This is a genomic window from Streptomyces sp. NPDC088746, assembly GCF_044751065.1.
Lineage (GTDB): Bacteria > Actinomycetota > Actinomycetes > Streptomycetales > Streptomycetaceae > Streptomyces.
In genome coordinates, this window is sequence record NZ_JBIVLA010000002.1 from 221247 (window position 1) to 331847 (window position 110601).

Genomic DNA, 110601 nt, shown 5'->3' on the forward strand with positions numbered 1-110601 from the left:
TCGACACGACCAGCACGCTGATCTCGCCCTGACGGAACGCCTCGAACAGCTTCTCGCGCTGCGCGTTGCTCGTCTCGCCCTTGATCACCGGGGCGTCCAGATGCTCACCGAGCTCGTCGAGCTGGTCGATGTACTGCCCGATGACCAGGGTCTGCTCTCCCCGGTGCTTGCGCACGAGCGCCTCGGTGACCTTCCGCTTCGTCGCGGTCGTCGCGCAGAACCGGTACTTCTCCTCGGCCTCCGCCGTCGCGTAGGCGAGGCGCTCCGAGTCCGTGAGGTTCACGCGGACCTCGACGCAGTCGGCGGGCGCGATGTACCCCTGCGCCTCGATCTCCTTCCACGGGGCGTCGAACCGCTTGGGCCCGATGAGCGAGAAGACGTCCGACTCGCGCCCGTCCTCACGCACCAGCGTCGCGGTGAGCCCGAGACGGCGGCGGGCCTGGAGGTCGGCGGTGAACTTGAAGACGGGCGCGGGCAGCAGGTGCACCTCGTCGTAGATCACGAGCCCCCAGTCACGGGAGTCGAACAGCTCCAGGTGCGGGTAGATCCCCTTACGGCGGGTCGTGAGCACCTGGTACGTGGCGATGGTGACCGGCCGGATCTCCTTGCGCGTACCGCTGTACTCGCCGATCTCCTCCTCGGTCAGCGAGGTCCGCTTCACCAGCTCGTGCTTCCACTGCCGGGCGGAGACCGTGTTGGTGACCAGGATCAGGGTGGTCGCCTTGGCCTCCGCCATGGCGCCGGCTCCGACCAGGGTCTTGCCCGCGCCGCAGGGGAGGACGACGACGCCCGAGCCGCCGTGCCAGAAGCCCTCGACGGCCTGCTTCTGGTACGGGCGCAGCGCCCAGCCGTCCTGGTCGAGCTCGATCGGGTGCGCCTCGCCGTCGACGTAACCGGCGAGGTCCTCGGCGGGCCAGCCCAGCTTCAGCAGCGTCTGCTTGATCTGGCCGCGCTCCGAGGGATGCACGGCCACGGTGTCCGGGTCGAGGCGCGCCCCGACCAGCGGCTGGACCTTCTTCGAGCGGAGGATCTCCTCCAGCACCGGCCGGTCGTTGGACGTCAGGACCAGCCCGTGGACCGGGTGCTTGGACAGGGTGAGGCGGCCGTACCGCGCCATCGTCTCGGCGATGTCGACGAGGAGCGCGTGCGGCACGGGATAGCGCGAGTACTCCACGAGCGCGTCGACGACCTGCTCGGCGTCGTGCCCCGCGGCGCGGGCGTTCCACAGGCCGAGCGGGGTCACCCGGTAGGTGTGGATGTGCTCGGGGGCACGCTCCAGCTCGGCGAAGGGTGCGATGACACGGCGGCAGGCCTCGGCCTGGTCGTGGTCGACTTCGAGGAGCAGCGTCTTGTCGCTCTGGACGATGAGGGGTCCGGTCACGCGCGTCGGCCCTTTCCGGCGTGGGGTGGCCGCCGGGTGCGAACGGCCAAACGTCCAGTGTGCCTCATCGGCCGCTGACGGGCGGGGCTCCTGCGGACGGAGCCCCTGGAACGGCGCACCGCGCCTACGTACCCTGGGACCGCCTGTGACGCACGTCATGGCACGGACGACGTCGAGGCCCCGGGCCCGTAGCGTGGAGGGATGGACGGAGCGGAAGCCGCAGGACGGGCGCCGGGCGCCGACGACCGGGGCTTCCAGGCCCGCCACGCGCCGGGCGCTGACGACCAGGGCTTTCCGGCCCGCCACGCGCCGGGGTGCGGCGAGCTGGGTGAACTGGACGCCCTCGTCACGCGGTGCCGCGCCTGTCCCCGGCTGGTCGCCTGGCGGGAGGAGACCGCCGGGACCAAGCGCGCGGCCTTCCAGGACTGGGACTACTGGGCGCGGCCCGTCCCCGGTTTCGGGCCGCCCGACGCCACGGTGGCGGTGGTCGGGCTCGCCCCCGCCGCCCACGGCGGCAACAGGACCGGCCGGATGTTCACGGGCGACGCGGCCGGCGACTTCCTCTTCGCCGCGCTGCACACCGTGGGCCTGGCCTCGCAGCCGTCCTCCGTCCACGCGGAGGACGGGCTCACCCTGCGCGGCGTACGGCTCACCTCTCCCGTGCACTGCGCGCCCCCGGCGAACAAGCCCACGCCGGAGGAGCGCGACAACTGCCGTCCCTGGCTGGCCGCCGAGCTGGACCTGCTGAGCCCGGGGCTGCGCGCGGTGGTCGTCCTCGGCGGGTTCGGCTGGCAGGCGGTGCTCCCGGTGCTCGCCGAGGCGGGATGGCGGCTGCCGCGCCCGCGTCCCGCCTTCGGCCACGGTGCGCATGTCGTGCTGCCCGCCACGGAGCGCAGGCAGGAACTGCACCTGCTGGGGAGTTACCACCCCAGTCAGCGCAACACGTTCACGGGCCGGCTCACCATGCCCATGCTGGTCGACGTGCTCCGCGAGGCCGCGGCCGTAGGACGGCCCGGTCGTGGGGAAGTTGCGGACGGCGATATCGGGTAAATGGGGCCGATGTGTGTCCGTAACTTCCCAATGACTTCTTAGGGCGTCTGCTCGTCGGCTAGTTCCGCTACGCCCGTGATTCGGTGCAGGGGGTACGTCCTGACCTCGTCGGCCGTGTGGTCGTACGCCGTCACGAAGCCGCCCTCCACCTTGACCGGGGCGATCACCCGCTGGCTGGCCGCGCCGTCGGCGTTGACGTAGCCGATCCAGACGGCCGAGCCGGTCATCGCGGCCGCCTGCACCGTGGCCAGGGTCTCGGCGGGGGCCGTGCGGGGGAGCGAGCCCGCCGTGGCCGTGTCCGGGCCCTCCTTGTGGACGGCTCTGGCCGCCGTGTCGCCCGCACGGACGGCCCGGACCGCGGCGGCCAGCAGGGTGGCGTCCGGGACCGGCGGGCCCTCGGGGACGGGGGCGGGGGGCGTACGCGGCGGAGTGCGGCGGGCGCCGGCGCGGGTGATGAGGACGTCACCCTCGGCGGACTCGGCGGCGGGGGCGTACCCCATCTCGCGGAGCCCTTCGAGGAGCGACCCCGGGTCGGCCTGCGAGGCCAGGACGGTCGGTGCCAGCCGCCGCAGCCGCAGGGTGGCCGAGCGCTTGTCGGCCAGGATCTCGTTGAGCACGGCCTCGTCGTCGCAGCGCACGTACGCGGAGGCGGCGCCGATCCGCAGGTGGCCGTGGCGGCGGGCCACGTCGTCGATGAGGTAGCTCAGCGGCTGTGGCACCGGCGTACGGCTGTGGGTGGCCAGGAAGGCGTGCAGGTCCGTCGCGGCCTGTCCGGCGTCGAGCGCGCGGCGTACGGAGCCGGGGGTGAAGCGGTAGACCGTCGCACCGCCCTTGGACTCGACGTCGGCGAGCACCGAGAGCATGTCGGCGAGCGGGCGTTCCAGCGGGCCGGGGGCGACCGCCGTCAGGTCGGCCTGGAGCAGCACGTGGTCCAGGGGTTCGGGGATCAGCGGGGCGAGGCGGGCGGCGGCCGCGTCGGGGCCCTCGTCGAGCAGCGCGCGGGCCTGGGAGGAGAGGGCGCCGCGGCCGGTGATCCCCAGCAGCTCCGCGTCGTTGACCGTCCACAGGGCGATCCGGGAGCGCAGGTCGGAGGCGTCGCCCGGCGCCGGCGGTCCGCCCGGGGCCTGGGAGCGCAGCGGCCGTTCCCAGCGGAGCCGGGCGAGCAGCGTCTGCGGGTCGGGTGCGGTGCCCGGCGGGAGCGAGGCGAACAGGGCCAGCACCCGGCGGCGTACCTCGGGGGCGGCCGAGCGGTCGAGGTCGGGGCCGAGTGCGGACAGCGCCCTGCCCTTGGCGTCCTGGCCTCCGATCAGGCCCGCGGTGCGGGTGGCGGCGAGCCAGGCGGTGGCGAGGTGGGTCCAGCGGTCCTGGGCGGGGAGGTCCAGCCATTCGTCGGACGCGGGCGTCGGGGCGTAGCGCTCGTCGGTCTCGCCGTCGGAGGCCAGCAGGCCCGCCGCGTAGGCGAGTTCGATCCAGAAGGCGGCGACGGTCTCCGAGACGTCGAGCGCGCTCGCAGCACGCTTCAGCTCGCGCACGCTCAGGCCGCCCGCGCGGAGGATGGCCGGACCGCCGTCGTTCCAGAGCTTGAGGAGCTCCTCGACGGTGGACAGCGCCATGAAGCCCTGGCCCGCCGCCGCTCTGTCCACAGCCTGGGGATCCCGCTCGGCCGCCGCCACGATCGCCGGGGGCACGGGCTCGGGCACCCGGTGGGCGCGGCCCGCCCGCAGATGCAGGGCCGCCTCGCGCGGCAGGACGACGGTGCGCGTCGAGACGGGCAGCAACAGCCCGCGGTCGCGCAGCCATTGCACGGGCGGCGCGGGCTTCGGGGTGATCTCCCCGTACGGCGGCCCCCAGACGAGCCGGTCGAGCACGGACAGCGCCTCGACGGGGGCGGTGTCCAGCAGTTCCGCCATCCTCGTCCGGTCCGTGAAGAGCCCGGCCAGCGCGGAGACGGCGGAGACCGGGTCGTGGGTGGCGGGCAGCCCGGCGGCGGCCAGGATCTCCTGCAGCCTGCCGGGCGACATCCCGGCCGTGGCCTCGGCGACGGTCGGCCCGAGGCCGGTGGGGGAGGGGTGCTGCGGTGACGGGGCGAGCAGCTCGCGCGCCGTGCGCACGAGGTGCAGCCCGGTGTCCTCGCCCCAGACCAGGGCCTGTTCGCGCAGGGTCGTGAGGGCGGCGGGCAGCGCGGCGGTGATCGCGGCGCCCGCGTCGTCGCGCCCGTCGCCGTCGTCCTGGCCGTCACCGGTGAGGAGCGCGAGCAGCGTGTCGTACGGTGCCGGGTCCGGCGCCACGGCCAGCGCCTCCGCGGTCTGCAGGGCGAAGCGGTCGAGGTGCTCCAGCGCACGGACGACGGAGGCGCGCGTGCCGGCGCGCGTCGCCAGCTGGGTGATGTCGTTCGGCACGGGACTGAGCAGGTCGGGGCGGGCACGCAGCAGCCCTGCCAGCGATTCGTCGCCCCGGGCGCGCAGAGCTTCGGCGAGCGTGCGCGGTGGTGTGGTCGTCCCCATCCGTCCCACGGTAGCCCCTGGAACGCTACCGTCGGGGCAGGGCGGTGGAGGGAGAACGATCGCGTGGGGATCGAGAGCGACCAGCTTGTCTACGACTATCTCAGCCGGGTCGGTGACCTGGCGCAGCAGCAACAGCTGTCCTCGGGCGCCCGGATGAGGCTCGTCGCGACGCTCCGGGGCGAGATCGACCGGCAGCGCTCCACGGACGGCTCGGACTCTCCCGCGGTGGTCCGGCGCATTCTCGGACGGCTCGGCGCCCCGGGTGAACTCGTGGCCGCGGCGGCCGAGTCGGGCGACGGGGCGGTGCCCCTGCCGTCTCCCCGGGCGGACGCGGCCGCAGGCCCGGCCAGGGACGCGGCGGAACCGCGCGGGGTGCCGCGTGCGCGGCGGAGTGTGCTCAGGAAAGCAGCGACGCGGAAGGGCGCGTCGCCGGTCCGCGAGGAGCCCCGGACCGCCGCCGCGAGCCCGGAGACAGGGCTCGGGGAGCCGGACACCGCGGGGCGGGCGTCCGGCGAGCCGGACCCGGGCTGGCCGTCGGCGTCCGCGCCGCACATGGCCGGCCTGGACCAGGCGCCCGCCGCGGCGGAGCCCGAGTGGTGGCGGATCGAGCCGGGGCCCTTCGGTGAGGGCGGCCAGGACGGACCCGGCGGGCAGGGGGTGCCGGGGGCCATGGGGCCGGGCACCGCCGTGCCCGGGTTCGTGGGCGGGCTGGAGAGCCCGGAGCTGTTCGGGCTGCCGAGCGCTCCGAGGGCCCCGGGGCCGCGCGCGCCGGCCGAGGCGGAGGAGCCGGAGCCGGCGGAGGCCGGGAAGGAGGCCGAGCCACCGGCGCCCCGGCGCCGGAAGCTGCGGCTGCGCCGCGTCCGGCGGGCCGCCGTGGACGGCGGCCCCGCCGTGCGGCCCCGCCTCTCGAACCCGTTGCTGCTGCTGGCGGCCGCACTGCTGGTGGCCGGTGCCGTCACCGGGTCGTGGCTGGCGCTCGCGGGCGGCTGGCTGCTGGCGTACAGCTCGCGCAAGTTCTCGCGCGCCGAGGCGAAATGGGTGGCGCTGGGCCTGCCGGGCGTGGTCGTGGCCGGGGCCTTCGTCTGGTTGTGGGGCCGCACGGACGGCCGTTGGGGCGAACCCCTCGCGGCGGACGCGATGGGGGACGCGATGACGGACGTCTGGCCCGTGGTGGTGCGGGTGGCGGCGGTGTCGTCGGCGTTGTACCTGGTGTGGCGGTCGCGCAGGCTGGCGGGGTGACAGCCGGCCCGCCCGGAGAGTGTACGAGCGTACACTCCGGGGTGTACGCTCGTCCGCATGCCGACGGACTACTTCGCCAACGATCCGCGTACCAACCTCGAGCGCATGCTCGCCGGTGACCTCTACGTCGCCGACGACCCGGAGATCGGCCGGCGGCAGCAGCGGGCCATGCGCCTCGCGGCCCGCTTCCAGGCCGCTTACACCGAGGACGCCGACGCGGCCAGGACGATCCTGGCCGAGCTGCTGGATTCCGTGGGCGAGGGCGTCGACCTGCGCCCGCCGCTCTACGTCGACTACGGCAGCAACATCACGATCGGCGCCCGGACCTTCGTCAACTACCACCTCACGGCGCTGGACGTCGCGCGCATCACCATCGGCGAGGACTGCCAGATCGGCCCCAACGTCCAGCTCCTGACCCCCACCCACCCCGTGGAGCCCGGGCCCCGCAGGGACAAGCTGGAGGCGGCGCTCCCCATCACCATCGGTGACAACGTCTGGCTCGGCGGCGGGGTCATCGTCTGCCCCGGGGTGACCATCGGCTCCAACTCCGTGATCGGGGCAGGAGCCGTGGTCACGAAGGACATCCCCGCCGACGTCGTCGCCGTGGGCAACCCCGCCCGCGTCGTCCGCGCCGTCTGACCCGCCCGCCATGGCCACCGGACGCACGGATCCGCAGCGGCGCGAGCGCATCCTCGCCGCCACGCTCGACCACATCGCCGAGGAGGGCGTCGTCGGCGTCTCCCACCGCAAGATCGCCGGCCGCGCCGAGGTCCCGCTGGGCTCGATGACGTATCACTTCGACGGCATCGACGACCTGCTGCGCGAGGCCTTCACCCGCTTCGCCGACCACATCGTGGCCGTCTTCGAGCTGCACCTGGGCCGGGTCGACACCCCCGAGCAGGCCCGCGAGGCCGTCACCGACCTCATCCACGTGCTCTCCGAGGGCCCCCGGCGCGACCTCGTCCTCACCCAGGAGCTCTACACGCTGGCCGCCCGGCGCGACGAGTACCGCGAGCTCACCCACGCGTGGATGAACCGCAGCCGCCGCCTGCTGGAGCAGCACTTCGACCCGGACACCGCCCGTCAGCTGGACGCGCTGATCGAGGGGCTGGCCCTGCACCGGTCCCTCGACACCGAGCCGCAGGACCGCGAGCTGACGCGGCTGGCCGTGCTGCGCATGACCTCCTAGGGTCCACCGAACCGCCTGTGGGGCGTGGACCTGACACCGCGCCCCACAGGCTTCTCCGCCGATGAGACCATCTCCCTCACGCTCTACGAGGGGAGTTGGGCTCCATGGCACGCCGGTCCGGGGCAAGGGCCAGAGAGACGCGGCGCACGCGCGAGGCGAAGCGGGCCGAGGAGACGAGGCTCGCGGCGAAGCGGACCGCGTCCGGGGACGGCAGCGGGGAACGCCGGGCGAAGCTGTGGCCGGCAGCCGGGGCGCTGGTCCTGGCAGCGGTCCTCTGCGGGGCCGTGCTGCTGTTCCTCTCCCCCCTGCCGGAGGACGTGTGGCGCGACGTCGCCCCGCGGTGGCCCGGCGGCGGGTACGGCCTCGCCGCCACGGCCGGGTTCGTGCTCTTCCCGTGCGTGGGCGGTGTCGTCGTGGGCCTGGGCGGCCTCTCCGGGAGCATCTCGGCGTGGCGCCGGAGCCGTGAGCCGCGCCGGCTCGCCGGGGCGGCCGGGCACGGCCTGCTCGCGGCGGGCTGCGGCCTGCTGGGCGCCGCCGGCGTCGTCGTGGTGACGACGACGCTCGGCGGCAAGGGAGGCGCCCGCTCGGACAGCCTCTCCGTCTTCCTCCGCGGCGAGTACCCCTCGGTCGGCTACGCGGCGCTGGGCGGCATCGTGGCCCCGCTCCTCGTGGCCCCGGCGGCCGTCAGGCTCCGGGAAGCGCTGGGACGCCGGGACCGGGAGGGGTGACCGTGCGGCGGGCCTACTTCGTCAGGTCCGCCTGGAGCTCGTCCAGGATCTTGTCCGCCGCCGTGTAGCCGATGCCCTGGATCCACAGCTCGTCCTCGACCGCGAACGCCTTGCCGGCCTTCACCGCGCCCATGTTCTTCCACAGCCCGCTGCCCAAGGTCTGCTTCTGCTTGGACTTCTCCGCGTCCCCGTACGTCGAGTGGAAGACGACGTCCGTGTCCGCCTGGTCGATCTTCTCCGGGCTGACGTCGTACGAGAAGCCGTCCTTGGCCTTGTCGACGATCGCGGGCCGGCCGAGGCCGACGTCGGCGAGGATCGTCGCGATGTAGCTCTGGCGGCCGTAGATGCGGATGTCCGCGCCCTCGACGAACCGCACCATGTTGACCTCGGTGGCCGCCGCCTTCTCCTTGCCGCCGAGCGCCTCGGTGACCTCGCCGACGTGCGCGTCGTAGCCGGCGATGACCTTCTCGGCCGCCGGGACCTTGCCGAGCGCGTTGGCGTGGACCTGGAAGTTCTCCTTCCAGGGATAGCCCGTGTTCTCCGTCATGACCGTCGGGGCGATCTTCGAGAGCTCGTCGTACGAGTCGCCGTGGCGGATCTTGCTGGTGAGGATCAGGTCCGGCTTCAGCCCCGCGATCGCCTCCAGGTTCGGCGTCATCATCTCGCCGACGTCCTCGATGCCCGCGACCTTCTCCTTCGGCAGGTAGCTCAGGTAACCCGACTCCGTGCCCGTGTGCGTGGCGCCGACCGGCTTCACACCGAGGGTGAGCGCGGAGTCCAGCTCGGCGGTGTCCAGGACGACGACCCGCTTCGGGGCGACGGGGACCTTGACGTTGCCCATGGCCGTGGCGACCGTGTGGGTCTTGGCGTCGGAGGAGGACGCCGAGCCGCCGGAGCCGGAGCCGGAGTCGGACGAGCCGCAGGAGGTGAGGGCCAGCGCGGCGGTCACGGCCAGCGAACCGGTGACGAGCGGACGGGACGGGATGGGCATGTCAGAGAGCCTTTCCTGAAGGGGACGGGGTGGGAGTCCAGGGCGCGCCGGGCACGACGAGCGGCGAACCCGTGACCGGGTCCGGGACGATGACGGCTTCCAGGCCGAAGACCTCGCGCACGAGCTCGGCGGTGACGACGTCCCCGGGCCGCCCCTCGGCGACGATGCGGCCCGCCTTCATGGCGACGAGGTGGTCGGCGTACCGGGCGGCCTGGTTGAGGTCGTGCAGGACGGTGACGACTGTCCGCCCCCGGCTGCCGTCCGCCGCCGGAGCGGCGAGCCGGCGCACCAGGTCCAGGACCTCGACCTGGTGCGCGATGTCGAGATACGTCGTCGGCTCGTCGAGCAGCAGCAGATCCGTGTCCTGCGCGAGCGCCATCGCGATCCACACCCGCTGGCGCTGCCCCCCGGACAGCTCGTCCACCGGCCGGTCGCCGAGCGCGGTGATGTCCGTGCGCTCCATGGCGTCCGTCACCGCCCGCTCGTCCGCCTCGGACCACTGCTGCCACCAGCGCTGGTGGGGCTGGCGGCCACGGGCGACCAGGTCGGAGACGGTGATCGCCTCGGGCGCCACGGGTGTCTGCGGGAGCAGCCCCACCGACTGGGCGATGGTGCGCGTGGGGATGCGTGACAGCTCCGTACCGTCCAGGAGCACGGATCCTCCGGCCGGCTTCAGCAGCCGGCCCAGCGCGCGCAGGGTCGTCGACTTGCCGCAGGCGTTCGGGCCGACGATGACCGTCACGCACCCGTCGGGCACCGCCAGGTCCAGCTCGTGCACGACGGTGCGGTCGTCGTAGGCGAGGGTCAGGGCGCGGGCCGTGAGCCGGGACGGGGCGGTGTCCTGCGTACGGGTCGTCGTCATGCGTTGCCTCCACTGCGGCCGCCGTGGCCACGGATGATCAGCCAGATCAGATACGGGGCGCCGACCGCCGCCGTCAGCACGCCCACCGGAAGCTCGGTGGGGGAGAAGAGCCTGCGGGCCAGCAGATCCGCGAGGACGACGATCACGGCGCCGAGCAGTGCGGAACACAGCAGCGGGATCTGCGCCGTACGCGTCATCCGGCGGGCGATCTGCGGGGCGAGGAGCGCCACGAAGTCGACCGGCCCGGCCGTTCCCGTCGCCACCGACGCCAGGACCACCCCGAGGGCGACGAGCCCCAGCCGTACGCGCCCGAGGCGGACGCCCAGCGCCGTCGCGGTGTCGTCGTCCATCGAGACGGTGCGCTGCGCGCGCGCCGCCCACAGGACGGCCGGGAGCAGGACCAGGAGCGCCCAGCCGATGGGGGCGGCCTCGTTCCAGCCGCGGCCGTTGAGCGAGCCCGTCATCCAGATCTGCGCCTGCTGGGCGACCAGGTAGTCGCCCTTCGTCAGGAACAGGGTGGTCACCGACCGCAGGGCGATCGCGAAGCCGATCCCGATGAGGACGAAGCGGGTCGCGTGGAGCCCGCCGCGCCACGCGAAGAGGTACACGAGCGCGGCGGCGGCGATCCCTCCGGCCACGGAGAGATAGGGCAGGACGGTGTACGAGGTGAGGCCGAAGGTCATCGCGCCGACCGTGAGCGCGCTCGCGCCCTGGCTGATGCCGATGATGTCGGGGCTGGCGAGCGGGTTGCGGGCGACGGTCTGGATCAGCGCACCGGCGATCCCGAAGGCCGCGCCGACGAGCAGCCCGACGACCATGCGGGGCAACCGCAGGGTGCCCACGACCAGTTCGTCGGGCGACGGCTGCCCGAGGACGACCTTCACGACCTCCGCGGGCGCCACGAAGCTCTCACCGGTGCAGAGGTAGGCGACACAGACCGCCGCCAGCAGGACGACGAGGGCCACGGCGACGAGCCCGGCGCGCCGGTGGAGCAGGAACCGGGCCCGCTTCCCGACCCGTACGACCCGGTAGCCGGCGGGGCGGACCGGGGTCCGTACGGGCACTGCCGTGTCCGCGCTCATGCGGGCACCGCCTTCCGGCGTACGAGGGTGACCAGGAACGGCACGCCGATCAGCGCCGTCATCACGCCTGCCGGGACCTCGCCGGGCGGGAACAGGACCCGGCCGACGACATCGGAGACGAGGAGCATCACGGGCCCGACGAGGGCCGCCATCGGCAGCACCCAGCGGTGGTCGCCGCCCACGATCGCGCGGGCGATGTGCGGCACCGCGAGGCCGACGAAGGCGATGGGCCCGGCCGCCGCGACGCCCGCGCCGGTGAGCACGGTGGCCCCGATGCCGCCGACGATGCGGACGGCCGCGACGTTCTGCCCCAGGCCCTTCGCGACGTCCTCACCCAGGGCCAGAGCGTCGAGCCCGCGCGCCACGGACACCACGAGGGCGGCGCCGATCAGCAGGAACGGCCAGATCTGCTGGGCGACCTGGGCCTCGCGGCCGGCGATCGAGCCCACCTGCCAGAAGCGGAACTCGTCGAGCGCCGACGCCTTCGTGGTGAGCACCGCCATGGTCACCGACACGAGCAGCGCGTTGATCGCGGCGCCGCCCAGCGCGAGCTTCACCGGCGTCGCACCGCCCCGGCCCCGGGAGGCGATGGCGTACACGGCGACGGACGCGACGGCGGCCCCGCCGAAGGCGAACCACACATAGCCGGTGAGGGTGTGGATCCCGGCGTAGGCGATGGCCAGCACCACGGCCACCGAGGCGCCCTGGCTGATCCCGAGGATCCCCGGGTCGGCGATGGGGTTGCGCGTGATGCCCTGGAGCACCGTGCCCGCGAGGGCGAGCGCCGCGCCGACCATCAGCCCGATCACGGTGCGCGGCACCCGCATCTGCCGGATCACCTCGGCGGCGTCGGACTGCCCGCCGTGCAGCAGGGCGTCCAGGACGGCGGACGGCGCGATGGTCCTCGCCCCCACGGCGAGGCTGAGCAGGACGGAGAGCAGCAGGGCGACGACGGCGGCAGCGGTCGCGAGCGCGCGTCTGGACAGGCGTGGAGCGGCGGCTGCCATCGGAACCAATCGGGTGAGCGAGAGCCGGGAAACTGCGGGGATCGGGGCATTGCGAGGTAAGGCTTGGCTAAGTCTATGTGCGGCCCATGAACCCCGGCAGGGCGCCCATGGGCTCCGTCACCGGGCCCTCGCCCTGCGCAGCGCGACCTCCTCGGCGGTGACGGGGGCCTGGATCTTGTAGACGTCCCCCACCCGCAGGCCGTCCGGCGTGCTGTACTCGCCGCGTACGGCGATGAAGGAGACGGCCGTCCGCGAGGCGGGCTGCCAGAACGTCCGGAAGTACGGCGCGTTCCCCGGGTACTCCGGGATCTCCACCAGCGGGACGCCCCGCCGCCGCAGGAGACGCTCCAGCTTCTCGAACCGGAGCCGCGGGGCGAACCGTCCGTAGCGGGCCCGGAGCACCTCGCCCGGGAGGGTGCGGTCGCGGCGGGCGAGCCGGTGCACGTGGAGGCTGAAGTGGTGCCCCGACCAGGGGTCGCGGGCCCCGGCGCGGTGGTAGTGGAACTCCGCCAGGCCGTAGTCACGGCACATGGCCCGGCCGAAGTCGTTCTCGGCGAAATCCGTCCCCAGGACCGAGGCGACCTCGTCGGGGGACCCCTCGGGGCGGAGGCCGAGCACGGTGCCGGTGGTGACGGCATGGACGTAGAACGCCAGGGAGTACGGGGTCAACGGCCGTTCCTCGGTAGGGGGGGGCGGGTGCGGTGGGCCCGCACTTCGGACGGCCGGTCGCCCGGTCCGGGGCACCGGCACAATGGACCTCATGCCTTCACCCACCCTGACGGTCGGCTTCGACCTCGACATGACGCTCATCGACTCCCGGCCCGGCATCAAGGTCGCCTACGAGAGACTGGCCGCCGAGACGGGTGTGTACATCGACACCGACCTGGTCGTCAGCCGGCTCGGCCCGCCGCTCCAGGACGAGATGCGGAACTGGTTCCCGGCCGACGCGGTCGAGGCGGCCTGCGACCGGTACCGCGCCCTCTACCCGGACACGGCGATCACCCCCACGACCGCGCTGCCCGGCGCCCGGGAGGCCGTCCAGGCCGTCCAGGCGCTCGGCGGGCGGGCGATGGTCGTCACCGCCAAGTACGAGCCGAACGCCAAGCTCCACCTCGCGCACCTCGGCATAGACGCGGACGTGCTGATCGGCGGGCTCTGGGCGGAGGGCAAGGCGCAGGCGCTCCTGGAACACGGCGCGCGGGTCTACGTCGGCGACCACACCGGGGACGTACGGGGCGCGCACGCGGCGGACGCCCTGTCGGTCGCCGTCACCACCGGCCCGTGCGACGAGGAGGAGCTCCGGGCCGCCGGAGCCGACGTGATCCTGCCGGACCTCACGGTGTTCCCCGCCTGGCTGCGGACCTTCGCCGCGGCGTGAGCGCCGCTACTGGGCCGCGGCCCGCTTCGGGGAGTTCTTCCACACTGACCGCACCACCCCCGCGGCCGCGATGAGGAAGCCCAGACCCATCAGCATGCACACCGCGTAGGCGATGGACGGGAACGGGTCGGTGCCCAGGAAGAGTGGGGCCACGGTGACCAGTGTGGCCAGTGCGCCGATGAAGAAGACGATCGCGCCGACCTGTACGAGCCGGTCGCCTGCGCCGGAAGGAGTAGTACTCACCCGGTCAGGGTAGTTCCCAGCTCGGCGGAACCATTCGGCGACGTCTTGTGTCCGGCCCCTGGACCATTAGCCTTGGGGCATGGCGGGTCGGAAGACCCGCTGTACTGCTATCCGGAGCCGTTTCACGGCTCCTCCGCGCACCGACGAGTACGAGGACGAGGACAGACGTGCCCACGGGTAAGGTCAAATGGTTCAATTCGGAAAAGGGCTTCGGCTTTCTTTCGCGCGACGACGGCGCCGACGTCTTCGTCCACTCCTCCGTACTCCCGGCCGGCGTCGAAGCGCTCAAGCCCGGCCAGCGCGTCGAGTTCGGCGTGGTCGCCGGCCAGCGCGGTGACCAGGCACTCTCCGTGGTGATCCTCGACCCCACGCCGTCCGTCGCCGCCGCGCAGCGGCGCAGGCCGGACGAGCTGGCCTCGATCGTGCAGGACCTGACGACGGTGCTGGAGAACATCACGCCGCTGCTGGAGCGCGGCCGGTACCCCGACAAGGCCGCGGGCGCGAAGATCGCCGGCCTGCTGCGGGCCGTCGCCGACCAGCTCGACGTCTGACGTACGCGGGGACGCCCGGGCAGGGCCCGGGCGTCCCTGATCAGCGCCCGGTGACGGAGAACGCGTCCGGCGCCAGCGCCGGCACGAGGCCCTCGGCCGCCGCCCGGGTCAGCAGGCCGCGGATCGCCGCGTAGCCGCTCTCGCCCAGATCGGCGGTGAACTCGTTCACGTACAGCCCGATGTGCTGGTCGGCCACGGCCGGGTCCATCTCCTGGGCGTGCTCCAGGACGTACGGACGCGAACGCTCCGGGTCGTCCCAGGCCATCCGCACCGACGTACGGATCGCGTCCGACAGCCTGTTCAGCGTCTCCTCGCCCAGCGAGCGCTTCGCGATGATCGCGCCCAGCGGGATCGGCAGGCCGGTGGTCGACTCCCAGTGCTCGCCCATGTCGGCGAGGCTGTGCAGGCCGTAGTTCCGGTACGTGAAACGGGCCTCGTGGATCACGAGCCCGGCGTCCACCCGGCCGTCGCGCACCGCCGGCATGATCTCGTCGAACGGCATGACGACGATCTCGCCGACGCCGTCCGGGACGACCTCGGCCGCCCACAGCCGGAACAGCAGATAGGCGGTGGAGCGCTCGCTCGGCACGGCGACGGTCTTCCCCGTCAGGTCCGCGCCCGCCTCCTTCGTGAGGACCAGCGGCCCGCAGCCGCGCCCCAGGGCGCCGCCGCACGGCAGCAGCGCGTACTCGTCGAGGACCCACGGGAGGACGGCGTACGACACCTTCAGCACGTCGAGCTCGCCGCGCTCGGCCATGCCGTTGGTGAGGTCGATGTCGGCGAAGGTGACGTCGAGGGCGGGCGCGCCGGGGACCCGTCCGTGCGCCCAGGCGTCGAAGACGAAGGTGTCGTTGGGACACGGCGAGAAGGCGATCCGCAGCGCGGGGAGCGAGGCGCCGGCGGTGTCGGTCGCGGTGTCAGTCACGGTGTCGGTCGAGTCGGTCATGCCAGGTCCAACTTTCCACTACAGGTGCGGTCTTCCCGAACGCCTCGGTGAGCGCCGCCAGGGCGTCGCCGATTCGCCAGGCCCCGCGGTCGCGCGGCCCCACGGTGTTCGAGACGGCCCGGAGCTCCAGCGCCGGCACGCCGAGCCTGCCGGCGGCCTCCGCGACGCCGAAGCCCTCCATGGCCTCGGCGACGGCTCCGGGGTGCGCGGCCAGCAGCTCGGCGGTGCGGGCCGCGCTGCCGGTCACGGTGGAGACGGTGAGGACGGGGCCCGGCACGGCGCCGGTGGCCTCCGCCACGGCCCGTACGAGGGCCTCGGGCGGCAGGAAGGTGTCCCTGCCGAAGCCGAGACCGGTGACGGGCACGAAGCCGTCCGGGGTCTCGGCGCCCAGGTCCGCGGCGACGATGCCGGTCGCCACGACGAGGGAGCCGACGGGCGCGGCGGGTGCGAAGCCGCCGCCGATGCCGGCCGAGACGACGGCCGCGTACGGCTGCGAGGCGGGCGCGGCGGCGAGGGCGAAGGCGGTGGCGGCCGCCGAGGCGGCCGGACCCGCGCCCCCCGCCAGGACGTCGAACGGGCCCGCCCGGTGCAGCTCGGCACCGGGAACCTCCCGTACCTCCGGATCACCCCCGAACGCGCGCGTGACCGCGTCCCGTTCGGCCGGGACGGCGGTCACGACAAGCACCCGCACGGCGGTGGTCCTCGGGGTCGAAGGGTCGGTCAGGAAGTCTTCGTGAGCTGGAAGTGCCAGACGCCCGTGAGCTTCTGACCCTTGGTCTCGACGATGCTGACCTGCGTCTTGTCCGCCGTGGTCTCACCGGTCTGGCTCGCGAAGAAGGCGCTGCCGGGGATCGACCGGTAGGTCTTCTTGTACGGCTCCTGCTCGGCCTGCTGGCCGTTGATGAAGAGGGTCCAGCCGTGGTCCGCGACCTCGGGGTCGACGCCGAAGCGGACCTTGTCGTCCATCGCGACCTTGACGGACTTCTCCGCCTTCTTGTTCAGGCAGCCCTGGACCTCGGACTCCTTGAGGGCGTTGCCGTCGTTGTAGCAGGACGCCTCGGTGCTCACCGAGTTGTCGCCGACCGTCACGGTGGCGAGCGGCGTCGGCTTGTCGCAGGCGGACAGGACAAGGAGTCCCGCGGACACGGCACCAAGAGCGACGCCGATTCGACGGCCCTTACCGGAGAAGAACGCAACGGTCATGCGCCGAAGGTTATCGGTCGGTGCCGCTCACGCCACGCGGGGGTGCGGTGAGCCGCGCCGTGCGGCCCCCAGGAGACCCCGTACGGAGGCGGCCGCGCCCAGCGCCAGGAGCCCCGCGGCGACGGACATGCCGAGTACTCCGTTGAGCGGTAGCGCGATGCCGATCGCGCCGCCGACCACCCAGGACATCTGGAGCAGCGTCTCCGACCGGGCGAAGGCCGACGTACGCACCTCCTCCGGCACGTCGCGCTGGATCATCGCGTCCAGCGACAGCTTCGACAGGGCCTGCGTGAACCCCGCGACCGCGGCGAGGGCGGCGACCATCACCGTGCTGAAGAACACCGAGGCGAGCACGGCGGCCCCCAGGGCGAGCCCCAGCACCGTTGCGACGATCACCTCGGGGCCGCGCGCCCTGAGCCAGGAGCCGACCGCCGTGCCACAGGCGTTCCCGGCGCCGGCCGCGACCCCGACGATGCCGAGGGAGACGGCGGCGCTCTGCCCCGCCAGGGGGTGCTCGCGCAGCAGGAACGCCAGGAAGAAGATCAGGAAGCCGGAGAGCGCGCGGTGCGCGGCGTTGGCCTGGAGGCCGTGCAGGACGGAGGGCCCGACGGACCGCAGCCCCGGCGGCTTCTCCCGCCCGTTCCGCCTCCCGATCCTCGTGCTGCCGCTCTCGTTCGTCCTGCCGGTCCTCACGACGGGGGCGGCCGGGCGGGTCGCGTCCTCGTGCGGGACGGCGAGGCGGGCCTTGCGCTCGCCCTTCGCGGAGTCGACCTTGTGGGGCAGCGTGAAGGCGAGGACCGTACCGCCGAGGAAGATCACACAGGCGCCGTAGAGCGGCCAGGGGGACCCGATGCTCTGCAATCCCGCCCCGATCGGCGCCGCGACACCCGTGGCCAGCAGACCGGCGAGGGTGACCCGCGAATTGGCCTTCACCAGGGAGAAACGGGGCGGCAGGAGACGGGGCACGACGGCGCTGCGCACGACCCCGTACGCCTTCGAGCAGACCAGGACGCCCAGGGCCGCCGGATAGAGCTCCAGGCCGCCCGTGGCCACCGCGCCGGACATCGTGATCGCGAGCACCGCCCGGGCGAACATCGCACCGGCCATCGCGGCGCGGCGGCCGTGCGGCAGGCGGTCCAGGAGGGGGCCGACCACCGGGGCGAGCAGGGTGAAGGGGGCCATGGTGACGGCGAGGTACAGGGCGACGCGCCCTCGTGCCTCGTCCGTCGGTACGGAGAAGAACACCGTGGAGGCGAGCGCCACGGTGATCATGACGTCACCGGCGCCGTTGACCGCGTGCAGCTCGATCAGCTTGCCGAGACCGGACTCACCGGCCCCGTGGGCGTGGGTCGCCTTCCTGATCCCCCGCGCGGTGCCCGTGAACGGGGCGCGCAGGGCACGGGCGATCGCCCGCCCCGCCCTGCGGAGCGGGCCGGATCCGTCGGACGACCTGGCGGCGGCCACGTCGTCATAGTGCCCCACCCCCCGCCGTCACGAACCCATGATCGGGCCGGGGTGTGGCGGCGGACGCTCCGTCGGGTGAGTCGTCCCCGGCCGGGAAACGGCTTGTACGCGCCGCCGGTCCCGGGCGATTCCGCCCTCCGCCCGGTAACGGATCCGAACCGGTACGGAAGGGTTCCGGTGCTGTTTGGGACGGGCAGGTGGGCGCGGGGCGGCGGAGAGGGTAGCGTGCACTCACGCGCCACCGGCGGTTGTTCTTGGCCGCGCGCCTCTCCGCGATCCCGCAGAATGGGTGGCAGAAGGCGCGCCCGAGGCAGGCACAACGGGTGTGGACGTCGACGCGGCCCCCAGGTCCGCTCCGCTCACAACTGTCATGGCCGAAATCGGACATCGATGGAGCTGCTGGCGCGCTCGTAGACGGCGTATGGAGAGAAGCGAGACCTGTGAGTGCTGCGACGACGCGAAGCCGTACGGCCCGTACCCCCGCCCCTGACCGTCTGTGCGCCGAGGCGGTAGACCTCGCACGCGCCGCGGCGGAGGAGGCGGCCGCCCCAGGAGTGGTGGGTGAGCACGTGGCCCTGGTCTCCGAAGGTGACCGGGTGGTCACGCACTACTTCGAGTCCAAGGAGCCCGGCTACCGGGGCTGGCGCTGGGCGGTGACGGTCGCCAGGGCCTCCCGCGCCAAGAACGTCACCCTTGACGAAACGGTGCTGCTGCCCGGTTCCGACGCGCTGCTCGCCCCCGAGTGGGTGCCCTGGAGCGAGCGCCTGCGGCCCGGCGACATGGGCCCCGGCGACCTGCTGCCCACCGAGGCGGAGGACCCGCGCCTGGAGCCCGGCTGGACGGGCGAGGACGAGCCCCTGCCGAACTCCGCGGTCTCCGAGGTGTCGCAGGAGCTGGCCGCCCTCGCCGACGTCGAGGACGCGGAGCTGACGACGCTGCCCGGCACGCGCCGGGGCTCGATCGCCGCGGTCGCCGACGAGCTCGGGACGCGGCGTGCGCGGGTGCTGTCCCGGTACGGGCTGCGGCTGGCGGCGGACCGCTGGGACGAGGAGTTCGGCGCGAAGACGCCCATGGCGCAGGCGGCGCCCGCGTCCTGCGTCACCTGCGCGTTCCTGGTGCCGATGGCCGGCTCGCTGAAGCAGGCCTTCGGGGTCTGCGCGAACGAGTTCGCCCCGGCGGACGGCCGGGTCGTCTCCCTGGCGTACGGCTGCGGTGGCCACTCCGAGGCGGCGGTCATGCCGAAGACGCCGAAGCCGTCGCACGCGCTCGACACGATGCGGGTGGACGACTACTCCCTGCGTCCGGCGGACGACTCCGGATCGGTCCCGGACCTGCCGGACGGCGCGACGGAGGACCTGGGCCACTCCTGACGCTCCTGTCCGCTGTGGGGTCCGGGCTCGCGGTGCCCGGGGGCGCTCCTGGTACAGGCGTTGTCCTCAATCGCCGGACGGGCTTGATTCCGGGCCTGTGTGTCGGGGCGTCGGGCGAGGCCTGGTCCGCGGGAGGGCTTTGGCCTGAATAGCCGGACGGGCTGGAGTTCCGCCGGGGTGCGGTCCGGCCCTGCGTGTTGCCGGTCCCGGGGCCGGCTGACGTTGACGGCTGCCCCGTCGCGGTACCTTCGGGCGCACACTGGGCGTCACGGGTCACCGGAAGAGCGGAGTACGAGCGTGAGCATGAATGCGACCGAGGGGGCCGATCCGTTCGGGACGGCGCGACTGCGGCGCGGCGTGCTCGACGCCTGGGGCGCGGGCCCGGCCCGCTTCCGGGAGGACGCCAACGCCGAGGAGGACCTCGCGCTGGGCGGCTACCGCGACCGCCTGGTCGTCGAGCTCGCCCAGAACGCCGCAGACGCCGCCGCCCGCGCCGGTGTCCCCGGCCGGCTCCGCCTCACCCTGCACGAGGCGGACGGCAGCAGCCCCGCCGTCCTGGCCGCCGCCAACAACGGCGCGCCCCTCGACGCGACCGGCGTCGAGTCGCTGAGCACCCTGCGTGCCTCCGCCAAGCGCGAGGGTCACGAGTCGTCCGTGGGCCGCTTCGGTGTCGGCTTCGCCGCCGTGCTGGCCGTCAGCGACGAGCCCGCCGTGATCGGACGCCACGGAGGCGTCCGCTGGTCCCTCGCGGAGGCCCGCGACCTCGCGCGGCAGGCGGCCGTCGGCAGCCCCGGCCTCGGCGACGAGCTGCGCCGCCGCGACGGACACGTACCGCTGCTCCGGCTCCCGCTGCCCGCCGAGGGCACCGCGCCCGACGGTTACGACACGGTGGTCGTCCTGCCGCTCCGCGACGGTGTCGCCGAGGACCTCGTGAGCAGGCTGCTCGAAGGCGTCGACGACGCGCTCCTCCTGACGCTGTCCGGCCTCGACGAGGTCGTCATCGAAACCCCCGACGGCGTACGGACGTTGCGGCGCTCGCAGCACGGCCCGTACACGCACGTCGACGACTCCGTGCACGGCCTCCACCGCTGGCGCACCGTCGCCGCCCAGGGCCCCCTGGAGCCCGCTCTGCTGGCCGACCGGCCCGTCGAGGAGCGGCTGCGTCCGCACTGGTCCGTGACGTGGGCCGTGCCGGTGGGCGAGGACGGGGCGCCCCAGCAGCCCCGTACGGCCCCCGTGGTGCACGCGCCGACCCCCACCGACGAGCCCCTCGGCGTGCCCGCGCTGCTGATCGCCTCTCTGCCGCTGGACACCACCCGCCGGCACCCCGCGCCGGGCCCGCTGACCGACTTCCTGGTGGAGCGCGCGGCCGACGCCTACGCCGAGCTGCTCGCCGGGTGGGAGCCCGTGTCCGTCGCCACGATCGCGTTGGTGCCGGGCGTGCTCGGCAAGGGGCAGCTCGACGGCGCCCTGCGGGCCGCGATCCTGGAGCGGCTGCCCCGGGTGGCGTTCCTGGAGCCCGCCGCGCCCCGTGACCCCGCCGAGGCCGCGGCCCAGTGGGACGACTGGGACGGCGCCGGGGCACCGAGCCCGGGGACGACCGCGCTGCGGCCCGTCGAGGCCGAGGTGGTCGAGGGCGTGGGCGACCGGACCGTACGGGTCCTCGCCGAGGTCCTGCCCTGTCTGCTGCCCGCCGGTCTCGAACGCCGCGTCGAGCTGCGCACGCTCGGCGTCGCCCGGGTCCCGCTGACCGAGGCCATCGACCGGCTGGCCGGTCTGGAGCGCGACCCGGACTGGTGGCGGCGGCTGTACGACAGCCTGGCCGGCGTCGACCCCGACCGGCTCTCCGGGCTGCCCGTGCCCCTCGCCGGCCCGGTGGACGCGCCGCCCCGCACCACGATCGGCCCCCGCCAGGTCCTCCTGCCGCTGCCGGACGCGCTCACCTCGCCCGTCCTCGCCCGGCTCGCACGGCTCGGGCTGAAGGTCGCCCACCCGGACGCCGCGCACCCCCTGCTGGAGAAGCTCGGCGCCCTGCCGGCCACACCCCGCGCCGTCCTGCGGACCCCGCAGGTCCGGGCGGCCGTCGCCGGTTCGCTGGACGCGGGCGAGATCTGGGACGAGGACGCCCTGGACGGGGACGAGCTCGCCGAGACCGTCCTCACGCTCGTCCGCGACGCGGACCTCGCGCCCGGCGACGAGCCCTGGCTGGGCGCGCTCGCCCTGCCCGACGAGGACGGCGAGCCCGCACCCGCCGGCGAACTCGTGCTGCCGGGCAGCCCGTTCGCCCAGGTGATGCGTGAGGGCGAACTCGCCCTGTGCGACGCGGAGCTGGCCGGCCGCTGGGGCGAACAGCCCCTGACCGCCTGCGGGGTGCTGGCCACCTTCGCCCTCGTACGGGCCACCGACGTGGTCCTCGACCCGGACGAACTGGAGCCCCGCGACGGCGACTTCGCCGAGCCCGACGACGCGGGCCTGCTCGACGCCGTCGACGTGTGGTGCGAGGACGTCCTGGACCAGCTCCCGGACACCCCCGTGCCGCCGGTCGCCACCGAGCTCGTCGCCGTACGCGACCTGGACCTCGTCGACGACGACGCCTGGCCGCAGGCGCTGGCGATGCTCGCCCTCCCGCCGCTGCGCGACGCGCTGACCCAGCCGGTGCGGGTGCTGCTCCCGGACGGTACGACGCAGTCGGTGCGGCCCTACACCGCGTGGTGGCTGCGCGACCACCCCGTGCTCGACGGCCGGCGTCCGGCCGGCCTGCGCGCGGCGGGCGGTGACCCGCGCCTGGCGGGCCTGTACGACTCCGCCGACGCGACGGGCTTCGACGACGCGCAGGTGCTGCGCGCCCTCGGTGTACGGACCTCGGTGGCGGCGCTCCTGGACGAGCCGGGCGGGGCGGCCGAGCTGCTGGGCCGGCTCGCCGACGAGGACCGCCCCGTCGGCCCCGTACAGCTGCACTCGCTCTACACGGCGCTCGCCGAGCTGGACCCCGAACAGGTCACGCTGCCCGACGAGTTGCGGGCCGTCGTGGACGACGAGGTGCGGGTCGCCGACGCGGCCGACGTCGTGATCGCCGACGCCCCCGACCTGCTGCCGCTGACCGGCGGGCTCCCGCTGCTCCCGGTGGCCCCGGCCCGGGCGGCCGAGCTGGCGGACCTGCTCCAGGTGCGGCGGCTCGGCGAGAGCGTCGAGGCCGTGGTGACGACGGAGGGCGAGGAGCACCAGGTGCCGGAGTCCGTACGCATCCTGCTCGGCGCGGGGACCCCCGCCACGTACGTCGAGCACAGCGAACTGCGCGCGGGCGGCGTCGAGCTGGACTGGCGCCGCACCCCGGACGGTGTGGTCCACGCGTCGACGCTGGAGGGCGTGGCGGCCGGCCTCGCCTGGGCGGCCGGCCAGTGGCCGCGCCGCTTCGAGGTGGCCGCGCTCCTGGAGGACCCGTCCCGCACGGAGGAGCTGGCCCGGGACCGCTGGTTCGACTGACGACCGGGAACCGGGAGGCTGTCGGAGACCCGCGACGGGGCGGGTCTCACAGCTCCTGGACGTACCGCTTCGCGACGACCAGCGAGGCGAGCGGGTGGTCGCCCCGGACCGCCTTGACCGCCGCGACGTCCCCACGGGCGTCGCGTACGGCGCGGATCCTGTCCTCGTCCACCTGGCGCCGGAACCCCTCGTAGGTTCCGTAGCGGTCCCAGAACGCGCGCTTCCGTCTGCGGGCGGCACGTTCGCCGGCGACGCCCAGCGCTCCTGAGACCGCGAGCGCGATGACACCGGTGAGCAGGTCGGCCATCCGTGTCCCCCTTCTGCTCCGGAAGGCGTCCGGGTGCACGGGTGTTGATACCGGCCCGATCTCGCGGACCGGTGTGATCTTCACAAGAAATGCGTTCTCCGGGCACAACCATTCACATCCGTGCGCTGTCTGATCCTGCGAGTCATCAGACTCATCGACCAGTTGGGGCCCGCCGGGTGGACACCACCTCGCGGGTCCCCTGCTCCACAGGGGACCACATGCGTATTCGTGCCACCGTCGCCGCTGTTTCCGGCGCCCTGGCTCTGTCCGCTCTCGCCGTACCGGCCGCGCAGGCGGGGAACCAGGACGTCCCGAGCCTGGACAAGCCCTCCGCGGCCGACGTGTTCGGCACCGGGGCGAAGGCTCCTCGCGCGGCCGCGCGTGCCGCCGTGGCGAACCCGGTCATCTCGAAGGTCGTCGTCAACGGCGGCAAGGACGTCGTCGTCGGCACCACCGCCGCGAAGACGTTCACCGTCTCCGTCACCGCCTCGCACCCGTCCGGCATAGCCGACGGCTACATCGACCTGTGGCACGGGACGAACGTGGACGAGGGGCTCGACGGGGTGCTGCTTCCGAACGAGGAGGCGGCGACCTGCAAGAACTCCAGCGCCACGACCGCCACCTGCTCGATGACGATCACGGCGTACCCCGGCTACGACCTCTACAAGAACCTGCTGGCCGGCACCTGGAAGGTCACCGCGGGCGCGCTCGCCGGCGACCAGACCTCGATCGCGTGGAACGACTACCAGTCCACCGCCCGCGTGCAGCGTCTCTCCAAGCTGACCGTCAACGCCGCCCCGGAGCCCGTCAAGAAGGGCGCGACCATCACGGCCACCGGCAAGCTCTCGCGTGCCAACTGGGAGAACGGCACGTACATGGGCTACACCGTGCAGCCCGTCAAGCTGCAGTTCCGCAAGAAGACCAGCAGCACCTACACCACCGTCAAGACCATCAAGACGAACAACACCGGTGCGCTGAAGACCACGGTCAAGGCCTCGGTGGACGGCTACTGGCGCTACAGCTTCGCCGGCACCTCGACCACCCCGGCCGTCACGACCGCGGGTGACTTCGTCGACGTGAAGTAGTCACGAGCGGAAGCGGCGGCCGACCACACGCCAGGCCAGTTCCAGGACGGCCGCCGCGACCACCGCGATCCCCACCGCCGCCCACGGCATCGTCGTCCCCACCAGCTTCAGCGCGAAGAAGTCCTGCAACCAGGGCACCGCGAGCACAATGAGGAAGCACAGGCCCATCGTCGCCACCAGGGCGATCCGCCACCACGTGTAGGGGCGGGCGATGATCGCCAGGACCCACATGGAGACCAGGAACAGCGTGAGGGTCGCCGCGCTCGTCTCCGCGTCCAGCGCCCCCGTGCCGGCGTAGTGGTGGCGGGCGACCAGGTACGTGGTGAAGGTGGCCGCCGCCGCGATCACCCCGGAGGGGATCGCGTACCGCATGACGCGGCGTACGAAGTGCGGCTGGGCCCGCTCCTTGTTGGGGGCGAGCGCCAGGAAGAACGCCGGGACGCCGATCGTCAGCGTGGACAGCAGCGTGAGGTGGCGCGGCAGGAACGGGTACTCCACCTGGAAGCAGACCACCAGGATCGCCAGCAGCACCGAGTAGACCGTCTTCGTCAGGAACAGGGTGGCGACCCGGGTGATGTTGCCGATGACCCGCCGGCCCTCGGCCACGACGGACGGCAGCGTCGCGAAGCTGTTGTCCATCAGCACGATCTGGGCCACCGCGCGGGTCGCCTCCGAGCCCGAGCCCATCGAGACCCCGATGTCGGCGTCCTTCAGCGCCAGCACGTCGTTGACGCCGTCGCCGGTCATCGCGACCGTGTGCCCGCGTGACTGGAGCGCCCCGACCATGTCCCGCTTCTGCTGCGGGGTGACGCGGCCGAAGACCGCGTTCCGCTCGATCTCCGTCGCCATGTCGTCGCTGTCCTGGGGCAGCCGGCGGGCGTCCAGGGGGTGCTCCGCGCCCGGCATCCCCAGCTTCTGGGCCACCGCGCCGACCGAGACGGCGTTGTCGCCGGAGATGACCTTCGCCGCGACGTTCTGGTCGTCGAAGTAGGCCAGCGTGTCCCCGGCGTCGGGCCGCAGCCGCTGCTCCAGGACGACGAGTGCGGTGGGCACGGCCTCGGAGGCCGCCTCGGGGGCGTCCAGCTCGCCCCGCACCCGGGCGAGGAGCAGGACGCGGAGCCCCTGCTCGTTGAGGTGGCCGGTCTCGGCGAGGGCGGGGTCGTCGGCGTCCAGCAGCACGTCGGGGGCGCCCAGCAGCCAGGCGGACGCGTCGCCGTCGCCCTCGGTGAAGGCGGCCCCGCTGTACTTGCGGGCCGAGGAGAACGGCATGGACTGCGTGACGCCCCAGCCCTCCCCGTCCGGGTAGGCGTCGATGATGGCCTGGAGGCTGGCGTTGGGCCGGGGGTCGGAGGCGCCGAGGGCGCCCAGGACGCGGCGTACGTACTCCTCGTCGGAGCCGTTCAGCGGGCGGACCTCGGTGACGTCCATGCCGCCCTCGGTGAGGGTGCCGGTCTTGTCCAGGCAGACGACGTCGACCCGGGCCAGGCCCTCGATGGCGGGCAGCTCCTGCACGAGGCACTGCTTGCGGCCGAGCCGGATGACCCCGATCGCGAAGGCGACAGAGGTGAGCAGCACCAGGCCCTCGGGGATCATCGGGACGATGCCGCCGACCGTGCGGGCGACCGAGTCCTTGAAGTTGTTGTCCTTGACGACCAGCTGGCTGATGATGAGCCCGATCGCCGTCGGCACCATCATCCAGGTCACGTACTTGAGGATCGTGCTGATGCCGCTGCGGAGCTCGGACTGCACGAGGGTGAAGCGGGACGCCTCCTCGGCGAGCTGGGCGGCGTAGGCCTCGCGGCCGACCTTGGTGGCGGTGAACGCCCCGCCTCCGGCGACGACGAAGCTGCCGGACATCACCGGGTCGCCGGGCCGCTTGACCACGGGGTCGGCCTCGCCCGTCAGCAGCGACTCGTCGATCTCCAGGCTGTCGGCCTCGGCGACGGTGCCGTCCACGACGGCCTTGTCCCCGGGGCCCAGCTCGACCAGATCGCCGAGCACGATCTCGGAGACGGAGACCTCCGCGGCCTTTCCGTCGCGCCGTACGGTCGGTTTCGCCTCGCCGATCACCGCGAGGCTGTCCAGGGTCTTCTTGGCGCGCCACTCCTGGACGATGCCGATCCCGGTGTTCGCGACGATCACGAAGCCGAAGAGGCTGTCCTGGATCGGCGCGACGGCCAGCATGATCACCCAGAGCACGCCGATGAGCAGGTTGAACCGGGTGAGGACGTTCGCGCGGACGATCTCGGTGACGGAGCGGGACGAGCGGACCGGTACGTCGTTGACCTCGCCCCGGGCGACCCGCTCGGCGACCTCGGCGGTGGTCAGCCCGCCCGGTGGCGCGGGCGCCGGCGAGGTCTGTACGGGGTCCGGCTGCTCACCGAAGGAATCGAGTGCCCGCTGCGTCATGATTCCGACCGTACGGGCGGAAGGGGCGGTTCACCCGCCGGGCGCCGGAAGATCCGACCGGGGGAGGACCGGAATGGTCCCACGGTCGTACGCCAGTGGCCGGGGCCGGGGATTCAGGGCCGCACGGGCCCCGGTGTCAGTGGTGCGCGCCGTCGGGCGCGTCGGCGGCGGCCTGCGCGGCGGCGGCCCGCTTGAGCGCCGCGTCCCGCCCCCGGACGTACCAGATGCCGATCAGGCCCAGTCCGGCACCGGCCAGGCAGACCCAGATCCACCAGGCGTGGCCCCGGTCGTCGAACCAGCCGTAGAAGGGGACCTGCACGACGAAGAGGACGAACCAGAGGATCGTGCCCCCCGTGACGGTGGCGACGACAGGGCCCTCCAGGGGCTCGGGCGCCTCGTGCTTCGGTGTCCACTTCTGCATGCGGCCAGTCTACGGGCTGTGCTGCGGGCCAGTCGGCCCAAGGATCTACGCGCGGAGATAGCGATCTTTCCCTTATGTATTCATACTGAATCTGCTTGTGGATGACTCGATTCATTCGTGTGAACATCCAAATCTGACTGCTTTCATCCCCTCGATGCACGACTGAAGGTCATACATGTCCTCCTCGGCCACCGCTCCGGTCGATCAGCCGCCGGCGCCGCAGCAGCCGCACGGTGTCCTCGATCGTTACTTCAAGATCTCCGAGCGGGGGTCGACGGTCGCGCGTGAGGTCCGTGGTGGCTTCGCCACGTTCTTCGCGATGGCGTACATCATCGTGCTCAACCCGATCATCCTCGGCAGCGCGAAGGACATGTACGGGCACCAGCTCGACGGTGGCCAGCTCGTCACCGCCACCGTGCTGGCGGCCGCGTTCTCCACGCTCCTGATGGGCGTCATCGGCAATGTGCCGATCGCGCTCGCCGCCGGCCTCGGCGTCAACACCGTCGTCGCCCTCCAGCTCGCCCCCCGGATGAGCTGGCCCGACGCGATGGGCATGGTCGTCCTCGCGGGCATCGTCGTGATGCTGCTCGTCGCCACCGGGCTGCGCGAGCGCGTGATGAACGCCGTGCCGCGCTCGCTCCGCAAGGGCATCGCGATGGGCATCGGCCTCTTCGTGCTCCTGGTCGGCCTGGTCGACTCCGGCTTCGTCTCCCGCATCCCGGACGCCGCGCACACCACGGTGCCGCTGCAGCTCGGCAACGACGGTCACCTCAACGGCTGGCCGGTCCTGGTCTTCGTCCTCGGCGTGCTGCTGACCCTCGCGCTGATCGTCCGCAAGGTGCCGGGCGCGATCCTGCTCTCCATCGTCGTCATGACGGTCGTCGCGCTGGTCATCGACGCGGTCGCCGACCTGCCGGCCGGCGCCTGGGGGCTGACGGTCCCGGAGTGGCCGGGCAATCCCGTCTCCTCCCCGGACTTCGGCCTGATCGGTGAGGTCAGCCTGTTCGGCGGCTTCGAGAAGGTCGGTCTGCTGACCGGCGTCCTCTTCGTCTTCACCGTGCTGCTGTCCTGCTTCTTCGACGCGATGGGCACCATCCTCGGTGTCGGCGACGAGGCGAAGCTGATGGACAAGGACGGCCACTTCCCGGGGATCAACAAGGTCCTGCTCGTCGACGGTGTCGCCGTCGCCGCGGGCGGTGTGAGCTCCTCCTCCGCCTCGACCTGCTTCGTGGAGTCCACGGCGGGCGTCGGCGAGGGTGCCCGTACCGGGCTCGCGAGCGTGGTGAGCGGACTGCTCTTCTCGGTGGCGCTGCTCCTGACGCCCCTGGCGACGATGGTCCCCTCGCAGGCGGCCACTCCGGCGCTGATCGCGGTCGGGTTCATGATCCTCGCGGGCAATGTGCGCGACGTGGACTGGAGCGACTACACGCTCGCCATCCCCGCCTTCCTGGCCATGCTGATGATGCCGCTCACGTACTCGATCACCAACGGCATCGGGATCGGCTGCATCGCCTTCAGCGCGATGCGCCTGGCGGCGGGCCGCGGCCGGGAGGTCCCGGCGGCCATGTACGTGGTGTCCGCGGTCTTCGTCTTCTACTACGCGATGCCGGCGCTCGGCCTCACGTAAGCGCGCGCCTGGACGCGCGAAGTCTTCACCCCTGCGGGGCGGAGCCCGTCATGTGACCCGGTCGGCCGGGTCGGCGTGACGGGTCTCCGCCCCGTAGAACTTCTCCGTCTCGTCGACGGCGGCGTGGAAACGTTCGTCGAAATCGTCGCGTACGAGCGTCTGGACCACGTAGTCCTGGACGCTCATTCCGCGTCTCGCGGCGTGCCGGCGGAGCCGGTCGAGCAGCTCACCGTCTATGCGCAGGCTGAGCACTGTCGATCCCATGCCAAGCAGGGTCGCGGCACGTACGGCCTTTTCGCGCCTCTTTCCGCCTCATACTCACTCGTTCGGGTGATCAGTTTCTCGCGCGTGTACCACCGGCTGGTATTTAGCATAGCTAATGAGTTACGCTAAGGAACATGCCTGACCTGATCCACGACGGTGACAGTGCCGCCGCCGTGAGCTCCCTCCGCTCCGCCGTGATGCTGCTGGGCCGGCGCCTGAAGCACCAGCGCGTCGACGAGTCGCTGAGCCCGACCGAGATGTCGGTGCTCGGCACCCTCGCCCGCTGCGGTTCAGCCACCCCCGGTGAGCTGGCCCGCAAGGAGCACGTACAGCCGCCGTCGATGACCCGCATCGTCGCGCTGCTGGAAGCGAAGGGCCTGGTCAGACTGGAACCGCACCCCGATGACCGTCGGCAGAAGATGGTCAGCCGGACCGAGCAGGCGGAAGCCATGCTCGCCGAGAGCCGCGACAAGCGGAACGCCTGGCTGACCGGACTCGCCGAGGGCCTGGACGAGGACGAGTGGGAGAAGCTGCGGGCCGCCGCGCCCGTGCTGGAGAAGCTCGCCCACCTGTGACCCCTTCGGGCGCCGTCGGACCCCGGTCCGCAGCGCCCGCAGTCACGTCCCCGTCAGTACGAACGCCGTATACGTCCGAGGAGGCGAACTCTTTTGAGTACGGGATCCGGAGCAGACTCCGCCCCCGCACCGACTTCCACCCACGAGAGCAAGACCGGCGGGACCTTCTCGTCGCTGAAGATCCGTAACTACCGCCTGTTCGCCACGGGCGCCGTGATCTCCAACACCGGTACCTGGATGTCCCGCATCACGCAGGACTGGCTCGTCCTGAGCCTCACCGGGTCCGCCGCCGCCGTCGGTATCACCACGGCCCTCCAGTTCCTCCCGATGCTGCTCTTCGGCCTGTACGGCGGGGTCATCGCCGACCGGCTCCCGAAGCGGCGTCTGCTGCTCATCAGCCAGGCCGCGCTCGGTCTCTGCGGCATCGCGCTCGCCGTCCTGACCCTCTCCGGCGTCGTCGAGGTCTGGCACGTCTACCTGATCGCCTTCCTGCTCGGCATGGTGACCGTCGTCGACAACCCGGCGCGCCAGTCGTTCGTCTCCGAGATGGTCGGCCCCGCGCAGCTGCGCAACGCCGTCAGCCTGAACTCGGCGAACTTCCAGTCCGCCCGGCTCATCGGCCCCGCCGTCGCGGGTGTCCTGATCACGACGGTCGGCAGCGGCTGGGCGTTCATGTTCAACGGGCTGTCCTTCATCGCTCCGCTCGTCGGCCTGATGATGATGCGGACGAGCGAGCTCCACGCGTCCGTGACCGTCAAGCGGGCCAAGGGCCAGCTCCGCGACGGCCTGCGCTACGTCTCCGGCAGGCCCGAGCTGATCTGGCCGATCGTCCTGGTCGGCTTCGTCGGCACGTTCGGGTTCAACTTCCCGATCTTCCTGACGGCCTTCGCGGACGAGATCTTCCACGGCGGCGCCGGGATGTACTCGTTCTTCAACATCCTCATGGCGGCCGGTTCCCTCGCCGGGGCCCTGCTCGCCGCCCGCCGCCGCTCCTCGCGGCTGCGGATGCTGGTGGCGGCCGGCACCCTGTTCGGTCTGCTGGAGGTCGCCGCGGCCCTGTCGCCGTCCGTCTGGCTGTTCTCGCTGCTGCTGCTCCCGATCGGCATGATCGGCCTGACGACCAACATCAGCGCCAACACGAGCGTCCAGATGGCCGCGGACCCCGAGATGCGGGGCCGCGTGATGAGCCTCTACATGATGGTCTTCGCCGGAGGCACGCCGGTGGGCGCCCCGATCGTCGGCTGGATCAGCGACACCTACGGCGCCCGGACCGGCATGGCGGCCGGAGGCGCGATCTCGATGCTGGCCGCGATCGGCGTCGGATTCATGCTGACCCGGGTCGGCGGCCTGCGCCTGAAGGTCGACCTGCGGCCGGGTCGCCCGCGCGTACGAATAGTCCCGCGCGAGCAGCTGGCCACGGCGGCCTGAGAGCCGGTGAACACACGACTGCCCTCCTCCCCGGCCCGGGGACGAGGGCAGTCGCCTGTTCAGTCGCGGGGGAAGTCGGAGGTCTCCAGGGTGAGGCCGACGACGGTCGCGGTGAGGTCGACGGGAGTGCCGAAGTCCAGGCTCAGCACGCTGCGGTACTCGTCGTCCTTGGGGATCGTGTGCAGGTGCCACGTGCCGGTGTACGGGTCGACGATGAGGTACACCGGGACGCTCGCGGTGGCGTAGGTGGCCTTCTTCGAGCCGTAGTCGTTGGCGGCGGTGTCCTTGGAGATCACTTCGACGACGAACTCGATGTCCTGGTAGCGCCAGTGGTTCTTGGCGTCCGGGGCGGCCTCGGCGGACAGGGCCACGACATCGGAGGCGAAGCCGTTGAGGCGGCCGGGGAAGTCGATGCGGACGTCGGACATCAGCCGCTTCCGGGAGTACCCGGAGCGCAATTGCTCGATGATGTCGAGAATGATCTGCCAGTGAGTGCCCCGTTGCGGCGACAGGTAGACGTTCCCCTCGACGATCTCGACCTTGAATCCCTCGGGGGTGGGTTCAAGCCACTCGAACATCATGTCCAGGGTGCGCTCGTCGCTGGTGTCGGCCATCTCGATCTTGTCGTCGACGACGGTCATCGTGCCGCTCCTGCCCGCTGCCGCACGGCGCGGGCAGCCGCGTAGTACAACGATAGGCCCGGCCCCCCGGACACGCCGGGACGCTGGGACACTCGCCGCATGAGCAGCCAGAGACTCTTCGCCGCCGTCCTGCCGCCGGAGCCCGCCGCCGACGAGCTGGCCAGGGCCGTCAGCCCGCTGCACGCGATCCCCGGAGCCGTGAACCTCCGCTGGACCGCCCGTGCGGGCTGGCACTACACGCTGGCCTTCCTCGGGAACGTCGACGAGGAGCTGCTGCCGGAGCTGTACACCCGGCTGGAGCGTGCCGCGCACCGGACCGAGCCTTTCCCGCTGCGGATCCACGGGGGCGGCAGGTTCGACGGGCGGGCGCTCTGGGCGGGGGCGGAGGGCGGCATCGACACGCTGCGGCTGCTGGCGCAGCGGGCGCATGCCGCCGCGCGCAAGGCCGGGGTCCCGATGGAGGAGCACCGCCGCTACACCCCGCACCTCACCCTCGCCCGCAGCCGCGACCAGGCCGACCTGACCCCGTACACGGCGGCGCTGGAAGGCTTCGAGGGCATGGAGTGGGAGGCCGGCGAGCTCGCTCTCGTACGCAGCAACCTGCCCGTGGACGGGGTGCAGGGGGAGCAGCCGCGGTACGAGGTGGTGCGGGCCTGGCCGCTGGGTCGGTGAGCGGGGCGGTTACGCTCGTCGGGTGGACCCGAAGACCAGAAACCGCATCATGGCCTCCGTGCTCGTACTGATGTTCATCGTCGTCGCGGCTGCGTCCGCCCTCGGGGGCTGAGCCCGCCGGGGACGGACGCACGCGCCTACGCCGGCTACCAGGCGAAGTTCTCCGGCGACGGCCCCGGGCCGGGGAAGATCTCGTCGAGGGCCGACAGCACCTCGTCCGACAGCTCCAGCTCCACCGCGCGCACCGCGGAGTCGAGCTGCTCGCGTGTGCGCGGGCCGGAGATCGGCCCCGTGACGCCGGGCCGTGTGAGCAGCCAGGCCAGACCGGCCTCGCCGGGCTCCAGGCCGTGCTTCTCCAGCAGGTCCTCGTACGCCTGGACCTGCGCCCGCACCTTCGGGTCGGCGAGCGCCTCGCCGGAGCGGCCGGAGGTGGACCGGGCGCCGCCGCCGTCGCGCTCCTTGCGGATCGCGCCGCCGAGCAGTCCGCCGTGCAGCGGCGACCACGGGATGACGCCCAGGCCGTACTCCTGGGCGGCCGGGATGACCTCCATCTCGGCCCCACGCTGCATCAGGTTGTAGATGCACTGCTCGCTGACCAGGCCGTAGCTGCCCCGCTGCCGGGCCCGCTCGTTGGCCTGGGCGATCTTGTAGCCCGAGAAGTTGGAGGAGCCCGCGTAAAGGATCTTGCCCTGCTGGATCAGTACGTCGATGGCCTGCCAGATCTCGTCGATCGGGGTGTCCCGGTCGACGTGGTGGAACTGGTACAGGTCGATGTGGTCCGTCTGCAGCCGCTTGAGGCTGGCGTCGACGGCGCGGCGGATGTTGAAGGCGGAGAGCTTGTCGTGGTTGGGCCACGCCTCGCCGTCCGCGCCCATGTTGCCGTAGACCTTGGTGGCGAGGACGACCTTGTCACGGCGGTCGCCGCCCTGCGCGAACCAGGTGCCGAGGATCTCCTCGGTGCGGCCCTTGTTCTCGCCCCAGCCGTAGACATTCGCGGTGTCGAAGAAATTGACGCCCGCCTCCAGGGCGGCGTCCATGAGCGCGTGGCTGTCGCTCTCGTTGGTCTGGGGGCCGAAGTTCATCGTCCCCAGCACGAGGCGGCTGACCTTGAGTCCTGTGCGTCCGAGCTGCGTGTACTTCATGGAGCCCAAGCCAACTCCTTCGAGCGCGCTCGAAGCAAGAGGGACCTGCTCAGGCGCGCCGTGCGAAGCGGTCCAGCGCGGCCAGCACCGCGCGGGTGGTCGCGGGGCCGCCCGTGTGCCCCGCGTCGTCGATCACCGTCAGCTCGGCGTCCGGCCAGGCCCTGGCCAGCTCCCAGGCGGTGATCAGCGGACCGCCCAGGTCGAAGCGGCCGTGCACCAGGACACCGGGGATGCCCGCGAGGCGGCCCGCGTCGCGGATCAGCTGCCCCTCCTCCAGCCAGGCGGCGTGCGAGAAGTAGTGCGCGCAGATCCGGACGAACGCCAGCTGGTCGCGGTCCGGCCGCCCGCTGTACGGAGGCGGGCCGCTGTGTTTCTCCATGGACAGCACCGCGTCCTCCCAGGCGCACCAGTCGGCCGTCGCCTTCGCCCGGACCTCCGGGTCGGGGCTCTCCGTCCGCCGGGCGTACGCGGCGACGAGGCCCCCGGGGCCCTCGGCCTCCGGGACGCCCGCCCGGAACCGGTCCCAGGCCTCGGGGAAGATCTGCCCGGCGCCCCGGTACAGCCAGTCGATCTCGCTGCGCCGGGTCGTCGTCACCGCCGGGATCACGATCTCGGAGACGCGCTCCGGGTGCTGTTCGGCGTACGCGAGGATCAGCGTCGAGCCCCAGGACCACCCGTACAGCAGCCACCTCGTGATGCCGAGGTGCTCGCGCAGGCGCTCCATGTCGGCGATCAGGTGCGCCGTCGTGTTGTGCCGCATGTCGGCGGCGGGGTCGCTCGCGTGCGGCGTGGAGCGGCCGCAGTTGCGCTGGTCGAAGAGCACGACGCGGTAGAGGTCCGGGTCGAAGTGCCGCCGGGCCCCGGGCCTGCACCCCGAGCCGGGCCCGCCGTGCACGACGAGTGCGGGCTTGCCGGCCGGGTTGCCGCAGACCTCCCAGTACACGAGGTTGCCGTCGCCGACGTCCAGCATCCCGTGGTCGTACGGCTCGATCGGCGGGTACTTTCCGTCGGGCTCACGGGGCATGGTGACGGTCCCTCCCGGGGTCACTCGGTGACGGTGAACGGGGTGTCGGCCTGATTGTCCGTGTCCACGTCGTCCAGGCTCCACACACGGAACGTGGGAGTCTCCGACCCGCTGCCCTCCTCGCCGGGCACGTGGACCTCCGCCGCGAAGCTCCCGTCCGGGCCGGCGGTGACATCACGCAGATCCTTCTCGACGGACCCGCTGTCCCGGAAGGTGATGCGGATCTGCTCGTCCGGGGCGAAGCCGGTGGCCTTGAGCGTCACCACCGTTCCCGCCGGGGCCCGGTCGGGGACGGCGGTCAGGCGGGGCCTGCTGTGCGGGGTCGCGGTCGCCGGATCGGCCGGCAGGGTCTGGAGCGGCGGATCCGACGGAGTCGAGGAGGGTTCTGCGGAGACGGAGGAGGAGTCCGACGCGGAGGCCGCCGTCGACGTCCCTGCCGGACCGGCCGCCGACGCCGTGGGCGGGGACGAGTCCCCGCCGGACACCGCCACGGCGGCGATGACCGCGGCGATGATCGTCGCCGCCGCCGTGATCACAGCGGCGGTCACATGCCGGCCGCCCTCACCCCGCGGGGCCGGAGGGTGAGGGGGCGGCGGGGGGATCGGCGGCCCCGGGGGCATCGGCGGGTTGGGGCTGGACACGCGAGTCCCCCTGCTGGCTCGTGAAGATCGGTGGAGCCCGTCAGGATAACGGCCGAGGCGCGACGCGTGCCGCCCAATTCCCCTCGCCTCAGGCGGAATTGCGACAGACCTGCGGGCCTACGGAGCGAGGGGGAGCCGGCGCTTGTGGTCGGTGAGGCGGTAGCGGCCGACGATCGTGTCGAAGGCCTGCTCGTCCACCGGCTTGCCCTCCAGGAAGTCGTCGATGGTGTCGTAGGTGACGCCGAGAGCGTGTTCGTCCGCCTTGCCCGGGTCGAGCGTCTCCAGGTCGGCCGTCGGCACCTTCCCGACCAGCTCGGCCGGTGCGCCGAGCGCCTCCGCGACGGCGCGCACCCGGCGCTTGGTCAGTCCGGTCAGCGGGACCAGGTCGGCCGCGCCGTCCCCGAACTTGGTGAAGAAGCCGGAGACCGCCTCGGCGGCGTGGTCCGTGCCGACGACGAGGCCGCTGTGCGCTCCGGCCACCGCGTACTGGGCGATCATGCGCTGCCGGGCCTTGACGTTGCCGAGCACGAAGTCCTGGTGGTGGGGGTCGCGGAAGGCCACGTCGCCACCGAGCAGGGACTCCTGCATGGCGTCGGTCGCGGGCTTGATGTCCACCGTCAGCACCTGGTCGGCCTGGATGAAGGAGAGCGCGAGCTGTGCGTCGTGCTCGTCGGCCTGGACGCCGTAGGGCAGCCGCATCGCGTAGAACCGGGCCTCGTGGCCCGCGGCCCTGGCACGCTCGACGGCGAGCTGGCACAGCCGGCCGGCGGTGGTGGAGTCGACGCCTCCGCTGATGCCGAGCACCAGGGAGCCCAGACCCGTGGAGGTGAGCCGCTCGACGAGGAAGGCCACGCGGCGCTCGATCTCCTGGTGGGCGTCGAAGGTCTCCGCGACCTCCAGCTCCCTGGCGATTTCCTGCTGCAGGGCGATGTCCGCCGGCTCGCTCACGTCTGCTCCTCGGTCCGGTTCACGGTGCGCTGTCGCGCCCACCCTACCCAGGGCCCCTTCCCGCAGGCCCGGAGCGCCGGTGGCGCCATGGCGCGGGGCCGCACGTCAGCCCCTGACGGCCAGGTGGTACGCCGACGCCCACAGCGTCACCGCGGAGCCCAGACCCACCACGGCGCGCACGCTCCCGTCCGACAGGCCGGCCGCGATCAGCACGAAGCCGAGGACCGCGACTCCGGTCAGCAGCGCGGCCGTCCCCTTGTACTGCCACTGGTCGTAGAGCCGCGCGAGCGGGACGAAGTGCAGGCCGACCACGAGGGCGATCGCCGGCGGGACGAAGGCGGGGTGGCCGGTGGCGTTGGACGCGGCGATCACGGCGAAGATCGCCGCGAGTTCGACGACGTTGACGATGCCCACCGAACGCGCCCAGTTCGCGGGCAGGGAGACCAGGCGGGGCGAGGGTGCGGCGCCCTTGCGGTAGACGAGGAGGAGCGCCGCCGCGGTGACCGGTACGGCCATGATCTCGACGGCCAGGGCCGCACCCGACGACGCCAGTCCGGACGCCCCGGCGAAGGCCCACACCACGGCGAAGACCGACAGGACCACGGTGCCCCGGCGGCGCAGGGTCCGGGTGAGCGCGACACATTCGGCGCCCGTGGCCGAGGAGTTCGAGGGCGTCGGCTGGATCATCGGCCGAGAGTACAGCGGCCACCGGGCCCGTTCGGCGGTTTCGGAGCGGAGGGAGAAGGCCTGCACTTACGGAGGCACTCCCTCCGGCCCTCACCCCTGACCTGCCCGTTCCAGGGCACGAGGAGGAGCCGCCCGGCTGCCCGCCCCCGCCCCCGCGAGTCCGGGAGGAGTTACGCTCGACCAGGTCCACGAGGCCCGCGAACGCTACGACGAGGAGGCGGCGGCGTGAACGCCACCCCGCAGGTGCTGGCCGTCCTGGACGGACTCCTCGCCGCCGCGGCACCCGGTGAGCGCGGCGCCCTCTGGCGTCTCGCCGAAGAGGGACGGGAGCTGGACGCCAACATCGTCCGTCTGCCGCCGGACGCCGGGGTGGAGGAGCACCAGGAGGACGTCCTGGACGTGCTGCTCGTCGTCCTCGCGGGCGGCGGCAGCCTGCGTACGGGCAGCGACACCCTGGACCTCGCCCCGACGGCCGTCACCTGGCTGCCCCGGACCTCACGGCGGGCGCTGGAGGCGGGGCCGGACGGGCTGACCTACCTCACGGTGCACCGCCGGCGCCCGGGCCTCACGATCAAGCCGGCCGTGCGCACTCCCGCGTACGAGGGCGGTGAGGCTCCCTGCATGCTGGATCTGGTCTGCCCGGAGTGCGGGCGGCTGTCGGCCGACCGGACGCCGAAGTACTGCAGCGCGTGCGGGGAGCCGTTCCCGGAGCGCTGACGGGGAGCGTGCGCTCACGCCAGCGAGAGGAACAGCTTCTCCAGGCGGGCGCGCATCCGGTCCTTGTCGGCGGGCGACTGCCCCTCGTCGGCCAGGCACTGTTCGAGCCCCGCCGCGATGATGGAGAAACCCGCCCGGTCCAGCGCCCGTGAGGCGGCGGCCAGTTGCGTGACCACGTCCTCGCAGTCCCTGCCCTCCTCGATCATCCTGATGACCCCGGCGATCTGGCCCTGGGCCCGCCGGAGCCGGTTGAGGACGGACCTCAGCTCTTCGGCCGCCATGTCGAGTTGCATGGTTCCTCCCGCGCGTACCTGTCACCGGGGCCCAGATACCCCCAGGGGTACCGTACCCGGGGCGCTTCCCCCCGGGCCGGGTGTACTCAGCGCCACCCCGTACTCGGGGGCGTACGCCAATGTGCCCGCCCGCTCCTCTCCGTAGCGTCGTCGTCGTGGCGCAGAGCGCGTCCGACGAGCAGAGGGTGATGGCCATGTCCGATCGCAGACGACAGCCCACGAGCCGGACCGCCGAGGCTCTGCGGCTGGTTTCGGTGAGCAAGGTGTACGGAACCGGGGACAGCGCCGTGACCGCCCTGGACGGTGTGTCCCTGAGCCTGCCGCGGGGGAGTTTCACCGCGGTCATGGGCCCCTCGGGCTCCGGCAAGTCCACGCTGCTCCAGTGCGCCGCCGGCCTCGACCGCCCCGACCGGGGGCAGATCGTCGTGGACGGCGAGGAGATGAGCGGCGGCGGCGAGGCGGCGCTCACGAGGTTCCGGCGGGACCGGATCGGCTTCATCTTCCAGCAGTACAACCTGCTCCCCACCCTGACCGTCGAGGAGAACACCGCGCTGCCCCTCCGGCTCGCCGGCCGCAAGGCCGACCGGGAGGGCATCCGCGCGGTCCTCACGCAGGTCGGCCTGGGCGACCGCCTCGGCCGTCTCCCCGACGAGCTCTCCGGCGGGCAGCGCCAGCGTGTCGCCATCGCGCGCGCCCTCGTGACCCGGCCCGCGGTGGTCTTCGCCGACGAGCCGACCGGCGCCCTGGACACGCGCAGCGCGCGCGATGTGCTGAGCCTGCTGAAGGAGACCGTCCGGCTGCACGGAAGCACCGTCGTGCTCGTCACCCACGACCCGGTCGCCGCCTCCTACGCCGACTCGGTCCTCTTCCTCGCGGACGGGCGGCTGGCGGGCCACCTCCCCGCCCCCACCGCCGAGGCCGTCGCCGAACGCATGACCCACCTCGGGGACCGTGCGGCCGAACGGCGCGCGGACAGCGGCCCGTTGATGGAGGTGTGAGCCATGCTGTTCCTTGCCACACGCTCGGTCCGCAAGCGCCCGGGGCGCTTCCTCGCGACCCTGCTCTCGGCGTTCCTCGGCGCCGTGATCATCATGACGTTCAGCTCCCTGCACGACACGGCGGCGGCCCCCGGGGTCGACGACGTCAGCGCGGAGTCCATGACCATCTCCGCGAGCGTCGTCGGCGGATACGGCTCCCTCCTCGTCTTCTTCGCCATCGCTTCCACCCTCACCGTCAGCGTCCGCCAGCGCGCCGAGGAGATCCACCTGCTGCGCTGCACCGGGGCAACTCCCGCCCAGGTCACGCGCATGGTCGTCGGGGAGTCCGCCGTCGTCGCACTCGTCGGCGCCGCGCTCGCCGTCGGGCCCGCCGTGCTCGGCGGCCGGCTCCTGGTCGGCCTGTTCAAGGACAGCGGCCAGGTCGCCGCGGACGTCGACCCGGCCTTCGGCGCGATGGCCCTCGGCTCGGGCTTCGGCATCGCGGTCCTCGCCTCCGTCGGCGCCGCGTTCCTCGCCGTACGCCGCGCCACCAAGGCCGCCGCCGGAGCGCGCGGCCCGTCCGGCCGCCGGGGCCGCACCCTGGCCGGCTGCGCCGCACTGGTGGCCGGGACCGGGGGGATCCTGACCACGTACGCCGTCGACAGCACCGAGGAGATGCTGATGGCGTTCCCCGCCTACGGCGCCATCCTGCTCTCCGTCGGCTTCGCCGTCCTCGCCCCGTCCCTGCTGGGCAGGCTCCTGGATCTGCTGCGAGGCCCCCTCGCGGCGGTGGGCGGCGCGGGCGGCTACCTGAGCGCCCGCAACCTGCGCCGACGCGGTGCGGAACTGGCCGGAGTGCTCATGCCGATGATCATCTTCACCGGCATGGCCACCGCCACCCTCTACATCCAGGGCGTCGAGAGCGACTGGGTCGCGGCGTCCGGCCTGGACAAGACGGTCGACGACAAGAACGTGGAGACCCTCAACCTCGTCGTCGTCGGCATCATCGTCGTCTTCTCCTGCATCATGCTCGTCAACAGCCTGTACGCCGCCACCTCGTACCGCAGCCGCGAGTTCGGCCAGCAGCGCCTCGCCGGAGCCACACCCGGTCAGGTCCTGGGCGTGGTCGGCTGGGAGGCGGTGCTCCTCACCCTGACCGGGCTCGTCCTGGGCACGGCCGCGGGAATCGCGGGGATCATCCCCTTCACGATGGTCCGCACCGACCAGGTCCTGCCGGACCAGGGCCCGGGCACCTGGCTGGTCATCATGGCCATCGCCACCGTGGTCACCCTCGGCACGAGCCTCGGAACCGCGCGCAGGACCCTGCGTGCCCCGGCCATCGAGGCCGTCACCGTGGCCGCGTGATCCGGATGCGCACGCCCCGGGGCCTCGGCTACGGCTGAGGCCCCGTCACCCTTTCCGCCACCAGACGGGTCGCCCGCGCATACCGCTCCGGCTCGCCCGGCCCGGCGGGCCCCGACGGCCTCACGAGCTCGCTGTACGCGACGAGCCGGAAGATCAGCGCCCGGATCAGCAGCTGGTTCCAGTCGGCGTGGTCGTTCCCCGGCGAGAGCAGTGCGCTCGGAAGGTCCCACCACAGCAGACCATCGACGATCACGACGGCTTCGGCGAACAACGGAGGCCGCCAGTACGGCGAGAAGTCGATCACGGCGGGCAGTTCGTGCGGGGCGAAGAGGACGTTGCCGGTCAGATCACCGTGGACGAGCTGCGCCGCGTCCTGGCTCACAGGACGCCTCAGCCCCAGCAGGGCCGAGAACGGCGCCGCGAGGTCCTCGCTCACCTCGACGTCCTGCTCGCCCCACGCGACCCGGTCGGCCACCGCCCAGGGATGGGCCCGCCGTTCGAGGAAGCCGGGCCTGGGGTGCGGCCGCAACGCGGCGTGGAAGGCGCGGCCGGCGCGCAGGACATCGTCCCAACGCCCCTGCGGACCGGGCTCACCGGTCAGGAACGCGCCGGCCGTCCAGCCGTCCACGACGCTCCGGCCGTCGGGGGCCCGGAGCGGCCGGGGGACGCGGAAGCCGCTGCCCGTCGCCAGCTCGTCGAACAGCGAAGCGCCCCACTCGGCCTCCGCCTCGGCGCCCTCGGCCGGCTTGAACACGTATCCGCCGACGAGAACACTCCGCCCTTGCCCACCGGCCAGCGGGACAGGAGTCCCCCGCACCCCGAAGGCGTCGAGGACGGGACGGGGCGGAACGGCGTCGCTCATCAGCTCGGTCACGCCGCCATCCTGCGACGCGGCCCTGCCGGACGCACCTCCTTTTGCCTTCGCCCCGGCCGGGTCCGGTCCACGCGCCTGACACGGCATCCGACGGACGACGGGGTACTGCCCGTACGAACATCGGTCCATGGCCTCGCGGGTGAAACATTTCCCGGCGGCCACCGCATCTAAAGGGTGTAGCTGAGAGGGGGTGGCGGATGAGGCAGTCCGAGGAGGGCGCCTTCCGTGAGTTCGCGGAAGCCCGTATGGGCCATCTGTTCCGTTCGGCATGCCTGCTGACCAGCGGGGACACGCATCTTGCCGAGGATCTCGTGCAGGAGACGCTCGGCCGGATGTACGCGGTGTGGGGGCGCACGTCGCGGGTCGGGAACCCGGCGGCGTACGCGCAGACCGTGCTCGTGCGGTGCTATCTCGGGCACCAGCGGCGCCGGTCCGCCGGCGAACGCCCGAGCGGCGAACTGCCGGAGCGCGCGGGGGAGTCGGCGGAGGACGCGTCCTTGAGGATGACGCTCCTCGACGCGCTGCGCGGCCTGCCGCCCAAGGACCGGGCGGTGATCGTGCTGCGCTACTGGGAGGACCGGTCGGTCAGTGAGACCGCGGACGCGCTGCACGTCAGCTCGGCGGCGGTGCGCACCCGCAGCACCCGTGCGCTCGCCCGGCTGCGCGAGCACCTGGGCGGCAGCATCGGCGAGCTGGCCGCGCACTGAACTCTCTTCGTACTTCTTTCCTTTTTCTCTTTCCACAGGTGTGGGGACGGTGGTGGACGGCATGCGCGAAAACGGTGCTCAGGACGACCGGGACGCCTTCGAGGGCGGGCTCGGCATGGCGATGAAGCAGGCGGGGGAGGGGTTCTCCGTCGCGGGGCGGCCGCTCGTCGACGGCGGCGTGGCGCGCGGCCGGCGCCGGGCGGTGCTGCGCCGCAGCGCCGTGGTGACCGGGAGTGTGGCGGCTCTGGCGGTGATCGGGCTCGGCGGTTCGTACGTCACCGGGGACATCGGCACCTCGCGGGACGGCGGCGACGGGGCCGCGGTGGGCGCCCAGGTGAGGGGGAAGAGCGGCGGGGCCGAGAAGCCGTCGGGCTCCTACACAGCCCCGCAGGTGATCAAGACCCTCGAAGGGCTGCTGCCGCCCGGGAAGGTCAGCGGCCAGGCGGGCCGCGGCACCACCGGTGAGGGCGACCAGAAGGACTTGCACGCGCCGTACGCCTCCGTCGTGTACGACGACGGCGACGGGAAGGCCGCCGTATCGGTGAGCCTGAGCCGGCAGCACCCCGACCAGAAGCTGTCCGAAGGCGAGCTCTCCTGCCCGGACAAGAACCTCAACGTGTTCGAGGCCTGCTCCGCCACGACGCTGAAGGACGGCTCGCGCCTCGTACTGTTCAAGGGCTGGGAGTACCCGGACCGGCGCGTGGAGACCAAGCGCTGGTCCGCGGACCTGCTGACGCCCGAGGGCTACCGGATCTCCGCGACCGAATGGAACGCGGCCGCCGAGAAGGGCGCCCCCATCAGCCGTCCCGCCCCGCCGCTGTCGCTGGACCGGCTGAAGGCGCTCGCCCGGGCCGAGGAGTGGCGCCCGATCATCGAGTCCCTCCCCGCGCCCGAACAGCCGCCGCTGGAACAGCCGGCCCCGCAGGGTCAGAACGGCGACGTGATCCTGGGCAGACTGATCAAGCAGCTTCCCGACGGCCTGAAGGTGAAGGCGTCCGGCGGGCAGGAGGCGGAGTACGCGTACGTCGTGGTCGACGACGGCCGGGGCAAGAGCTTCGTGCAGATCAACGTCCAGCCGGACATGTCCGACGTCGAGGGCGACCTCTTCGGCCCCGACGCGAAGGTGCTGGCGGACGGTACGAAGGTCACCACACGTCAGGGGCCGGGCGAGAAGGGCGGTGACGACGTGAAGATGTGGACGGTCGACACGATCCGCCCCGACGGCTTCCGCGTGGTGATCTCCGCCTTCAACGCGGCGAACCAGAACGAGGCCGCCACCCGCGAGGACCCCGCGCTGACCCTCGCCGAGATGGAGGAGATCGCCACGAGCAAGCTGTGGCGGAGCTGAGCCGTTCCGCTGCGTGGCAGGTCGTTGGGAGGAACGAGACAACAGGGTGCCCCTTATGTGCTGTTCCGGGCGTCCCTATTCTCCCAACGACCGGGCTGGGGGGCCGTACTGGTTTCCCGGCTCACCTCGCCCCGTAGCGGAGCCCGTCCACGAGAAGGGCGATCATCCGCCGCGTGTGGTCGTTGTCGTCCTCGGTGGCGGGCAGGGTCAGGTTGCGTGTGGCGATCAGCAGGTCCTCGGGGTCCACGTCGGAGCGGATCTCGCCGGCCTTCGCCGCCGCGTCGATGAGCGTGGCGAGTACGGGCATGAAGCGCTGCTCGAAGTAGGACGGCAGGCTGTCGTACGCCGAGTCCCCCGAGTGCAGGGCGGCGCTGAGCCCGCGCTTCGTGGCGAAGAACAGCGCGAAGCGCTGGAGCCACCTGGTGAGCGCCTCCGCCGGTCCGTACTCCGCCGCGAGGGCGGGCGCGGCGTCGGCGCAGGCGTCGACCTCGTGGCGGAAGACCGCGGCGATGAGGTCGGAGCGCTGCGGGAAGTGCCGGTAGAGCGTGCCGGCTCCCACGCCCGCCTTCGCGGTGATCTGGCGTACGGGCGCGTCCACTCCCGAGGTGAGGAACACCTCCGCCGCCGCTGTGAGCAGGGCGTCGGTGTTGCGCCGCACGTCTGCGCGCACCCGCTTCGCCGGGGGCTGCCCGGCGTCGGCTTCGGCTTCCCGGGTCGTGTCCTCGCGCACGGTGCTCCCCTTGCTATACGGAACACTGTTCCGTATTGTCGATGCTGAACGTTGTTCCGTTTACGCAGCCTAATGCCCGCGGCCCGTGTGGGCCAAGGGACGAGGAGCTCCTCATGCACTACCGCACGCTGGGCCGGACCGGGATCAAGGTCAGTCCGTACTGCCTGGGCACGATGATGTTCGGCGCCGTCGGGAATCCCGATCACGGCGAGTCCGTCAGGATCATCCACAAGGCCCTGGACGCCGGCGTCAATTTCGTCGACACCGCCGACTTCTACTCGCACGGCGAGTCCGAGGAGATCGTCGGCAAGGCGCTCAAGGGGCGCCGGGACGACGTCGTGCTGGCGACCAAGGCCCATCTGCCGATGGGGGACGACCCCAACCGGCGGGGCAATTCGCGGCGTTGGCTGGTCCGCGCGCTGGAGGACTCGCTGCGCCGCCTGGGCACCGACCACGTCGATCTGTTCCAGGTCCACAGGCCCGACCCGGACACCGACGTGGAGGAGACGCTCTCCGCGCTCACCGATCTCGTGCGCGCCGGGAAGGTCCGGAACATCGGCGGCTCCACCTTCCCCGCCTCGGACATCGTCGAGGCGCAGTGGGTGTCCGAACGACGGGGCCTGGAGCGGTTCCGCACCGAGCAGCCGCCGTACTCGATCCTGAACCGGGGCATCGAGCGCGAGGTGCTGCCCGCCTGTGAGCGTTACGGGATGGGCGCCCTGGTCTGGAGTCCTCTCGCGGGCGGCATGCTCACCGGCCGCTACCGCAAGGGCGAGACGGCCGACACCCACCGGGCCGGCTTCGGCTTCGGGCACCTCGTCGACGAGCGCCGGCTCGACGCGGTCGAGCGGCTGATCCCCGTCGCCCAGGACGCCGGGATGTCGCTGACGCACATGGCGACCGCCTTCGCGATCGCCCACCCCGCCGTCACCTCCGCGATCATCGGCCCGCGCACCATGGACCACCTCGACGACCTGCTCGCGGGTGCGGAGACCGTGCTGGACGACGAGACCCTCGACCGGATCGACGCCATCGTGCCTCCCGGCACCGACATCGGGAGGCTCGACATGGCGTACGACCCTCCGGCCGTCCAGCAGGCCCGCCTGCGCCGCAGGCTGCCCGGCGAGCGCTCCGCCGCCTGACGCGGGGGCACCTCAGCGGGCGGAGGCCGCCGCTTCCGTGCGGCCGCGACCGTACTCCGCCAGCGCGTGGAAGGCCGCCTTCGGCTCCCACGGGAGGCCGGGGAACGCGGTGCCCGTACGGCCGTCGGCGAGGACCCTGACCACACCGAAGGACGCCTTGTCGAAGTCGCGGTCCTCGGTCCCCGCCCCGGTCGTCCCCGCCCCGGTCGTCCCCGCGTCGGGCAGGTCGTAGCGGGCGAAGGTGTAGACGAAGGCGGCTTCGATGCCGGAGTCCTCGAAGAGGCCGAGGAGTTCGCGTACGTAACCGGCCTGTTCCTGCTCGTCGCGGACCACCGGTCGGGTGAAGCGCGCGGGGCGTGCCCAGTCGTCCCACTCGACGACCTCGTCGGCCCGGCTCGCGAGGGCGGCACCGCCGCGGAAGGGGGCGCAGCCGAACTCCGTGACCGCCGCAGGCTTGCCGTGCGAGGTCAGCGCCCGTAGTCCGTCGGCCAGTTGGTCCGCGTTTCCCGCGTCGCGGTAGCCGGCGTCGGTGGCGACCAGGTCGAAGGGTGTCCAGTCGACGCCCTCGAAGGGGAGTGAGGCGTACCCGACGCGTCCGCCGAACTCCGCCCGCACGGCGGTGACCGCAGTGCCGAGGAAGGCGTTGATCCGAGCGGACAGGTCCGGGAGGGCGGCCCGCAGCCGTTGTGGGTCGGAGAGGACCGCCACCCGGTCGGCCGTGGTGTTGCCGGGGAGGAAGCCCTCGGTGAAGAGGGAGATCTCCGACCCGGTGAGGAAGACCACCACGGCGCCGTCCCGCCGCAGCTTCTCCGCACGGGCGGCGCTGTCGGTGAGGAGGCCGAGGAGCTCGTCCTGGGTGAGGCCGTTGGTGAACGGGCAGTACCAGACGGCGAGTCCGGCCTCGGCCGCCAGCCGGGCGGCCGTCTCCAGACGGTCGCGGTCGCCGCCGGTGACGCGGACGGCGCCGCAGCGCAGCTCGTCGCGGATGATCTCCATCTCGCGGCGGACGACGGCCGGGTCGAAGGGCTCGCGGGTGGTGGTTCCGGCGCTGGTGAAGCCGGTGTCGAAGTTGATTCCGAAGGTGCGCACGGCGGGGCCCTCTCTGCGCGGCGAATTTAGGGTACGGAGAGTACCCTATGGTCGGGCTCCCGGCCGCCCGGATTTGGTGGGGGCGCGCTCCGTGCCGTAGATATCGGCGTACGGGACGAGAGGGGGCGACCAGTGCCGGAAGCCGGTGACGGGCCGAAGCGGGCCGGGGCGCCGCGGCGGCGCGGAGCCGTGCTGGAGGAAGCGATCCTCCGGGCGGCGGCCGAGGTGCTGGAGGAGTCCGGTGTCGCCGGGCTGACGATGGACGAGGTGGCCCGGCGGGCGGGCACGAACAAGAACGCGATCTACCGCCGCTGGCCCCACCGCGTCGCGCTCGGCGTCGCCGCGTACCGCCGGCTGACCGCGGCGGAGACCACGGTGCCGGACACCGGATCGCTGCGGGACGACGCCCTGGAGCTGCTGCGGCGCGCCAACAGCACCTGGTCGTCGCCGTACGGGGAGATCCTGCGCGGCCTGATCGCGGCGGCCGGCGGGACGCCGGGACTGCTCGCCGAGCTGCGCGATCCCGAGGCCGGCGGCGATGCCTACGAGGCCGCGTGGACGGCGGTGCTCGGCCAGGCGGTGTCCCGCGGCGAGGCCGCCTCCCGGGCGTTGCACCCCCGGGTCGCGTCCACGCCGGTGGCGCTGCTGCGCAACGAGTACATGACGCGGGGTGTCCCGGCCGTACCGGACGACGTCCTCGTCGAGATCGTCGATGAGGTCTTCCTGCCGCTGGTCCACGGCCGGAGTGCCGGCCGTGACACCGTCTGACGGCGTAGCCGCGTCCGGGTGGGGAGTTGTGCCGGTCTCGTACGCGGGTGCGCCTGGCAGAATCCGGCGTATGGCCGACATCATCTCGCGCGACGGCACGTGGAGTTTCGACGGGGACACGGTGCGCATCGTCCCGGGCGGCAAGGTGCACCCGGTGCGGCAGGAACTCGGCGAGCTCGCCGTCCCGTTGCAGGCGGTCGCGGGGGTCTCCTTCGAGCCGGACCGCAAGGGCGGCCGCCTGCGGCTGCGGCTGCGCACCGGCGCCTGCCCCGTCCTGCGGGCCGCGGACGGCCGGCTGAAGGACGCCGCCGATCCGTATCAGCTCGTCGTGGAGAAGGACCGCACGGGCGTGGCGGAGTACCTCGTCGACGAGATACGCAACGCCCTGATCGTCGAGCAGGTGCCCGACGGGCCGGTGGACCGCTTCCTGCTGCCGGGGCCGTCGGTGCCGGTGTCGGGCGGCGGCGGGGACGGCACGGCGTCCTTCGACGGGGAGACGGTCCGCCTCACCTGGAACTGGAAGGCCGAGGAGTCGAAGACCGCCGGCGGCGCGGTCACCCTTCCGCTGCCGGAGGTGACCGGGGTGCGCTGGATGCCCGCCATCGGGCTGGAGAACGGCTCCCTGCGCTTCGACCGGGGAGGTTCCGTCTCGGCCTCGCCCGCCAAGTTCGACCCGTACTCCCTCGATCTGTGGGGGCTGTCGAAGCGGGAGTACACCGCGGTCCTGGTCGCGGCCGCCGTGCTCGTACGGATGCCGGCACCCGTCGGCCCCGCCCTCCCGCTCGGAGCCGCCCCGGCAACCGGGCCCGCCCCGTCCGCCGACGACCACGACGTCCTGCTGCGGCGGCTCCGCGAGCTCGGCGAGCTGCGCGAGGCCGGCATCCTCACCGACGACGAGTTCGCCGCCGCGAAACAGGCCGTGCTGAAGCGGCTCTGACGCCACGGCCGGCGGGAGGCGAAGGCCTCGCGACGGCGGGTTCAGCCGAGGATTTCGGCCTGCTTGGTCATGGGACCGCCCGCGTCGCCGGTGTTGACCGTCCCCGCCGGTTCGAGCAGCAGAATGGCGGTCTCCTCCTCGGCCACCGGGCAGTGCTCCACGCCGCGGGGGACGACGAAGAGCTCGCCGGGGCCGAGCGTGACGTCCCCGTCCCGGAGCTGGATGGTCAACCGGCCGGTGACGACCAGGAACAGTTCGTCGGTGTCCTCATGGGTGTGCCAGACGAACTCGCCCTTCACCTTGGCGAGTTTCACCTCGTAGTCGTTGACGTCCGCCACGATCTTCTGTGACCACAGCTCGCTGATCTGCGCGAGCTTGTCGGCGAGGACGACGGGGACGGGGAGCGTGGGCATGGTGAGTCCTTCGGCGAGGCTGTCGGCCCTGGGCGGTTGCCACGGGCGTCGCGGCCAGCTTGCCGTGCCCGAACTCGCGCTGTCTTGTACGTTCCTGGCCGGGCATCCCGTCCCTACGTCGCCGGGGCGGCGGGGTGTGCAGGTGGAGGTGGACCGCGACCGAGGGAGAGGTCCTGTGCTGAGGAGGCGCGTCACCGCGGTGGTGGCGCCTGCTGTGAATCACCCTGCACATGTCGCTAGGTTGCGGTCGTCCCGCCCGGCTGCCCCAGGAGTGATCGGCATGGCTCAGCGACGTATGACCTTCCACGCCCTGGAGGTCGGTGACGGGAGCGACGGGCGGTGGGCCGCCCATGCTCGGGCGGTGTGGGCGCCGGCCGCGGAGAACTGGCTGAGCGCGGAGAGCCTGACGCCGGAGGGCGTCGCGCGGGCGCGGGAGCTGTTCGAGTCGCACCTGCCGAAGCTGGTCCCGGTGCTCGACCGGCTCGCCGCGCAGCTGGACTTCCCCGGCAGCGGGACCTACCTCACGCACGCGGGGATGCGACCGTTCTTCTCGTCCTGCACCCAGTACGGCGCCCCGGGCACCCTGCTGCGGAACTACGACTTCAGCCCGGACATGTGCGAAGGCACCCTGGTGTCCTCGCACTTCCTGCGCCCCGTGATCGGGACGCAGGAAGCCGGGTGGGGGTTGCTGGACGGGATGAACGACGCAGGGCTCGCCGTGTCCCTCACCTTCGGCGGGCGGTTCGTCCACCGGCCGGGCCTGACCATCCTCATCGTGCTGCGCTACCTGCTGGAGACCTGCTCGACCGTCGACGAGGCCCTCGACACCCTGCGGCCGATACCCGTCGCGATCCCGCAGAACGTCACCTTGGCCGACCCGGACCGGGCGGTGACCGTCTACGTGGGCCCCGACATCCCGATGACCGTGGCGCCGGACGCCTGCGCCGCCAACCACCAGCATCTGGAGGTGCCCGACGGCCAGGAGCAGGTGACCCGGACCCAGGAGCGGCTGGCCGCTGTCCGCGCGACGGGGCCGGACGTCGCGGCCATGCTGGAGCCGCCGCTGTACCAGTACGCCTACGACGAGGGCCTCGGCACGCTGTACACGGCGGACTACCGTCCGGCCGAGGGCCGCGTGACGTACCACTGGCCGGGGGAGAGCTGGGAACAGTCCTTCGGCGGCTTCACGTCCGGGACACGCACCGTGGACATCGGCCGGCGCGTGTGAGGGCCGGTTCGGCGGCGTACCCCTTGGTGCACATCCGTGCGAGCGCTCACCGGTCCTGGCGGACTGTCGGCGTGGCGGCGCGCCGCGGGAGGCGTAGGGCCGGACGTACCAGGACAATGGCGCACGCGCCATCCCGTGGCGCCCGCGCCCTCTCCGGCCCGCGCGACCGCTCGACGGCGGTCGTGGGCACCGGATGTGCGGCAGACCAAGGAGGACCCGTGGTGGATGTCCCGGTGGAGCAACTGACCGGCACGGTCGACGGTATGCGTACGCGGGCCCGTGGGCAGCTCCTCGACGCCGGCCTGGAGCTGTTCGGGGTGTACGGCTACGCGCAGACGTCGGACTACGCCCTGTGCGCGACGGCCGGGGTGTCGGAGGAGGTGCTCCGGGAGGAGTTCGGCTCCCGGGAGGGCCTGTTGATGGCCCTGCACAACCAGATCACGACAGCCGGACTGCGGGCGTCCGAAGTGGCCCTGCTCTCCGAGGGGATGGACGACTGCCCGCTGGAGCAGCGCTTCCGGCGGCTCTTCGACGCCTATGTGTCGGCGGTGACCCGGGACCTGCGTGAGGCGCGGGTGACGTTCGTCGAGGTGCTCGGCGTGAGCCCGGCCGTGGACGCGCACTGCAAGCGGTGGCGCGACCTGTGGACCGACTTCCTGACCGGTGAGGCCGAACGTGCCGCTGTGCGCGGCGAGGTGGAGGAGCGGGACCACCGGGTCGTGGTGATGGTGATGGTGGGCACGGTCCACGAGCTCATGGCGCACCACGCCCGCCGCCCGCGCAGGGCCCGGCCCGACGAGGTGTCGGAGGAACTGACCAAGCTGGGGCTCGCGATGCTCGGGATCGAGATGGCGGGCTGAACCCCGGGCCGTCCCGGTGCACCGCTCAGAACCTGATGTCCGCCGCTATGGGCAGGTGGTCGCTGCCGGTGGCGGGCAGCGGCCGGACGCGGGCGACCGTCGCGGACCGGGTGAGGACCTGGTCGATCCGGGCCACCGGGAGTTTCGCGGGCCAGCTGAACGCGAAGCCGGGGCCCGGAGCGTCCATCAGCGAGGTGACCGGCTCCAGGCCTCGGTCGTCCAGCGTGCCGTTGAGGTCTCCGAGGAGGATCACCCGGTCCAGGGGCTCGGCGGCGATGGCCTCGCCCAGGAGAGCGGCGCTCTCGTCCCGCCGCCCGGAGGTGAGCCCGGTCGCCCCGATCCGGACCGAGGGCAGGTGCGCGACGTACACGGCGACCTCGCCCCGCGGTGTACGGGCGGTCGCCCGCAGGCCCCGGTCCCAGCCCGCGCCGACGTCCTTCGGCCTGATGTCCACCAGGCGTACGCCGTTGAGGGGGTGCTTCGACCAGAGGCCGACCGTGCCCTTCGTCGCGTGGTGGGGGTAGTCCGCGGCCAGGGCCTCCTCGAACGCGGGCAGGGCCGGTGCCGTCAGCTCCTCCAGGGCGACGATGTCGGCGCCCGTCCCCGCCAACGCCCGCGCGGTGGCGGCCGGGTCGGGGTTCACGTCGCTGACGTTGTGCTGGACCACGGTGAACGTGCCGTCCGGTGCCCGGTCCCCGGGGAACAGCAGGCCCCCGAAGAGCACCGCCCAGGCGGCCACGGGCAGCAGCAGCGCCGCCGACGCCAGGAGCGAGCGGCGCAGGAGAGCCGGGACCAGCAGGACCGGGACGGCCAGTCCGAGCCAGGGGAGGAAGGTCTCCATCAGGCTCCCGACGCGGCCCGGGGTGTTGGGGACCAGGCCGGGGAAGACCGGAAGGACGGCCGCCAGGAGGCAGAGCAGGGCGGTCACGCGGCCCCGCTCCCAGCTCCAGCCGGGCGCCCGCCCGTCCCGCTTCTTCTTCGTCACGCGTTCATGCTCCAGCCCGCGGGTGTGAGGGTCAGGGGGGATCAGGCCGCCGCCAGCGCCCCCGCGTACGGGCCGCCCACGCCCCAGGCCTGGTGCATCGCGTCGGCGAAGGCTCCGGCCAGCTTGTGCTCGCCGGTGGGGCCGGGGTGGGTGCCGTCGTAGGTGTCCGTGTGGATGTCGTAGCCCGCGGGGTGCGAGGCCAGCAGGACCGGGGACGACGGGGTGTCCAGGTCGGCGACCGCCTTCGCGAGGAGCGTGTTGAAGCGCTCGCACTCGGCGGCGAACGGTGCGTCGGACTCCGCCCGGATGTTCGGGATGACGGGGAGCAGAACCAGCCTGATCCGCGGGTTGGCGGTGCGGGCCGCGGCGATGAACTCCCGGGCGTTCGCGGCCGTCTGCGTGCTGTCCGTGTAGAAGCCGAGGTCTATCAGGCCGAGCGAGACCAGCAGGACGTCGGCGCGGGCCGCCGTGACCGTGTCCGCGATGGCCGGGGCCATGTGGAGCCAGCCCTCGCCCCAGCCGGCCAGGTGGCGGCGGGCGGGCGTGGGGAAGGCCGGGTCGGCGTAGGCGTGGGAGAGCGGGGCGTTCGCCTCGGTGTCGTACAGCTCCGTACGCGGGCCGGTGATCGCGTACCCGCCGTGGCCGAGGGTCGCCTCGAGGTGCTGCCACATGCGGTAGCGCCAGGTGAAGTCGCCGGAACGCCCGATGGTCATGGAGTCGCCGACGAAGAGAAAACGCATGGCGACATCATGGCCGATCACCGCTCCGGCCTGCGACGTGACAGTGGACACTTGTGCCATGAGATCGCTGCTGACCGCCTCCGCCGCCGCCACCCTCCTGTTCCTGACGGGGACGGTGCCCGCCGTCGCGGACGACGGGGACGGGGCGGACCGGACCTTCACGATCGAGGACTCCCGCATCACCGAGTCCAGCGGTCTCGCCGCCAGCCGGATCCACCCGGGGATCTACTGGACGCACAACGACAGCGACGACGGGCCGTACGTCTACGCCGTCGACTCCCGGACCGGGAAGACCGTGGCGACGATCACCATGAAGGGCGTGGGGGAGCCACGCGACGTGGAGGCGATCTCCGTCGGGCCCGACGGGAATCTGTACGTCGGGGACATCGGTGACAACCTCGACGGCTCCTGGGACCACGTCTGGATCTACCGCTTCCCCGAGCCGAAGCGGCTCGCGGACGCCACGGTGCGGGCGACGCAGTTCGACGTGACGTACGCGGACGGGGCACGCAACGCCGAGGCGATGATGGTCCACCCCAGGACCGGGCGGGTCTACATCGCCTCGAAGAGGGAGGGCGGCGGCGGGCTCTACGAGGGCCCCGAGAAGCTGACCGCCGGCGGGGCCAACGTCTTCCGGCGCGTGGGCGAGGTGCCGTGGGTGACGGACGGGGCGTTCTCGCCGGACGGCAAGGAGCTGGTGCTGCGCTCCTACTTCAGCGCCCGCCGCTACGCCTTCGAGGACGGCCGGCTCGGCGCCGACCACGCGGTGAGCGTGCCGCTCCAGGGGCAGTCCGAGTCGGTGACGTACACGGCGGACGGCTCGGCGATGATGTTCGGCTCCGAGGGGGAGGGGAGCGAAGTGGTGCGCGTCGAGGTGGAGGGCGGGGGCGGGGGCGGCGGCGAGTCCTCGCCGAACGGCGGGGGCGGCGGGACGTCCTCCGAGGACGGCGGGGAGGACGGCGTCTCGAAGAAGGGCACCGCCACGGGCGGCGCCGTGGCCGTCGTCGTCATCGTGCTGGCCCTGATCGCGGCCAAGCGCCGCCGGGGGTAGGGCGCGAGTCGTCCGGGTCACCCGGCGGGCCCTCGAAGAAGTGGTCCCGCAGTGGCAGAGTGGAAGACCGCCCCCTGCCACTCCGGAGACAGATCTGTTTATGCGGCTGCTGCTCATTCGCCACGGTCAGACCCCTTCCAACGTCAAGCGTCTGCTGGACACCGCGGAGCCAGGCCCCGCCCTGACCCCGCTGGGCCAGGAGCAGGCGGCGGCGCTCCCGGACGCGCTGGCGGCGGAGAGGATCGACGCCCTCTACGCCTCCACCCTGCTCCGCACCCAGCTCACCGCGGCACCCCTGGCGGCGCGGACGGGGCTGGAGGTCCGGGTGCGGGACGGGCTCCGGGAGCTGTCCGCCGGGGACCTCGAGATGCGCGGGGACGACCAGGCCGTCGAGACCTACATGACCACGGCCTTCGCCTGGTCGGCGGGGGACACCGGGCTCCGTATGCCGGGCGGCGAGAACGGCGTGGAGGCGCTGCGGCGTTACGACGCCGTCATCGACGAGGCCGCGGCCACCGGAGCGGAGACCGTGGCCATGGTCAGCCATGGCGCCGCCATCCGCATGTGGGCGGCGGCCCGGGCCGGGAACATCGACGTCGACTTCGCGTCCGCCCGCGCGCTGCGGAACACCGGGGTCGTCATCCTCTCCGGAGCTCCCGGCGAGGGCTGGCGGGTGCTGCACTGGGAAGACCGGGCACTCGGCGCGGAGGACAGCGGCGACGAGGCGGCCGGCCCCGCGGGGGAGGCCGTCGACGGTACGGAGGACTAGGGCCCCTCGTGTGACCGGCACAGCTCCCGCTCCACGAGGGCGGTCATGGCCTCCTCGGTCTGCGGGCCGCCGTCACCGGTGACGTACACCACCGCCGTCCGGGTCCCGTCCCGGGTGACGCCGGCCCAGGTGAGGTAGCCGAGCAGTTCGCCCCTGTGCCCGAAGTAGCTGCCGCCGCAGGACAGCGGGATCTCGGCCAGGCCGAGTCCGTAGTTCACGCCCAGCTCGGGCGCGAGCTCCGTGGACGTCATCTCGTGGAGCTGTGCCGGAGCCAGCAGACGGCCGTCGAGCAGTGCGGCGTAGAACCGGGTCAGGTCGTGCGTGGTGCTGATGACCGAGCCGCTGCCGACGGCCATGCTCGGGTTGAGCACCGTGACGTCGGTGCCGAACGCGTAGGCATGTGCGTGCGGGCCCAGGATGAACGGGAAGGTGCCGGGCGTGCTGGTGTCCCGCAGGCCCAGCGGGCGGATGATCCGGTCCGTCACCTCCCGTTCCCAGCTCCGGCCGGTGACCTTGTGGATGATCATCGCGGCGAGAACGTAGTTGGTGTTGGAGTACGACCAGCCGTCGTCGCCCGGGGGGAATTCGGGGGAGTTCCGCATCGCCTGCCTCACCAGGCCCTCGGCGGTGAAGGTGCGGAACCTGTCGGCCCGATAGCCGTCCGCGCTGTTCAAGGCGGGTATCTTCGGCCCGACATCATGAATCCCGCTGGTGTGCTGCAGGAGGCGCCGCACGGTGATCAGGCCGCCGTCGTTGCCGTTGCCCTGGACGACTCCCGGGAGCCACTGCTCGACGGTGTCCTCCAGTGACATCCGCCCCTCGCCGACGAGTTGCAGCACGACCGTGGCGGTGAAGGTCTTGGTGGCGCTGCCGATCCGGAACCTGCCGTTCTGCGGCATCGGCCGCGTGGTGCCCCGCTGGGCCGTCCCCGCCCGCGCCCTATCACGTGTGTGCGGTGACGTCACTTCGGCAAGCACGCCGACGGCTCCGGTGTCATGGATCGCGTCCACCTGCTGCTGGAGCGGATCGGCCTGCCGCGGCATCGCCGTCGCCGGCCCGGTCGATGCGGTGAGGAGGGCCACGGCCAGGCTGGTCAGGGCCAGCAGGCCTCGCCGGCGCCTGTTCGGCACATGCATGGTGATCCCTTTTCTGTTCGGGCTGCCCGCGCGTTCAGGGACCGCTCGGGCCGTGGCCGGAGCCGTTTCGTCCCCGGAGCCGGTGGTCGGCGACCATCCCACCAGTGGAGAGGGGATCGGCCCATCCGGCTTTCCCCCTGATGCACCGACGCGCTGTCCTCAGGGCGTGCCGGGGGAAGGCCCCACGGCGGACTCCTGAACGGCGGGGACAGCGGAGGGCCAGGCGTCGCGGGCCGGGCGGGACCTCGCGGGCACGGCCTACGGCTTCTCGCCGCCGAGGGACACGCCGGAAGGCGCTCCCGTCCCGGCGGCCAGCTCCTTCGCCCCGGCCAGATAGGCGCGTACCAGGGGGCGTTCGTCGTCGCGGCGGGCCGCCACCGCCAGTTCCGACGGGGTGATGCCCCGGACCGGCAGGCAGATGACGTGGTCGCGGGCGATCAGCGGGGCGTTTCCGGACGCCAGCAGCGCCACGCCCTGCCCGTTGGCCACGGCCTCATGGGTCTCCTCGGCGCTGGCGATCACGCCCCCGATCACCGGCTCCCGGCCGCCACGGGCGTCCAGGGCCAGCCAGTGGTCCCGCATCGGTCCGGCGTCCGGAGGCAGGGCGAGGAAGGGCTCGTCCAGGAAGTCCGTGAAGTCGGCCATGCCCTCGGGGTCCTCGTACGCCCGCGCCGCGAGTGGGTGGTCGTCCGGCATGGCGATCAGCCTCGGCTCACGGGCCACGACCACGCAGCGGTACCGCCCGGCATCCGGCAGCGGCAGCCAGACGAACGACACATCGCACGAACCGTCCGCCAACCCCGCGCTCGCATCCGCCCAGTTGACCTGGCGCAGGACCGGGCGGACCGTGGGGAAGCGGGCGGTGAGGCGGGCCCGCAGGGCGGGCAGCAGGCCGCGGCCCGGGCTCGTGGACATACCGATGGTCAGTGTGGTCCGCTCGGCGGCCTTCGCCTCCTCCAGCGCCTGCTCCGCCGCCGTCCAGGCCGCCAGCACCGCGCGGGCGTGCGGCAGCAGGGCCTCGCCGGCCGCCGTGAGCCGGACCGTACGCCGGTCCCGGACGAAGAGGTCGGTGCCGGTCTGCTTCTCCAGCATCCGTATCTGCTTGCTCAGCGCGGGCTGCGACACGAAGAGCCTCTCGGCGGCCCGGGTGAAGCTCAACTCCTCGGCCACAGCGGTGAAGTAGCGGAGATCGCGCCCGTGGACGTCCATAACTCATGGCTATCACAGGAAGTCTTGGACGCGCCCCGGGGCCCGGGTGAAGGGTGGGACCTGTCGACGGGAACGGTCCCGGACGGCGGGCGACGAGGGAGACCATCATGAGCGCGAACGACGGCAAGGTGTGGCTGGTCACCGGGGCGAACAGCGGCTTCGGGCGCGCCGTCGCGGAGGCCGCGGTCGCCGCCGGCGACACCGTGATCGCCGCGGTCCGGCGGACCTCGGCGATGGACGACCTGGTCGCCGCCCACCCCGACCAGGTCGAGGCGATCGGCCTCGACATCACCGACGGCGAGCGGGTGGACGAGGTCGCCGCCGATGTCCTGGCCCGCTACGGCAGGGTGGACGTCCTGGTCAACAACGCCGGGCGCACCCAGGTCGGAGCGTTCGAGGAGACCACGGAGCGGGAGCTGCGGGACCTCTTCGACCTGCATGTCTTCGGTCCCGCCCGGCTGACCCGGGCTGTCCTGCCGAGCATGCGGGAGCGGCGCAGCGGGGCGGTGGTCATGATGAGCAGTATGGGAGGCCAGCTGTCCTTCCCCGGCTTCTCGGCCTACAGCGCCACCAAGGCCGCGCTGGAACAGCTCTCCGAGGGACTGGTCGACGAGGTGCGGCCCTTCGGCATCAAGGTGCTGATCGTGGAGCCGGGCGCCTTCAGGACCAACCTCTTCGGCAAAGGCGCGGCGTACTTCAGTGAGGAGATCCCGGCCTACACCGGTACGGCCGGTGTGACCCGGCGGATGGTGCAGGCCGGTGGAGGAGACGCGCCGGGCGACCCGGTGAAGGCCGCGGCGGCGATCCGGCTGGCGCTGGAGGCCGGGCAGACCCCTCTGCGGCTGCCGCTCGGCGGGGACGCGGTGGACGCCCTCGCCGGTCACCTGGACTCGGTGCGGGCGGAGCTGACCGAGTGGGAGAAGGTCTCCCGGGGCACGGACTTCGACGGCGCCTGACCCCCGGCCCGCCGCATCGCCCGCCGCCGTGCCGTGCCGGCAGCGGTGCTCGGCGGCCCCTGCCCGGTCCGCTCAGACGTCGTCGGTGAAGGGCCGCAGCTCGTAGTGGAGCGTGCGGTCGCGCTTCAGCCGGTGGGTGAGCGGGACGGCGACGCCCTGGAGCGCCGGGTACTTCCGGGAGAGCGTCCGGGCGGCGTGGGTGTTCTCCTTCGAGTCCTGAGGCAGGAGCCGCGCCCATGCCTTCACCGGCGGCCCTGTCGGCGCGCCCCGCACGGTGCACGGGGCAATCTCCACGACCGGGTGGTTACGCATCCGGTCGACCTTCCAGGCCGAGGAGAACGTACGGATGTAGGCGTGGTCCCCCTCGACGGCGATGCTGACGGGGGTCCTGGCAGCTGATCCGTCCGGCCTGCGGCTGCTGAGCAGGACGGTGTACTGCTTCACGAAGGGCTCTAGCTCACGGATCGTCTCCATACATCCCATGGTGCATGAAAACGGAGTGGTCCGGGCTTTTCGGTCACTGTTCCTCGCGCTGCCGGACCAGGTTCTCGAGGCCCTCGATGATGCGGCCCAGGCCGAAGGCGAAGTGGTCGAAGCCGGAGGCGAACGCATCCTCCGGCAGGGCACCTGGGTCGAGGAACACGCCCTGCTGATGGCACCGGTGTGGCCCTTGGTGATCACGCTGGTGTTCCTGCCGCTCGCCGTACGCGGATTTCAGCGGCTCAGCCGCTGATCTCCGGCGGGGCTCCGCGTAGGCTCCGCCCCATGCAGGTCAACGCGGCCCCCGAGCCGTTCTCCACCTCCCGTCTCGACGCGCTCCCGCTCGACGTCGCGCACGCGGAGGAGATGGCCGTGGTCCTCTTCGACCCCGCCCTGCACACCTACACGGGAGGCACCCCGGAGGACGCCGGCACCCTGCGCGCCCGCTACGAGCGCCAGACCGCCGGCTCGCCCGACCCCGCCGAACGCTGGTGGAACTGGGTGCTCCGGGTGCGTGCCGACGGGTACCTGGCCGGTTACGTCCAGGCCACCGTGCGCGGGGCGCGCGCGGAGGTCGCCTGGGTGGTCGGGACCCGGTGGCAGGGCAGGGGATACGCCAAGGAGGCGGCGGCCGGCCTGGTCCGGTACCTGCTGGACCAGGGCTCCGTCCGCACCGTCGTCGCCCACATCCACCCCGGCCACGCGGCGTCCGCCGCCGTGGCCTCGGCCGCCGGGCTGCTGCCGACGGGCGAAAGGGAGGACGGCGAGGTGCGGTGGCGGCGGGACGCGTCCAGGGACGCCGCGCCGGGCCGGGTGGCGGACGCCGGGCAAGGTCCCTGATCACGACATGGCGGGAATTGTCTTATACCTTCGTAGAGCGCGGTGCGTGGACACCGCCACGGCTGCCGAGCGATCGACGGAGGCCCCGGGATGGGCGAGCTGGGGAGGCTGGAGGCGCTGCGGCTCGCCGGGCTCACGGCGGCGGCCGACCCCGGCATGGACCGGTTCGCGCGACTGGTCGCCCGGTTCCTCCGCGTCCCCGTCTCCCTGGTCTCGCTGCTGGAGACCGACCGGCAGGTCTTCCCCGGCATGGTCGGACTCGCCGAACCCTGGGCGGAACGGCGCGAGACGCCCCTGAGCCATTCCTTCTGCCAGCACGTCGTCATGGACGGCCGGCCGCTGGTCCTGGAGGACACACGGGCACACCCGCGCACCTGCGCCAGTCTCGCCATCCCCGACCTCCAGGTGATCGCGTACGCCGGGATGCCGCTCACGGACGCCGACGGACAGGTCCTGGGATCGCTCTGCGCCATCGGCCACGAGCCCCGGAAGTGGACCGAGGGCGAACTGCAGGACCTCGAGGACCTCACGGCCGCCTGCTCGGTGGAACTGCGCCTGCGGATCGCCTCCGAGCAGATCCGGCAGGATCGCGACCACGCCGACCTGCTGCTGCGCGCCTCCGTCGAGCTGGGCCACTCCCATGACCTCACGGACCTCACCCGGCGCCTGCGCCACGTGTTCGACGGCCCTCACGAGCCGTCCTTCGTGGGTCTGCTGCTCGCCGACCGCCAAGGGCTGTGGCGCGTGATCGACCCGGACGACGTGAAGCCCGTGGAGAGGGTCATCGACCGTCTGGACATGGACGCCGGTTTCCCCAGCACGCGGGCCATGCGCGAACAGCGCACCGTCTTCGTCCCGGACCACGACGCGCTCGTGGCCGGCTTCAGCCCCGAGGCCGTCGCCGGGTACGACACGCTGGGCATCCGCTCCGTGCTGTGCGTACCGCTGCCGGGCGGCCGTGGGGTGCTGATGTGGTGCTGGCCCCAGCCGCACGTCCTGGCGGTGACGGAAGAGGCGGCCCTCACCGCGGTGGCCGGGTACGCGGGCCAGGCGGTGGACCGCACCCTGTTCGTCGAGACCCGGCTCAGCACCGCCGAACAGCTCCAGGCCGCGATGCTGACCGACCTCCCGGACGTGCCGGGCCTGGACATGTCCGCCCTGTACCTGCCGGCCACCGACCAGGACATGGTGGGCGGCGACTGGTACGACGCCTACCTCCTGCCGCCGCTCCCGGACGCCCCGCGGCGCGCCCTGATGCTGTCCATCGGCGACATCATCGGTCACGACGTCCAGGCCGCCGCCGTGATGGGGCAGATCCGCAGCATGCTGCGCATGGCCACCTTCGGACACCCCGCGCACTCACCCGCCGCCGCGCTGGACGCCGTCGACCGGGCCTTCGACGCGCTGCCGCTGGGCCCCGGCGCCACCGCGGTGCACGCCCGCCTCGACCCGGACGGCGGCCGGTGGCGTCTGACCTGGTCCAACGCCGGCCACCCACCGCCACTGCTCCGGACACCCGACGGCCGAGTCTCGGCCCTGGACGAGCACGACCTGCTCCTCCTCGGCACCCCGGCCGGCCCCGCACGCCACGACCACACGCGTGAACTCCCCCGGGGCAGCATGCTCCTGCTGTACACCGACGGGCTGGTGGAGCGCCGCGACAACGACATCGACGCGAGCATCGGCCAGGCGGCGTCCACCCTGGCGGCACACGGCGACGAGCCGCTCCCGCAGCTCCTGGAGGCGCTCTCCCACGGACTGGCGGACGCCCCTCAGCGGGACGACGTGGCCGTACTCGTCGTCCGCGTCACGGAGGGCGGGAGGTGACCGCTCAGGCGCGGGGGCGTCCGGCCTGCACCAACTCCGCCACGTCCAGCGCCACTTCGGCACCGATGGAGTCGGGGAGCGCGGCGGTCTGACCGGGGGCGTACACCTCGTGGTTGTCGTAGGTGCCGCCGGTGGGTTCGGTGAGGACGTGGAGGCGGCTGTGCTTGCGGTCGACGATCACATAGACCGGGATCTTGGCCTCGGCGTACGCGGTGACCTTGTTGCGCAGGTCGCTCTTGTAGTTCCCGGAGGTCACCTCCAGCACGAGGCGGAAGACGGCCGGGTCGTAGCAGTTGTTCTCGACCAGGTGCTCGTCGAAGTCGGCGTCGACGATGGCGAGGTCCGGGATGGCGTAGTCCTCGGGCCCGCCGGGCAGCCACAGGCCGATGGCCTGGAGGACCCTGGTCTCGTCGCCGTGGAGCCCTGCGGCAAGGAACGGGATCATGAGTGTGGTCAGCGCGTTGGCGTGCGGTCCGTCCGGGGGTGGGGCCACGGTGATGACGCCTCCGATGATCTCGACGCGATAACCCGGAAGCTGCTCCATGAGGTGGTTGGCCGTCACGAGCATCGGTTCCGGTTCATCGTCACAGGGGTGCTCGACTGCTGCTGCAGACATTGAGGGCCCTCCTGGAATGGCTGGTGTCGAGGACATCATCGTAGGGCGGGACGCCCCACTTCGTCCCGCAGGCGGTTCATCACCCGGCTGAGTGAAGCAGAAACGGCCCTGCACACCGAGGTGTGCGGGGCCGTCCCGGACGGGTGACCGTCAGAGCTTGTCGATCACGTAGTCGATGCAGGCGGTGAGCGCCTGGACGTCCGCCGGGTCGATCGCCGGGAACATCGCCACGCGCAGCTGGTTGCGGCCCAGCTTGCGGTACGGCTCCGTGTCGACGATGCCGTTGGCGCGGAGCACCTTGGCGACGGCCGCCGCGTCGATGCCGTCCTCGAAGTCGATCGTGCCGATGACCTGCGAGCGCTTCGCCGGGTCGGTGACGAACGGGGTGGCGTACTTGGACTCCTCGGCCCAGCCGTACAGGTGCTGCGAGGACGCGGCCGTGCGGCCGGTCGTGAAGTCCAGGCCGCCCTGGGTGTTCATCCACTTCAGCTGCTCGTTCAGCAGGAAGAGGGTGGCCAGCGCCGGGGTGTTGTACGTCTGGTTCTTGAGGGAGTTGTCGATCGCCGTGGGCAGCGAGAAGAACTCCGGGACGTGCCGGCCCGAGGCGTGGACGCGCGCGGCGCGGTCCAGGGCGGCGGGGGAGAACACGCCGATCCACAGGCCGCCGTCGGAGGCGAAGGACTTCTGCGGGGCGAAGTAGTAGACGTCCGTCTCGGTGATGTCGACCGGCAGGCCGCCCGCGCCGGAGGTGGCGTCCACCAGGACGAGGGAGCCCTCGTCGGCGCCGGCGACCCGCTTGACGGGGGCAGCGACACCGGTGGAGGTCTCGTTGTGGGTGAAGGCGTAGACGTCGACGCCCGCCTCGGCCTCCGGGTCCGGGTGGGTGCCCGGGTCCGAGGCGATGACGGTCGGGTCGGACAGCCACGGGGCGAGCTTGGCGGCCTTCGCGAACTTCGAGGAGAACTCGCCGAAGTTCAGGTGCTGGGACTTCGACTCGATCAGACCGTGCGTCGCGACGTCCCAGAAGGCGGTGGAGCCGCCGTTGCCCAGGATCACCTCGTATCCCTCGGGGAGGGAGAAGAGGCTGCGCACGCCGTCACGCACCTCGCCGACCAGGTTCTTGACCGGGGCCTGGCGGTGAGACGTACCGAGAAGAGAGGTGCCGGTCGCGGCCAGCGCGTCGACCGCCTCCGTCCGCACCTTGGAGGGCCCGGCGCCGAAACGTCCGTCGGCGGGCTTGAGGTCTGCGGGAATCTGGATGTCAGCCACGATCCGGAGCGTAGTCCCTCCCGGAAGCGGTCGAGGACCGTGTCCGTCCGATGAGACACACGCTCCGGATCGTGGGCGCCCGGTGCGGCGGGGAACCGGGGCCGCTGATCAGCCGAGATCGACCGGCAGCTCGTACAGGTCGTTCTGGGTCACGATCGGCTTGTTCCGCAGCTCCGAGGCCGGTACCGCGAGGTCCAGGTCGGGGAAGCGCTCGTACAGGGCGGGCAGCGCGACCCCCGCCTCCAGCCGGGACAGCGCGGCGCCGGGGCAGACGTGCGGGCCGTGGCCGAAGGCGATGTGGCGGTTGGGGGAGCGGGTGATGTCGAACTCACCGGCGGTCGGCCCGTACTGCTTCTCGTCGCGGCCCAGCGCGCCGAACGAGACGATGAGGGCCTCGCCCTTCGGCAGGACCTTGTCGCCGACCTCGATGTCCTCGGTCGCGAAGCGGATCAGGACGTGCGAGGTGGGGGTGTTCCAGCGCAGCGTCTCCTCGATGACGTTCTCCCAGGGCACCTCGCCGCTCAGCACGCGCTTGCGCTGCTCGGGGTGGGTCTGGAGCGCCTCGACGACGTTGACGACCAGGCTGATCGTGGTCTCGTGACCGGCCGCGATGATCAGTTGCAGCGTGTTGACGATCTCCTCGTCGGTGAGGTGGTCGCCCTCCTCGGAGGCCGCGATCAGGGCGCTGGTCAGGTCGTCGCCCGGGTTCGCCCGCTTGTCGTCGACGATCTTCGTGAAGAGGGTGCCGAGGTCCGCCATCATCTGCGGGACCTCCTCCGGCGGGGTCTGCGTCGAGAAGAACTTCTCGAACAGCTCCTTCAGCCGGGGGTGGTCGGCCGCGTCCACGCCCATCAGGTCGCTGATGACGTTCATCGGCAGCGGGTAGGCGAACTCCGCCTTCAGATCGACGGTCTCGCCCTCGGGCAGCGCCGCCAGCCGGTCCAGGGAGGCGTTCGTCAGCGCCTCGATGCCGGACCGCAGCCGCTCCACCCGCTTCACCGTGAGCGCCTGCGCCACGAGGCTGCGCAGCCTGCGGTGCTCGGCCCCGTCGACCGTCAGCATGGAGCGGCCCGGGTTGGCGAGGCCGATCAGCGGCCAGTCCATCGGGATCTCGCCGCGCTGCCAGGCGTTCCAGACGTTGATGTCCTTGACCACGCGGCTGTCGGTGAGCAGCTGGCGCGCCTCGGCGTGGTGCGTCACCGCGTAGCAGTGCACCCCGCCGGGGAGCTCCACCTCGGCCAGCGGACCGGCGGCGCGCAGGGCGGCGCTCTCGGTGTCGAGGTCGGCGACGAGGGGATCGAGGGCGATCCGGGTCATTTCTGGCCTCCAAGTGCTGGGGTGGGCGTGAAGAGCACCGGCAGGTCCGTCAGCCCCCGCAGCCACGGGGACGGGCGCCGGGTCAGCTGTTCCTCGGGGACGGCGAGGTCCACGTCCGGGAGCCGGTCCAGGAGCACCTCGATCCCCGTACGGGCGATGACCTCCGCGGTCTCCTGGGCGGGGAACGGGCAGCGGTGCTCGCCGTGGCCGAAGGAGAGGAACGCGTTGTTGCCGCCGGTCAGGGCGGAGCCGTCGGTGCGTACCTGCGGGTCGCCGTTGGCGGCGGCGATCCCGAGGAGCAGCAGGTCACCGGCGCGGATGTGGCGCCCGCCGAGATGGGTGTCGCGGGACGCCCAGCGGCCGGCGACGTTTTGGGTGGGGGTGTCCTCCCAGAGCACCTCGTTCATGGCCTCGGCGACGCTGTGCCGGCCGCCGGACAGCGACGCGGCGAAGCGGTCGTCGGTGAGCATCAGCCGCAGCGAGTTGCCCATCCAGTCGGCGGTCGGCTGGTGGCCCGCCGCCATCATCACCATGAGGTCCTGGGCGACCTCCTCGTCCGTGAAGCCGCCCGGGTCCTGGAGCATCCGGCTCGCGACGTCGTCGCCGGGTTCGGCGTTCTTGTCGACGAGGAGCTGGTGCATGGCCGCGCCGAGGTGCTGCTGGCCGGCCAGGGCCCTCTCGCGGCCGTCGATCATGTCGTTGAGCGCGCCGACGAGGGGCTTCCCGACATCGTCGCTGAAGCCGTAGATCCTCGCGAGGACGCGGGCCGGGAGCAGCATCGCGTACTCGGCGATGATGTCGGTGCGGCCGGTGGAGCAGAAGCCGTCGATGAGGTCGTCGGCGAACTCCTCCGCGTACCGCTTGAGCGCGAACGGGTCGACGCCCTCCAGCGCGTTGCTGATCATCGACGCCCGGACGGTGTGCCGCTCACCGACCGTGTAGAGGATCGACGGCTGCTTGCGGCCGATCATCGGCAGCAGCGGCCAGCCGTCCGGGATGTTCTCCCACTGGTTCCACAGGTCGGAGTCCCGGCTGAAGAGCACCGGGTCGTTGGTGACCTGGTGCAGCTCGCGGTAGCCGAGGATCAGCCAGGCGGGTATGTCGCCGTCGAGCGCGACGGGGGCCACGGCGCCGTGGTCGCGGCGCATGTCCCGGTACAGCCGCACGGGGTCGGTCTGGAAGCGCGGCCCGGACAGGGGCACGGAGCCGTGGGACACGGGGCACTTGGTCACGGGGTCCGCTCCGGAGTCATCGCCGCGGCGCCCTGACCGCCCGCGAGCGCCGCTTCGGCACCCTTCGCGCGGGCGAGGGAGAGCGCGTGGAGGTGCTCGACCAGCGTGATCAGGACGTACTTGCTGGAGGAGCGGTCCCGGGCGTCGCACTCGACGAGCGGGACGTCGGGGGAGAGGTCGAGGGCCTCGCGGATCTGCTGCTCGGTGTGGAGCGGGCCGCCGAAGTCGTTGCACGCGACGATGAACGGCGTGCCGTGGTGCTCCAGCCGGTCGATCGCGTACCAGGAGTCGGCGAGCCGCCGGGTGTCGACGAGGACGACGGCGCCCAGGGTGCCGGAGAAGAGGCGGTCCCACAGGAACCAGAAGCGTTCCTGTCCGGGCGCGCCGAAGAGATAGAGGACCGACCGCGCGTCGAGCGTGATCCGGCCGAAGTCGAAGGCGACCGTGGTGGACGACTTGGAGTGCACGCCGTCGAGGTCGTCGACGGCCTCGCCCGCGCGGGTCATGGTCTCCTCCGTGTTGAGCGGACGGATCTCGCTCACGGATCGGACCATGGTGGTCTTGCCGACCCCGAAGCCGCCGACGACGACGATCTTCAGTCCGTTGTCGGCCGTCGCCTGCAGGGCGGCACGGTCAGAGGTTGCGGAGTCCAACGAGCACCTGTTCCAGGGTGTCGGTGTCGGGGAGCCGGTCCTCGACACGTGCAGTACGGGGGTGGCGGGCGCTGATCCGGCCGGTGTCGAGCAGGTCGCACAGCATGATGCGGACGATGCTGACGGGCAGATTCAGGGTGGCCGAGATCTCGACGACCGCGGTGGGGCTGTGGCACATCCGCAGGATCGCGACGTGCTCCGACTGCATCCCGGGGGACGGTTCGCACTCGGCGACGACGAGCGTCACCAGGTCGAACGCGGCCGAGTCGGACCGGCTGCGGCCACCCGTCAGGGTGTACAGCCGGTCCGGGTCGTCATCGCGTCCGGGGCGGGGGCGCGGGACCGGTGTCATACGTCCGCTTTTTCCGTGGCCGGGGCCGCCGCGTCACCGGCGACGGGGTCACGCGGAGGGGCGACGAGGTATTCGCCGAGCTGCTCGACGAGTTCGCTCATGTTGTGGCCGACGAGACCGACGTCGGAGTCCTCGGCCGCCACCACCGCCAGGTGGGCGCCCGCGCCCGCTTCGACGATGAACAGCACGCCGCCGTAGAACTCGGTCATCGCGGACCGAACGCCGCCGGTGCCGTCGCCGAACTCCATGGACGCGCCGTGCGACAGGCTCTGGATGCCGGCGGAGATCGCGGCCAGCTGGTCGGCCTGGTCGACGGAGAGTTCGGGGGTGCGGCACAGCTTCAGGCCGTCCCGGGACAGGACGAGGGCGTGCCGGGCGCCGGGCGTGCGGTCGAGCAGCCCCTCCAGCAGCCAGTTCAGCTTCTCGTCGGTGGTCGCGCTCATCGGGTGTTGCCTTCCGGGTGCGGGGAGTTGGCTCGTACGGCCTTGCTGAAGGTGCTGAAGCGGGCAGCCTGCACCTTCGGGTCGGTGGTACGGGGCCTGGGGGTTTCGGCTCCGCCGGGGGCGGCATCGCCGGTACGGGCTTCGGCGGCGGCCAGGGTGCGGCCGCGGCGGCGCTTGGGCAGGCCGCTCTCTCCGAACTGGGGGACGGAACCGGTGGACTCGGACGCCGACTCGGGCGCCGTGCGGGACGCGGGCCCGGGGGAGTCCGCCGTGGCCCGGCCCTGGTTCTCCGCGTCCGGCGTCGCGTGGTCGGGCTCCGGCTCGGGGTGCCGGGCGGGCTCGGGGGCCGGGGCGGGCGTACGGGAGATGAGCTCCTGCGGCAGCATCATCAGCGCGCCCGTGCCGCCGCGCGCCGACGGCCGGAAGGAGACGGTGAGGCCGTGCTTCCTGGCCAGCCGGCCGACGACGGCGAGGCCGAGCCGGGTGCCGGAGAGCCCCGTGAGGTCCTGGTAGTCGGCGGCGACGGCCCGTTCGGCGCGGCGCAGCTGCACATCGCTCATCACCAGGCCGCTGTCCTCGACGGTGACGACGATGCCCGCCGGGACCTCCTCGACGTACACGTGCACCTCGGCGGTGGGCGGCGAGAAGTTGGCGGCGTTGTCGAGGAGCTCCGCCAGGGCGTGCATGACGCCCTCGGCGGCGTGGCCGGCGATCGCCACATCGCTGGTCGAGTGGAGGCGGATGCGCTGGTAGCCGCCGATACGGCCCATCGCGCCGCGCAGGATCGACTCCATCACGATCGGCTTGGCCCAGCGGCGCCCGGAACGCGCCCCGGTCAGCACGGCGATGGAGTCGGCGAGACGGCCCGCCTGGGCCGTGCGGTGGTCCAGGTGCAGCAGGTCGCCGAGCACGTCCTCGGCGGTGTGCCGGTGCTCCATCTCACGCAGGTCGGCCAGCATGCTCGTGGCCAGGGCCTGCATCCGGCCGGCGGCGTTGGCGCACGCGGCGACCGCGGCGGAGCGCTCGGTCTCGCTGCGCCGGGCGCGGGCGGTGAGGCGCGCGGTCTCGGCGGTGAGCCGCTCGTGCTGCTCGGCCGCGTCGGCGGTGACCCGTGCGACCCGCTCGTCCGCCTCGGCGGTGACCCGGGCCGCCTCGGCCGAGGCCGCCGCTCTGATCCGGGCGGTCTCCGCGGTGAAGCGCTGCGCCTCGGCGGCGGAGGTCGAGACCAGGCGCGAGGTCTCGGCGGTGAAGCGCTCGGAGTCGGCGGCCCGCAGGGCTCGCAGGTTGCGGGCGGTGGCGAGTGTGTGGACCGTCACGGCCACAGCGACGCACAGCAGCACGGCGGCGGCACCCGCGCCCCAGGCGAGCGGTGTCCGTACCGAGGCGGGCGCGGCGGAGACCGCCCACAGGCACAGAGCACCGGTAACGGCTGCCGAGATCAGCAGGGCGAGTGCGGTCGGCCGGAGTGAAGGGCGCAATCGGAGTCCTCGGGGCGGACGGTGCGGCGGGAGGGACAGGTGCGGCTGGTGCGGGGAAGGGACAATCGGGACACATCGGTGTGGTGATGGTGAAAGAACCACAACTGGAGCTGATTGTTCCTGATCAAGTCACGGCAACTATAGGAGAATTGGCGACTTGTTTGGGGATTCCTTGTGGCCACTTCTGTATGAAATCTGGCTTGAACCGACGTGATTCGTGCCCGTCGCCGAGTGTTTCCGGTGGTGTGCGGGAGGCCGAGTGGGTGACTTGCGGTGAATGTGGAGGTATGTCCCCTGTGTGGGGCTTGATTTGTCACGATCGTCGCTCCACGGCCGGTGGCCAGCTAGTGTGAGCGCTCCGGTGCGTCCGACCTCCCAGGTCGGCACTGCCGTAAGACACACCGCGCGCCTTGAAGGGGGAGGCGCCGCGTGGCCCCGACGGAGGACGCAGGCAACCGTGGACGCGCAAGGCCGTGGGCGGGACGAAGGTATCGACCCCGCAGACCAGTGGGTACTCAACCCGGACACCGGTGATTACGAACTGCGACTGACCCCCTCCCCAGGGCGACCGCCCGCCTCCCCAGGGCGACCGTCCGCGTCGACCGGTACGTCGGACGCCAGGACGCCCGGACCGCGCCGCAGCCCGAAGCCGGAGACGACACCGCCCGGCGACCGGGCCTCCGTGCCCGGCCAGCGCGGCGGCCGCAGGGGTGCGGGCGGCGCCGGCGGGCGCGGGCAGCGGGACGAGCCGCGGAGGCCGGGGAGCCGGGCGGCAGCGCCTGCCACGGGGCGCCGCAAGGCGAAGCCCAGGAAGTCCCGCAAGAAGAAGGCGCTGGTGTGGACCGGCGGTGTGCTCGCCTTCCTGCTGGTGGGCACCGGCACCGCGGGCTACCTCGTGTACCAGCACTTCAACGGCAACATCACCGCCGTCTCCACCGACGGCGCCGGCACCGGCGGCTTCAGCAAGGACCGGGCGATCAACGTCCTGGTGATCGGGACCGACAAGCGGACCGGCGAGGGCAACGAGGGCTACGGGGACGCGGGCAGCGTCGGCCACGCCGACACCAACATCCTCTTCCACGTCTCCAAGGACCGTACGAACGCGACCGCGCTGAGCATCCCCCGGGACCTGATAACCGATATCCCCGACTGCCCGACGAAGTTGGAGAACGGTGAGGAGAAGGACATCCCCGGGACCGCCGGCGGCCGGTTCAACACCAGCCTCGGACAGTCCGAACGTACCCCCAGTTGCACCATGCGGACCGTCACCGAGCTCACCGGCATCGAGGTCGACCACTTCATGGTGGCCGACTTCAACGCGGTCAAGTCGCTGACGACCGCCGTCGACGGTGTGGACGTCTGCCTCGCCAAGGACATCGACGACAAGGACTCGCACCTCAAGCTGTCCAAGGGCGAGCACACCCTCCAGGGTGAGCAGGCCCTGGCCTTCCTGCGCACCCGGCACTCCGTCGGCTTCGGCAGCGACCTGAGCCGCATCGAGATCCAGCAGCAGTTCCTGGGCTCGCTGATGCGCAAGCTGAAGTCCAACGACACCCTGACCAGCCCCACCAAGATGTGGTCGCTCGCGGAGGCCGCCACCAAGGCGCTCACCGTCGACGACACGATCGCCGACATAAACCAGCTCCGGAAGCTGGGCATGGAGCTGGCGTCGGTCGACCCCAAGAACATCACCTTCACCACGGTGCCGGTCCTGGACAACCCGGACGACAAGGCCACCGTCATCCTGGACAAGTCCAAGGCGCCGCAGGTCTTCTCGATGATGCGCGAGGACGTCTCCTTCACCGCGGTGGAGAAGCAGGAGAAGGCCGCGGCGAAGGCCAAGGCGGACGCCAAGCTGAAGGGCGCCAAGGCCGACGCGGCGGACGTGCGGGTCGACGTCTACAACGGCGGCGCGCCTCCCGGCTCCGCGCAGAACGCCCTGGACTGGCTGCAGAACGAAGAGGGCGTGCTGAAGTCCACCAACAAGGCGAACGCGCCCGAGAACGTCAAGAAGACCCAGCTCGTCTACGCCCCCAACCAGGCGGACCAGGCCCGGCGGCTGGCCGACATGATGGGCCTGTCGGCCTCGGCCCTCAAGCCGACGACGACGGACGCGGGCGAGATGGACCCGATGGTCCTGACCCTGGGCCCGGACTTCACGGAGGCGGGCAGCCCGCTCTCGGCCCCTGGAACGACACCGGAGGGCGTCCAGCGCGTGGAGGCCGACAAGGCGGTCTGCGCCAAGTGACCCGGGCCGGCCCCGCGAACCGCCGCGGGGCCGGCCACGGAGCTGCCGGCCCTTCTCAGACCTTCGCGACGGCCTCGCTCACCGCCGCGGACAGCCGCTCGTTCTCCGCTGCGGCGCCGCCGGGAAGGGCGAAGCGGCGCCGGGTGTAGCCGTAGGCCACACCGTTGACGGGATCGGCGTACGCCTGCGACCCCGCGGCTCCCGAGTGCCCGAAGGCGCCCTCGCCGAGGGCCGGGTAGTGCCCCTGCTGCGCCTCGAAGCCCAGGGCGAAGGGGTCGGTCCGCGCGGTCACCACGTCGGTTCCCTTCCACCGCACCCGGCCGGCCTCGGCCACCGTCTCGGGCGTGAGCAGCGGCGGCAGCCCGTCCAGCCCGGAGACCGCCGCCGCGTACATCCCCGCCAGCCCCCGAGCCGAGCCCACCCCGCCGACCGAGGCCGGGCCGAGCGCGCGCACCGCGCGGGTGTTGGCGAGGGCGACCAGGTCGAGCGGCGGGTCCTCGGCGAAGCCGAACGCGAGCGCCGTGAGGCTGTCCAGGTCGAGCGGGTTCGCCGCGGCCTCCGCACGCTGCTCGGGGGTGGCCACGGCGGGGCGGATGGCCACGTAACGGGGTTCGAGGGCCTCGGGCAGGCCCAGGTGGAAGTCGAGTCCGTACGGGGCGCGCACCCGCTCCTCGTAGATCTCCTGGACCGACCGCCCGGTGACCCGGCGGACCACCTCGCCGGTGAGGGCGCCGATCATCAGCGCGTGGTAGCCGGCCTCCGTGCCGGGCGTCCAGTAGGGCCGCTGTCCCGCCAGCCGCCCGGCGACGAGGCGGTCGTCGGCCAGCTCCTCGATGCCGAATCCTCCGTCGGCCCAGATCAGCCCGGCCCGGTGCGCCAGCAGCTCGCGCACGGTCAGTTCGCCCTTGCCCTCGGCGGCGAACTCCGGCCAGTAGGACGCGACCGTACGGTCCGGATCTATGACCCCGTCCTGGATGAGCAGGGCGACGACGAGGTGCGCGGCGCCCTTCGTCGAGGAGTACACGGCGGGCAGCGAGTCACCGTCGATGCCCTCCCCGGCCCACAGGTCCACCACGAGCCGGCCGTGGTGGTACACGGCGAGCTGGCTGCCCGGCTCCGTGTGGTCCGCGGCGAGTGCGGCGGCGAACTCCTCCCGTACGCCCTCGAAACCCGCCGCGACCGTGCCGTGCACGGTGATGGTGCTGTCGCCTGTGTCCGTCATGAGACGCCCCCTGGAGTGGTCGACCTGGTCGGTACAGGTCCCCAACTCCCTTACGTCACAGCTTCATTCCCGGCCGGCCGGCGGAATTTTGGGGCGGCGTGCCCTGTTCGCGCGCCACGATCTCCCGGGCGAGCGCCGCCAGTCGGGGCAGCGCGGGATGGCCGGGGCCGTCCCGGCGGGCCAGCAGGACGGGCAGCGGCGGGGCGTCGTCCAGCGGCACGTAGGCGACACCCGCGTACGCGTGTATCCGGGCGGTGGAGGTCCCCGAGACCCCGATGCCCCGCCCGGCCGCGATGGCGGTGAACCAGTCGTCGGTGTTGGCGACGGTGACGGTGGCGGCGGGCCGGGCGTCCGGGGGCCACAGGCCGAGCGTGGTGGTCCCCGAGACGGTGTTGAGGACGACCGGGTCCCCGGTCAGATCCGCCAGCGACACGGAGGTGCGGGCGGCGAGCGGGCCGTCGGCGGCCACGGCCGCCACCCGGGCCTCGGTGAACAGCACCTCGGTGACGAGCCCCGGGGTCTCCACGGGCCCGCGCAGCAGTGCCGCGTCCACCTCTCCGCGGGCGAGACCGGCCGTACGGTCGTCGATCCGCAGCAGTTCGAGCGGGGTCCCCGGGTGGCGCTGCTGCCAGGCCCGCAGCAGCGGCGTGGTGTACGGGCCGAGCGCGGACCAGGCGTGCCCGATCCGCAGCGGCCGGTCGTGCGGCCGTCCCGGGCCGACGGCCTCGTCGAAGGCGCCGACCGCGGCGGCCGCTCTGTCGCGGAAGGAGACGCCTTCGGGAGTGAGGGCGAGGTGGTGGGTGGAGCGGTCGACCAGCCGGACGCCCAGGTGGCGCTCCAGGGCGGCGAGCGTGCGCGAGACGACGGGCTGGGTGACGCCGAGCAGGGCGGCGGCGCGGGTGACGCTGCCCTCGTCGGCGACGGCGAGGAAGGCGCGGAGGTGCCGGACCTCGATGGAGCGGCCGCCGTTCCCCGTGCCCTGTCCAGTGCTCATGCCTGCGGAGCATAACGGGAGCACAACCGGCATTTCACGGGAGGCGCGCGGGTCCCTACGGTGAGGGCGTGAGCGACCCCTGACCGGTGCCGTATCGTAGACCTCTTGGTGCACTTCATTAGACTGAACGAAAGGTTTCCGGTGAACGACCCGCGCGCTGCCGCAGAGCCCGCCGCCGCCGTCGCCGTACCCGAGGCGGTGTCCGCGCTCGACGCGCCGGGACACGGCCGGCCGGGGCGACCCGGCGCCCGGAGAGCCGCACTCGGACCGGTCGCGCTGGTGGTGGCGGGCGGGCTCTCCGTCCAGTTCGGCGCGGCGGTCGCCGTCCTGCTGATGCCGAAGGCTGGCGCGCTTGGCGTCGTCACCCTGCGCCTCGCCGCCGCGGCCGTGGTCCTGCTGGTCATCTGCAGGCCGAAGCTGCGGGGGCATTCGCGCGCCGACTGGGGCACCGTGGTCGCCTTCGGCGTCGCGATGGGCGGCATGAACATGCTCTTCTACCAGGCCGTCGACCGCATCCCGCTGGGTGCGGCCGTCACCCTGGAGGTGCTGGGGCCCCTGGTCCTGTCCGTCGTCGCCTCCCGCCGGCTCAGCAGCCTCGTCTGGGCCGCTCTCGCCCTCGGTGGTGTCGTTCTGCTCAGTGGCGGCGGCTTCGACCGCCTGGACCCGGTCGGGGCGGCGTTCGCCCTGGGCGCGGGTGTGATGTGGGCGCTGTACATCCTCTTCAGCGCCCGCACCGGCCGCCGCTTCCCGCAGGCGGACGGGCTGGCCCTCGCCATGGCGGTGGCGGCGGTCCTCTCACTGCCGCTCGGCATCATGGAATCGGGCTCGAAGCTCGTCGTCCCGACCACGCTGGCCCTGGGTGTCGCCGTGGCGCTGCTGAGCTCGGTCCTCCCGTACACGCTCGAACTCATGGCCCTGCGCCGGCTGCCCGCGCCCACCTTCGCGGTCCTGATGAGCCTGGAACCCGCCATCGCGGCCACGGCGGGCTTCCTCCTCCTCGACCAGGCCCTCTCGTCCACCGACGCCCTCGCCATCGCCCTGGTCATCGGGGCGAGCATGGGCGCGGTGCGCAGCCAGACGCGGGGCGCGCGGAAGCGGTGAGGCCGCCGCGCCGGGGGACCGGCCTGCCCGTTCCGCCTGCGCGGGCGGGCGTCCGATCCTAGGGTGGTCGCGATGGCCGACCTGGAGGAACACATGCCCGAACGCGACGATCTCTTGGCGCTCGTGACCGATCAGCGCACCAACTTTCTCTACACCGTCGCGGAGCTCGACGACGCCGGGGCCCGCGCCCGGACGACGGTCAGCGAGCTGACCCTCGGCGGACTCCTGAAGCACCTCGGAGGCGTGCAGCGCAGCTGGCTCGACGTCGTCGAAGGCACGGCCCCCGCCAAGATCGACTGGGCGGACCTCGACCCCGACGGCAACCGGATGACCGACGCCGAGACGGTGCCCGGGCTGCTGGAGGCCTTCCACGCGGCGGCGGCCGCCTTCGACCGTACGGTGCGCGAGGAGGCCGACCTCGACCGCGAGGTCACGCTGCCCGCATACCCCTGGTCGCCCCCGGAGCCGGTCGTCTGGACCGTCCGCCACGTCCTGTGGCACATCTTCCGGGAGATCACCCACCACAGCGGCCACGCCGACATCATCCGCGAGGCGCTGGACGGCGCCAGCACGACGATGAAGATGAAGGAGGCGTCGGAAGGCCGGTAGCGGGCGCGCGAGGCACGATGGAAGGGAGCGGAGGAAGGAGGCCCGCGCATGGGATCCACCAAGGGAACCGACGAGTACGACGGGCTGTACTCGCACACCCCCTCGCAGGCCGAGGGCGAACGCGAGGAGCCGGCCGTGCGCGGCAGGGCCCCCGAGACCCACCCCGACGTCCCCCGGACCGAACCCTCGCAGGCCGAGGGCGACCGCACGGAGTGAGCCGGCCGGTCGCTCAGCCCTCGACGGGCAGGATGCGGAACGCGGTGAGGCCGGGCGTCATCCGGGCTTGTTACGTTCCTGGTCATGGACGGTGACGGCGTATACGTAGGCCATGCGGAGAAGGACGCGGCGCTGGACCGGGGATGGCTCCTCGGTCACTTCAAGGACCCCTCCGATCCCCGCCACAGCGAGGCCCTGGAGATCAAGTGGGGCGTCCATCCGGAGGGTGACGAGCGGCCGGAGTGGGTGCGGGGCGAGGAGCGCACCGCCCTGCTCGTGCTCGTCAGCGGCCGCTTCCGGATGCGCTTCCCCGGGCGTGACGTCCTGCTGGAACGCCAGGGCGACTACGTCGTGTGGGGCCGGGGCGTCGATCACTCCTGGTGCGCGGAGGACGAGTCCGTGGTGCTGACCGTGCGCTGGCCCTCCGTGCCGGGATACCGGGCCGGCTGAGCGCCCTCCACCGGATCAGGGCCGCCGAATAAATCATGCAAGCATGCTTGCTTGTTTTATGGGGCGCTGGCATGCTCCGGGGCACACCGCCACGCCCCGAGGGGAGCGCACCGTGCCCGACGCATCGGCCGTGACCGCCGCCGTGCTCGACGACATGCGGGAGGAGAGCGACGAACTCGACCTGCTGGTAGCGGGTTTGAGCGCACTCGAATGGGCCGCGCCGACCCCCGCCGAAGGGTGGACCGTCGCCCATCAGATCGCCCACCTGAACTGGACCGACGAGGTGGCCCTGACCGCCGCCACCGAGCCCGAAGCCTTCGCCGCCGAGGTCGAGAAGGCGCTGGCCGCCCCCGAGACCTTCGTCGGCGACGCGGCCGAGGAAGCCGTCACCGCCCTGACCCGCGAGGCGCTGCTCGTGGAGTGGCGGGAGGGCCGGGCCCGGCTCCAGAAGGCACTCCGCGCGGCGCCCGCCGGGACGAGACTGCCCTGGTACGGCCCGCCGATGAGCATCGCCTCGATGGCGACCGCCCGGCTCATGGAGACCTGGGCCCACGGCCAGGACATCGCCGACGCGCTCGGCGTGACCAGGAAGCCGACCGCCCGGCTTCGGCACGTCGCCAGGATCGGCGTACGCGCTCGGGACTACGCCTACTTCGTACGCGGCCTGCAACCGCCCACCGAGCAGTTCCGCATCGAACTGCGGGCCGAGGACGGCGGGTTGACCGTGTACGGGCCCGAAGACGCCGCCCAGCGGGTCACCGGGCCGCTCCTCGACTTCTGCCTGCTCGTCACCCAGCGCGCCCACCGGGACGACCTCGCCGTCGAGGCGGTGGGCGCGGACGCCGGGCAGTGGCTGGACATCGCGCAGGCCTTCGCCGGACCCGCCGGCCCCGGGCGCCCCCGGAAGACGGACCGATGACCCGGCCGCTGCGCGTCGGCAACGCGTCCGGCTTCTACGGCGACCGCTTCGACGCCCTGCGCGAGATGCTCACCGGTGGCCCGCTGGACGTCCTCACCGGGGACTACCTCGCCGAACTCACCATGCTGATCCTCGGCCGCAGCCGCCTCAAGGACCCGAAGCGCGGCTACGCCTCCACCTTCCTGCGGCAGCTGGAGGAAGGGCTCGGGCTCGCCCACGAGCGAGGCGTGAAGATCGTGACCAACGCCGGCGGGCTGAACCCGGCCGGACTCGCCGACGCCGTACGGGAGCTGGCGGAGCGGACCGGTGTGCCCGTGCGCGTCGCACACGTCGAGGGCGACAGCCGGCCCGTGCCCGACGGTTACCTCACCGCCAACGCCTACCTCGGCGGCGCAGGCATCGCCGCCTGCCTGCGCGCCGGGGCCGACGTCGTCGTCACCGGCCGGGTCACCGACGCGGCCCTCGTCACCGGACCCGCCGCCGCCCACTTCGGCTGGGCGCCCGAGGACCATGACGCCCTCGCCGGAGCCGTGGTCGCCGGGCACGTCCTGGAGTGCGGAACCCAGGCCACCGGAGGCAACTACGCCTTCTTCGGCGACCACGACGTCCGCCGCCCCGGATTCCCGCTCGCCGAGATCCACGAGGACGGCAGCAGCGTCATCACCAAGCACGACGGCACGGGCGGTGTCGTCGACCTCGGCACCGTCACCGCCCAGCTGCTGTACGAGACCGGCGGCGCCCGCTACGCCGGCCCCGACGTCACCGCCCGGCTCGACACCGTCACGCTGACGCGGGACGGGCCCGACCGGGTGCGGATCAGCGGCGTACGCGGCGAGGCCCCGCCCCCCACGCTCAAGGTCGGGCTCAACCGGCTCGGGGGGTGGCGCAACGAGGTCGTCTTCGTGCTGACGGGGCTCGACATCGAGGCCAAGGCCCGGCTGGTGCGCGGCCAGTTCGCCGACGCCCTCGACCGCGCGGGCCCGAAACCCGCCGAGGTGCGGTGGGAGCTCGCCCGGACCGACCGGGCCGACGCCGCGACGGAGGAGACCGCGAGCGCCCTGCTCCGCCTCGTCGTGCGTGACCCGGACGCGGAGGCCGTAGGCCGCGCCGTGTCCGGGGCGGCCGTCGAGCTGGCGCTCGGCAGCTACCCGGGCTTCCATGTGACGGCCCCGCCCGGGAAGGGCGCGCCGTACGGGGTGTTCGAGGCCGCGTACGTACCGGCCGGCGAGGTCGAGCACGTCGCCGTGGGGCCCGACGGGTCCCGGGAGGCCGTCCCGGCGGCCGGTCCGTACCGCCCGCTGGAAGACGTCCCGGAGCCGGAGCTCCCGGAACCGCTGCCCGCCGGGCCCACCCGCACCACCCCCCTCGGACGGATCGCGGGCGCCCGCAGCGGCGACAAGGGCGGGGACGCCAACGTCGGCGTGTGGGTCCGCACCGACGACGCCTGGCGGTGGCTCGCCCACGAGCTGACCGTCGCGCGGTTCAGGGAACTGCTGCCGGAGACCGCCGGGCTCACCGTCGTACGCCATGTCCTGCCCCGGCTGCGGGCGCTCAACTTCGTCGTCCACGGCCTCCTCGGCGAGGGCGTCGCCGCGCAGGCGCGCTTCGATCCGCAGGCCAAGGCGGTGGGGGAGTGGCTGCGGTCCCGGCACGTCACCGTGCCCGTACGGCTGCTGGACCGACCGGAGGTGAACGCATGACCGTCCTGCCCACCGCGCTCGACACCACGGGGCCCGAATACGCCGCCCACCGCGAGGCCATGCTCGCGAAGCTCGCCGAGCTGGACACCGAGCACGCCAAGGCCCTGGCCGGCGGCGGCGAGAAATACGTGGCCCGCCACCGGGGGCGCGGCAAGCTCCTCGCCCGTGAGCGCATCGAGCTGCTGGTCGACCCGGACACCCCCTTCCTGGAGCTGTCCCCGCTGGCCGCCTGGGGCAGCGACTACGCGGTCGGCGCCTCGCTGGTCACCGGGATCGGGATCGTCGAGGGCGTCGAATGCCTGATCACCGCCAACGACCCGACCGTGCGCGGCGGCGCCTCCAACCCCTGGACCCTGAAGAAGGCGCTGCGCGCCAACGAGATCGCCTTCGCCAACCGGCTCCCCTGCGTCTCGCTGGTGGAGTCCGGGGGCGCCGACCTGCCCTCGCAGAAGGAGATCTTCATCCCCGGCGGGGCGCTCTTCCGCGACCTCACCCGGCTGTCCGCCGCCGGAATCCCCACCGTCGCGGTGGTGTTCGGGAACTCCACGGCCGGCGGGGCGTACGTCCCCGGCATGTCCGACCACACCGTGATGATCAAGGAGCGGTCCAAGGTCTTCCTCGGCGGCCCGCCCCTGGTGAAGATGGCGACCGGCGAGGAGAGCGACGACGAATCGCTCGGCGGCGCCGAGATGCACGCCCGCACCTCCGGCCTCGCCGACCACTACGCCGCCGACGAGCACGACGCGCTGCGCCAGGCCCGCCGGATCGTCGCCCGGCTCAACTGGCGCAAGGCGCACCCGGATCCGGGGCCCGCCGAACCGCCGAAGTACGACGAGGACGAGCTGCTCGGCATCGTGCCCGGCGACCTCAAGATCCCCTTCGATCCGCGCGAGGTCGTCGCCCGCCTCGTCGACGGCTCGGACTTCGACGCCTTCAAGCCGCTCTACGGAACGAGCCTGGTCACCGGCTGGGCCCGCCTGCACGGCTATCCCGTCGGCATCCTCGCCAACGCACAGGGCGTGCTGTTCAGCGAGGAGTCGCAGAAGGCCGCCCAGTTCATCCAGCTCGCCAACCAGCGCGACATCCCGCTGCTCTTCCTGCACAACACCACCGGCTACATGGTCGGCAAGGAGTACGAACAGGGCGGCATCATCAAGCACGGCGCGATGATGATCAACGCGGTGTCGAACTCCCGGGTCCCCCACCTCTCCGTGCTGATGGGCGCCTCCTACGGCGCCGGTCACTACGGCATGTGCGGCAGGGCCTACGACCCCCGCTTCCTCTTCGCCTGGCCCAGCAGCAAGTCCGCCGTCATGGGCCCCCAGCAGCTCGCGGGCGTCCTCTCGATCGTCGCCCGCGCCTCCTCCGCCGCGAAGGGGCTGCCCTACGACGACGAGGCCGACGCCGGTCTGCGCGCCATGGTGGAGCAGCAGATCGAATCCGAGTCGCTGCCGATGTTCCTCTCGGGGCGGCTGTACGACGACGGGGTCATCGACCCGCGCGACACCAGGACCGTCCTCGGGATGTGCCTGTCCGCGATCCATACGGCACCGGTCGAAGGCGCGCGCGGCTTCGGCGTCTTCCGGATGTGAGGAATCGGATGATCACCGCACTGCTTGTCGCCAACCGGGGCGAGATCGCCTGCCGGATCTTCCGTACCTGCCGTGAGCTGGGCATCTCCACCGTCGCCGTGTACTCCGACGCGGACGCCGGCGCCCTGCACGTACGGGAGGCCGACACCGCCGTACGCCTGCCGGGGGCCGCACCCGCCGATACGTATCTGCGGGGTGACCTCGTCGTCGCCGCCGCGCTCGCCGCGGGAGCCGACGCCGTGCACCCCGGGTACGGCTTCCTGTCGGAGAACGCCGGGTTCGCCCAGGCCGTGCTGGACGCCGGCCTCGTCTGGGTGGGGCCGCCGGTCAAGGCCATCGAGCTGATGGCGTCCAAGACCCGCGCCAAGGAGCTGATGGCCGCCGCCGACGTCCCCCTGCTCGCCCCCGTGGACCCGGGGAGCGCCACCACCGCCGATCTCCCGCTCCTGCTCAAGGCGGCGGCGGGAGGGGGCGGACGCGGGATGCGGATCGTACGGGAACTCTCCTCCCTGCCCGCCGAGTTGACGGCCGCTTCAGCCGAGGCGGCCTCCGCCTTCGGGGACGGCGAGGTCTTCGCCGAGCCGTACGTCGAACGGGGCCGGCACGTCGAGGTCCAGGTCATGGCGGACGGGCAGGGCACGGTCTGGGCGCTCGGCACCCGCGACTGCTCGCTCCAGCGCCGCCACCAGAAGGTCATCGAGGAGGCCCCCGCGCCCGGCCTCGACGACGGGCTGCGCCGGACGCTGCACGACGCTGCCGTCGCCGCCGCGCAGGCGGTGGGCTACCGGGGCGCGGGGACCGTCGAGTTCCTCGTATCGGCCGAAGGGCGCCCGTACTTCCTGGAGATGAACACCCGGCTCCAGGTCGAACACCCCGTCACAGAAGCCGTGTTCGGCCTCGACCTCGTCGCCCTGCAACTGCGCGTCGCGGAGGGCGGGGCGCTGCCTGCCGCCACACCACCGGGGCCGACCGGACACGCCGTCGAGGCCCGGCTCTACGCCGAGGACCCGGCGCGTGACTGGCAGCCACAGACCGGAGCACTGCTCACACTCGACGTGCCCGACGAACCCGGCATCCGTCTCGACACCGGTTACACCGGCGGCGACACCGTCGGGGTGCACTACGACCCGATGCTCGCCAAGGTCATCGCCCACGCCCCCACCCGCACCGAAGCCGTCCGCCTCCTCGCCCGCGCCCTGGAACGCGCCCGCGTCCACGGCCCGGTCACCAACCGCCGGCTCCTCGTACGCTCCCTGCGCCACCCGGACTTCGTCGCGGGGCGCCTCGACACCGGCTTCTACGACCGGCACCTGGCCGCCCTGACCACGTCCGCCCCCGGTGACGAGGAGGCCCGCCGCCTCGCCGCCACCGCCGCGGCGCTCGCCTCCGCCGTGGGGGCGGGCAGCGGTCCGGGCCCCGCCCGCCTCGGCGCCTGGCGCAACCTCGCCTCGCAGCCGCAGAGCAGGAGCTTCCGGCGCGAGCCCGACGGCACCACGTACGAGATCGCCTACCGCACCGGCCGGAGTGGCATCCCCGCCCCCGTGACCGGCGAGCGGGTCCTCGCCGCCCGCCCCGGCGCGGTGACCCTCGAAACCGGCGGTGTGACCCGGCACTTCACCCTCACCACCCAAGGCGACCGGGTGTACGTGGACACGGCCGCCGGCGCGCACACCTTCACCGCCCTGCCCCGCTTCACCGACCCCGCCGACCGCACCGAACCCGGCTCCCTGCTCGCCCCCATGCCCGGCACCGTCGTACGCCTCGCCGACGGGCTCGTGCCCGGCGCGGCCGTCGAGGCCGGGCAGCCGCTGATCTGGCTGGAGGCGATGAAGATGGAGCACCGCATCCTCGCCCCCGCCTCCGGCACCCTCACCGCGCTCCACGCCGCCCCCGGACTCCAGGTCGAGGTCGGCGCACTGCTCGCCGTCGTACAGGACGCCACGGAAGCCCCCGCGCACCAGGAGGAGACGACCCCATGAGCACCGTCCTCGAAACCGAAGAGCACAAGGCCCTCCGCGCCGCCGTCGCCGCACTCGGCAAACGCTTCGGCCGCGACTACAGCACCGGCCTGGCCCGCAGGGGCGAGCACCCCCGCGAACTCTGGGAAGAGGCGGGCAAGCTCGGCTACCTCGGGGTCAACCTCCCCGAGGAGTACGGCGGCGGGGGCGGCGGCATGGCCGAACTCTCCATCGTCCTGGAGGAGCTCGGCGCGGCCGGCAGCCCGCTGCTCATGATGGTCGTCTCCCCGGCGATCTGCGGCACGGTCATCGCCCGCTTCGGCACCGAGGAGCAGAAGCGGACCTGGCTCCCGGGCCTCTCCGACGGCTCCCTGACCATGTCCTTCGGCATCACCGAGCCCGACGCAGGCTCGAACTCCCACCGCATCACCACCACCGCCCGGCGGGACGGCGAGCAGTGGATCCTCAGCGGACGCAAGGTCTTCATCTCCGGCGTCGACATCTCCGACGCCACCCTGATCGTCGGCCGCACCGAGGACGCGAGGTCCGGCAGCCTCAAGCCCTGCCTCTTCATCGTCCCCCGCGACGCCCCGGGCTTCTCCCGCACCCGGATCGACATGGAGCTCCAGGCGGCGGAGAAGCAGTTCGAGCTGGTCCTCGACGACGTACGGCTCCCCGCCGACGCCCTGGTGGGCGAGGAGGACGCGGGCATCCTCCAGCTCTTCGCCGGACTGAACCCGGAACGCATCATGGGCGCCGCCTTCTCCATCGGCATGGGCCGCTACGCCGTCGAGCGGGCCGTGGACTACGCGAAGACCCGCACCGTCTGGAAGGGCGCCCCCATCGGAGCGCACCAGGCCATCGCGCACCCGCTCGCCCAGGCGCACATCGAGCTGGAGCTCGCCCGGCTGATGATGCAGAAGGCCGCGAAGCTCTGCGACGACGGCGACGACACCGGCGCGGGAGAGGCCGCCAACATGGCGAAGTACGCCGCCGCCGAGGCCTGCGTCAGGGCCGTCGACCAGGCCGTCCACACCCTCGGCGGAAACGGCCTGACCCGCGAGTACGGTCTCGCCTCCCTCATCACGGCGGCGCGTGTCTCCCGTATCGCGCCGGTCAGCCGGGAAATGATCCTGAACTACGTCTCCCACCAGACCCTGGGCCTGCCGAAGTCGTACTGAGTCTTCCGGTCGCTCCCGGGTCTCCCCATCCGCCCCCGCAGGGGCGATTCTGGCTCTCCACCCGCGTCGAAGGGGACCGCCATGGTGTTCCACAGCGAGTACGCAGACGTCACGCCCCTCGAAAAACCCATCCACGAAGCCGTCCTCGGCAACGCCCCGGACTTCGGTGACATCCCCGCCCTGATCGACGGGACCAACGGGATGACCGTCACCTACGGCCAGCTCGACACCTTCCACCGGCGCATCGCCGCCCACCTCGCCGCGGCGGGCCTGCGCAAGGGCGACGTCCTCGCCCTGCACAGCCCCAACACGATCGCCTACCCGCCCGTCTTCTACGGGGCGACCCGGGCCGGCGCCACCGTCACCACCATCCACCCGCTGGCCACGGCCGAGGAGTTCGCCAAGCAGCTCGAGGACGCTGGCGCCCGCTGGATCGTCACCGTGTCCCTGCTCCTCGACGTCGCCCGCCGGGCCGCCGAACTCGCGGGCGGCATCGAGGAGATCTACGTCTGCGACCAGGCCGAGGGCCACACGTCCGTACTCGACATGCTGGGCTCCACCGCCCCCGACCCCGAGATCGCTTTCGACCCGGCCGAGGACATCGCCGTACTCCCGTACTCCTCCGGGACCACCGGCACCCCCAAGGGCGTCATGCTCACCCACCGCTCCATCGCCACCAACCTGGAGCAGCTGCGGCCCCTCGTCCCCCTCGGCGAACGCGAACGCATCCTGGCGGTGCTGCCCTTCTTCCACATCTACGGGCTGACCGCCCTCATGAACGGACCGCTGCGCTACGGCGCCACGGTCGTCGTCCTGCCCCGCTTCGACCTCGCCCAGTTCCTGGAGACGATCCAGACCCACCGCATCACAGGCCTGTACGTCGCCCCGCCCATCGTCCTGGCCCTCGCCAAGCACCCGCTCGTCGGCGACTACGACCTCTCCTCGCTGGAGTACATCGTCAGCGCCGCCGCCCCGCTGGACGCCCGCCTCGCCGCCGCCTGCTCCACCCGGCTCGGCGTGCCCGCCGTACGGCAGGCCTACGGGATGACGGAACTCTCGCCCGGCACCCACGTCGTCCCCCTCGACGCGGAGAACCCGCCGCCGGGCACGGTCGGCAAGCTGCTGCCCGGCACCGAGATGAGGATCGTCTCGCTCACCGACCCCGGCGCGGACGTCCGCGACGGAACCGACGGCGAGATCCTCATCCGCGGCCCCCAGGTGATGAAGGGCTACCTCGGCCGCCCCGACGCCACCGCCGCCATGATCGACGAGGAGGGCTGGCTGCACACCGGGGACGTCGGCCGCGTCGACGCGGACGGCTGGCTGTACGTCGTCGACCGGGTCAAGGAACTCATCAAGTACAAGGGCTACCAGGTCGCCCCCGCCGACCTGGAGGCCCTCCTCCTGACCCACCCCTCGATCGCCGACGCCGCCGTCATCGGCGTCCACGACACCGACGGCAACGAGATCCCCAAGGCCTACCTGGTGCGCCGGCCGGACGCGGGGGACCTCACGGAGGACGACGTCATCGCGTACGTCGCCGAGCGCGTCTCCCCGTACAAGAAGGTCAGACAGGCCGAGTTCATCGAGGCGGTGCCCCGCGCGGTGTCCGGCAAGATCCTGCGGCGCGAGCTGCGCGACCGGGAGAAGCCGCGATGACCCTGGCACCCTCCACCCACGACCGCGGAATCACCACTCTCACCCTCGACTCCCCGGCCAACCGCAACGCGCTCTCCTCCCGTCTCGTCGGCGAGCTGGCCGAGGCCCTGGCCGGCTGCGCGGCCGACGACACCGTCCGCGCCGTCGTCCTCACCCACACCGGCACCACGTTCTGCGCGGGCGCCGACCTGACCGCACCGCCCGAACCGGCGGCGTTCGTCGCCCTGATGCGGGCGGTCGTCGCCCTCCCCAAGCCCGTCGTCGCCCGGGTCACCGGCCACGTCCGGGCCGGGGGCCTCGGGCTCCTCGGGGCGTGCGACATCTCCGTGGCGGGACCCGAGTCGTCCTTCGCCCTCACCGAATCGCGCCTGGGCCTCGCCCCCGCCGTGATCTCCCTGCCGCTGCTGCCCCGCCTCGACCCGCGCGCCGCCACCCGCTACTACCTCACCGGTGAACGCTTCGACGCGGTGGAAGCGGCCCGTGCCGGGGTGGTCACCCTGGCCGCCGAGGACGTGGACAAGGCGCTCGTACCGGTACTCGACGGACTGCGCAGGGCGTCACCCCAGGGGCTGAAGGCATCGAAGGAGCTGGTCACGGCTACTGTGCTGAAGAGTTTCGACAGTCACGCCGAAGACCTCATCGCCCGCTCGGCAGCGCTCTTCGCCTCCGACGAAGCACGGGAGGGGATGACGGCCTTCCTGGAACGACGGGATCCCGCATGGGTGCTGTGACGCCCCCGAAGCAGGACAGGAGCCGCGCCACCCGGCAGCGGCTCCTGGCATCGGCGGTCGCCTGCCTCGCCGAACGCGGCTGGGCAGGCTCCACCGTCTCCGTGGTCGCCGAACACGCCGGGGTCTCGCGAGGCGCCGCCCAGCACCACTTCCCCACCCGGGAGGACCTGTTCACCGGCGCCGTCGAGTACGTCGCCGAGGAACGTTCCGCCGCCCTGCGCGCCCTGCCCGTCCAGGGCCGCGCCGAGGTCGTCGCCGCGCTCGTCGACCTGTACACCGGGCCGCTCTTCCGCGCCGCGCTCCAGCTCTGGGTCGCCGCGTCGAACGAGGCCCCGCTCCGGCCCCGGGTCACCGAACTCGAAGCACGGGTGGGCCGCGAGACCCACCGCATCGCCGTGGGGCTGCTGGGCGCCGACGAGACCCGGCCCGGGGTGCGCGAGACGGTGCAGGGCCTCCTGGACATGGCCCGCGGCTTGGGCCTGGCCAACGTCCTGACCGATGACACGGCCCGCCGGGAGCGGGTCGTCGCGCAGTGGGCGAGGCTGCTCGACGACGCGCTGGGCTGACCTGTGGTGCGGGCCGCCGGCCGGGCGCCCACCCGTTCGTTCGACGACTTGACCGGCAGCCCAGCCCGGGCGTGGAACGCGCCACCCGGCGGCTTCTGTAACTTGAGCCAGAGCGTGGCGAGTTGTTCAAAAGATGTGACTAAGGGTGAGCGATGCCAGTGCTAGAGTCGGGCCGCCGCGCATCCTGCGCGGCGGCCCGCCTTGTATTTTCTTGAGGCTCCATGCGCTTCCGCACCGCACTACGCACCCACGCCGCCGTGCTGGCTCTGCCGGTGACCGGTTTCTTCTTCGCCTATGTCTTTTTCGCGACCCGGGGGAGGATGGGGCACTTTGCCTTGCTTCCCTGGCCGACCGAGGCCGTGGCCTTCGCCCTACACGCACCGGTTCCCCTGGCCGCCGCCGCTGCGGCGGGGCTGGCCGCAGTGGAGGCGACACGGCTACGGGCCCTCGGCGCCTGGGAGATGGGCCCCGCGCGTAGCGATTTCCGCGTCGCCGTTCAGCCGGTCCTCATCGTGGTGCTCACGCTGGCGGCCCTACTGGCCGGCATCACGGCGGGTGCACTGCTGATCGCCGGAGTCGCTCCCGATCTGTACGTGCTGAACCTGTTCGGGATCGCCGTGGTCCTGCTCACCGCGCACGCAGCCATCGGATTCCTCCTCGGGAAGCGTCTCCACGCGTTGTACTCCGCACCGCTCGTGTCCATAGCCGTGTTCATCGGAATCAGTTACCCCTTGGGCACGAGCACGTGGTGGGCGCACCACGTGACCGGGGCTGTCGGCCAGATCAATTTCGGTGAGGCGTACACCCTCCCCATGACGATCGCTGCCATTCTGCCGACGGTCTGCCTGGCTCTCGCCCTCGCCGTGGCCATCGGTCCTCGGCGTATCCGTGTCGGTGCTGTCGTGCTGTCCCTCGTCGTCGCCGGCAGCGGTCTTCTGGGCGCCTACGGCATCACCCGCGAGTGGACCTCTTTCGCTCCCGCTGCCAAGGGGCTGGCCCCGGTCGTCTGCGAGGGCCGCGCACCCGAGGTGTGCATGCCTGCCGCAGGTTCCGAAGGCCTCGGAGACATCCAGGCCGCACTCTCCGGCATGACGGCGAAACTGAAGGTCAAAGCGATCATTGCGGAAATCCCCACGCGTATCACCGACATCACGGTATCCAGTCCTCAGCTGCCGGACACCGGGGGAGAGACGTGGACACTCGACCTTGCGGCCGGGAGGCCGGACGGTATCTCCTGGGCTGACGTGGCCATCGACGTCGTAGGAATGCCCTGCGAGAACCCGGACTGGAACACCTTGCACTACGGCACTCTCTGGACCGCCCGGACCACAGGGACAGCGAATGACTACCTTGCCTGGCTCTCCCGTGAATCGCAGTCTGTCCGGACCGGAGACAGCAAGGAGCAGCTCCTCGATGAGATGGACAGGGTCGACGGCCTTCCGCTGAACAAGCAGCAGGCCTGGTATGTCGAGCAGCTCCGGCTCTCCTGCCAGGGCGGCCGGGCAGGATGATCTGGTGGTCGCGTCAACGCGGCGTCCTCGGCCTGCTGCCCGGCGCGCTGTTCGCCTTCGTCCTGAGCATCGCTCTCACGTCGGATCTCGTCCTCGTTCTCCCTGCGTTTCTGGGCAGTCGACCCATCCCGACCGCATTGAGCAACTTCTTCTGCCTCGTTCCTTCTGTCGCCCTCGTCGCATGCCTCGAAAGACGCCTGCCCGGCATGGAGCGCTCCGCTGTGCGCCGACTCGACTTGATGGACATCGCTCTGGTGACGGGCTTCGCCCTCCTGGCCAGCGCGGTGGCGGCGGGCATGTCTCCATTGGACTCGGATGCGATGTGGACGGCCGCCCGCAACAACCTGCTCTTCTGCGGTCTCACCCTGGGAAGCTGGCCTCTCCTCAAACACCGAGCAGCCCTCGTACCCGTGTTCTGGATGATCCTCGCCATGTTCACCGGGGGCAGACAGCTCGACGACCCTTATCCCTGGGTGATCGTCACCGAGAAGGCCGCTGTCGCCCACGCCGCGACGGGCGCCGCCCTTGTCTTCCTGACGGGGTTCGTCCTCCTCACCTGCCTCGTGCCAAGGACCGACCGATGACTCTCCTGCTCGACCGCGTCACCTTCACCTACCGCCGCGGGCTGCGCCCCGTCCTCTCCCAGCTCACCTACGAGGTGCCCGACCAGGGGCTGACGATCCTGCTCGGCCCCAACGGAGCGGGGAAGTCCACGACGCTGGCCCTTCTCGCGGGGACGGTCGAGCCGACGGCAGGCAGAGTCCTGTTCAGCGACACGAACGTCACCTCCGCCACCCGTGAATTCCGCCGCCACGTGGCCTGGCTCCCCCAACGGGTACCCACGTCACCGCAGCTGACCTCTCGCGAGTACGTGGCGTACATCGCCTGGCTCAAGGGCGAGAACCGCGCCCAGGCGTGGACGCGGGCCGGGGCCGCCCTCGAACAGGTTGGCCTCGCCGAACAGTCCGGGCAGAAGACGGCCAGTCTCTCCGGGGGGCAACTCAGGCGTGTCGGCATCGCCTGTGCCCTGGCCCACGACGCCCGTGTGATCCTGTTGGACGAACCGACAGCGGGTCTCGACCCTCATCAGCGTTCTGTGTTCCGTGAAGTCCTGGGAGACGTCGCGGCGAGCACCCCGGTGCTGATGTCCACCCATGACGTGATCGACCTGGCCGATGAGGCCGACACCGTCACCCTCATGGAGTCGGGGAAGGTGCGCCACCACGGAGGGACCCAGAGTTTCCTCGACCACGCCCGCCCCGAGGCCGCACCTGGGCGCAAGGCGGAGTCGGCATACTCCGCCCTCATGCGCCTCGACGGTTGACGGTGGGCGGCCCGCCGGGAGGGTCGGGGTGCCCCTGTCAGTTCCCCAGGTCCGCCAGTTGGTCGTAGCCCGGGATCGAGCGGGGGTCGCGGGTGCCTGGGCCGACGTACGTCGCCGAGCGGCGCGGCGGTCTCAATTGGTCGGAGCATCAAGCGTCGGTGTAGATCGAACCCGCCCGGCGCGAGCTGCGGGCGGCGGTGAAGCTCTACCGCGAGGGGGTGCATACCGAAGAGGTCGGCCGTGAACTGCTGCGAATTATCGGCGAGTTGGCGCAGATCGCCGGGTGGGTGGCGTCCGACGCCGGAGAGCATGTCAAGGCGGAGCGTATCTACCGGCTCGGCATGAGCGCCGCACGAGCCGCGGGGGACGGCGTGCTGTCCGGGAACGTCGCGGGTTCGCTGGCCTACCGGTGGAGCAACACCGGGCACCCTGCCGACGCGGTCGCGCTGGTCCGTGCCGCGCTGGAGGATGCCGGTACGGAGGCCCCACCGAAGGCTCGTGCGCTGTATCTGGACCGGGTGGCCTGGGCGCATACCCGGGCCGGGCAGGGCCGCCCGGCGATGGCCGCACTGGGAGAAGCGGCCGAGGCCCTGGCCGAGGACTCGGGCGGCACCGGATCGCCGTCCTACCTGTACTGGATGGACGCCGGGGAATTGCAGGTCATGGAGGCGCGCGTCTACACCGAGCTGAGGCGCCCGCTGCGTGCCGTGCCGCTGCTGACGAACGTGCTCGAACGCTACGACGCCAGCCACTCCCGGGAGCTGGCCTTGTATCTTTCGTGGCTGGCCGTGGCCTACGCCGACGCCGACGAGCCCGAGGCCGCCGCCGCGACGACGAGCCGCATGCTCGCTCCAGGGCAGAGCGGCAGCGAACGCACGGCAGAGCGCACACGGATCGTGCTGGATCGCCTGCGGGCCTTTCGAGACGTGCCCGAAGTCGCCGAGCTGCTGGTGTCCTGACCACCCTTGGTGCACCACGGCGCGGAACGCGAAGCCCTTCACGCGCCAGGAAACCGAGGAAGCTGTCGGCCTCGAACTGAACTCGCCCATCCACGTGATCCCAGAAATCAACCTGGTCCGCACGGTGAGCTTCGAATGATGCCGGATCGCGTCCGAGGGCCAGAATTCCGGATTGGTGCGTCGCCCGGTGGGCGCGGCTGCTGGACGAGGCGCTGGGCCGGTGAGACGCAACTGGTCGGTTGCTCCTGGTCGAATGATGTGCAACTCTGAGGTTGCACTCAATTCATCGACGGAGCGAAGGAGTCATCTCGTGAGCGAGGACCGGATCGAACGCGAAACGCTGATCGCGGCAAGCCCCGCACGGGTCTGGTCGCTGGTGACCCAGCCCGGATTCTGGGTCTCCGAGGCCGAGGACGCCGCCCTGTCCGGCGCGGTGGCCAAGGAGGGCGAGACGACGGTGGCGAAGAACGCCGAGTACGGCGACTTCCCGGTGCACGTGGAGAAGGTCGAGCCCCTGTCGTACGTGGCCTACCGCTGGGCCAGCGCCTTCCCCGGCGAAGGGCTGCGCGAGGGCAACAGCACCCTCGTGGAGTTCACCCTCACGCCGGAGGGCGACTCGACCAGGCTCCGCGTGGTGGAGAGCGGATTCGCGGCCCTGGCCGGCTCCGAGGAGCTCCGCGCCAAGGCGCACGAGGACAACACCGGTGGCTGGCCGCAGGTGCTGGACGCGCTGAGGGCGCGCGCCGAACGGCGGGCGGAGTGACCGCAGGACCCGGCGGAGCGGCCGAGGACGTCGAAGGCGTCCTCGGCGCGCTGGCGGATCCCATGCGGCGCCGCATACTCGACCTGCTCGCCGCGCAGGGGGAGGCCACGGCCACGACCCTCGCCGAAGCGCTGCCCGTCTCACGCCAGGCGGTGGTCAAGCACCTCACCGTCCTGGACGCCGCCGGGCTGGCCGCGGGCCGTCGGGAGGGGCGCGAGGTCCGCTACACCGTGCGGCCCACCGCACTGGACGCGACGGCCCGCTGGATGGCCGCCCTGGCCGGCGAATGGGACAGACGGCTCGACCGCGTCAAGCGGCTCGCCGAGCAGGCGGAGCGGGACGCGACCTGAGGTGCGTCCCGCGGTCCGCCCCTCGTCAGTTCCCCAGGTCCGCCAGCTGGTCGTACCCCTGGATCGAGCGGGGGTCGCGGGTGCCCGGGCCGACGTACGTCGCCGAGGGGCGGACGAGGCGGCCGGTCCGCTTCTGCTCCAGGATGTGCGCCGACCAGCCCGCCGTACGGGCGCAGCTGAACATCGACGTGAACATGTGCGCCGGGACCTCCGCGAAGTCCAGCACGATCGCCGCCCAGAACTCGACGTTCGTCGCCAGGACGCGGTCCGGGCGGCGGGCGTGGAGCTCCTCCAGGGCCGCCTTCTCCAGGGCCTCCGCCACCTCGAAGCGCGGGGCGGCCAGCTCACGGGCCGTGCGGCGCAGCACGCGGGCCCGGGGGTCCTCGGCGCGGTAGACGCGGTGGCCGAAGCCCATCAGGCGCTCGCCCTTGTCCAGCGCCTGCTTCACGTACGCCCTGGCGTCGCCCGTCCGCTCGATCTCCTCGATCATCCCGAGGACCCGGGACGGTGCCCCGCCGTGCAGGGGGCCCGACATCGCGCCCACCGCCCCGGACAGTGCCGCCGAGACGTCCGCGCCGGTCGACGCGATGACGCGGGCGGTGAACGTGGAGGCGTTCATCCCGTGCTCGGCGGCCGACGTCCAGTAGGCGTCGACGGCCTTGACGTGCTTCGGGTCCGGCTCACCGCGCCAGCGGATCATGAACCGCTCCACCACGGACTCCGCCTTGTCGATCTCGCTCTGCGGGACCATCGGCAGCCCCTGGCCACGGGCCGACTGGGCGACGTACGACAGGGCCATCACGGCGGCCCGCGCCAGGTCGTCACGCGCGGTCCGCTCGTCGATGTCGAGCAGCGGTTTCAGGCCCCACACCGGCGCCAGCATGGCCAGCGCGGACTGCACGTCGACGCGGATGTCGCCGGAGTGCACGGGGATCGGGAACGGCTCGGCGGGCGGCAGACCGGGATTGAACGCCCCGTCCACCAGCAGACCCCAGACGTTGCCGAACGACACATGGCCGACGAGGTCCTCGATGTCGACGCCGCGGTAACGGAGCGATCCGCCTTCCTTGTCGGGCTCGGCGATCTCCGTCTCGAACGCGACGACTCCTTCAAGTCCGGGTACGAAGTCGGACATCGGGCGGCTCCCTCGACTCGGCGGCTGTATGACGGCCACGAAGGCCGGTCCACGCATACTGGCGGGTTACCACGACGCGGGGAAGGGTGACGTCCGGCACAGCCACCGGCTCGCGGACCGGCGATCGCGCCCCTCCCCGCGGGGATTCCGGCCCGCTGCGGCAGGATGGCCCCGTGACCGCAGCAGATGCCACTCCGTCTTCCGCTTCCGCCTCCTCTCGCGTCCCGTCATCCGATTGCACCACCGATCCGGCCACGATGCGCGAGCAGTACCGCTCGGAGGACTTCGTCGAGAAGGACCTCGCCGCCGACCCCATGGACCAGTTCGCCCACTGGTTCCGCCAGGTGGCGGGGGGCGGCGCGCTCCACGAGCCGAACGCGATGGTGGTCTCCACGGCCGATCCCCGGGGCCGGCCGTCCTCCCGGACCGTGCTGCTGAAGCACTACGACGACCGCGGCTTCGTCTTCTTCACCAACTACGGATCCCGCAAGGGCCGCGAGCTGACGGCGAACCCGTACGTCTCGCTGCTCTTCCCCTGGCACCCGCTCGCCCGCCAGGTCATCGTCACGGGCACCGCGGCCCGCGTCGGGCGCGAGGAGACGGTCGCGTACTTCCGCACCCGCCCGCACGGCTCCCAGCTGGGCGCCTGGGCCAGCGAGCAGTCGGCGGTGGTCGGCTCCCGGCAGGAGCTGGTCGACCGCTACGAGGAGCTCGCCGCCCGCTACCCGGAGGGCGAGAAGGTCCCCGCGCCGCCGCAGTGGGGCGGATTCCGCGTCGTACCGGACGCGATCGAATTCTGGCAGGGCCGCGAGAACCGGCTGCACGACCGGCTGCGCTACGTCCGCGAGAGCCCGGCCGCGGACTGGCGCGTGGAGCGCCTCTGCCCGTGAGCCGTACCGGCCGGCCGGGACGGCCCCGGACACGCAGAAACCCGCAGGCTCTGGTCCCTCCTTGCGGAGGAGCCGGCCGGACTTACCGGCGAGCCTGCGGGTCGGTGACTGCTTGGGATTGGCCGACAACCGGCCTGCACTGCAAAGAGCGCGACAACGGGCGTCAGCCCGCAGTCACCTCACGAGTCCGAGAAGAAATCACTTCCGGAACACCTCCTTTCTTCGCTGACAGCAGCCTACAAATGCCCGGAGGCTGTCTCAACCCATTTATTCGGTGGGTTCGCGTCTGGTGCTGTACATGTATCCGTCGGCCCGTTGCAGCAGCCGCAGGTTCGTGTAGGAGACGTTGAAGCGACCCTGTCGCGTCGTGAGGCTGTGCTGCCCCGAGGCTCGGACGGGATGCGTCCGGTCCATTTGCCTGCCCATCTGCCCTTGGGCTGGAAGGCGTGTACGAGGTCACCGGTGGCGAACCCGTGGTGGCGCTTCCGGCGCGTGCGGGTGAGCCGGGGAAATCCGTACCGGTCGGGGGTAGTGCGCGCATAGGTGCCGCGCCCTGTCGCTGTAACGATCTGCACCTGATCGGGCACACGGACGGTGATGGCTCCGGCCTGGTGGTCGAGCTCTCCGACGCAGAGGGCATCGAGCGTGTGGGTCTTCGGCAGGCCCATCGCCGTGCGGTTCCACTTCGTACGCCCGCCCGACCATGTGTGCACAGGCAGTCCGAGAGCTGAGAGGCACTCCGAGACGAGACGCCGGGTGGCGTTCATGACAGCGGCGTCACGAAGCGGTGCCTTGAGCTGCGCGCGGATGGCCGCGAGTCGGCCCGGCCGATGCGCCAGGAAGGCTTCGACGGGGGTGGCTAACTGCGTTGCTCGGGCGGATTTCGTGGAAGTGGCTGTGTGGTGGCTCACGTTCGAGTTCAATGGGTCTGACGTGCGGCAATGCGGAATCCGCAGCGGAATATGCCATGCAGGGGGTACGGAGTGAGTGCTTCCAGGAGCACCGGGACCACCGACGAGATCGGCCCGGACGAGGACCCCGGGCGGGAGCCCTCGGCAGTGGCGATTCCGGGGTCCCGGCTTCTCGCCGCGCTGCTCGACGGCATGGACGCCGCGCTCTGCGCGTTCGACGCCCACGGCACCATCACCCACTGGAACCGTGAGGCCGAGCGGATCCTCGGCTGGAGCGCCGCCGAGGCCGTGGGGCGGCGCGGCTTCGCGGGGTGGGCCGTGCGGAGCGCGGACGCGGGGGACGTTCAGGGGCGGCTGCTGGCGGTCATGGACGCCCCGGGGCGGCAGGTCCACGAATTCGCGCTGCTGCGCAAGGACGGCGGCCGCGTCCTCGTGCGGACCCAGTCGTCGGGGGTGCGAGGCGAGGACGGGAAGCCCGCCGGGGTGTACTGCGCGTTCAGCGAGGTGCACGCGCAGATCGATCTGGAGCGGTCCATCGCGCTCAGCGAGGCCCTGTTCGAGGACGCGTCCTGGGGTGTCGTCGCCGTGGACGTGGACCTGCGTCCGACCGTGGTCAACGCGTACGCCGCCCGGGCGCTGGGCGGCGGGCGTACGACGCTGCTGGGGCGTCCGCTGGGTGAGCTGATCGTGCAGGGTGTCGAGGACCTGGAGGGGGCGCTGCACCACGTCCTCGCCGAGGGCGCGCCGTCCGCGCCGGCCGAGCTCTGGGTGACGCTGCGGACCGCCGAGGGGGAGCGGCGGCGCTGCTGGCGCAGCGGGTTCCTGAGGCTGGCCTCGCCGCTGGCGGAAGAACCCGTCCCGCTGGGGGTCGGCTGGCTGTTCCGCGACGTCACGGCGGCGAAGCTCGCGGAGCAGGACGCGGACCGGGTGCGTTTCCGCGCCAACCAGCTGCACCGGGCGGCGCGCCAGGCGGCGGAGTGCGAGGACCCCATGGAGGCGGCGACCACGTCGCTGGACTACGCCCTGGCGGGATTCGCCGACCATGTGGTGGTCGACCTGATGACGGATCTGGCGGCGGGGGAGAAGCTCGTACGGGCGGCGTCCACGCCTCCCGACGCGCCGGGTCCGTGTCTGCCGGTCTCCGGGGGTCCGCTCCCGGTGCGTTACGGGCAGGGGCACCCCGCCCTCCAGGCCGTGGAGCGTACGGGTTCCGTGCGCGCCGTGGCGCCGGCGGGTGCGGGCGGGACATGGGCGGTGGAGCACCAGTGGCCGGGGGACTCGGTGCACGCCCTGTGCGCGGTGCTGCGGAGCCGGGGGCGGACGCTGGGCGTGGTGACGTTCCTGCGGGCGGCGAACCGGGGCGCGTTCGAGCGGCCCGACGTGATGTACGCGGAGAGTGTGGCGGTCCGGGTCGCCTCGGCGGTCGATCTGGCCCGGCTGACGGCGGGACAGGAACCGGTCTGAGCGGGGGCGCCCGCCCGTGCCGTCTCCCGGCATCGTGGCGGTGCCTCAGTGCCGGTAGAAGATGCGGTCGCCGTACTCCCGCATCACGCGGCCGTTCCACTCGTGGCCGCCGTCGACGTTGCCCGAGCGCAGCAGCGGCGGTTCGATGCCGCGGGCGACGAGCTCCTCCGCGGCGGTGGCCATCATGGCCTGCATCAGCGCGCTGGTGACGACGGTCGACGCGGGTGCGAACGGCGCCTCGACGCCCTCCGCGCTCAGTTCGGCGTCGCCGATCGCGATCTTGCTGTCGAGCACGATGTCGCAGTGGTCGCGGAGGAATCCGCCCGAGACGTGCCGGGACCTGGTGCCCGTCGTGTACGCGACCGAGGTGACCCCGACGACCGTCAGCCCGAGGGCGCGCGCGTTCTGCGCCATCTCCACGGGCAGCGCGTTGCGCCCGGACAGGGAGATGATCACGAGGAGGTCGCCGGCCCGGGCCGGGCTGGAGTCGAGCACGGCGCTCGCGAGGCCGTCCACCCGCTCCAGCGCGGAGCCGAGGGTGGCGGGCATGACGTCGACGCCGACGGTGCCGGGTACGGCGAGCAGGTTCATCAGGGCCAGTCCGCCCGCGCGGTAGACGACGTCCTGCGCGGCGAGTGAGGAGTGCCCCGCGCCGAAGGCGAAGAGCCGCCCGCCCGCGGCGACGGTGTCGGCGATGGCGGCGCCCGCGGCGGCGATCGCTCCGGACTCCTCGTCGCGCACCCGCTCCAGCAGGCCGATCGCTGCGTCGAAGAACTGACCGGCGAGCTTGCTGTCGCTCATCGAGGAGGCCTTTCCTGCGGGGGTGCGGGTCCGTGCGGTGCCCGTGTCGCGGATCACGTTGCGGTCTGGACCAGTGGGCTGTCAATAGCGCTCCGGACCGTCCATGGGCACGGACTCCCGACGGCGGGGCACGGTTGTCGGTGCTATGCGTCAGAATTGGTGGAGGGCCATCGCACGACGACTTCATGTCACAGCATCGAGGGGCACGTATGTCCGGACTGATCGACACGACGGAGATGTATCTCCGCACCATCCTCGAGCTCGAAGAGGAAGGCGTGGTCCCCATGCGCGCCCGGATTGCCGAACGGCTGGACCAGAGCGGTCCGACGGTCAGCCAGACGGTGGCGCGCATGGAGCGGGACGGCCTGGTCCAGGTCGCGGGAGACCGCCATCTGGAGCTGACCGAAGAGGGGCGCCGCCTGGCGACACGGGTGATGCGCAAGCACCGGCTTGCCGAGTGCCTGCTCGTCGACGTCATCGGCCTGGAGTGGGAGCAGGTCCACGCCGAGGCGTGCCGCTGGGAGCACGTGATGAGCGAGGCCGTGGAGCGCCGGGTCCTGGAGCTGCTGCGGCACCCGACGGAGTCTCCGTACGGGAACCCGATCCCGGGCCTGGAGGAGCTGGGCGAGAAGGCGGAGGCCGATCCGTTCCTGGACGAGGGCATGGTCAGCCTGGCCGAGCTCGACCCGGGCCCGGAGGGCAAGACCGTGGTGGTGCGCCGGATCGGTGAGCCGATCCAGACCGACGCCCAGCTGATGTATTCGCTGCGGCGGGCGGGCGTGCAGCCCGGTTCGGTCGTCAGCGTGACCGAGTCGGCCGGCGGGGTGCTGGTCGGATCCAGCGGTGAGGCGGCCGAGCTGGACGCCGAGGTCGCCTCGCACGTGTTCGTCGCGAAGCGCTGAGCAGGGCCTTTTCATGCACCGGTGCCCTGCCCGCAAGTGCAGGCGCCGGTGCGGATGCACGTGCAGATGTGAACCGGTAAGCCCGGTTTCTGTTTTCCGCCCGGAATCGCAGCGCCCGGGCGAAACGCGTGCCAGGCTGTGGCCAGGCCTATGACCTGAGGGTGCCGGCAGAACCTGCCGGGCGGTCGGGGAGGGAGCAGGGAATGCGCCCGTCGCACTGGCACGTGCACCGTGAGGTGACTGCCGGACTCTCCCGCGCCCGTACGCCGGGCGCCCTCACGCGTCCCGGGATCTTCGCGCCCGACGTCCCTCATCCCGACGCCACGCATCCCGGTGCCATGCGTTCCGGTGTCACGTATCCGGGTGCCGTGCGTTCCGGTGTCACGCCTTCCGGCGTCATGCTCCCCGGTGCGTCCGCGGCCGTGCGGGGCGTTCGAATCGCCCCGGTGGGGCTGCGCACCGCTCCGGCGGCCGGCCGGGTGATCCAAGCGGTCCGCCATGAGCGCGGATCCGTGCGTTCCGGAACAAGGGAAGGCCCAGGCGCCCGAAGGCGCCGGGGCCTGTCCTCCCCTGCGCTGACCTGGAGCCCCGAGCTCTCGAGGTCAGTCCCCACGGACCCCTGTCCCCGAGTGGTCCGCTTCCCGCAGAAGGTCTCCCCTGGGGAGCCGTCGTCAATCCTGAACCGCTGTCACTCAAACGTGGGATGTTGCGAGCCAGAAGCAAGTTTTCGAATAAGAGTTCGATAGTCTGGCACGCACGAACACGGTGATCGAGGACCAGAAGGGGGTGCCAGAACCTATGGTGCGGCGCATCGATGTGACCGGATCGGACGGCGTACGCCTCGCGGCCTGGGAGTTCGCCGATCCGCCCAAAGGGCGCGCGGAGGCCGGGCACGCCCCCGGGATCTTAATGCTCCACGGGCTGATGGGCCGGGCCACGCACTGGGCCTCCACAGCCCGCTGGCTCTCCGAGCGCCACCGGCCGGTCGGCCTCGACCAGCGCGGTCACGGACGCAGCGAGAAGCCGGCCGACGGCCCGTACACCCGCGACGCCTACGTCGCGGACGCCGAGGCCGCGATCGAACAGCTCGACCTCGGCCCGGTCACCCTGATCGGGCACTCGATGGGCGCGCTCACCGCCTGGCAGCTCGCCGCGAAGCGCCCCGATCTCGTCAAGGCGCTGATCATCTGCGACATGCGGGCCTCCGCGCTCGGGGCGGCCTCGCAGCGCGAGTGGGCGGACTGGTTCAACACCTGGCCGCTCCCCTTCGCGACGCTCGCCGACGTACGGAAGTGGTTCGGCGAGGACGACCCCTGGGTGGAGCGGCCCAACCCCTCCCGCGGTGAGTTCTTCGCCGAGGTGATGGCGGAGACCGCCGACGGCTGGCGGCCCGTCTTCTCCCGGGAGCAGATGCTGACGTCCCGGGCCACCTGGGTCTACGACGCCCACTGGGAGGAGCTGGCGCAGGTGCGCTGCCCCACCCTGGTCCTGCGTGGGATCGACGGGGAGCTGGGCAGGGCCGAGGCCCAGGAGATGGTCCGCGTCCTGCCGCTCGGGCAGTACGCCGAGGTGGAGGACGCCGGCCACCTCGTCCACTACGACCGGCCGGAGGGCTGGCGCCGGGCCGTGGAGCCCTTCCTGGAGCGGCTCTCCGACGGTTTCCGGGACGACCGGGAGGCCGTCAGCCCCTGACCCCGGACGCCCCGCCCCGTGAGCCGGCCCCTCAGCCCTTGCTGACCGCGGCCAGGATCTCCGGGAGCCGGTCCGCCGTGCGCGGCGCCGCGAGCCGCACGCCCAGCCATCCGATGAGCGCGCCGTAGACCGCTCCCACCGGCAGCAGCAGCCACAGCTGGTCCTGACGGTCCGCCACGTGCAGCCAGATCGTCAGCCCGATCACCGGCCCGCTGAGCACCGCGGCCGCCACCATGCCGCCGAAGATGGAGATCCAGGCGAGCCCGGCCTGCCCCGGCACGACGTTCTTGAACGCCCCGTCCTGAGGGATCGAGTACGGGAACAGCGCCGAGGCCAGGGCTCCCGTCGCGAGCATCGCGCCCAGCAGGGCGAACGACAGCCCCATGACCCCCGGCAGCGCCGTCCAGTCCCCGAGCACCGCCGCGGTCACCACCGTCACCAGCACGGTGTACGGCAGGGTGATCAGCAGCAGGGCCAGCGCACGCGCCCGGAGTTCGAGATAGGCGTCCCGGGTCGAGGAGACGGACAGCGCCACCATCCAGAAGGCGGAGGTGTCCTGCCCGAACTGGTTGTACATCTGCATGCCGAGCATCCCGGCCGCGAAGCACGCGAAGTAGACCGACCCGGACCCCTGCACCGCGTTGAGCACGGGCACGATCAGGCCGATCGCCAGGGCCGTCACCCAGGACGCCTTGGTCTTCGGGTCGCGTACGACATACCTCAGGCTGCGCTCCATCACCGTGCCCGTGCGTCCCTCGGGCAGCAGCGGGAAGAGCCCGGAGCGCTCCCTGCCCGACCGGCGGGCCGACGGCTCGGCGGCGGCGAGCGTGGAGCCGTCCGGGGACGTCATCAGCTTCACCAGGCTCCGCTGCCACAGCCACATCAGGCCACCCAGCGCGAGCACCGAGACCAGCAGCTGGCCGAGCGCCGCCCCGTACGACCCCTCCGAGGCGGACCCGACGGCGCCGAGGGCCGAGGCCGGCGGCAGCCAGCGCACCACGTCCGCGACCGGTTCCAGCGAGGACAGCCCGCCCGCCCGGCCGAGGCGCTGTGCGCCGAAGTTGACGAACTGGATGCCCACCGCGATCACCAGCCCGCTGAGCACCGCGAGGTCGCGGCCCTTGCGCGAGGTCAGCAGCCGGATGTTGGCCGTGGCGACGGACCGCGCCAGCGCCACACAGACCAGCAGCGTCAGAGGCACGGCGACCACCCCGAACGCCACCGCGGCGGCGCCGTGCGCCACCGCGATCACCGAGCCGAAGGCCAGGGCGAGCGTGAAGAGCGGTCCGATGCCGATCAGCGAGGCCACCAGCAGCGCCCCGATCAGGGGGCGGGGCCGCAGCGGCAGCATCACCAGCCGGCTCGGGTCCAGGGTCTCGTCGCCGCTCGGGAAGAACAGCGGCATCACCGCCCAGCCCACCGCCACCACGGCGGTCAGCAGCACCACCAGGGTGCCCGCCTGGGCGTGGCCGCGGAGCGCGACCAGACCGATCACCTGGGCGGCCGCGAACAGCAGGGTGACGACGAGCGAGGCGACGTAGGCGGCCCGGCGCCCGGACGACTGGCGCAGTCCGTTGCGCAGCAGCGCCAGCTTGAGCCGTACGAAGACGGGGACGATGCCCTGCCCGGGTACGGCGGGGACGGCGGAACCGGCCGGGATGTCCAGCACCGTCATCGGGCACCGCCCAGCCAGTCCAGGGAGTCCCCGGTGTCCCGCGCGCCGGCGCCGACCAGTTCCAGGAAGGCGTCCTGGAGGGAGGCCGCCCCACCGCGCACCTCGGTCAGCGTGCCCTGGGCCCGGATCCGCCCCGCCGCCATGACGGCCACCCAGTCGCAGAGGGACTCGACGAGCTCCATCACATGGCTGGAGAAGACCACGGTGGCGCCGGATCGGGTGTAGCGCTCCAGCACCCCGCGGATGGTCTGCGCCGACACCGGGTCGACACCCTCGAACGGCTCGTCGAGGAACAGCACTTCGGGATTGTGCAGCAGGGCGGACGCCAGCCCGATCTTCTTGCGCATCCCTGTGGAGTAGTCGACGACCAGCTTGTGCTGGGCCCCCGCGAGGTCCAGCACGTCGAGCAGCTGGGTGGCCCGCTTGTCGACCTCGGCGCCCGGAAGCCCGCGCAGACGCCCGGTGTAGCCGAGGAGTTCACGCCCGGAGAGACGCTCGAAGAGCCGCAGACCCTCCGGCAGCACCCCGATCCGGGCCTTCACCTCGACCGGGTCGCGCCACACGTCGTGGCCGCCGACCTCGATCCGGCCCATGTCGGGCCTGAGGAGCCCGGTCACCATCGAGAGGGTGGTCGTCTTCCCCGCGCCGTTCGGGCCGACCAGGCCGATGAACTTGCCCGCCGGCAGCTCGAGATCGATCCCGCCGACCGCGACCTGCTCCCCGAACCGCTTCCAGAGCCCCTCGACCCGCACGGCGGGCGGTGGCGTCGCAGCCACCCCCGCCGTGTCCGTCCTGCCCGCGCTGTCCGACTGGTCCGGCATGGCACTGCCTTTCGATGTCCCCACGTGTGGGGACCACCCTACGAAAGACGTGTCCGGGCGTCGGCGGTCTCTCGCGCGCACGCGTACGCGAGCGGGCTGATCAGCTCTTCCGCGTCGGGCAGCCAGAGATCGGCGCGGGAGGGCCGGCGGGCCCACTGCACGCACCCGCGTCCGGCCACCCGGGTCGGCGGCGCGGCCACGTACTGACCCTCGCCGGCTCCCGTCAGGCCGATCGTCCCGGCGTCCCAGCCGAGTTGCCGTACGAGCGCGGGTGCCTTGGCCGCCGCGCCCGGCAGGACGAAGAACAGCATCCGGCGGTCCGGGGTCCGGGTCACCGGGCCGAGCGTGAGGCCCATGCGCTCCGTCCTGGCGAGGGCCAGGAAGCCGGCGGACTCCGGTACGTCCAGGGCGTCGAAGGTCCGGCCCGCCGGCAGGAGGACCGACGACCCGGGCTGCCTGGACCACATCCGGCGGGCCGCGGCGGCGCTGCCGGTGGCCAGGCCCGCCCAGTCCGGCCGGGTGGGATGGGCTCCGGGGGCGGCGCAGCCGGCGTCACCGCACGAGCAGCGCTCCGTCCCTCCGGCGGCCACGAGCCAGGTGCCCGGGAACACGTCCCAGTGCCGCTCCTGGGCGTACCAGGCCGCGGCCTCGAGCAGCTGTTCACTCCGCTGCTGGGGGATCCGGGCGGCTTCCGTCACTCCGATGGGCTCTTCCACGCCCCGCTCAACTCCCGTTGTCACCAGGGGTTACGGGCGCGCGTGCGCCCTTCGAGAGGGATCGATCCTGCATGCGGGGCGCACGGAGGCACGGTCGGGGGCGCGTGGGAGGAAACGCACCGATGTGCGGGTAACCAGGTGCAGGACTGCGCCAACTCGCCACGACTCGTACCCGATACAGATGAATATGCGCATTTCTTGTGCCGTGCCGGGCAGTGATTCCTCCACCGAATCACTGCGGTCTCAGGGGGAAATATGGCAGCCAGGCCTCTCGTCGCCCGTCAGCCGAACGAACGGCTCCAGACGCTGATCCAGGAGGCGGCGTGTTCCAACGCCGGCCTCGCCCGCCGGGTGAACATGGTCGGCGCGGAGCGGGGGCTCGACCTCCGCTACGACAAGACCTCCGTGGCCCGCTGGCTGCGCGGACAGCAACCGCGCGGCAGGGCGCCGGGGATCATCGCCGAGGCGATCGGCCGCAAGCTCGGCCGCACGGTCACGATCGACGAGATCGGCATGGCCAACGGCAAGAGCCTGGCGTCCGGCGTCGGCCTGCAGTTCGCGCCCACCGTGCTCGGCGCCGTCGAGCAGGTCTGCGAGCTCTGGCGCAGCGACGTGGGCCGCCGTGACCTGCTGTCCGGCTCGGCGGTGGCCGCCTCCGCCCTGGTCGAGCCCAGCCGCGACTGGCTGATCACGGGCGCCGACCCGCAGGTGGCGCGGACCTCCGGGAACCGGGTCGGCACGCCGGACGTGGAGGCGGTGCGGGCGATGACCGCCGCGCTCGTCGACCTCGACCACCGTTTCGGCAGCGGGCATGTGCGTCCCGTCCTGGTGCACTACCTCAACAGCGTGGTGTCCGGGCTCCTTTCGGGTTCGTACCGCGAATCGGTCGGCCGGCAGCTGTTCGGCGCGGTCGCCAGACTCACGGAGCTCGCCGGGTACATGGCCGTGGACACCGGCCAGCCGGGACTGGCCCAGCGGTACTACATCCAGGCGCTGCGACTGGCCCAGGCGGCGGGCGACCGGGCGTACGGGGGCTATGTGCTGGCCGCGTCGATGAGCCATCTCGCGGCCCAGCTCGGCAATCCGCGCGAGATCGCCCAGCTGGCGCGGGCCGCGCAGGAGGGCGCGCGGGGGCGCGTGACCCCTCGGGCGGAGGCGATGTTCCACGCGGCGGAGGCCCGGGGCCACGCGCTGATGGGCGATGCCCGCACCTGCCAGGCCGCGGCGGGCCGGGCGCTGGCCGCCCTGGAGCAGGCCGATCCGGAGAAGGGCGACGACCCGGCCTGGATCACGCACTTCGACGCGGGCTACCTCGCCGACGAACTGGCGCACTGCCACCGGGACCTGGGGCAGGCCGAGCCGGCCGCGCGGCGGGCGAAGGAGGCCCTGGCGGCCCTCCCGGAGACCCGGACCCGGCGCCGGGGCATCGGCCTGGTGCTGCTGGCCTCGGCGCAGGTGCAGCAGCGTGAGGTGGAGCAGGCGTGCCACACGGGGCTGCGGGCGGTGGAGCTGCTGGGGACGGTGCGCTCCAGCCGGGGTGCCGAATATCTCGACGACCTCCAGCAGCGGTTCGAGCCGTACGCGGACGAGCCGGCGGTCCGTGAGTTCGGCGCAAGGCTGGAGCTCCAGGCCGCCTGACCGGTGTCTTCGGCGAGTTGACCATGAACAGCGCCGTGGGTGCCCCAGGCGTTACCCCCTGTGTGAAGGGGTCGTGAGGCTCTTGGGCGCTTGGCGCGTGGCTCCGGGCACCCGGTAGCGTGAGCCGACGATTCCATAGGTTCACACGTAGGAGTCCCGGTGACGCAGAGCGGACAGGGTGACGAGCCGCAGCTTCCCGCTGTACGGCACGCCCACGAAGGTGTCGTGCTGCCCGCGGAGGGCGGTGCCCCCTGGAACGCGGGGGGGCCGGCGGGCGGGCAGCCGGGCCAGGCCGTCCCCGCGGGCGGGCAGCCGTGGGGCCAGCCCTGGGGGCCGCAGGCCGCGCACCAGGACGGCCCGCCACCGGGGCAGCTGCCGCCGGAGCAGCCGTACCAGCAGCAGGGCGGGTACCAGCAGCCGCAGCACGGGCAGTACCAGCAGCCTCAGCAGTACGCGCCCCAGCAGGGCGGGTACCAGCAGGACTCCTACCAGCAGCACCAGCAGCACCAGCAGCAGCCGTACGCCCAGCCCCTGCCGCCCGAGGCCGCCGCGCCGGGGCAGGGCATGGGGCAGGGCGGGGACGCGGACGCCACGCAGTACATCGCGCCCGTGCCCGGCGGCCCCCTCCCCGGGGGGCTGCCGCCCGAGCGCCCGGCGGATGCGACCGGGTATCCGGGCCGGTCCGCCGCCCCCGCGCAGCCGTCCGACGCCGACGCGACCCAGTACATACCCCCGGTCCCCGGCGGCGCCCCGTACGGGATCCGGCCGGGAACCCCGGGCGACCGGCAGCCGCCCGCGGAGTTCGACAGCCTCTTCCGCAGTGACGAGCCCGCGGGTGCCACGCAGCAGATGCCCCGCTTCGACGGGCCGCCCCAGCAGCAGCGCCCCCAGCAGCCGTACCAGCCCCACCCGGGCGCGCAGCAGCCGCCGCAGGGCGCCCAGCCCCACCAGCCGGGCCCGCAGGGCCTTCACGGCGGCCACGGGGGGAACGGCCCGCAGGAGCCGGCGCAGGGCGGTGACGCGCCGCGCAGACGGTCCCCGCACATCCCGCTGATCGCCGCCGTCGTCGTCGGCTGTGCCGTCATCGGACTCGGCGCGGGCGCGCTGATGAGCGGCGGCGACGAGAGTCCCTCGGACGACAAGCAGCCGGTGGCCTCGCAGAGTTCGCCCGCGGCCGAGGCGTCCGAGAAGGCGGCTGACGACCCCGCGCAGCCCCAGGCCGTGGAGCTCGACAAGCTGCTCGCGGACAGCAACAACAGCCGCTCGGCGGTGATCGGCGCGGTGGAGAAGATCAAGGCCTGCAAGGCGCTCGACCAGGCGGTCACCGATCTGAAGGGCGCCGCCGCGCAGCGCCGGGATCTCGTGACCCGGCTCGACGCGCTGAGCGTCGACCGGCTCCCCTCCCACGAACAGCTGAAGACCTCCCTGACCAAGGCCTGGCAGGCGTCGGCGGAGGCCGACGACCACTACGCCACGTGGGCGAGCCAGGCCAAGAACAGCAAGAAGGTCTGCAAGGGCGGCAAGGCCGGATCGACCGACGCGACCGCCAAGGCCGCCGCGTCGAGCAGCGACGCCACGATCCAGAAGCGCACGGCCTCGGGGCTGTGGAACAAGATCGCCCAGAAGTACGGGCTGACCGAGCGCGCTCCCACGCAGCTCTGACACGGCGGCCTCCGGCCCCGGTGCTCACCGGGGCCGGAGGCCGGGGCGGAGACCCGGGACGAGGCCGGGGCGCGCGTCAGCCGCCGGACCGGGCGTTCACCAGGGTCTCCGTCACATCCACGAAGCCTTTCTTCGCGGCGGTCAGACGCCCGTCGCGGACCACCTGGAACGTCACCCGTCCGTTGACGATGCGTCCGTAGGCCGCAGTCCCGACCATGTCCTGGAAGCGCCAGCGCAGGACCGGGGTGAGGCCGCCGGTGTCCACCTCGGTGCCGCGGTTGAGGCTGACGGAGATCCCGCCCGCCGTGATGTCCGGCCGGTCCATCGCCTCGACGACCGCCTTGAGCGCGGTGTACGCGATCCAGGTCGTCTGCACGCCGGTGTCCTCGGGATCGATCCGGTTGTCCCCGAAGGCGTACTTGCTGATCACCTCACGCATCTCGTTCCAGCGGGCGTCGCCGGACGCCGGGTACCAGCCGGTGACGAGAGCCCCCTCGAAGGGGCTGTCCGCGCCGCCCGACCGGTTGATGAGGCCCTGGCCCACGCTGCCGAGCACGGACGAGATCCGCACGCCGCTGCCCTCGGGTTCGAGCCTGCGGAAGGAGTCGAAGAACGTCTCCGTGCCCTTGCCGAGCACCGCGGTCACACAGCCGTCGCCCGCCTGGGCGAGGGCCTTGGCCGCCTCGGGGTCGTACGACGTGGCCTCCTCGGCCGCGCTGATGTCGTAGGAGGCGGGGCGGTCGCTCCGGCTGAGGCTCGTGTCGAGGAGCCCGGGCATGGTGTCGCCGACCAGGGTGTCGGGCCGCACGAGCGACACCCGCTCGCAACTGGCCGCCAGCTGCTCGCCGTTGCCCGCGACGAGCGCCGGCTGACCGCCGTTGACGGGGTAGGAGAGATAGCTGGTGAACTCGTCGGCGGAGGCCCCGTACCCGCCGATGTACGGGATCCCGGCCGCCTCCAGCGGCGCCAGGAACGCCCGCCCGTACCTGCTGTACGAGCCGACGACCGCCGCCACGTCCTCGTCGGCCGCCCGGCGGGCGCACTTCGACGCGCCGGTCGCGGTGTCCTGCTCGTTGCAGGTCAGGACCCGCAGCTCGTGGCCGTCGATGCCGCCCTTCTCGTTGATCCAGCGGGCGTAGGTCCTGGCCATGGCCGGCATGCCCGCCATGTTCACGGTGTCGGCTCCGGTGGTGTCGGGGGCCCACGTCATCACGGTGACGGGCTCCCTGGAGTCCCCCGGGGCCCCAGGGAGTACACCGCAGCCGGATATCAGCAGTGCCCCGGCCGCCACCGATGTGAGGAGCCTGTAGGGGCGGGGGGAGGTGAGGCGTCGCCATCCGGTCATGGGCATGAACTTTTGCGGTTCACGGGTAACGCCACAGCGTGCTCCGGTCAACGCAGGGTGACCTGGAGGTGAATTGCGGGGGGCCGCGCACGGCCCCGGCGGGAGAACGTACGATCGGCAACCGTGCAGCAAGGTTCGGAGAACACTTCCCGTCGCGGCCGTCGCTCCTCCACCATGGGCGGCATGCCGCTCAACGACATGCCGTGGTGGCGCTGGCGCAGCAACGTGCGCTCGGCGCTGCACATGCTCTCCGACCCCGTCTTCCACCACGAGTGCTGGCTGGCCGGCCGGGAAGGGTACGGCGACGTCACCGACGCCGTGTACCGCCTGGTCGAGGACACCTGGCTGGACAACTGGTCCGCCGAGAAATACGTGGGGACGATCTTCCGCGACTCCGCCGAGGCCGCCCTCGTGGACGTCGCCGCCCTGCGGGTGCTGCGCATCATGCACCAGATAGGCGCCGACGCCCCCGTCTCCGCCTACCTGGAGCACCCGGGCTGGCAGGAGGCGGTCGTGGCCGCCCGCGAGGCCCATGTGATGCTCGCCACCAACGACGGCGAGGACCCCGACACCCCGCCGCGGTCCCTGGACGTGCTCCGCATCATGACCAGATCGGCGTGACCTGCGGAGGGTGTGGCACCCTACGGGAATGACCGCGCCGCAGCCCGCCGAATCCGTACCCGCTGCCTCGGACACCGTCGCCGAGCAGTACGTCCTCACGCTCTCCTGCCCCGACAAGCAGGGCATCGTGCACGCCGTGTCGAGCTACCTCTTCATGACCGGCTGCAACATCGAGGACAGTCAGCAGTTCGGCGACCACGACACCGGTCTCTTCTTCATGCGCGTCCACTTCTCGGCGGACGCCACGGTCACCGTGGACAAGCTGCGCGCCAGCTTCGCCGCGATCGGGGACTCCTTCCGGATGGAGTGGCAGATCCACCGGGCGAGCGACCGGATGCGGATCGTGCTGATGGTCAGCAAGTTCGGGCACTGCCTCAACGACCTGCTGTTCCGCTCCCGCACCGGCGCGCTGCCGGTCGAGATCGTGGCGGTCGTCTCCAACCACACGGACTTCGCCGAGCTCGTCGCCTCGTACGGCGTCCCCTTCCGGCACATCCCCGTGAACAGGGAGAACAAGCCGGAGGCCGAGGCGCAGCTGCTGGAGCTGGTCCGGGGGGAGAACGTCGAACTCGTCGTCCTGGCGCGCTACATGCAGGTGCTCTCGGACGATCTCTGCAAGCAGCTGAGCGGCCGGATCATCAACATCCACCACTCCTTCCTGCCGAGCTTCAAGGGCGCCAAGCCGTATCACCAGGCCCATGCGCGCGGTGTGAAGCTGATCGGCGCGACGGCGCACTACGTGACCGCCGACCTCGACGAGGGGCCGATCATCGAGCAGGAGGTCGAGCGCGTGGGGCACGGCGTCACGCCGGACCAGCTCGTCGCGGTCGGGCGCGACGTGGAGTGCCAGGCGCTGGCCCGCGCCGTCCAGTGGCACGCCGAGCGGCGCATCCTGCTCAACGGCCGCCGTACGGTCGTCTTCCCGTAGGGATTCAGAGCCGGCTGAGGGAGGCCGCGGCGAACAGGACGTCGCGGATCGCCTCGCGGTCGCCCTCCTGGCCCGCGGCGGCCTCCACCGGCAGCACATGACCGGCGACCAGCCGGCAGAACTCCACCCCGTCGAGCGCGACCTGCGCGACCGCGTGGGCGGGGGAGCCGAGGGCGGCCGGTGAGTCCAGCGCGATGTACCAGTCGCCGCCACCGCGGCCCTCGACCTCCAGGTGGAGGGAGCGGCCGGGTGCGCCCGCGGTGACCAGGTGGCGGGCCGGTGCGGCCAGCCCCGCGCGGCGGCGCTCCGCCAGGGTGGCGGGCAGCAGCCGGGCGGCCAGGTCGATCATCCCGTGCAGATGGGCGGCGGCGGGCGGCTCGTAGGGGTAGTCCACCGCGTCCGCGATGTCACCGCCGTGCACCCAGCACTCGAAGGCCCGCTCCAGGAGCGAGTCCTGCAGCGGGAGGGCGAAGCCGCCGTACGGCACGGAGAGCTCCGAGACGCCTCGGCCGGCGAACGACACCGTACGGACGAGGGAGTGACTCTGGTCACGCCAGGGCTCCCGCACGGTCCGGGTGGGCGGCCGGTGCGCGGCCGACCAGTACGCCTCGGTGCGCGCGGTCGGCGGCAGGGGCTGGTCGCCCTTCCCGAGCGGGTCGTCCAGGCCGAGGGCCTTGGAGACCAGACCGTCGACCGCCATGAGGTGGCTGATCACCCCGGCGACCGTCGTCTTGCGGTTCACCTGCCGGTCGTCCTCGAACCACTTCAGCCGCACCGGCGCGTGCCACTCCGAGTCGCCGATGTCCCGCAGCAGCGCGTCGAGCCGTGCGGTCTCCGCGTCGTACGGCGCGGCCCACGACGGCACGGGGATCCGCGCGGGGCGGCGGCCCAGACAGCCCTCCAGCACCCGGGACCGGAGCATCGGGTCCAGGTCCAGGGTGCCGTCGCTGTGCAGCAGGCCCACCGCGTCGCGCAGCCGCAGCGCCTCGTCGGCGCAGGGCGCGCACGAGGTGAGGTGCTCCTCGACGGCCGCCGTCTCCTCGGCGGAGCAGGCGGCAAGGGCCCAGGCGCCGAGGAGGGACTTGAGCACCTTGTGGGGCAGCGGCGGCGCGGGCGGTTGCGGAGGAACCTGAGGGCCGGGCGGCCCCGGAGGGCCGGGAGGCTCCGGTGGTCCGGGCGGTTCGGCGCCGGTGGGCCGGACCGGGGGCAGCCTCTCCCGGTCGTCCGCGGCGGCCCTCGGCCCCGGTATGCGCCGCTCGACCGGCTGCTCCCCGTCGCGGCCGCTGCCGCCGTGGCCGCCGTTCACGGCGTCGGCCCGTATCCGGGAGGCGCCGAGCCGGCCGACGGCCGGGTGTTCGCGGTGGCGAGCAGCTGGAGGCCGAGCCGCAGCCGGCGCCTGGCCTCGTCCCCGGTGACGCCGAGGTCGGCGGCGGCCTGCCGGTAGTCCCGGCGCTGGACGTAGGCGAGCTCCAGGGCGGCGCGCAGCGGCGCGGGCATGGAGGCGACGATGTAGTCGGCCCGGGCCGCCGCCGTGGCCTTGAGCACCCGGTGCTCCAGCTCCTCGGCCCGCGCCTCCGCGTCGGGCCCGTCGGTCTCGCCGTGCGTGCCGCGGATCCGCTGGACGGACCGGCGGTGTGTGAGCCGTGCCACCCAGGAGCGCATGGAGCCGTGCTTGGGGTCGTACGCGTCGGGGTTCTCCCAGACGTAGCCGAAGACCTCGCGCGTCACCTGGTCCGCGGCGTCCTCGTCCTCCAGCATGCGGTGGGCCTGGCTGTGCACGAGGGCGGCGAACCGGTCGTAGAGCTCACCGAGGGCGGCCGCCTCGCCACGCGCCAGCCGCTGCTGCATCCGGCGGTCCCAGCGCGGTGGTGCGTCCTTCGCCATCCAGCCCCCAGCCCTGTGCCTCTCGTCATGTCGAATGTAGTCGGCGGCCTCGTCCGGGCACGTACCTTTGCGGCAAGTACGTCCCTCAAGTGGCGCCGAATGATAGGGAATGCTTCGCGCCTTGCCCTTTCCTGACCGCGTAAACGATCCTGAAGCGATCATTTCTGGATGAATCCTGTGCCAGGCCGGTGGGCCGTAGGGTGTTTCACGGGGCCGGTACGCGGGCAGCCGCGAGGAGGAACGGAAACTTCCGGATCCTCCGGAGCCCCGGAACGAGAGGCCGAGTCGCGTGACGCTGAAGGTGTACGAGACGGAGCAGGACGCGTGGACGGTGCTGCGGATCCACGGCGAACTCGACCTCGTGAGCTCACCCGTCGTGCGTCAGTCCGTCCACGGGGCGGTGGCCGAGGGCCGGCACGACGTGGTCCTCGACCTCTCCGGCGTCCTCTTCTGCGACTCCAGCGGTGTCGGCGTCCTGATCGCCTCCCGCCGCCTCATGAAGTCCTGCGGCGGCCGGCTGCGGCTGATCCTCCCGGCCCGCGGCGCGGTCGACGGCTCACACGTCAACAAGGTGCTCGGCGCCCTCGGGGTACGCCGGCTCTTCGACGTCTACCCCGACTCGGACGCGGCCACCGACGACGAGTCCCGGCCCCTCAGCGCCTGAAACACCGGACCGGCGCGAAATTGTCACACCCCTGCCGACCATCGGTGACACGTGACGCCGCTCGGCGTCGTACGCTCCCCGCATGGACAGCGCAGAGTACGAGCGTAAGATCGCGCACCGCTTCGCCGCCTTCGACCAGGACGGCAACGGCTACATCGATCGCGCCGATTTCAACGCCGCGGCGGCCCGTCTGCTCACCGAGTTCGGTACGACGGCCCGCTGCGACCGGGGCCAGTCCCTCTACACGGGCGCCGAGGCCTTCTGGCAGGGCATGGCGGGCATCGCCGACGTGGACGGGGACCAGCGGGTCACCCGGGAGGAGTTCGCCGGCGGGGCCGTGAAGCGGCTGCGTGACAACCCCGAACGCTTCGCGGAGATCGCCCGCCCCTTCCTTCGGGCGGCGATCATCGTCGCCGCCGGCACGGACCCCGAGGGCGCCGGGCCCGCCTCGGCGCCGGTCGCCGCCGTGGAGCGCGCCCTGCGGGTGCTGGGCGCCGCGGACGACATCGCGAGCGTCGCGGCCCGGAGCCTGGACACCGACCAGGACGGCCGGATCGCCGAGACGGAGGCGGTCGCCGCCTTCTCCGCGTACTTCACCGTGATCGAGCCCGACGCGTAGCCCCACGCGGGCGAAAGCGGCGCGCAGCCACCGTGATCGCCCGCGTCCCCGCGTCAACACGCCCAACGCCATGAGCAGTTCGTGCCCTTCCACGGCCCGGCTCGGGGTGCGCCCCGGCCGGGCCGCGGTGCGTCGTCCGGGGTGGTCGTGGCTGACCGGGGGGCGTACGGACCGTGCGGGGCGGGTGACGCAACGCATCCGGAGCACGGATGCGCCCCCGGTGCGGACTGTCACCGGGCGGAGTCGCGGGCCCGCGCTCGGGTACGCTCCGTGGGATGCGAGTGGTACTGGAACCGGAGGATCCGGGTACGGCCCCTGTGGCCGCCCCGGGCGGTGCGCGGTGCCCTGCTCGTGACCCACGGAGCTGCGACGGGCCTGCCGGGGACTCGGTCCCCGGGGTGCCGGTGCGCCTCTGTTCGACTCTCCGCAGCACGCGTCGCACAGTATGGACCACGCGTACTCCTTCGCGCTGGAATATGCCCGAAGCGCTTGTTGCGGTGACTGTACGTCAACCATGCTGTCTCGCAGGGGAGTCACGTTCCGTGACCCTGAGGAGGCGCTAGGCGATGTGTCCGCCGGTTCGGATGGTGTGAGCGGTGCAGGTGCTTCAGGTTCAGCTGGAGGTCGGGCCGGATCCCGCGGAGGTGGGGCGGGCCCGCAGATGGGCGCGGTCGCGGCTGATCGGGTCCGGGATGGAGGACGACGAGCCGCTCGCGGAGACTCTGATCCTGCTGATCTCGGAGCTCGTCACCAACGCGGTGGTCCACACGGGCTGTCCGGCCGTGCTGCGGATGCTGTTCGGCTCGGCGAGTCCGGCCGGTTCGGCGGGGACGGTGC

At 72.4% G+C, this 110601-nt stretch carries 108 protein-coding genes and 3 pseudogenes (2 of these 111 running past the window's edge); 61 read left to right on the forward strand and 50 right to left on the reverse strand.

All coding sequences use genetic code 11. The features are described from left to right. A protein-coding gene (locus tag ACIP63_RS08385) for a DNA repair helicase XPB (RefSeq protein ID WP_401512618.1) crosses the window boundary here: on the reverse strand, positions 1-1381 show its 5' portion. The gene continues 263 nt to the left of window position 1, outside the view; the window shows 1381 of its 1644 coding nt (coding positions 1-1381); the start codon lies at positions 1379-1381; its stop codon lies off the left edge, out of view. A 201-nt stretch (positions 1382-1582) separates the two neighbouring features. On the opposite strand from ACIP63_RS08385, the gene ACIP63_RS08390 reads away from it, so the two are divergent. Further along, positions 1583-2431 carry a uracil-DNA glycosylase gene (locus tag ACIP63_RS08390; protein ID WP_401512620.1) on the forward strand — a complete coding sequence of 283 codons (849 nt, stop codon included), beginning with the start codon at positions 1583-1585 and terminating at the stop codon, positions 2429-2431. Between the two features lie 38 nt (positions 2432-2469). Here the strand turns inward: ACIP63_RS08390 and ACIP63_RS08395 are convergent, their stop codons facing one another. After that, positions 2470-4935, reverse strand: coding sequence for a helicase C-terminal domain-containing protein (locus ACIP63_RS08395; RefSeq protein ID WP_401512622.1), 2466 nt, complete (start codon positions 4933-4935; stop codon positions 2470-2472). A gap of 63 nt (positions 4936-4998) precedes the next feature. On the opposite strand from ACIP63_RS08395, the gene ACIP63_RS08400 reads away from it, so the two are divergent. The 4 genes from ACIP63_RS08400 (at position 4999) to ACIP63_RS08415 (ending at position 8091) form a co-directional block, all read left to right on the forward strand. After that, positions 4999-6174, forward strand: a complete 1176-nt coding sequence (locus tag ACIP63_RS08400) for a hypothetical protein (protein WP_401512624.1) — start codon at positions 4999-5001, stop codon at positions 6172-6174. 57 nt (positions 6175-6231) lie between these two features. After that, on the forward strand, positions 6232-6813 hold the full coding sequence (locus ACIP63_RS08405) for a sugar O-acetyltransferase (RefSeq protein WP_401512626.1): 582 nt from the start codon (positions 6232-6234) through the stop codon (positions 6811-6813). A 10-nt stretch (positions 6814-6823) separates the two neighbouring features. Beyond that, on the forward strand, positions 6824-7363 hold the full coding sequence (locus ACIP63_RS08410; RefSeq protein ID WP_393757521.1) for a TetR/AcrR family transcriptional regulator: 540 nt from the start codon (positions 6824-6826) through the stop codon (positions 7361-7363). A 104-nt stretch (positions 7364-7467) separates the two neighbouring features. Continuing rightward, positions 7468-8091 (forward strand): hypothetical protein, encoded by a 624-nt coding sequence (locus ACIP63_RS08415; protein WP_401512628.1) that lies wholly within the window; start codon positions 7468-7470, stop codon positions 8089-8091. Positions 8092-8104: 13 nt separating this feature from the next. Here the strand turns inward: ACIP63_RS08415 and ACIP63_RS08420 are convergent, their stop codons facing one another. The 5 genes from ACIP63_RS08420 to ACIP63_RS08440 form a co-directional block, all read right to left on the reverse strand. After that, entirely contained in the window at positions 8105-9082 is a 978-nt protein-coding gene (locus ACIP63_RS08420) for an ABC transporter substrate-binding protein (RefSeq protein ID WP_401512630.1), read from the reverse strand. Position 9083: 1 nt separating this feature from the next. After that, entirely contained in the window at positions 9084-9944 is an 861-nt protein-coding gene (locus tag ACIP63_RS08425) for an ABC transporter ATP-binding protein (protein ID WP_401512632.1), read from the reverse strand. Continuing rightward, positions 9941-11026 carry a FecCD family ABC transporter permease gene (locus ACIP63_RS08430; RefSeq protein ID WP_401512634.1) on the reverse strand — a complete coding sequence of 362 codons (1086 nt, stop codon included), beginning with the start codon at positions 11024-11026 and terminating at the stop codon, positions 9941-9943. The genes ACIP63_RS08425 and ACIP63_RS08430 overlap by 4 nt, the downstream gene beginning before the upstream one ends. Continuing rightward, positions 11023-12033 (reverse strand): FecCD family ABC transporter permease, encoded by a 1011-nt coding sequence (locus ACIP63_RS08435; RefSeq protein WP_401512636.1) that lies wholly within the window; start codon positions 12031-12033, stop codon positions 11023-11025. Before ACIP63_RS08435 ends, ACIP63_RS08430 begins: the two co-directional genes overlap by 4 nt. Before the next feature lie 117 nt (positions 12034-12150). Beyond that, positions 12151-12702, reverse strand: coding sequence for a hypothetical protein (locus tag ACIP63_RS08440; RefSeq protein ID WP_401512638.1), 552 nt, complete (start codon positions 12700-12702; stop codon positions 12151-12153). A gap of 82 nt (positions 12703-12784) precedes the next feature. On the opposite strand from ACIP63_RS08440, the gene ACIP63_RS08445 reads away from it, so the two are divergent. Then, complete coding sequence (locus ACIP63_RS08445; protein WP_401512640.1) at positions 12785-13411, forward strand: HAD family hydrolase; 627 nt, start codon at positions 12785-12787, stop codon at positions 13409-13411. A gap of 6 nt (positions 13412-13417) precedes the next feature. On the opposite strand, the gene ACIP63_RS08450 is transcribed toward ACIP63_RS08445, so the two are convergent. Then, complete coding sequence (locus ACIP63_RS08450; protein ID WP_401512642.1) at positions 13418-13654, reverse strand: hypothetical protein; 237 nt, start codon at positions 13652-13654, stop codon at positions 13418-13420. 167 nt (positions 13655-13821) lie between these two features. Here ACIP63_RS08450 and ACIP63_RS08455 point away from each other — a divergent pair, with 167 nt between their 5' ends. After that, positions 13822-14205 carry a cold-shock protein gene (locus tag ACIP63_RS08455; RefSeq protein ID WP_014154805.1) on the forward strand — a complete coding sequence of 128 codons (384 nt, stop codon included), beginning with the start codon at positions 13822-13824 and terminating at the stop codon, positions 14203-14205. Positions 14206-14245: 40 nt separating this feature from the next. On the opposite strand, the gene ACIP63_RS08460 is transcribed toward ACIP63_RS08455, so the two are convergent. Genes ACIP63_RS08460 through ACIP63_RS08475 form a run of 4 tightly spaced genes read right to left on the reverse strand, consistent with a single transcriptional unit; the run spans position 14246 to position 17818 of the window. Then, positions 14246-15151: a 1,4-dihydroxy-6-naphthoate synthase gene (locus tag ACIP63_RS08460; RefSeq protein ID WP_401512644.1), complete on the reverse strand. Its 906-nt coding sequence runs from the start codon at positions 15149-15151 to the stop codon at positions 14246-14248. Next, complete coding sequence (locus tag ACIP63_RS08465; RefSeq protein WP_401512646.1) at positions 15123-15842, reverse strand: futalosine hydrolase; 720 nt, start codon at positions 15840-15842, stop codon at positions 15123-15125. Before ACIP63_RS08465 ends, ACIP63_RS08460 begins: the two co-directional genes overlap by 29 nt. A gap of 29 nt (positions 15843-15871) precedes the next feature. Then, the gene (locus ACIP63_RS08470) at positions 15872-16354 is read right to left on the reverse strand and encodes a DUF2771 domain-containing protein (protein ID WP_401512648.1); all 483 of its coding nucleotides are present in this window, start codon (positions 16352-16354) and stop codon (positions 15872-15874) included. Positions 16355-16381: 27 nt separating this feature from the next. Then, the gene (locus tag ACIP63_RS08475; protein ID WP_401512649.1) at positions 16382-17818 is read right to left on the reverse strand and encodes an MFS transporter; all 1437 of its coding nucleotides are present in this window, start codon (positions 17816-17818) and stop codon (positions 16382-16384) included. A gap of 440 nt (positions 17819-18258) precedes the next feature. On the opposite strand from ACIP63_RS08475, the gene ACIP63_RS08480 reads away from it, so the two are divergent. After that, a complete protein-coding gene (locus tag ACIP63_RS08480; protein ID WP_401512651.1) occupies positions 18259-19188 on the forward strand; it encodes a DUF3027 domain-containing protein in 930 nt (309 codons plus the stop codon). Between the two features lie 303 nt (positions 19189-19491). Then, positions 19492-22671 carry a sacsin N-terminal ATP-binding-like domain-containing protein gene (locus ACIP63_RS08485; protein WP_401512653.1) on the forward strand — a complete coding sequence of 1060 codons (3180 nt, stop codon included), beginning with the start codon at positions 19492-19494 and terminating at the stop codon, positions 22669-22671. A 46-nt stretch (positions 22672-22717) separates the two neighbouring features. Here the strand turns inward: ACIP63_RS08485 and ACIP63_RS08490 are convergent, their stop codons facing one another. Then, entirely contained in the window at positions 22718-22978 is a 261-nt protein-coding gene (locus tag ACIP63_RS08490; protein WP_401512655.1) for a hypothetical protein, read from the reverse strand. 218 nt (positions 22979-23196) lie between these two features. Here ACIP63_RS08490 and ACIP63_RS08495 point away from each other — a divergent pair, with 218 nt between their 5' ends. After that, positions 23197-24063, forward strand: coding sequence for a DUF5707 domain-containing protein (locus ACIP63_RS08495; protein WP_401512657.1), 867 nt, complete (start codon positions 23197-23199; stop codon positions 24061-24063). Here ACIP63_RS08495 and ACIP63_RS08500 read toward each other — a convergent pair whose 3' ends face one another. Both ACIP63_RS08500 and ACIP63_RS08505 read right to left on the reverse strand, forming a co-directional pair. After that, on the reverse strand, positions 24064-26472 hold the full coding sequence (locus ACIP63_RS08500) for an HAD-IC family P-type ATPase (protein ID WP_401512658.1): 2409 nt from the start codon (positions 26470-26472) through the stop codon (positions 24064-24066). A 136-nt stretch (positions 26473-26608) separates the two neighbouring features. Further along, positions 26609-26893, reverse strand: coding sequence for a DUF2530 domain-containing protein (locus ACIP63_RS08505; protein ID WP_401512659.1), 285 nt, complete (start codon positions 26891-26893; stop codon positions 26609-26611). Positions 26894-27068: 175 nt separating this feature from the next. Between ACIP63_RS08505 and ACIP63_RS08510 the strand changes: the two genes are divergently transcribed. Next, positions 27069-28520: an NCS2 family permease gene (locus ACIP63_RS08510; protein ID WP_401512660.1), complete on the forward strand. Its 1452-nt coding sequence runs from the start codon at positions 27069-27071 to the stop codon at positions 28518-28520. Between the two features lie 48 nt (positions 28521-28568). Here ACIP63_RS08510 and ACIP63_RS08515 read toward each other — a convergent pair whose 3' ends face one another. Continuing rightward, positions 28569-28784 (reverse strand): hypothetical protein, encoded by a 216-nt coding sequence (locus tag ACIP63_RS08515; protein ID WP_187355795.1) that lies wholly within the window; start codon positions 28782-28784, stop codon positions 28569-28571. Between the two features lie 134 nt (positions 28785-28918). Between ACIP63_RS08515 and ACIP63_RS08520 the strand changes: the two genes are divergently transcribed. Together ACIP63_RS08520 and ACIP63_RS08525 are read left to right on the forward strand one after the other, a co-directional pair. Further along, on the forward strand, positions 28919-29359 hold the full coding sequence (locus ACIP63_RS08520; protein ID WP_356707868.1) for a MarR family transcriptional regulator: 441 nt from the start codon (positions 28919-28921) through the stop codon (positions 29357-29359). A 93-nt stretch (positions 29360-29452) separates the two neighbouring features. Continuing rightward, entirely contained in the window at positions 29453-30787 is a 1335-nt protein-coding gene (locus ACIP63_RS08525) for an MFS transporter (RefSeq protein WP_401512662.1), read from the forward strand. 59 nt (positions 30788-30846) lie between these two features. Here ACIP63_RS08525 and ACIP63_RS08530 read toward each other — a convergent pair whose 3' ends face one another. Then, positions 30847-31428: a Uma2 family endonuclease gene (locus tag ACIP63_RS08530; RefSeq protein ID WP_401512664.1), complete on the reverse strand. Its 582-nt coding sequence runs from the start codon at positions 31426-31428 to the stop codon at positions 30847-30849. 99 nt (positions 31429-31527) lie between these two features. On the opposite strand from ACIP63_RS08530, the gene thpR reads away from it, so the two are divergent. Further along, positions 31528-32100 (forward strand): RNA 2',3'-cyclic phosphodiesterase, encoded by a 573-nt coding sequence (thpR, locus tag ACIP63_RS08535; RefSeq protein ID WP_401512666.1) that lies wholly within the window; start codon positions 31528-31530, stop codon positions 32098-32100. 146 nt (positions 32101-32246) lie between these two features. Here thpR and ACIP63_RS08540 read toward each other — a convergent pair whose 3' ends face one another. From ACIP63_RS08540 to ACIP63_RS08560, 5 genes are all read right to left on the reverse strand, one after another. Next, positions 32247-33242: an aldo/keto reductase gene (locus ACIP63_RS08540; RefSeq protein ID WP_401512668.1), complete on the reverse strand. Its 996-nt coding sequence runs from the start codon at positions 33240-33242 to the stop codon at positions 32247-32249. Between the two features lie 49 nt (positions 33243-33291). Next, on the reverse strand, positions 33292-34266 hold the full coding sequence (gene pip / locus ACIP63_RS08545) for a prolyl aminopeptidase (protein ID WP_401512670.1): 975 nt from the start codon (positions 34264-34266) through the stop codon (positions 33292-33294). 20 nt (positions 34267-34286) lie between these two features. Further along, a complete protein-coding gene (locus tag ACIP63_RS08550) occupies positions 34287-34814 on the reverse strand; it encodes a hypothetical protein (protein ID WP_401512671.1) in 528 nt (175 codons plus the stop codon). 210 nt (positions 34815-35024) lie between these two features. After that, complete coding sequence (nadE, locus tag ACIP63_RS08555) at positions 35025-35855, reverse strand: ammonia-dependent NAD(+) synthetase (RefSeq protein ID WP_401512673.1); 831 nt, start codon at positions 35853-35855, stop codon at positions 35025-35027. Between the two features lie 105 nt (positions 35856-35960). Beyond that, positions 35961-36542: a hypothetical protein gene (locus tag ACIP63_RS08560; RefSeq protein WP_401512675.1), complete on the reverse strand. Its 582-nt coding sequence runs from the start codon at positions 36540-36542 to the stop codon at positions 35961-35963. 225 nt (positions 36543-36767) lie between these two features. On the opposite strand from ACIP63_RS08560, the gene ACIP63_RS08565 reads away from it, so the two are divergent. After that, positions 36768-37259: a hypothetical protein gene (locus tag ACIP63_RS08565; protein WP_401512677.1), complete on the forward strand. Its 492-nt coding sequence runs from the start codon at positions 36768-36770 to the stop codon at positions 37257-37259. A 14-nt stretch (positions 37260-37273) separates the two neighbouring features. On the opposite strand, the gene ACIP63_RS08570 is transcribed toward ACIP63_RS08565, so the two are convergent. After that, a complete protein-coding gene (locus ACIP63_RS08570) occupies positions 37274-37552 on the reverse strand; it encodes a metal-sensitive transcriptional regulator (RefSeq protein ID WP_401512679.1) in 279 nt (92 codons plus the stop codon). Between the two features lie 188 nt (positions 37553-37740). On the opposite strand from ACIP63_RS08570, the gene ACIP63_RS08575 reads away from it, so the two are divergent. Then, a complete protein-coding gene (locus ACIP63_RS08575; RefSeq protein ID WP_401515023.1) occupies positions 37741-38550 on the forward strand; it encodes an ABC transporter ATP-binding protein in 810 nt (269 codons plus the stop codon). Between the two features lie 3 nt (positions 38551-38553). Continuing rightward, the gene (locus ACIP63_RS08580; RefSeq protein WP_401512681.1) at positions 38554-39894 is read left to right on the forward strand and encodes an FtsX-like permease family protein; all 1341 of its coding nucleotides are present in this window, start codon (positions 38554-38556) and stop codon (positions 39892-39894) included. A 28-nt stretch (positions 39895-39922) separates the two neighbouring features. Here the strand turns inward: ACIP63_RS08580 and ACIP63_RS08585 are convergent, their stop codons facing one another. Next, positions 39923-40768 carry an aminoglycoside phosphotransferase gene (locus ACIP63_RS08585; RefSeq protein WP_401512682.1) on the reverse strand — a complete coding sequence of 282 codons (846 nt, stop codon included), beginning with the start codon at positions 40766-40768 and terminating at the stop codon, positions 39923-39925. 197 nt (positions 40769-40965) lie between these two features. Here ACIP63_RS08585 and ACIP63_RS08590 point away from each other — a divergent pair, with 197 nt between their 5' ends. Together ACIP63_RS08590 and ACIP63_RS08595 are read left to right on the forward strand one after the other, a co-directional pair. After that, positions 40966-41475: a SigE family RNA polymerase sigma factor gene (locus ACIP63_RS08590; protein ID WP_401512684.1), complete on the forward strand. Its 510-nt coding sequence runs from the start codon at positions 40966-40968 to the stop codon at positions 41473-41475. Positions 41476-41536: 61 nt separating this feature from the next. Further along, complete coding sequence (locus tag ACIP63_RS08595) at positions 41537-42823, forward strand: hypothetical protein (protein ID WP_401512686.1); 1287 nt, start codon at positions 41537-41539, stop codon at positions 42821-42823. A gap of 121 nt (positions 42824-42944) precedes the next feature. Here the strand turns inward: ACIP63_RS08595 and ACIP63_RS08600 are convergent, their stop codons facing one another. After that, on the reverse strand, positions 42945-43553 hold the full coding sequence (locus tag ACIP63_RS08600; RefSeq protein ID WP_401512687.1) for a TetR/AcrR family transcriptional regulator: 609 nt from the start codon (positions 43551-43553) through the stop codon (positions 42945-42947). Between the two features lie 113 nt (positions 43554-43666). Between ACIP63_RS08600 and ACIP63_RS08605 the strand changes: the two genes are divergently transcribed. Further along, on the forward strand, positions 43667-44695 hold the full coding sequence (locus ACIP63_RS08605; protein ID WP_401512689.1) for an aldo/keto reductase: 1029 nt from the start codon (positions 43667-43669) through the stop codon (positions 44693-44695). A 12-nt stretch (positions 44696-44707) separates the two neighbouring features. Here ACIP63_RS08605 and ACIP63_RS08610 read toward each other — a convergent pair whose 3' ends face one another. Then, a complete protein-coding gene (locus ACIP63_RS08610) occupies positions 44708-45784 on the reverse strand; it encodes a hypothetical protein (protein ID WP_401512691.1) in 1077 nt (358 codons plus the stop codon). 132 nt (positions 45785-45916) lie between these two features. Between ACIP63_RS08610 and ACIP63_RS08615 the strand changes: the two genes are divergently transcribed. Together ACIP63_RS08615 and ACIP63_RS08620 are read left to right on the forward strand one after the other, a co-directional pair. Further along, positions 45917-46552, forward strand: coding sequence for a TetR/AcrR family transcriptional regulator (locus ACIP63_RS08615; RefSeq protein WP_401512693.1), 636 nt, complete (start codon positions 45917-45919; stop codon positions 46550-46552). Positions 46553-46622: 70 nt separating this feature from the next. Further along, complete coding sequence (locus ACIP63_RS08620) at positions 46623-47489, forward strand: DUF4429 domain-containing protein (RefSeq protein ID WP_401512695.1); 867 nt, start codon at positions 46623-46625, stop codon at positions 47487-47489. Between the two features lie 41 nt (positions 47490-47530). Here the strand turns inward: ACIP63_RS08620 and ACIP63_RS08625 are convergent, their stop codons facing one another. Further along, positions 47531-47902: a cupin domain-containing protein gene (locus ACIP63_RS08625; RefSeq protein ID WP_401512696.1), complete on the reverse strand. Its 372-nt coding sequence runs from the start codon at positions 47900-47902 to the stop codon at positions 47531-47533. A gap of 280 nt (positions 47903-48182) precedes the next feature. Between ACIP63_RS08625 and ACIP63_RS08630 the strand changes: the two genes are divergently transcribed. Both ACIP63_RS08630 and ACIP63_RS08635 read left to right on the forward strand, forming a co-directional pair. Beyond that, entirely contained in the window at positions 48183-49130 is a 948-nt protein-coding gene (locus ACIP63_RS08630) for a C45 family autoproteolytic acyltransferase/hydolase (protein ID WP_401512698.1), read from the forward strand. Positions 49131-49348: 218 nt separating this feature from the next. Then, positions 49349-49990 (forward strand): TetR/AcrR family transcriptional regulator, encoded by a 642-nt coding sequence (locus ACIP63_RS08635; protein WP_401512700.1) that lies wholly within the window; start codon positions 49349-49351, stop codon positions 49988-49990. Between the two features lie 25 nt (positions 49991-50015). On the opposite strand, the gene ACIP63_RS08640 is transcribed toward ACIP63_RS08635, so the two are convergent. Further along, positions 50016-50975, reverse strand: coding sequence for an endonuclease/exonuclease/phosphatase family protein (locus ACIP63_RS08640; RefSeq protein WP_401512702.1), 960 nt, complete (start codon positions 50973-50975; stop codon positions 50016-50018). A gap of 41 nt (positions 50976-51016) precedes the next feature. After that, positions 51017-51775, reverse strand: coding sequence for a GDSL-type esterase/lipase family protein (locus ACIP63_RS08645; protein WP_401512704.1), 759 nt, complete (start codon positions 51773-51775; stop codon positions 51017-51019). Here ACIP63_RS08645 and ACIP63_RS08650 point away from each other — a divergent pair. Both ACIP63_RS08650 and ACIP63_RS08655 read left to right on the forward strand, forming a co-directional pair. Further along, the gene (locus ACIP63_RS08650) at positions 51774-52766 is read left to right on the forward strand and encodes a WD40 repeat domain-containing protein (protein ID WP_401512706.1); all 993 of its coding nucleotides are present in this window, start codon (positions 51774-51776) and stop codon (positions 52764-52766) included. The two genes, ACIP63_RS08645 and ACIP63_RS08650, sit on opposite strands and share 2 nt — an antisense overlap. 100 nt (positions 52767-52866) lie before the next feature. Beyond that, a complete protein-coding gene (locus tag ACIP63_RS08655) occupies positions 52867-53535 on the forward strand; it encodes a histidine phosphatase family protein (RefSeq protein ID WP_401512708.1) in 669 nt (222 codons plus the stop codon). Here ACIP63_RS08655 and ACIP63_RS08660 read toward each other — a convergent pair. Then, entirely contained in the window at positions 53532-54671 is a 1140-nt protein-coding gene (locus ACIP63_RS08660; protein ID WP_401512709.1) for a serine hydrolase domain-containing protein, read from the reverse strand. The genes ACIP63_RS08655 and ACIP63_RS08660 overlap by 4 nt on opposite strands. 256 nt (positions 54672-54927) lie before the next feature. Between ACIP63_RS08660 and ACIP63_RS08665 the strand changes: the two are divergent. After that, positions 54928-55008 (forward strand): annotated as a pseudogene (locus ACIP63_RS08665) (hypothetical protein); the annotation flags it as partial. Here the strand turns inward: ACIP63_RS08665 and ACIP63_RS08670 are convergent. Next, positions 54972-55880, reverse strand: a pseudogene (locus tag ACIP63_RS08670) (LysR family transcriptional regulator); the annotation flags it as partial. The pseudogenes ACIP63_RS08665 and ACIP63_RS08670 overlap by 37 nt on opposite strands. A gap of 107 nt (positions 55881-55987) precedes the next feature. Here ACIP63_RS08670 and ACIP63_RS08675 point away from each other — a divergent pair. Further along, entirely contained in the window at positions 55988-56836 is an 849-nt protein-coding gene (locus ACIP63_RS08675) for an oxidoreductase (protein ID WP_401512710.1), read from the forward strand. A gap of 72 nt (positions 56837-56908) precedes the next feature. Here the strand turns inward: ACIP63_RS08675 and ACIP63_RS08680 are convergent, their stop codons facing one another. After that, positions 56909-57310, reverse strand: a complete 402-nt coding sequence (locus ACIP63_RS08680; RefSeq protein WP_104788030.1) for a PPOX class F420-dependent oxidoreductase — start codon at positions 57308-57310, stop codon at positions 56909-56911. Between the two features lie 145 nt (positions 57311-57455). On the opposite strand from ACIP63_RS08680, the pseudogene ACIP63_RS08685 reads away from it, so the two are divergent. The 3 genes and pseudogenes from ACIP63_RS08685 to ACIP63_RS08695 form a co-directional block, all read left to right on the forward strand. Continuing rightward, positions 57456-57569, forward strand: a pseudogene (locus tag ACIP63_RS08685) (ABC transporter permease); the annotation flags it as partial. A 32-nt stretch (positions 57570-57601) separates the two neighbouring features. Then, positions 57602-58156 (forward strand): GNAT family N-acetyltransferase, encoded by a 555-nt coding sequence (locus ACIP63_RS08690; protein WP_401512712.1) that lies wholly within the window; start codon positions 57602-57604, stop codon positions 58154-58156. 90 nt (positions 58157-58246) lie between these two features. Beyond that, on the forward strand, positions 58247-59983 hold the full coding sequence (locus ACIP63_RS08695; RefSeq protein WP_401512714.1) for a GAF domain-containing SpoIIE family protein phosphatase: 1737 nt from the start codon (positions 58247-58249) through the stop codon (positions 59981-59983). A gap of 4 nt (positions 59984-59987) precedes the next feature. Here ACIP63_RS08695 and ACIP63_RS08700 read toward each other — a convergent pair whose 3' ends face one another. The 8 genes from ACIP63_RS08700 to ACIP63_RS08735 form a co-directional block, all read right to left on the reverse strand. Then, positions 59988-60599 (reverse strand): Uma2 family endonuclease, encoded by a 612-nt coding sequence (locus tag ACIP63_RS08700; RefSeq protein WP_401512716.1) that lies wholly within the window; start codon positions 60597-60599, stop codon positions 59988-59990. Positions 60600-60749: 150 nt separating this feature from the next. After that, positions 60750-61868 carry a phosphoserine transaminase gene (gene serC, locus ACIP63_RS08705; protein ID WP_401512718.1) on the reverse strand — a complete coding sequence of 373 codons (1119 nt, stop codon included), beginning with the start codon at positions 61866-61868 and terminating at the stop codon, positions 60750-60752. 108 nt (positions 61869-61976) lie between these two features. Continuing rightward, the gene (locus ACIP63_RS08710; RefSeq protein ID WP_401512719.1) at positions 61977-63185 is read right to left on the reverse strand and encodes a cytochrome P450; all 1209 of its coding nucleotides are present in this window, start codon (positions 63183-63185) and stop codon (positions 61977-61979) included. Continuing rightward, on the reverse strand, positions 63182-64417 hold the full coding sequence (locus tag ACIP63_RS08715; protein ID WP_401512721.1) for a cytochrome P450: 1236 nt from the start codon (positions 64415-64417) through the stop codon (positions 63182-63184). The genes ACIP63_RS08710 and ACIP63_RS08715 overlap by 4 nt, the downstream gene beginning before the upstream one ends. Continuing rightward, positions 64414-65070 (reverse strand): GTP-binding protein, encoded by a 657-nt coding sequence (locus tag ACIP63_RS08720; RefSeq protein WP_401512723.1) that lies wholly within the window; start codon positions 65068-65070, stop codon positions 64414-64416. The genes ACIP63_RS08715 and ACIP63_RS08720 overlap by 4 nt, the downstream gene beginning before the upstream one ends. After that, positions 65051-65422, reverse strand: coding sequence for a DUF742 domain-containing protein (locus tag ACIP63_RS08725; protein ID WP_401512725.1), 372 nt, complete (start codon positions 65420-65422; stop codon positions 65051-65053). The genes ACIP63_RS08720 and ACIP63_RS08725 overlap by 20 nt, the downstream gene beginning before the upstream one ends. Then, a complete protein-coding gene (locus ACIP63_RS08730; protein WP_393757637.1) occupies positions 65419-65865 on the reverse strand; it encodes a roadblock/LC7 domain-containing protein in 447 nt (148 codons plus the stop codon). The genes ACIP63_RS08725 and ACIP63_RS08730 overlap by 4 nt, the downstream gene beginning before the upstream one ends. Further along, positions 65862-67343, reverse strand: a complete 1482-nt coding sequence (locus tag ACIP63_RS08735; RefSeq protein WP_401512727.1) for an ATP-binding protein — start codon at positions 67341-67343, stop codon at positions 65862-65864. Before ACIP63_RS08735 ends, ACIP63_RS08730 begins: the two co-directional genes overlap by 4 nt. A gap of 457 nt (positions 67344-67800) precedes the next feature. Between ACIP63_RS08735 and ACIP63_RS08740 the strand changes: the two genes are divergently transcribed. Continuing rightward, complete coding sequence (locus tag ACIP63_RS08740; RefSeq protein WP_401512729.1) at positions 67801-69591, forward strand: LCP family protein; 1791 nt, start codon at positions 67801-67803, stop codon at positions 69589-69591. Between the two features lie 55 nt (positions 69592-69646). Here the strand turns inward: ACIP63_RS08740 and ACIP63_RS08745 are convergent, their stop codons facing one another. Together ACIP63_RS08745 and ACIP63_RS08750 are read right to left on the reverse strand one after the other, a co-directional pair. Next, positions 69647-70813, reverse strand: a complete 1167-nt coding sequence (locus ACIP63_RS08745) for a serine hydrolase domain-containing protein (RefSeq protein ID WP_401512731.1) — start codon at positions 70811-70813, stop codon at positions 69647-69649. Between the two features lie 55 nt (positions 70814-70868). Then, the gene (locus tag ACIP63_RS08750; protein ID WP_401512732.1) at positions 70869-71807 is read right to left on the reverse strand and encodes a LysR family transcriptional regulator; all 939 of its coding nucleotides are present in this window, start codon (positions 71805-71807) and stop codon (positions 70869-70871) included. Between the two features lie 141 nt (positions 71808-71948). On the opposite strand from ACIP63_RS08750, the gene ACIP63_RS08755 reads away from it, so the two are divergent. The 18 genes from ACIP63_RS08755 (at position 71949) to ACIP63_RS08840 (ending at position 89396) form a co-directional block, all read left to right on the forward strand. Beyond that, complete coding sequence (locus ACIP63_RS08755) at positions 71949-72908, forward strand: EamA family transporter (protein WP_401512734.1); 960 nt, start codon at positions 71949-71951, stop codon at positions 72906-72908. Between the two features lie 93 nt (positions 72909-73001). Continuing rightward, entirely contained in the window at positions 73002-73517 is a 516-nt protein-coding gene (locus ACIP63_RS08760) for a DinB family protein (RefSeq protein ID WP_401515026.1), read from the forward strand. 48 nt (positions 73518-73565) lie between these two features. Then, positions 73566-73733, forward strand: coding sequence for a hypothetical protein (locus ACIP63_RS08765; protein ID WP_401512736.1), 168 nt, complete (start codon positions 73566-73568; stop codon positions 73731-73733). 84 nt (positions 73734-73817) lie between these two features. Then, positions 73818-74183, forward strand: coding sequence for a signal peptidase I (locus tag ACIP63_RS08770; RefSeq protein ID WP_401512737.1), 366 nt, complete (start codon positions 73818-73820; stop codon positions 74181-74183). Positions 74184-74295: 112 nt separating this feature from the next. After that, entirely contained in the window at positions 74296-75102 is an 807-nt protein-coding gene (locus ACIP63_RS08775; RefSeq protein ID WP_401512739.1) for a TIGR03084 family metal-binding protein, read from the forward strand. Next, on the forward strand, positions 75099-76802 hold the full coding sequence (locus ACIP63_RS08780; RefSeq protein ID WP_401512741.1) for an acyclic terpene utilization AtuA family protein: 1704 nt from the start codon (positions 75099-75101) through the stop codon (positions 76800-76802). The genes ACIP63_RS08775 and ACIP63_RS08780 overlap by 4 nt, the downstream gene beginning before the upstream one ends. Next, complete coding sequence (locus ACIP63_RS08785) at positions 76799-78394, forward strand: acyl-CoA carboxylase subunit beta (protein ID WP_401512742.1); 1596 nt, start codon at positions 76799-76801, stop codon at positions 78392-78394. Before ACIP63_RS08780 ends, ACIP63_RS08785 begins: the two co-directional genes overlap by 4 nt. An 8-nt stretch (positions 78395-78402) precedes the next feature. Beyond that, on the forward strand, positions 78403-80373 hold the full coding sequence (locus ACIP63_RS08790) for an acetyl/propionyl/methylcrotonyl-CoA carboxylase subunit alpha (RefSeq protein WP_401512744.1): 1971 nt from the start codon (positions 78403-78405) through the stop codon (positions 80371-80373). Beyond that, the gene (locus ACIP63_RS08795) at positions 80370-81533 is read left to right on the forward strand and encodes an acyl-CoA dehydrogenase family protein (RefSeq protein ID WP_401512745.1); all 1164 of its coding nucleotides are present in this window, start codon (positions 80370-80372) and stop codon (positions 81531-81533) included. Before ACIP63_RS08790 ends, ACIP63_RS08795 begins: the two co-directional genes overlap by 4 nt. A gap of 81 nt (positions 81534-81614) precedes the next feature. Beyond that, complete coding sequence (locus tag ACIP63_RS08800; RefSeq protein ID WP_401512746.1) at positions 81615-83192, forward strand: 4-coumarate--CoA ligase family protein; 1578 nt, start codon at positions 81615-81617, stop codon at positions 83190-83192. Then, entirely contained in the window at positions 83189-83923 is a 735-nt protein-coding gene (locus ACIP63_RS08805; protein ID WP_401512748.1) for an enoyl-CoA hydratase family protein, read from the forward strand. Before ACIP63_RS08800 ends, ACIP63_RS08805 begins: the two co-directional genes overlap by 4 nt. After that, the gene (locus tag ACIP63_RS08810) at positions 83911-84489 is read left to right on the forward strand and encodes a TetR/AcrR family transcriptional regulator (RefSeq protein ID WP_401512750.1); all 579 of its coding nucleotides are present in this window, start codon (positions 83911-83913) and stop codon (positions 84487-84489) included. Before ACIP63_RS08805 ends, ACIP63_RS08810 begins: the two co-directional genes overlap by 13 nt. A 221-nt stretch (positions 84490-84710) precedes the next feature. Then, positions 84711-86000, forward strand: coding sequence for a magnesium transporter (locus ACIP63_RS08815; RefSeq protein ID WP_401512752.1), 1290 nt, complete (start codon positions 84711-84713; stop codon positions 85998-86000). Then, entirely contained in the window at positions 85997-86584 is a 588-nt protein-coding gene (locus ACIP63_RS08820; protein WP_401512754.1) for a hypothetical protein, read from the forward strand. The genes ACIP63_RS08815 and ACIP63_RS08820 overlap by 4 nt, the downstream gene beginning before the upstream one ends. Then, positions 86581-87324, forward strand: coding sequence for an ATP-binding cassette domain-containing protein (locus tag ACIP63_RS08825; RefSeq protein WP_401512755.1), 744 nt, complete (start codon positions 86581-86583; stop codon positions 87322-87324). The genes ACIP63_RS08820 and ACIP63_RS08825 overlap by 4 nt, the downstream gene beginning before the upstream one ends. Positions 87325-87521: 197 nt before the next feature. After that, a complete protein-coding gene (locus tag ACIP63_RS08830; protein WP_401512757.1) occupies positions 87522-88283 on the forward strand; it encodes a hypothetical protein in 762 nt (253 codons plus the stop codon). 310 nt (positions 88284-88593) lie between these two features. Further along, positions 88594-89046, forward strand: a complete 453-nt coding sequence (locus ACIP63_RS08835; protein ID WP_401512759.1) for an SRPBCC domain-containing protein — start codon at positions 88594-88596, stop codon at positions 89044-89046. Then, positions 89043-89396, forward strand: coding sequence for an ArsR/SmtB family transcription factor (locus tag ACIP63_RS08840; RefSeq protein WP_401512761.1), 354 nt, complete (start codon positions 89043-89045; stop codon positions 89394-89396). The genes ACIP63_RS08835 and ACIP63_RS08840 overlap by 4 nt, the downstream gene beginning before the upstream one ends. Positions 89397-89421: 25 nt before the next feature. Here ACIP63_RS08840 and ACIP63_RS08845 read toward each other — a convergent pair whose 3' ends face one another. Further along, a complete protein-coding gene (locus ACIP63_RS08845; protein ID WP_401512763.1) occupies positions 89422-90531 on the reverse strand; it encodes a citrate synthase 2 in 1110 nt (369 codons plus the stop codon). Between the two features lie 257 nt (positions 90532-90788). Here ACIP63_RS08845 and pdxH point away from each other — a divergent pair, with 257 nt between their 5' ends. After that, the gene (gene pdxH, locus ACIP63_RS08850) at positions 90789-91421 is read left to right on the forward strand and encodes a pyridoxamine 5'-phosphate oxidase (protein ID WP_401512765.1); all 633 of its coding nucleotides are present in this window, start codon (positions 90789-90791) and stop codon (positions 91419-91421) included. Between the two features lie 983 nt (positions 91422-92404). After that, the gene (locus tag ACIP63_RS08855) at positions 92405-93796 is read left to right on the forward strand and encodes a PAS domain-containing protein (protein ID WP_401512767.1); all 1392 of its coding nucleotides are present in this window, start codon (positions 92405-92407) and stop codon (positions 93794-93796) included. A gap of 45 nt (positions 93797-93841) precedes the next feature. Here ACIP63_RS08855 and ACIP63_RS08860 read toward each other — a convergent pair whose 3' ends face one another. After that, on the reverse strand, positions 93842-94597 hold the full coding sequence (locus ACIP63_RS08860; RefSeq protein WP_104788078.1) for an SIS domain-containing protein: 756 nt from the start codon (positions 94595-94597) through the stop codon (positions 93842-93844). Positions 94598-94806: 209 nt separating this feature from the next. Between ACIP63_RS08860 and ACIP63_RS08865 the strand changes: the two genes are divergently transcribed. Further along, positions 94807-95499 carry a metal-dependent transcriptional regulator gene (locus ACIP63_RS08865; RefSeq protein WP_401512769.1) on the forward strand — a complete coding sequence of 231 codons (693 nt, stop codon included), beginning with the start codon at positions 94807-94809 and terminating at the stop codon, positions 95497-95499. 798 nt (positions 95500-96297) lie between these two features. After that, on the forward strand, positions 96298-97191 hold the full coding sequence (locus ACIP63_RS08870; protein WP_401515029.1) for an alpha/beta fold hydrolase: 894 nt from the start codon (positions 96298-96300) through the stop codon (positions 97189-97191). A gap of 31 nt (positions 97192-97222) precedes the next feature. Here ACIP63_RS08870 and ACIP63_RS08875 read toward each other — a convergent pair whose 3' ends face one another. From ACIP63_RS08875 to ACIP63_RS08885, 3 genes are read right to left on the reverse strand one after another with little or no spacing between them, the layout of a single operon-like run. Next, positions 97223-98866 carry a transporter gene (locus tag ACIP63_RS08875; RefSeq protein ID WP_401512771.1) on the reverse strand — a complete coding sequence of 548 codons (1644 nt, stop codon included), beginning with the start codon at positions 98864-98866 and terminating at the stop codon, positions 97223-97225. Further along, positions 98863-99687, reverse strand: coding sequence for an ABC transporter ATP-binding protein (locus ACIP63_RS08880; RefSeq protein ID WP_401512773.1), 825 nt, complete (start codon positions 99685-99687; stop codon positions 98863-98865). Before ACIP63_RS08880 ends, ACIP63_RS08875 begins: the two co-directional genes overlap by 4 nt. 38 nt (positions 99688-99725) lie before the next feature. After that, positions 99726-100403 (reverse strand): bifunctional DNA primase/polymerase, encoded by a 678-nt coding sequence (locus ACIP63_RS08885; RefSeq protein WP_401512775.1) that lies wholly within the window; start codon positions 100401-100403, stop codon positions 99726-99728. A gap of 255 nt (positions 100404-100658) precedes the next feature. Between ACIP63_RS08885 and ACIP63_RS08890 the strand changes: the two genes are divergently transcribed. Next, positions 100659-102041, forward strand: coding sequence for a transcriptional regulator (locus ACIP63_RS08890; RefSeq protein WP_401512776.1), 1383 nt, complete (start codon positions 100659-100661; stop codon positions 102039-102041). A 159-nt stretch (positions 102042-102200) separates the two neighbouring features. After that, on the forward strand, positions 102201-103703 hold the full coding sequence (locus ACIP63_RS08895) for a hypothetical protein (RefSeq protein WP_401512778.1): 1503 nt from the start codon (positions 102201-102203) through the stop codon (positions 103701-103703). A 76-nt stretch (positions 103704-103779) separates the two neighbouring features. Here the strand turns inward: ACIP63_RS08895 and ACIP63_RS08900 are convergent, their stop codons facing one another. Continuing rightward, a complete protein-coding gene (locus ACIP63_RS08900) occupies positions 103780-105048 on the reverse strand; it encodes an ABC transporter substrate-binding protein (RefSeq protein WP_401512780.1) in 1269 nt (422 codons plus the stop codon). A gap of 174 nt (positions 105049-105222) precedes the next feature. Here ACIP63_RS08900 and ACIP63_RS08905 point away from each other — a divergent pair, with 174 nt between their 5' ends. After that, a complete protein-coding gene (locus ACIP63_RS08905) occupies positions 105223-105669 on the forward strand; it encodes a hypothetical protein (protein ID WP_104788089.1) in 447 nt (148 codons plus the stop codon). A gap of 28 nt (positions 105670-105697) precedes the next feature. After that, a complete protein-coding gene (gene purU / locus ACIP63_RS08910) occupies positions 105698-106597 on the forward strand; it encodes a formyltetrahydrofolate deformylase (protein WP_104788091.1) in 900 nt (299 codons plus the stop codon). Positions 106598-106601: 4 nt separating this feature from the next. On the opposite strand, the gene ACIP63_RS08915 is transcribed toward purU, so the two are convergent. Beyond that, positions 106602-107903, reverse strand: a complete 1302-nt coding sequence (locus ACIP63_RS08915) for a maleylpyruvate isomerase N-terminal domain-containing protein (RefSeq protein WP_401512782.1) — start codon at positions 107901-107903, stop codon at positions 106602-106604. Then, positions 107900-108481: an RNA polymerase sigma factor gene (locus ACIP63_RS08920; protein WP_401512784.1), complete on the reverse strand. Its 582-nt coding sequence runs from the start codon at positions 108479-108481 to the stop codon at positions 107900-107902. The genes ACIP63_RS08915 and ACIP63_RS08920 overlap by 4 nt, the downstream gene beginning before the upstream one ends. Before the next feature lie 289 nt (positions 108482-108770). Here ACIP63_RS08920 and ACIP63_RS08925 point away from each other — a divergent pair, with 289 nt between their 5' ends. The 3 genes from ACIP63_RS08925 to ACIP63_RS08935 form a co-directional block, all read left to right on the forward strand. Further along, positions 108771-109145, forward strand: a complete 375-nt coding sequence (locus ACIP63_RS08925) for an STAS domain-containing protein (protein WP_401512786.1) — start codon at positions 108771-108773, stop codon at positions 109143-109145. 82 nt (positions 109146-109227) lie between these two features. After that, positions 109228-109764 carry an EF-hand domain-containing protein gene (locus ACIP63_RS08930; protein ID WP_401512788.1) on the forward strand — a complete coding sequence of 179 codons (537 nt, stop codon included), beginning with the start codon at positions 109228-109230 and terminating at the stop codon, positions 109762-109764. 596 nt (positions 109765-110360) lie between these two features. Further along, positions 110361-110601, forward strand: partial view of an ATP-binding protein gene (locus ACIP63_RS08935; RefSeq protein WP_401512790.1) — the 5' portion only. 221 nt of this gene lie beyond the right edge of the window; the window shows 241 of its 462 coding nt (coding positions 1-241); its start codon is at positions 110361-110363; its stop codon lies off the right edge, out of view.

What these genes read in the sequence shown, in the direction of transcription:
- ACIP63_RS08390 (WP_401512620.1), top strand. Translation starts at nt 1,583, where the DNA reads ATGGACGGAGCGGAAGCCGCAGGACGGGCGCCGGGCGCCGACGACCGG.
- ACIP63_RS08395 (WP_401512622.1), bottom strand. Translation starts at nt 4,935, where the DNA reads ATGGGGACGACCACACCACCGCGCACGCTCGCCGAAGCTCTGCGCGCC.
- ACIP63_RS08405 (WP_401512626.1), top strand. Translation starts at nt 6,232, where the DNA reads ATGCCGACGGACTACTTCGCCAACGATCCGCGTACCAACCTCGAGCGC.
- ACIP63_RS08410 (WP_393757521.1), top strand. Translation starts at nt 6,824, where the DNA reads ATGGCCACCGGACGCACGGATCCGCAGCGGCGCGAGCGCATCCTCGCC.
- ACIP63_RS08415 (WP_401512628.1), top strand. Translation starts at nt 7,468, where the DNA reads ATGGCACGCCGGTCCGGGGCAAGGGCCAGAGAGACGCGGCGCACGCGC.
- ACIP63_RS08420 (WP_401512630.1), bottom strand. Translation starts at nt 9,082, where the DNA reads ATGCCCATCCCGTCCCGTCCGCTCGTCACCGGTTCGCTGGCCGTGACC.
- ACIP63_RS08425 (WP_401512632.1), bottom strand. Translation starts at nt 9,944, where the DNA reads ATGACGACGACCCGTACGCAGGACACCGCCCCGTCCCGGCTCACGGCC.
- ACIP63_RS08430 (WP_401512634.1), bottom strand. Translation starts at nt 11,026, where the DNA reads ATGAGCGCGGACACGGCAGTGCCCGTACGGACCCCGGTCCGCCCCGCC.
- ACIP63_RS08435 (WP_401512636.1), bottom strand. Translation starts at nt 12,033, where the DNA reads ATGGCAGCCGCCGCTCCACGCCTGTCCAGACGCGCGCTCGCGACCGCT.
- ACIP63_RS08445 (WP_401512640.1), top strand. Translation starts at nt 12,785, where the DNA reads ATGGACCTCATGCCTTCACCCACCCTGACGGTCGGCTTCGACCTCGAC.
- ACIP63_RS08460 (WP_401512644.1), bottom strand. Translation starts at nt 15,151, where the DNA reads ATGACCGACTCGACCGACACCGTGACTGACACCGCGACCGACACCGCC.
- ACIP63_RS08470 (WP_401512648.1), bottom strand. Translation starts at nt 16,354, where the DNA reads ATGACCGTTGCGTTCTTCTCCGGTAAGGGCCGTCGAATCGGCGTCGCT.
- ACIP63_RS08485 (WP_401512653.1), top strand. Translation starts at nt 19,492, where the DNA reads ATGAATGCGACCGAGGGGGCCGATCCGTTCGGGACGGCGCGACTGCGG.
- ACIP63_RS08490 (WP_401512655.1), bottom strand. Translation starts at nt 22,978, where the DNA reads ATGGCCGACCTGCTCACCGGTGTCATCGCGCTCGCGGTCTCAGGAGCG.
- ACIP63_RS08495 (WP_401512657.1), top strand. Translation starts at nt 23,197, where the DNA reads ATGCGTATTCGTGCCACCGTCGCCGCTGTTTCCGGCGCCCTGGCTCTG.
- ACIP63_RS08500 (WP_401512658.1), bottom strand. Translation starts at nt 26,472, where the DNA reads ATGACGCAGCGGGCACTCGATTCCTTCGGTGAGCAGCCGGACCCCGTA.
- ACIP63_RS08505 (WP_401512659.1), bottom strand. Translation starts at nt 26,893, where the DNA reads ATGCAGAAGTGGACACCGAAGCACGAGGCGCCCGAGCCCCTGGAGGGC.
- ACIP63_RS08510 (WP_401512660.1), top strand. Translation starts at nt 27,069, where the DNA reads ATGTCCTCCTCGGCCACCGCTCCGGTCGATCAGCCGCCGGCGCCGCAG.
- ACIP63_RS08515 (WP_187355795.1), bottom strand. Translation starts at nt 28,784, where the DNA reads ATGGGATCGACAGTGCTCAGCCTGCGCATAGACGGTGAGCTGCTCGAC.
- ACIP63_RS08520 (WP_356707868.1), top strand. Translation starts at nt 28,919, where the DNA reads ATGCCTGACCTGATCCACGACGGTGACAGTGCCGCCGCCGTGAGCTCC.
- ACIP63_RS08530 (WP_401512664.1), bottom strand. Translation starts at nt 31,428, where the DNA reads ATGACCGTCGTCGACGACAAGATCGAGATGGCCGACACCAGCGACGAG.
- thpR (WP_401512666.1), top strand. Translation starts at nt 31,528, where the DNA reads ATGAGCAGCCAGAGACTCTTCGCCGCCGTCCTGCCGCCGGAGCCCGCC.
- ACIP63_RS08540 (WP_401512668.1), bottom strand. Translation starts at nt 33,242, where the DNA reads ATGAAGTACACGCAGCTCGGACGCACAGGACTCAAGGTCAGCCGCCTC.
- pip (WP_401512670.1), bottom strand. Translation starts at nt 34,266, where the DNA reads ATGCCCCGTGAGCCCGACGGAAAGTACCCGCCGATCGAGCCGTACGAC.
- ACIP63_RS08560 (WP_401512675.1), bottom strand. Translation starts at nt 36,542, where the DNA reads ATGATCCAGCCGACGCCCTCGAACTCCTCGGCCACGGGCGCCGAATGT.
- ACIP63_RS08570 (WP_401512679.1), bottom strand. Translation starts at nt 37,552, where the DNA reads ATGCAACTCGACATGGCGGCCGAAGAGCTGAGGTCCGTCCTCAACCGG.
- ACIP63_RS08575 (WP_401515023.1), top strand. Translation starts at nt 37,741, where the DNA reads ATGGCCATGTCCGATCGCAGACGACAGCCCACGAGCCGGACCGCCGAG.
- ACIP63_RS08580 (WP_401512681.1), top strand. Translation starts at nt 38,554, where the DNA reads ATGCTGTTCCTTGCCACACGCTCGGTCCGCAAGCGCCCGGGGCGCTTC.
- ACIP63_RS08590 (WP_401512684.1), top strand. Translation starts at nt 40,966, where the DNA reads ATGAGGCAGTCCGAGGAGGGCGCCTTCCGTGAGTTCGCGGAAGCCCGT.
- ACIP63_RS08595 (WP_401512686.1), top strand. Translation starts at nt 41,537, where the DNA reads ATGCGCGAAAACGGTGCTCAGGACGACCGGGACGCCTTCGAGGGCGGG.
- ACIP63_RS08605 (WP_401512689.1), top strand. Translation starts at nt 43,667, where the DNA reads ATGCACTACCGCACGCTGGGCCGGACCGGGATCAAGGTCAGTCCGTAC.
- ACIP63_RS08620 (WP_401512695.1), top strand. Translation starts at nt 46,623, where the DNA reads ATGGCCGACATCATCTCGCGCGACGGCACGTGGAGTTTCGACGGGGAC.
- ACIP63_RS08625 (WP_401512696.1), bottom strand. Translation starts at nt 47,902, where the DNA reads ATGCCCACGCTCCCCGTCCCCGTCGTCCTCGCCGACAAGCTCGCGCAG.
- ACIP63_RS08630 (WP_401512698.1), top strand. Translation starts at nt 48,183, where the DNA reads ATGGCTCAGCGACGTATGACCTTCCACGCCCTGGAGGTCGGTGACGGG.
- ACIP63_RS08650 (WP_401512706.1), top strand. Translation starts at nt 51,774, where the DNA reads ATGAGATCGCTGCTGACCGCCTCCGCCGCCGCCACCCTCCTGTTCCTG.
- ACIP63_RS08645 (WP_401512704.1), bottom strand. Translation starts at nt 51,775, where the DNA reads ATGGCACAAGTGTCCACTGTCACGTCGCAGGCCGGAGCGGTGATCGGC.
- ACIP63_RS08655 (WP_401512708.1), top strand. Translation starts at nt 52,867, where the DNA reads ATGCGGCTGCTGCTCATTCGCCACGGTCAGACCCCTTCCAACGTCAAG.
- ACIP63_RS08660 (WP_401512709.1), bottom strand. Translation starts at nt 54,671, where the DNA reads ATGCATGTGCCGAACAGGCGCCGGCGAGGCCTGCTGGCCCTGACCAGC.
- ACIP63_RS08675 (WP_401512710.1), top strand. Translation starts at nt 55,988, where the DNA reads ATGAGCGCGAACGACGGCAAGGTGTGGCTGGTCACCGGGGCGAACAGC.
- ACIP63_RS08680 (WP_104788030.1), bottom strand. Translation starts at nt 57,310, where the DNA reads ATGGAGACGATCCGTGAGCTAGAGCCCTTCGTGAAGCAGTACACCGTC.
- ACIP63_RS08690 (WP_401512712.1), top strand. Translation starts at nt 57,602, where the DNA reads ATGCAGGTCAACGCGGCCCCCGAGCCGTTCTCCACCTCCCGTCTCGAC.
- ACIP63_RS08695 (WP_401512714.1), top strand. Translation starts at nt 58,247, where the DNA reads ATGGGCGAGCTGGGGAGGCTGGAGGCGCTGCGGCTCGCCGGGCTCACG.
- ACIP63_RS08700 (WP_401512716.1), bottom strand. Translation starts at nt 60,599, where the DNA reads ATGTCTGCAGCAGCAGTCGAGCACCCCTGTGACGATGAACCGGAACCG.
- ACIP63_RS08710 (WP_401512719.1), bottom strand. Translation starts at nt 63,185, where the DNA reads ATGACCCGGATCGCCCTCGATCCCCTCGTCGCCGACCTCGACACCGAG.
- ACIP63_RS08725 (WP_401512725.1), bottom strand. Translation starts at nt 65,422, where the DNA reads ATGACACCGGTCCCGCGCCCCCGCCCCGGACGCGATGACGACCCGGAC.
- ACIP63_RS08730 (WP_393757637.1), bottom strand. Translation starts at nt 65,865, where the DNA reads ATGAGCGCGACCACCGACGAGAAGCTGAACTGGCTGCTGGAGGGGCTG.
- ACIP63_RS08745 (WP_401512731.1), bottom strand. Translation starts at nt 70,813, where the DNA reads ATGACGGACACAGGCGACAGCACCATCACCGTGCACGGCACGGTCGCG.
- ACIP63_RS08750 (WP_401512732.1), bottom strand. Translation starts at nt 71,807, where the DNA reads ATGAGCACTGGACAGGGCACGGGGAACGGCGGCCGCTCCATCGAGGTC.
- ACIP63_RS08760 (WP_401515026.1), top strand. Translation starts at nt 73,002, where the DNA reads ATGCCCGAACGCGACGATCTCTTGGCGCTCGTGACCGATCAGCGCACC.
- ACIP63_RS08765 (WP_401512736.1), top strand. Translation starts at nt 73,566, where the DNA reads ATGGGATCCACCAAGGGAACCGACGAGTACGACGGGCTGTACTCGCAC.
- ACIP63_RS08770 (WP_401512737.1), top strand. Translation starts at nt 73,818, where the DNA reads ATGGACGGTGACGGCGTATACGTAGGCCATGCGGAGAAGGACGCGGCG.
- ACIP63_RS08780 (WP_401512741.1), top strand. Translation starts at nt 75,099, where the DNA reads ATGACCCGGCCGCTGCGCGTCGGCAACGCGTCCGGCTTCTACGGCGAC.
- ACIP63_RS08785 (WP_401512742.1), top strand. Translation starts at nt 76,799, where the DNA reads ATGACCGTCCTGCCCACCGCGCTCGACACCACGGGGCCCGAATACGCC.
- ACIP63_RS08790 (WP_401512744.1), top strand. Translation starts at nt 78,403, where the DNA reads ATGATCACCGCACTGCTTGTCGCCAACCGGGGCGAGATCGCCTGCCGG.
- ACIP63_RS08795 (WP_401512745.1), top strand. Translation starts at nt 80,370, where the DNA reads ATGAGCACCGTCCTCGAAACCGAAGAGCACAAGGCCCTCCGCGCCGCC.
- ACIP63_RS08800 (WP_401512746.1), top strand. Translation starts at nt 81,615, where the DNA reads ATGGTGTTCCACAGCGAGTACGCAGACGTCACGCCCCTCGAAAAACCC.
- ACIP63_RS08805 (WP_401512748.1), top strand. Translation starts at nt 83,189, where the DNA reads ATGACCCTGGCACCCTCCACCCACGACCGCGGAATCACCACTCTCACC.
- ACIP63_RS08810 (WP_401512750.1), top strand. Translation starts at nt 83,911, where the DNA reads ATGGGTGCTGTGACGCCCCCGAAGCAGGACAGGAGCCGCGCCACCCGG.
- ACIP63_RS08815 (WP_401512752.1), top strand. Translation starts at nt 84,711, where the DNA reads ATGCGCTTCCGCACCGCACTACGCACCCACGCCGCCGTGCTGGCTCTG.
- ACIP63_RS08820 (WP_401512754.1), top strand. Translation starts at nt 85,997, where the DNA reads ATGATCTGGTGGTCGCGTCAACGCGGCGTCCTCGGCCTGCTGCCCGGC.
- ACIP63_RS08825 (WP_401512755.1), top strand. Translation starts at nt 86,581, where the DNA reads ATGACTCTCCTGCTCGACCGCGTCACCTTCACCTACCGCCGCGGGCTG.
- ACIP63_RS08845 (WP_401512763.1), bottom strand. Translation starts at nt 90,531, where the DNA reads ATGTCCGACTTCGTACCCGGACTTGAAGGAGTCGTCGCGTTCGAGACG.
- pdxH (WP_401512765.1), top strand. Translation starts at nt 90,789, where the DNA reads ATGCGCGAGCAGTACCGCTCGGAGGACTTCGTCGAGAAGGACCTCGCC.
- ACIP63_RS08860 (WP_104788078.1), bottom strand. Translation starts at nt 94,597, where the DNA reads ATGAGCGACAGCAAGCTCGCCGGTCAGTTCTTCGACGCAGCGATCGGC.
- ACIP63_RS08865 (WP_401512769.1), top strand. Translation starts at nt 94,807, where the DNA reads ATGTCCGGACTGATCGACACGACGGAGATGTATCTCCGCACCATCCTC.
- ACIP63_RS08870 (WP_401515029.1), top strand. Translation starts at nt 96,298, where the DNA reads ATGGTGCGGCGCATCGATGTGACCGGATCGGACGGCGTACGCCTCGCG.
- ACIP63_RS08875 (WP_401512771.1), bottom strand. Translation starts at nt 98,866, where the DNA reads ATGACGGTGCTGGACATCCCGGCCGGTTCCGCCGTCCCCGCCGTACCC.
- ACIP63_RS08880 (WP_401512773.1), bottom strand. Translation starts at nt 99,687, where the DNA reads ATGCCGGACCAGTCGGACAGCGCGGGCAGGACGGACACGGCGGGGGTG.
- ACIP63_RS08890 (WP_401512776.1), top strand. Translation starts at nt 100,659, where the DNA reads ATGGCAGCCAGGCCTCTCGTCGCCCGTCAGCCGAACGAACGGCTCCAG.
- ACIP63_RS08900 (WP_401512780.1), bottom strand. Translation starts at nt 105,048, where the DNA reads ATGACCGGATGGCGACGCCTCACCTCCCCCCGCCCCTACAGGCTCCTC.
- ACIP63_RS08905 (WP_104788089.1), top strand. Translation starts at nt 105,223, where the DNA reads ATGGGCGGCATGCCGCTCAACGACATGCCGTGGTGGCGCTGGCGCAGC.
- purU (WP_104788091.1), top strand. Translation starts at nt 105,698, where the DNA reads ATGACCGCGCCGCAGCCCGCCGAATCCGTACCCGCTGCCTCGGACACC.
- ACIP63_RS08920 (WP_401512784.1), bottom strand. Translation starts at nt 108,481, where the DNA reads ATGGCGAAGGACGCACCACCGCGCTGGGACCGCCGGATGCAGCAGCGG.
- ACIP63_RS08930 (WP_401512788.1), top strand. Translation starts at nt 109,228, where the DNA reads ATGGACAGCGCAGAGTACGAGCGTAAGATCGCGCACCGCTTCGCCGCC.